The 112575-nt window shown below is 59.2% G+C and carries 107 protein-coding genes, 2 pseudogenes and 1 riboswitch (2 of these 110 only partly in view); of the genes and pseudogenes, 51 read left to right on the top strand and 58 right to left on the bottom strand.

Features of this window, described 5'->3' with window-relative positions:
• Positions 1 to 134, bottom strand: partial view of a M16 family metallopeptidase gene (locus tag AC3ISI_RS27395; RefSeq protein WP_489334614.1) — the 5' portion only. Its footprint begins 1222 nt before the window's first position; the window shows 134 of its 1356 coding nt (coding positions 1–134); the start codon lies at positions 132 to 134; the stop codon falls past the left edge of the window.
• A gap of 344 nt (positions 135 to 478) precedes the next feature.
• Here AC3ISI_RS27395 and ftsY point away from each other — a divergent pair, with 344 nt between their 5' ends.
• From ftsY to rpoH, 4 genes are all read left to right on the top strand, one after another.
• Entirely contained in the window at positions 479 to 2074 is a 1596-nt protein-coding gene (gene ftsY, locus AC3ISI_RS27390; RefSeq protein WP_489334612.1) for a signal recognition particle-docking protein FtsY, read from the top strand.
• A complete protein-coding gene (ftsE, locus tag AC3ISI_RS27385; protein ID WP_007945516.1) occupies positions 2071 to 2742 on the top strand; it encodes a cell division ATP-binding protein FtsE in 672 nt (223 codons plus the stop codon). The genes ftsY and ftsE overlap by 4 nt, the downstream gene beginning before the upstream one ends.
• A complete protein-coding gene (gene ftsX, locus AC3ISI_RS27380) occupies positions 2739 to 3761 on the top strand; it encodes a permease-like cell division protein FtsX (RefSeq protein WP_489334610.1) in 1023 nt (340 codons plus the stop codon). The genes ftsE and ftsX overlap by 4 nt, the downstream gene beginning before the upstream one ends.
• 112 nt (positions 3762 to 3873) lie before the next feature.
• The gene (gene rpoH, locus AC3ISI_RS27375) at positions 3874 to 4728 is read left to right on the top strand and encodes an RNA polymerase sigma factor RpoH (RefSeq protein ID WP_007897890.1); all 855 of its coding nucleotides are present in this window, start codon (positions 3874 to 3876) and stop codon (positions 4726 to 4728) included.
• A 175-nt stretch (positions 4729 to 4903) separates the two neighbouring features.
• Here the strand turns inward: rpoH and mtgA are convergent, their stop codons facing one another.
• Positions 4904 to 5626 carry a monofunctional biosynthetic peptidoglycan transglycosylase gene (mtgA, locus tag AC3ISI_RS27370; protein WP_489334609.1) on the bottom strand — a complete coding sequence of 241 codons (723 nt, stop codon included), beginning with the start codon at positions 5624 to 5626 and terminating at the stop codon, positions 4904 to 4906.
• Positions 5627 to 5700: 74 nt separating this feature from the next.
• On the opposite strand from mtgA, the gene AC3ISI_RS27365 reads away from it, so the two are divergent.
• The 4 genes from AC3ISI_RS27365 (at position 5701) to trmB (ending at position 7948) form a co-directional block, all read left to right on the top strand.
• Positions 5701 to 6081 (top strand): DUF423 domain-containing protein, encoded by a 381-nt coding sequence (locus tag AC3ISI_RS27365; protein ID WP_489334608.1) that lies wholly within the window; start codon positions 5701 to 5703, stop codon positions 6079 to 6081.
• A 72-nt stretch (positions 6082 to 6153) separates the two neighbouring features.
• Complete coding sequence (gene thiS, locus AC3ISI_RS27360) at positions 6154 to 6354, top strand: sulfur carrier protein ThiS (protein WP_489334607.1); 201 nt, start codon at positions 6154 to 6156, stop codon at positions 6352 to 6354.
• A gap of 64 nt (positions 6355 to 6418) precedes the next feature.
• Positions 6419 to 7213 carry a thiazole synthase gene (locus AC3ISI_RS27355; RefSeq protein WP_027926552.1) on the top strand — a complete coding sequence of 265 codons (795 nt, stop codon included), beginning with the start codon at positions 6419 to 6421 and terminating at the stop codon, positions 7211 to 7213.
• A gap of 9 nt (positions 7214 to 7222) precedes the next feature.
• A complete protein-coding gene (gene trmB, locus AC3ISI_RS27350) occupies positions 7223 to 7948 on the top strand; it encodes a tRNA (guanosine(46)-N7)-methyltransferase TrmB (RefSeq protein ID WP_007945510.1) in 726 nt (241 codons plus the stop codon).
• 131 nt (positions 7949 to 8079) lie between these two features.
• Here the strand turns inward: trmB and AC3ISI_RS27345 are convergent, their stop codons facing one another.
• The 10 genes from AC3ISI_RS27345 to AC3ISI_RS27300 all read right to left on the bottom strand — a co-directional run bounded on the left by AC3ISI_RS27345 (position 8080) and on the right by AC3ISI_RS27300 (position 15069).
• On the bottom strand, positions 8080 to 8403 hold the full coding sequence (locus AC3ISI_RS27345; RefSeq protein WP_489334606.1) for a DUF3392 domain-containing protein: 324 nt from the start codon (positions 8401 to 8403) through the stop codon (positions 8080 to 8082).
• A gap of 22 nt (positions 8404 to 8425) precedes the next feature.
• On the bottom strand, positions 8426 to 9631 hold the full coding sequence (hemW, locus tag AC3ISI_RS27340; protein ID WP_489334605.1) for a radical SAM family heme chaperone HemW: 1206 nt from the start codon (positions 9629 to 9631) through the stop codon (positions 8426 to 8428).
• Positions 9628 to 10224 carry an RdgB/HAM1 family non-canonical purine NTP pyrophosphatase gene (gene rdgB, locus AC3ISI_RS27335; RefSeq protein WP_489334604.1) on the bottom strand — a complete coding sequence of 199 codons (597 nt, stop codon included), beginning with the start codon at positions 10222 to 10224 and terminating at the stop codon, positions 9628 to 9630. The genes hemW and rdgB overlap by 4 nt, the downstream gene beginning before the upstream one ends.
• Positions 10221 to 10655: a DUF4426 domain-containing protein gene (locus AC3ISI_RS27330; protein ID WP_489334603.1), complete on the bottom strand. Its 435-nt coding sequence runs from the start codon at positions 10653 to 10655 to the stop codon at positions 10221 to 10223. The genes rdgB and AC3ISI_RS27330 overlap by 4 nt, the downstream gene beginning before the upstream one ends.
• Positions 10656 to 10681: 26 nt before the next feature.
• Entirely contained in the window at positions 10682 to 11302 is a 621-nt protein-coding gene (gene metW, locus AC3ISI_RS27325) for a methionine biosynthesis protein MetW (RefSeq protein WP_489334602.1), read from the bottom strand.
• 7 nt (positions 11303 to 11309) lie between these two features.
• Positions 11310 to 12449 carry a homoserine O-succinyltransferase MetX gene (gene metX, locus AC3ISI_RS27320; protein ID WP_489334601.1) on the bottom strand — a complete coding sequence of 380 codons (1140 nt, stop codon included), beginning with the start codon at positions 12447 to 12449 and terminating at the stop codon, positions 11310 to 11312.
• A 181-nt stretch (positions 12450 to 12630) separates the two neighbouring features.
• Positions 12631 to 12927: a DUF167 domain-containing protein gene (locus AC3ISI_RS27315; RefSeq protein ID WP_149659730.1), complete on the bottom strand. Its 297-nt coding sequence runs from the start codon at positions 12925 to 12927 to the stop codon at positions 12631 to 12633.
• Positions 12927 to 13514, bottom strand: coding sequence for a YggT family protein (locus AC3ISI_RS27310; RefSeq protein WP_489334600.1), 588 nt, complete (start codon positions 13512 to 13514; stop codon positions 12927 to 12929). The genes AC3ISI_RS27315 and AC3ISI_RS27310 overlap by 1 nt, the downstream gene beginning before the upstream one ends.
• A 24-nt stretch (positions 13515 to 13538) precedes the next feature.
• The gene (gene proC / locus AC3ISI_RS27305) at positions 13539 to 14357 is read right to left on the bottom strand and encodes a pyrroline-5-carboxylate reductase (RefSeq protein ID WP_489334599.1); all 819 of its coding nucleotides are present in this window, start codon (positions 14355 to 14357) and stop codon (positions 13539 to 13541) included.
• 25 nt (positions 14358 to 14382) lie between these two features.
• Positions 14383 to 15069: a YggS family pyridoxal phosphate-dependent enzyme gene (locus AC3ISI_RS27300; protein ID WP_489334598.1), complete on the bottom strand. Its 687-nt coding sequence runs from the start codon at positions 15067 to 15069 to the stop codon at positions 14383 to 14385.
• Between the two features lie 57 nt (positions 15070 to 15126).
• On the opposite strand from AC3ISI_RS27300, the gene AC3ISI_RS27295 reads away from it, so the two are divergent.
• Positions 15127 to 16161, top strand: a complete 1035-nt coding sequence (locus tag AC3ISI_RS27295; protein ID WP_489334597.1) for a type IV pilus twitching motility protein PilT — start codon at positions 15127 to 15129, stop codon at positions 16159 to 16161.
• Positions 16162 to 16281: 120 nt separating this feature from the next.
• On the opposite strand, the gene AC3ISI_RS27290 is transcribed toward AC3ISI_RS27295, so the two are convergent.
• The gene (locus tag AC3ISI_RS27290) at positions 16282 to 16899 is read right to left on the bottom strand and encodes a C40 family peptidase (protein ID WP_489334596.1); all 618 of its coding nucleotides are present in this window, start codon (positions 16897 to 16899) and stop codon (positions 16282 to 16284) included.
• Positions 16900 to 17150: 251 nt separating this feature from the next.
• Here AC3ISI_RS27290 and AC3ISI_RS27285 point away from each other — a divergent pair, with 251 nt between their 5' ends.
• On the top strand, positions 17151 to 17582 hold the full coding sequence (locus AC3ISI_RS27285; protein ID WP_489334595.1) for an NINE protein: 432 nt from the start codon (positions 17151 to 17153) through the stop codon (positions 17580 to 17582).
• A gap of 108 nt (positions 17583 to 17690) precedes the next feature.
• On the opposite strand, the gene AC3ISI_RS27280 is transcribed toward AC3ISI_RS27285, so the two are convergent.
• The 8 genes from AC3ISI_RS27280 to AC3ISI_RS27245 all read right to left on the bottom strand — a co-directional run bounded on the left by AC3ISI_RS27280 (position 17691) and on the right by AC3ISI_RS27245 (position 24044).
• Positions 17691 to 18962, bottom strand: coding sequence for a dihydroorotase (locus AC3ISI_RS27280; RefSeq protein WP_489334594.1), 1272 nt, complete (start codon positions 18960 to 18962; stop codon positions 17691 to 17693).
• On the bottom strand, positions 18959 to 19963 hold the full coding sequence (locus AC3ISI_RS27275; RefSeq protein WP_046029744.1) for an aspartate carbamoyltransferase catalytic subunit: 1005 nt from the start codon (positions 19961 to 19963) through the stop codon (positions 18959 to 18961). The genes AC3ISI_RS27280 and AC3ISI_RS27275 overlap by 4 nt, the downstream gene beginning before the upstream one ends.
• Positions 19964 to 19990: 27 nt before the next feature.
• On the bottom strand, positions 19991 to 20494 hold the full coding sequence (pyrR, locus tag AC3ISI_RS27270; protein WP_489334593.1) for a bifunctional pyr operon transcriptional regulator/uracil phosphoribosyltransferase PyrR: 504 nt from the start codon (positions 20492 to 20494) through the stop codon (positions 19991 to 19993).
• Positions 20495 to 20590: 96 nt separating this feature from the next.
• The gene (ruvX, locus tag AC3ISI_RS27265) at positions 20591 to 21028 is read right to left on the bottom strand and encodes a Holliday junction resolvase RuvX (RefSeq protein ID WP_003195067.1); all 438 of its coding nucleotides are present in this window, start codon (positions 21026 to 21028) and stop codon (positions 20591 to 20593) included.
• Positions 21028 to 21600 (bottom strand): YqgE/AlgH family protein, encoded by a 573-nt coding sequence (locus AC3ISI_RS27260; protein WP_489334592.1) that lies wholly within the window; start codon positions 21598 to 21600, stop codon positions 21028 to 21030. Before AC3ISI_RS27260 ends, ruvX begins: the two co-directional genes overlap by 1 nt.
• A 192-nt stretch (positions 21601 to 21792) precedes the next feature.
• Positions 21793 to 22692 (bottom strand): TonB family protein, encoded by a 900-nt coding sequence (locus tag AC3ISI_RS27255; RefSeq protein ID WP_489334591.1) that lies wholly within the window; start codon positions 22690 to 22692, stop codon positions 21793 to 21795.
• Between the two features lie 133 nt (positions 22693 to 22825).
• Entirely contained in the window at positions 22826 to 23797 is a 972-nt protein-coding gene (gene gshB / locus AC3ISI_RS27250) for a glutathione synthase (RefSeq protein WP_489334590.1), read from the bottom strand.
• Between the two features lie 76 nt (positions 23798 to 23873).
• Positions 23874 to 24044 carry a hypothetical protein gene (locus AC3ISI_RS27245; RefSeq protein ID WP_489334589.1) on the bottom strand — a complete coding sequence of 57 codons (171 nt, stop codon included), beginning with the start codon at positions 24042 to 24044 and terminating at the stop codon, positions 23874 to 23876.
• On the opposite strand from AC3ISI_RS27245, the gene pilG reads away from it, so the two are divergent.
• The 6 genes from pilG to AC3ISI_RS27215 all read left to right on the top strand — a co-directional run bounded on the left by pilG (position 24033) and on the right by AC3ISI_RS27215 (position 34000).
• Entirely contained in the window at positions 24033 to 24437 is a 405-nt protein-coding gene (pilG, locus tag AC3ISI_RS27240; RefSeq protein WP_489334588.1) for a twitching motility response regulator PilG, read from the top strand. The genes AC3ISI_RS27245 and pilG overlap by 12 nt on opposite strands.
• A gap of 57 nt (positions 24438 to 24494) precedes the next feature.
• Complete coding sequence (gene pilH, locus AC3ISI_RS27235) at positions 24495 to 24860, top strand: twitching motility response regulator PilH (protein ID WP_007897961.1); 366 nt, start codon at positions 24495 to 24497, stop codon at positions 24858 to 24860.
• Positions 24861 to 24870: 10 nt separating this feature from the next.
• A complete protein-coding gene (locus AC3ISI_RS27230; RefSeq protein WP_489334587.1) occupies positions 24871 to 25404 on the top strand; it encodes a chemotaxis protein CheW in 534 nt (177 codons plus the stop codon).
• 143 nt (positions 25405 to 25547) lie between these two features.
• Positions 25548 to 27605 (top strand): methyl-accepting chemotaxis protein, encoded by a 2058-nt coding sequence (locus tag AC3ISI_RS27225; protein WP_489334586.1) that lies wholly within the window; start codon positions 25548 to 25550, stop codon positions 27603 to 27605.
• Positions 27606 to 27654: 49 nt separating this feature from the next.
• Entirely contained in the window at positions 27655 to 33552 is a 5898-nt protein-coding gene (locus AC3ISI_RS27220) for an Hpt domain-containing protein (protein WP_489334585.1), read from the top strand.
• Positions 33545 to 34000: a chemotaxis protein CheW gene (locus AC3ISI_RS27215; RefSeq protein ID WP_489334584.1), complete on the top strand. Its 456-nt coding sequence runs from the start codon at positions 33545 to 33547 to the stop codon at positions 33998 to 34000. Before AC3ISI_RS27220 ends, AC3ISI_RS27215 begins: the two co-directional genes overlap by 8 nt.
• Before the next feature lie 112 nt (positions 34001 to 34112).
• Here the strand turns inward: AC3ISI_RS27215 and AC3ISI_RS27210 are convergent, their stop codons facing one another.
• On the bottom strand, positions 34113 to 34499 hold the full coding sequence (locus AC3ISI_RS27210) for a DUF6124 family protein (RefSeq protein WP_489334583.1): 387 nt from the start codon (positions 34497 to 34499) through the stop codon (positions 34113 to 34115).
• 435 nt (positions 34500 to 34934) lie between these two features.
• Here AC3ISI_RS27210 and AC3ISI_RS27205 point away from each other — a divergent pair, with 435 nt between their 5' ends.
• From AC3ISI_RS27205 to madM, 10 genes are all read left to right on the top strand, one after another.
• Positions 34935 to 35519: a transcriptional regulator gene (locus tag AC3ISI_RS27205; RefSeq protein ID WP_489334582.1), complete on the top strand. Its 585-nt coding sequence runs from the start codon at positions 34935 to 34937 to the stop codon at positions 35517 to 35519.
• 264 nt (positions 35520 to 35783) lie between these two features.
• Positions 35784 to 37454: a malonate decarboxylase subunit alpha gene (gene mdcA / locus AC3ISI_RS27200; protein ID WP_489334581.1), complete on the top strand. Its 1671-nt coding sequence runs from the start codon at positions 35784 to 35786 to the stop codon at positions 37452 to 37454.
• A complete protein-coding gene (locus tag AC3ISI_RS27195) occupies positions 37454 to 38329 on the top strand; it encodes a triphosphoribosyl-dephospho-CoA synthase (RefSeq protein ID WP_489334580.1) in 876 nt (291 codons plus the stop codon). Before mdcA ends, AC3ISI_RS27195 begins: the two co-directional genes overlap by 1 nt.
• Positions 38329 to 38628 carry a malonate decarboxylase subunit delta gene (locus tag AC3ISI_RS27190; protein WP_140671129.1) on the top strand — a complete coding sequence of 100 codons (300 nt, stop codon included), beginning with the start codon at positions 38329 to 38331 and terminating at the stop codon, positions 38626 to 38628. The genes AC3ISI_RS27195 and AC3ISI_RS27190 overlap by 1 nt, the downstream gene beginning before the upstream one ends.
• The gene (locus AC3ISI_RS27185) at positions 38621 to 39475 is read left to right on the top strand and encodes a biotin-independent malonate decarboxylase subunit beta (protein ID WP_489334579.1); all 855 of its coding nucleotides are present in this window, start codon (positions 38621 to 38623) and stop codon (positions 39473 to 39475) included. Before AC3ISI_RS27190 ends, AC3ISI_RS27185 begins: the two co-directional genes overlap by 8 nt.
• On the top strand, positions 39472 to 40275 hold the full coding sequence (gene mdcE / locus AC3ISI_RS27180) for a biotin-independent malonate decarboxylase subunit gamma (protein WP_489334578.1): 804 nt from the start codon (positions 39472 to 39474) through the stop codon (positions 40273 to 40275). The genes AC3ISI_RS27185 and mdcE overlap by 4 nt, the downstream gene beginning before the upstream one ends.
• Positions 40269 to 40889, top strand: coding sequence for a malonate decarboxylase holo-ACP synthase (locus AC3ISI_RS27175; protein ID WP_489334577.1), 621 nt, complete (start codon positions 40269 to 40271; stop codon positions 40887 to 40889). The genes mdcE and AC3ISI_RS27175 overlap by 7 nt, the downstream gene beginning before the upstream one ends.
• On the top strand, positions 40886 to 41797 hold the full coding sequence (mdcH, locus tag AC3ISI_RS27170; protein ID WP_489334576.1) for a malonate decarboxylase subunit epsilon: 912 nt from the start codon (positions 40886 to 40888) through the stop codon (positions 41795 to 41797). Before AC3ISI_RS27175 ends, mdcH begins: the two co-directional genes overlap by 4 nt.
• Before the next feature lie 64 nt (positions 41798 to 41861).
• On the top strand, positions 41862 to 42278 hold the full coding sequence (gene madL / locus AC3ISI_RS27165) for a malonate transporter subunit MadL (protein ID WP_489334575.1): 417 nt from the start codon (positions 41862 to 41864) through the stop codon (positions 42276 to 42278).
• 1 nt (position 42279) lies between these two features.
• The gene (gene madM / locus AC3ISI_RS27160) at positions 42280 to 43044 is read left to right on the top strand and encodes a malonate transporter subunit MadM (RefSeq protein ID WP_489334574.1); all 765 of its coding nucleotides are present in this window, start codon (positions 42280 to 42282) and stop codon (positions 43042 to 43044) included.
• A gap of 111 nt (positions 43045 to 43155) precedes the next feature.
• Here madM and AC3ISI_RS27155 read toward each other — a convergent pair whose 3' ends face one another.
• Entirely contained in the window at positions 43156 to 44070 is a 915-nt protein-coding gene (locus tag AC3ISI_RS27155) for a LysR family transcriptional regulator (RefSeq protein ID WP_483843402.1), read from the bottom strand.
• Positions 44071 to 44223: 153 nt separating this feature from the next.
• Here AC3ISI_RS27155 and trhA point away from each other — a divergent pair, with 153 nt between their 5' ends.
• Positions 44224 to 44841: a PAQR family membrane homeostasis protein TrhA gene (trhA, locus tag AC3ISI_RS27150; RefSeq protein ID WP_489334573.1), complete on the top strand. Its 618-nt coding sequence runs from the start codon at positions 44224 to 44226 to the stop codon at positions 44839 to 44841.
• A gap of 105 nt (positions 44842 to 44946) precedes the next feature.
• Here the strand turns inward: trhA and AC3ISI_RS27145 are convergent, their stop codons facing one another.
• Positions 44947 to 45864: a LysR family transcriptional regulator gene (locus tag AC3ISI_RS27145; protein WP_489334572.1), complete on the bottom strand. Its 918-nt coding sequence runs from the start codon at positions 45862 to 45864 to the stop codon at positions 44947 to 44949.
• Between the two features lie 109 nt (positions 45865 to 45973).
• On the opposite strand from AC3ISI_RS27145, the gene AC3ISI_RS27140 reads away from it, so the two are divergent.
• Positions 45974 to 47215, top strand: a complete 1242-nt coding sequence (locus AC3ISI_RS27140; protein WP_489334571.1) for a D-amino acid dehydrogenase — start codon at positions 45974 to 45976, stop codon at positions 47213 to 47215.
• 159 nt (positions 47216 to 47374) lie between these two features.
• Here the strand turns inward: AC3ISI_RS27140 and AC3ISI_RS27135 are convergent, their stop codons facing one another.
• Both AC3ISI_RS27135 and AC3ISI_RS27130 read right to left on the bottom strand, forming a co-directional pair.
• Positions 47375 to 48094, bottom strand: coding sequence for a 16S rRNA (uracil(1498)-N(3))-methyltransferase (locus tag AC3ISI_RS27135; RefSeq protein ID WP_489334570.1), 720 nt, complete (start codon positions 48092 to 48094; stop codon positions 47375 to 47377).
• A 143-nt stretch (positions 48095 to 48237) separates the two neighbouring features.
• Positions 48238 to 49644, bottom strand: coding sequence for an adenosylmethionine--8-amino-7-oxononanoate transaminase (locus tag AC3ISI_RS27130; RefSeq protein WP_489334569.1), 1407 nt, complete (start codon positions 49642 to 49644; stop codon positions 48238 to 48240).
• Positions 49645 to 49867: 223 nt separating this feature from the next.
• On the opposite strand from AC3ISI_RS27130, the gene AC3ISI_RS27125 reads away from it, so the two are divergent.
• The 3 genes from AC3ISI_RS27125 to AC3ISI_RS27115 all read left to right on the top strand — a co-directional run bounded on the left by AC3ISI_RS27125 (position 49868) and on the right by AC3ISI_RS27115 (position 53049).
• Positions 49868 to 51610: a flavin monoamine oxidase family protein gene (locus AC3ISI_RS27125; RefSeq protein WP_489334568.1), complete on the top strand. Its 1743-nt coding sequence runs from the start codon at positions 49868 to 49870 to the stop codon at positions 51608 to 51610.
• 262 nt (positions 51611 to 51872) lie between these two features.
• Complete coding sequence (locus AC3ISI_RS27120) at positions 51873 to 52424, top strand: cytochrome b (RefSeq protein ID WP_489334567.1); 552 nt, start codon at positions 51873 to 51875, stop codon at positions 52422 to 52424.
• A gap of 31 nt (positions 52425 to 52455) precedes the next feature.
• Positions 52456 to 53049, top strand: a complete 594-nt coding sequence (locus tag AC3ISI_RS27115; protein WP_489334566.1) for a YceI family protein — start codon at positions 52456 to 52458, stop codon at positions 53047 to 53049.
• Positions 53050 to 53299: 250 nt separating this feature from the next.
• Here AC3ISI_RS27115 and rhlE2 read toward each other — a convergent pair whose 3' ends face one another.
• The 4 genes from rhlE2 to ahcY form a co-directional block, all read right to left on the bottom strand.
• The gene (gene rhlE2, locus AC3ISI_RS27110) at positions 53300 to 55174 is read right to left on the bottom strand and encodes an RNA helicase RhlE2 (RefSeq protein ID WP_477789944.1); all 1875 of its coding nucleotides are present in this window, start codon (positions 55172 to 55174) and stop codon (positions 53300 to 53302) included.
• Positions 55175 to 55397: 223 nt separating this feature from the next.
• Complete coding sequence (locus AC3ISI_RS27105) at positions 55398 to 56213, bottom strand: substrate-binding periplasmic protein (RefSeq protein WP_489334565.1); 816 nt, start codon at positions 56211 to 56213, stop codon at positions 55398 to 55400.
• Positions 56214 to 56336: 123 nt separating this feature from the next.
• On the bottom strand, positions 56337 to 57182 hold the full coding sequence (gene metF / locus AC3ISI_RS27100) for a methylenetetrahydrofolate reductase [NAD(P)H] (RefSeq protein WP_489334564.1): 846 nt from the start codon (positions 57180 to 57182) through the stop codon (positions 56337 to 56339).
• Positions 57183 to 57371: 189 nt separating this feature from the next.
• Positions 57372 to 58781, bottom strand: a complete 1410-nt coding sequence (gene ahcY / locus AC3ISI_RS27095) for an adenosylhomocysteinase (RefSeq protein ID WP_489334563.1) — start codon at positions 58779 to 58781, stop codon at positions 57372 to 57374.
• A gap of 23 nt (positions 58782 to 58804) precedes the next feature.
• Positions 58805 to 58907, bottom strand: a riboswitch (S-adenosyl-L-homocysteine riboswitch).
• Positions 58908 to 59105: 198 nt separating this feature from the next.
• On the opposite strand from ahcY, the gene AC3ISI_RS27090 reads away from it, so the two are divergent.
• Positions 59106 to 59510, top strand: coding sequence for an acyl-CoA thioesterase (locus tag AC3ISI_RS27090; protein ID WP_489334562.1), 405 nt, complete (start codon positions 59106 to 59108; stop codon positions 59508 to 59510).
• A gap of 182 nt (positions 59511 to 59692) precedes the next feature.
• Positions 59693 to 60577, top strand: a complete 885-nt coding sequence (locus tag AC3ISI_RS27085; RefSeq protein WP_489334560.1) for a formate/nitrite transporter family protein — start codon at positions 59693 to 59695, stop codon at positions 60575 to 60577.
• A 101-nt stretch (positions 60578 to 60678) separates the two neighbouring features.
• On the opposite strand, the gene AC3ISI_RS27080 is transcribed toward AC3ISI_RS27085, so the two are convergent.
• Positions 60679 to 61848 carry an MFS transporter gene (locus AC3ISI_RS27080; RefSeq protein ID WP_489334559.1) on the bottom strand — a complete coding sequence of 390 codons (1170 nt, stop codon included), beginning with the start codon at positions 61846 to 61848 and terminating at the stop codon, positions 60679 to 60681.
• Between the two features lie 217 nt (positions 61849 to 62065).
• On the opposite strand from AC3ISI_RS27080, the gene AC3ISI_RS27075 reads away from it, so the two are divergent.
• Complete coding sequence (locus AC3ISI_RS27075; RefSeq protein ID WP_489334558.1) at positions 62066 to 62899, top strand: EamA family transporter; 834 nt, start codon at positions 62066 to 62068, stop codon at positions 62897 to 62899.
• Between the two features lie 39 nt (positions 62900 to 62938).
• Positions 62939 to 63322, top strand: a complete 384-nt coding sequence (locus AC3ISI_RS27070) for an MAPEG family protein (protein ID WP_007945444.1) — start codon at positions 62939 to 62941, stop codon at positions 63320 to 63322.
• A 143-nt stretch (positions 63323 to 63465) separates the two neighbouring features.
• On the opposite strand, the gene mltA is transcribed toward AC3ISI_RS27070, so the two are convergent.
• Positions 63466 to 64650 carry a murein transglycosylase A gene (gene mltA, locus AC3ISI_RS27065; RefSeq protein WP_489334557.1) on the bottom strand — a complete coding sequence of 395 codons (1185 nt, stop codon included), beginning with the start codon at positions 64648 to 64650 and terminating at the stop codon, positions 63466 to 63468.
• Positions 64651 to 64778: 128 nt separating this feature from the next.
• Here mltA and AC3ISI_RS27060 point away from each other — a divergent pair, with 128 nt between their 5' ends.
• A complete protein-coding gene (locus AC3ISI_RS27060; RefSeq protein ID WP_489334556.1) occupies positions 64779 to 65228 on the top strand; it encodes a c-type cytochrome in 450 nt (149 codons plus the stop codon).
• Positions 65229 to 65289: 61 nt separating this feature from the next.
• On the opposite strand, the gene AC3ISI_RS27055 is transcribed toward AC3ISI_RS27060, so the two are convergent.
• The 4 genes from AC3ISI_RS27055 to AC3ISI_RS27040 form a co-directional block, all read right to left on the bottom strand.
• The gene (locus AC3ISI_RS27055; protein WP_489334555.1) at positions 65290 to 65691 is read right to left on the bottom strand and encodes a DUF1090 domain-containing protein; all 402 of its coding nucleotides are present in this window, start codon (positions 65689 to 65691) and stop codon (positions 65290 to 65292) included.
• 99 nt (positions 65692 to 65790) lie between these two features.
• On the bottom strand, positions 65791 to 67464 hold the full coding sequence (gene ligB / locus AC3ISI_RS27050; RefSeq protein WP_489334554.1) for an NAD-dependent DNA ligase LigB: 1674 nt from the start codon (positions 67462 to 67464) through the stop codon (positions 65791 to 65793).
• Positions 67465 to 67714: 250 nt separating this feature from the next.
• The gene (metK, locus tag AC3ISI_RS27045; RefSeq protein ID WP_489334553.1) at positions 67715 to 68905 is read right to left on the bottom strand and encodes a methionine adenosyltransferase; all 1191 of its coding nucleotides are present in this window, start codon (positions 68903 to 68905) and stop codon (positions 67715 to 67717) included.
• Positions 68906 to 68923: 18 nt separating this feature from the next.
• Positions 68924 to 69919: an ArsR/SmtB family transcription factor gene (locus AC3ISI_RS27040; protein ID WP_489334552.1), complete on the bottom strand. Its 996-nt coding sequence runs from the start codon at positions 69917 to 69919 to the stop codon at positions 68924 to 68926.
• Positions 69920 to 70180: 261 nt separating this feature from the next.
• Here AC3ISI_RS27040 and tkt point away from each other — a divergent pair, with 261 nt between their 5' ends.
• The 6 genes from tkt to fba all read left to right on the top strand — a co-directional run bounded on the left by tkt (position 70181) and on the right by fba (position 76560).
• Positions 70181 to 72178, top strand: a complete 1998-nt coding sequence (gene tkt / locus AC3ISI_RS27035; protein ID WP_489334551.1) for a transketolase — start codon at positions 70181 to 70183, stop codon at positions 72176 to 72178.
• 177 nt (positions 72179 to 72355) lie between these two features.
• Positions 72356 to 73417, top strand: coding sequence for an erythrose-4-phosphate dehydrogenase (gene epd, locus AC3ISI_RS27030; RefSeq protein WP_489334550.1), 1062 nt, complete (start codon positions 72356 to 72358; stop codon positions 73415 to 73417).
• Between the two features lie 17 nt (positions 73418 to 73434).
• Entirely contained in the window at positions 73435 to 74598 is a 1164-nt protein-coding gene (locus tag AC3ISI_RS27025) for a phosphoglycerate kinase (RefSeq protein ID WP_489334549.1), read from the top strand.
• Positions 74599 to 74632: 34 nt separating this feature from the next.
• The gene (locus AC3ISI_RS27020; protein WP_489334548.1) at positions 74633 to 74854 is read left to right on the top strand and encodes a hypothetical protein; all 222 of its coding nucleotides are present in this window, start codon (positions 74633 to 74635) and stop codon (positions 74852 to 74854) included.
• Positions 74855 to 74910: 56 nt separating this feature from the next.
• On the top strand, positions 74911 to 75243 hold the full coding sequence (locus tag AC3ISI_RS27015; protein ID WP_489334547.1) for an MliC family protein: 333 nt from the start codon (positions 74911 to 74913) through the stop codon (positions 75241 to 75243).
• Between the two features lie 252 nt (positions 75244 to 75495).
• On the top strand, positions 75496 to 76560 hold the full coding sequence (fba, locus tag AC3ISI_RS27010; protein WP_007945427.1) for a class II fructose-bisphosphate aldolase: 1065 nt from the start codon (positions 75496 to 75498) through the stop codon (positions 76558 to 76560).
• 208 nt (positions 76561 to 76768) lie between these two features.
• Here the strand turns inward: fba and AC3ISI_RS27005 are convergent, their stop codons facing one another.
• Positions 76769 to 77311 carry a hypothetical protein gene (locus AC3ISI_RS27005; protein ID WP_489334546.1) on the bottom strand — a complete coding sequence of 181 codons (543 nt, stop codon included), beginning with the start codon at positions 77309 to 77311 and terminating at the stop codon, positions 76769 to 76771.
• A 199-nt stretch (positions 77312 to 77510) separates the two neighbouring features.
• Here AC3ISI_RS27005 and AC3ISI_RS27000 point away from each other — a divergent pair.
• Positions 77511 to 77621 (top strand): annotated as a pseudogene (locus tag AC3ISI_RS27000) (fructose-1,6-bisphosphate aldolase); the annotation flags it as partial.
• A gap of 261 nt (positions 77622 to 77882) precedes the next feature.
• Here the strand turns inward: AC3ISI_RS27000 and AC3ISI_RS26995 are convergent.
• From AC3ISI_RS26995 to AC3ISI_RS26985, 3 genes and pseudogenes are all read right to left on the bottom strand, one after another.
• Entirely contained in the window at positions 77883 to 78236 is a 354-nt protein-coding gene (locus AC3ISI_RS26995) for a hypothetical protein (protein WP_489334545.1), read from the bottom strand.
• Between the two features lie 635 nt (positions 78237 to 78871).
• Positions 78872 to 79420 carry a hypothetical protein gene (locus AC3ISI_RS26990; protein WP_489334544.1) on the bottom strand — a complete coding sequence of 183 codons (549 nt, stop codon included), beginning with the start codon at positions 79418 to 79420 and terminating at the stop codon, positions 78872 to 78874.
• 264 nt (positions 79421 to 79684) lie between these two features.
• Positions 79685 to 80382, bottom strand: a pseudogene (locus AC3ISI_RS26985) (transposase).
• 261 nt (positions 80383 to 80643) lie between these two features.
• Between AC3ISI_RS26985 and AC3ISI_RS26980 the strand changes: the two are divergent.
• Entirely contained in the window at positions 80644 to 80985 is a 342-nt protein-coding gene (locus AC3ISI_RS26980) for a hypothetical protein (protein WP_489334543.1), read from the top strand.
• A gap of 221 nt (positions 80986 to 81206) precedes the next feature.
• Here the strand turns inward: AC3ISI_RS26980 and AC3ISI_RS26975 are convergent, their stop codons facing one another.
• Both AC3ISI_RS26975 and AC3ISI_RS26970 read right to left on the bottom strand, forming a co-directional pair.
• The gene (locus AC3ISI_RS26975) at positions 81207 to 81500 is read right to left on the bottom strand and encodes a fructose-bisphosphate aldolase (protein WP_489334542.1); all 294 of its coding nucleotides are present in this window, start codon (positions 81498 to 81500) and stop codon (positions 81207 to 81209) included.
• Positions 81501 to 82056: 556 nt separating this feature from the next.
• Positions 82057 to 82725 carry a polysaccharide lyase family 7 protein gene (locus AC3ISI_RS26970; RefSeq protein ID WP_489334541.1) on the bottom strand — a complete coding sequence of 223 codons (669 nt, stop codon included), beginning with the start codon at positions 82723 to 82725 and terminating at the stop codon, positions 82057 to 82059.
• Positions 82726 to 83045: 320 nt separating this feature from the next.
• On the opposite strand from AC3ISI_RS26970, the gene AC3ISI_RS26965 reads away from it, so the two are divergent.
• Genes AC3ISI_RS26965 through AC3ISI_RS26955 form a run of 3 tightly spaced genes read left to right on the top strand, consistent with a single transcriptional unit; the run spans position 83046 to position 86028 of the window.
• The gene (locus tag AC3ISI_RS26965; protein ID WP_489334540.1) at positions 83046 to 85169 is read left to right on the top strand and encodes a putative bifunctional diguanylate cyclase/phosphodiesterase; all 2124 of its coding nucleotides are present in this window, start codon (positions 83046 to 83048) and stop codon (positions 85167 to 85169) included.
• A 45-nt stretch (positions 85170 to 85214) separates the two neighbouring features.
• The gene (locus AC3ISI_RS26960; protein ID WP_489337795.1) at positions 85215 to 85706 is read left to right on the top strand and encodes a M48 metallopeptidase family protein; all 492 of its coding nucleotides are present in this window, start codon (positions 85215 to 85217) and stop codon (positions 85704 to 85706) included.
• Between the two features lie 25 nt (positions 85707 to 85731).
• Entirely contained in the window at positions 85732 to 86028 is a 297-nt protein-coding gene (locus AC3ISI_RS26955) for a winged helix-turn-helix domain-containing protein (protein ID WP_452628454.1), read from the top strand.
• A gap of 96 nt (positions 86029 to 86124) precedes the next feature.
• On the opposite strand, the gene AC3ISI_RS26950 is transcribed toward AC3ISI_RS26955, so the two are convergent.
• Positions 86125 to 86577 carry a GNAT family N-acetyltransferase gene (locus AC3ISI_RS26950; RefSeq protein WP_489334539.1) on the bottom strand — a complete coding sequence of 151 codons (453 nt, stop codon included), beginning with the start codon at positions 86575 to 86577 and terminating at the stop codon, positions 86125 to 86127.
• A gap of 256 nt (positions 86578 to 86833) precedes the next feature.
• Between AC3ISI_RS26950 and AC3ISI_RS26945 the strand changes: the two genes are divergently transcribed.
• Entirely contained in the window at positions 86834 to 87571 is a 738-nt protein-coding gene (locus tag AC3ISI_RS26945) for a substrate-binding periplasmic protein (protein WP_489334538.1), read from the top strand.
• 154 nt (positions 87572 to 87725) lie between these two features.
• On the opposite strand, the gene yccS is transcribed toward AC3ISI_RS26945, so the two are convergent.
• The 9 genes from yccS to betI form a co-directional block, all read right to left on the bottom strand.
• Positions 87726 to 89909: a YccS family putative transporter gene (gene yccS / locus AC3ISI_RS26940; protein WP_489334537.1), complete on the bottom strand. Its 2184-nt coding sequence runs from the start codon at positions 89907 to 89909 to the stop codon at positions 87726 to 87728.
• A gap of 222 nt (positions 89910 to 90131) precedes the next feature.
• The gene (locus AC3ISI_RS26935) at positions 90132 to 91310 is read right to left on the bottom strand and encodes a BaiN/RdsA family NAD(P)/FAD-dependent oxidoreductase (protein WP_489334536.1); all 1179 of its coding nucleotides are present in this window, start codon (positions 91308 to 91310) and stop codon (positions 90132 to 90134) included.
• 153 nt (positions 91311 to 91463) lie between these two features.
• Entirely contained in the window at positions 91464 to 92801 is a 1338-nt protein-coding gene (gene dbpA, locus AC3ISI_RS26930) for an ATP-dependent RNA helicase DbpA (protein WP_489337793.1), read from the bottom strand.
• 105 nt (positions 92802 to 92906) lie between these two features.
• The gene (gene mdtD, locus AC3ISI_RS26925) at positions 92907 to 94334 is read right to left on the bottom strand and encodes a multidrug transporter subunit MdtD (RefSeq protein ID WP_489334535.1); all 1428 of its coding nucleotides are present in this window, start codon (positions 94332 to 94334) and stop codon (positions 92907 to 92909) included.
• Positions 94335 to 94490: 156 nt separating this feature from the next.
• Positions 94491 to 95828, bottom strand: coding sequence for a TldD/PmbA family protein (locus AC3ISI_RS26920; RefSeq protein ID WP_489334534.1), 1338 nt, complete (start codon positions 95826 to 95828; stop codon positions 94491 to 94493).
• Positions 95828 to 97270, bottom strand: coding sequence for a TldD/PmbA family protein (locus AC3ISI_RS26915; protein ID WP_489334533.1), 1443 nt, complete (start codon positions 97268 to 97270; stop codon positions 95828 to 95830). Before AC3ISI_RS26915 ends, AC3ISI_RS26920 begins: the two co-directional genes overlap by 1 nt.
• A 279-nt stretch (positions 97271 to 97549) precedes the next feature.
• Positions 97550 to 99253 (bottom strand): choline dehydrogenase, encoded by a 1704-nt coding sequence (gene betA, locus AC3ISI_RS26910; protein WP_489334532.1) that lies wholly within the window; start codon positions 99251 to 99253, stop codon positions 97550 to 97552.
• Positions 99254 to 99433: 180 nt separating this feature from the next.
• Positions 99434 to 100906, bottom strand: coding sequence for a betaine-aldehyde dehydrogenase (gene betB, locus AC3ISI_RS26905; protein ID WP_489334531.1), 1473 nt, complete (start codon positions 100904 to 100906; stop codon positions 99434 to 99436).
• A gap of 108 nt (positions 100907 to 101014) precedes the next feature.
• Positions 101015 to 101608, bottom strand: coding sequence for a transcriptional regulator BetI (betI, locus tag AC3ISI_RS26900; RefSeq protein WP_489334530.1), 594 nt, complete (start codon positions 101606 to 101608; stop codon positions 101015 to 101017).
• Positions 101609 to 101988: 380 nt separating this feature from the next.
• Here betI and AC3ISI_RS26895 point away from each other — a divergent pair, with 380 nt between their 5' ends.
• Entirely contained in the window at positions 101989 to 103938 is a 1950-nt protein-coding gene (locus tag AC3ISI_RS26895; protein WP_489337792.1) for a BCCT family transporter, read from the top strand.
• Positions 103939 to 104135: 197 nt separating this feature from the next.
• Here the strand turns inward: AC3ISI_RS26895 and choV are convergent, their stop codons facing one another.
• The 3 genes from choV to AC3ISI_RS26880 form a co-directional block, all read right to left on the bottom strand.
• Positions 104136 to 105314 carry a choline ABC transporter ATP-binding protein gene (choV, locus tag AC3ISI_RS26890; protein ID WP_489334529.1) on the bottom strand — a complete coding sequence of 393 codons (1179 nt, stop codon included), beginning with the start codon at positions 105312 to 105314 and terminating at the stop codon, positions 104136 to 104138.
• Complete coding sequence (gene choW / locus AC3ISI_RS26885) at positions 105311 to 106156, bottom strand: choline ABC transporter permease subunit (RefSeq protein WP_407010243.1); 846 nt, start codon at positions 106154 to 106156, stop codon at positions 105311 to 105313. Before choW ends, choV begins: the two co-directional genes overlap by 4 nt.
• A gap of 77 nt (positions 106157 to 106233) precedes the next feature.
• Complete coding sequence (locus tag AC3ISI_RS26880) at positions 106234 to 107184, bottom strand: choline ABC transporter substrate-binding protein (protein ID WP_489334528.1); 951 nt, start codon at positions 107182 to 107184, stop codon at positions 106234 to 106236.
• Between the two features lie 436 nt (positions 107185 to 107620).
• Between AC3ISI_RS26880 and AC3ISI_RS26875 the strand changes: the two genes are divergently transcribed.
• Positions 107621 to 108997: an L-serine ammonia-lyase gene (locus AC3ISI_RS26875; RefSeq protein WP_489334527.1), complete on the top strand. Its 1377-nt coding sequence runs from the start codon at positions 107621 to 107623 to the stop codon at positions 108995 to 108997.
• Between the two features lie 536 nt (positions 108998 to 109533).
• A complete protein-coding gene (gbdR, locus tag AC3ISI_RS26870; protein WP_150780568.1) occupies positions 109534 to 110637 on the top strand; it encodes a choline metabolism transcriptional regulator GbdR in 1104 nt (367 codons plus the stop codon).
• A gap of 97 nt (positions 110638 to 110734) precedes the next feature.
• On the opposite strand, the gene AC3ISI_RS26865 is transcribed toward gbdR, so the two are convergent.
• The 3 genes from AC3ISI_RS26865 to AC3ISI_RS26855 form a co-directional block, all read right to left on the bottom strand.
• A complete protein-coding gene (locus AC3ISI_RS26865; protein WP_489334526.1) occupies positions 110735 to 110998 on the bottom strand; it encodes a hypothetical protein in 264 nt (87 codons plus the stop codon).
• A gap of 382 nt (positions 110999 to 111380) precedes the next feature.
• Positions 111381 to 112544: a gamma-butyrobetaine dioxygenase gene (locus tag AC3ISI_RS26860; RefSeq protein ID WP_489334525.1), complete on the bottom strand. Its 1164-nt coding sequence runs from the start codon at positions 112542 to 112544 to the stop codon at positions 111381 to 111383.
• 14 nt (positions 112545 to 112558) lie between these two features.
• Positions 112559 to 112575, bottom strand: the 3' portion of a protein-coding gene (locus AC3ISI_RS26855) for a thioesterase family protein (protein WP_489334524.1). The gene runs 460 nt beyond the window's last position; 17 of the gene's 477 nt are visible here — the last part of the coding sequence; its start codon lies beyond the right edge, outside the window; the stop codon is at positions 112559 to 112561.

The raw sequence follows: 112575 nt of genomic DNA, 5'->3' as shown, positions 1-112575 counted from the left end.
TCGCGCACGATAACTTTCAGGCCGTTATCGAGCGTGAATTCGTGTGTGGGTTGTGGATCGGCAGCGAAGGCTGACAGTGGCAGGCAAACTGTGCTGAACAGCAGGCCTGCAGCGCGGCGGGCTAGAGCATTCATTCTTTTTTAAACCTGTTGGGCTGCCCGCTTGGTCTTAGCGTCAGCGGGCGAGAGGGTGCTAGGATACTGATCCGTTTTACTGGCGGCCACGCCTATCAGGCCTTTGATCGGTCAGCAGGTTGTTTGGGTTCGCGGCGCAAGCTTTGAGTTTGATAGCTAAACTCTGTGTTTTCGCCGACGATGCCGTACCAGTCCTTCGAATTAGTCGACCTTTGAGGTGCGTTTTTCACCTCGACAAAATGTTGCGCGTGAACAAGCTGGATCAATCGCAGTCTGTTCTGCATCGAATATTTATTTGCCGGGGCGCCCTTGGGCGCGCCGCTACCGTGAGATAGCCGTCCTCCATGTTTGGTTCCAACGACGACAAGAAAGCCCCAGCTGCGGCTGGCGAGAAGAAAAGCCTGTTCGGATGGCTGCGCAAAAAGCCGCAGGAACCCGTCGTCGAACAGCCACAGCCACTTCCTGAGCCCACGCCGGCACCGGTTATAGAAGAAGCGCTCGCGCCGACTGTCTTGCCTATCGCCGAACCGGTGCTGCAACCGGTGGTCGAGCCTGATTTTGTTGCCGAAGTCGTTACCCAAGCCTCCCTGACACCGATTGCCGAACCTTGGCTGACGTTGCCGGTGGCTGAAGAGCCAGTGGCGCTCGTTGTAGATGAATTGGCACCGCATGTTACGCCGCCGATTCCTGCCCCGACCGCATTTGCGCCTGAACCCGTTCAGGTTCCAGTTGTTGAACCGGTTGTGGCGCCAGCCGTTGTGGCTGCACCTGAGTCGGTTGTTGCGCCAGTCGTCGTGGCTGCGCCTGAACCGGTTGTTGCGCCAGTCATCGTGGCTGCGCCTGAACCAGTGGTTGCGCCAGTCATCGTGGCCAAACCTGAACCGGTGGTTGCAGAACCTGTGGTTCCTGCTTTCATTGCTCCAGTAGCTCCAGTAGCTCCAGTAGCTCCAGTAGCTCCGGTTGTGCAAGCACCAGCGCCCGTCGAAACACCGCGTACAGAAGAATCCAAAGCCGGTTTTTTCGCCCGCCTGAAGCAAGGCTTGTCCAAGACCAGCGCCAGCATCGGCGAAGGCATGGCCAGCTTGTTTCTGGGCAGAAAGGCCATCGATGATGAATTGCTCGAAGACCTTGAAACCCGCCTGCTGACCGCCGACGTTGGCGTCGAAGCTACGTCGGTGATCATTCAGCGCCTGACCCAAAAGGTCGCACGCAAGGAGCTGGCTGATTCCGATGCGCTGTACAAATCTCTGCAAGCCGAGCTGGCAGCCATGCTCAAGCCGGTCGAGCAGCCGCTGAAAATCACCTCGCAGAACAAGCCGTTCGTGATTCTGGTGGTGGGCGTCAACGGCGCCGGCAAGACCACCACCATCGGCAAATTGGCGAAAAAACTGCAACTCGAAGGCAAAAAAGTCATGCTCGCGGCCGGTGACACCTTCCGCGCTGCAGCGGTCGAGCAATTGCAGGTCTGGGGCGAACGCAACAAAATTCCGGTCATCGCCCAGCACACCGGCGCCGACTCGGCATCGGTTATCTTTGACGCCGTTCAGGCGGCCAAGGCCCGTGGCATTGATGTACTGATCGCCGACACCGCCGGTCGTCTGCACACCAAAGACAACTTGATGGAAGAACTGAAAAAAGTTCGCCGGGTGATCAGCAAGCTCGACGCCGACGCGCCGCACGAAGTGCTGTTGGTGCTCGATGCCGGCACCGGCCAGAACGCCATCAACCAGGCCAAGCAATTCAACCAGACCGTCGAATTGACCGGCCTGGCGCTGACCAAGCTCGACGGCACCGCCAAGGGTGGGGTGATTTTTGCCCTGGCCAAGCAATTTGGCCTGCCGATCCGCTACATCGGCGTCGGTGAAGGCATCGACGATTTGCGTACTTTTGAAGCAGAACCCTTTGTCCAGGCACTGTTTGCCGAGCGGGAGCGTTCATGATTCGTTTCGAACAGGTCGGTAAACGCTACCCGAACGGTCACGTCGGCTTGCATGAGCTGAGCTTTCGAGTCCGTCGGGGCGAATTTTTGTTTGTAACCGGTCATTCCGGCGCTGGTAAAAGCACTTTGTTGCGTCTGCTACTGGCGATGGAGCGTCCGACCACTGGCAAATTGCTCTTGGCCGGCCAGGACCTCGCGACCATCAGCAGTGCGCAGATTCCTTATCTTCGCCGGCAGATCGGCGTGGTGTTCCAGAATCACCAGTTGCTGTTCGATCGCACGGTGTTCAACAACGTCGCGCTGCCCTTGCAGATCCTTGGCCTGTCGAAGGCCGAAATCGTCAAGCGCGTGGATTCTGCCCTTGAGCGCGTGGCGCTCTCGGACAAAACCGATTTGTACCCTGGCGACCTGTCCACCGGTCAGCAACAGCGCGTCGGCATCGCCCGCGCCATCGTTCATCGGCCGGCCTTGCTGTTGGCGGATGAACCGACCGGTAACCTCGACCCGCGTCTGGCCGCCGAAATCATGGGCGTGTTCGAAGACATCAATCGCTTGGGTACCAGTGTGCTGATCGCCAGTCACGATCTGGCGCTGATCGCCCGTATGCGTCATCGCATGCTGACGCTGCAACGGGGTCGATTGATTGGTGACGGGGAGGCAGCAGAATGAGCGCGACACGCAGCCCCAAAGTTTCCGAACGTGTAGCCCCGAAGGCTGCCGATCCGCAACCGCAGAAGAAAAAACACGACGATGACGACGGTCCGGACTTCGCCACGTTGTTCCGCGCCTGGGTCGAAAGCCATCGCGCCAGTCTGCTGGACAGCTTGCGTCGCTTGGGCAAGCAGCCCATCGGCAGCTTTTTCACCTGCATGGTGATGGCCGTTGCGCTGAGTTTGCCGATGGGGCTGTCACTTTTGCTGAGTAACGTCGAGCGACTGGGCGGTTCCTGGCAGCGTGCGGCGCAAATTTCCCTGTACCTGCAATTGGAGGCCAGCCCTGCCGAGGGCGAGTCGCTGCGTGAGCAGATCAAAGGCATGCCGGGCGTAGCGGATGCGCAATATGTCGGTCGCGATCAGGCGCTGGAAGAGTTTCAGCAGCAGTCCGGTTTGGGCGACGCGCTCAAGGAATTGCCGGAAAACCCGCTCCCTGGCGTGGTTCTGGTGACGCCGAAGGAAGTCGACAAGCCCGCGCTTGAAGCATTAAGACAAAAACTTTCCGAGCTGCCAAAGGTACAACAGGCGCAACTTGATCTAGTCTGGGTCGAGCGTTTGGCCGCCATCCTCAAGCTGGGCGACCGTTTTGTCTTCGGTCTGACCGTGCTGCTGGTTTCTGCATTACTTTTGGTGATAGGCAATACCATTCGTCTTCATATTGAAAACCGCCGCACAGAGATAGAAGTGATTAAACTCGTCGGCGGCACGGACAGCTATGTGCGCAGACCCTTTCTGTATATGGGCGCGCTGTATGGCTTCGGTGCGGGGATGCTGTCTTGGGGCGTACTGGCGTTTGGCTTGAACTGGCTGAACGATGCGGTGGTTGGACTGGCCGGTTTGTACGGGAGTGATTTCGCGCTGGCCGGTGTGCCAGCTGCCGACGGTCTGTCTCTCTTGCTTGGCGCGGTGCTGTTGGGGTATATCGGTGCATGGATTGCAGTCGCACGCCACCTGAGGGAGCTTGCGCCTAAGTAGTATCATTTTGCTCGTATTGACCTTTCAGCGTTTATGGGAACTTGTTTTGCGGTTTCCGGTCAATTTTCGCAGTGCTGAACTGCACGAGTTTGTAAGTGGGAGGTTTTTTCGTATGACCAATTCTTTGCAACCTGCATATGCTCTGGTCCCGGGTGCGAACCTGGAGGCCTATGTGCACACCGTGAACAGCATTCCATTGCTGACGCCGGAGCAGGAGCGTGAACTGGCCGAGAGTCTCTATTATGAGCAGGATTTGGGGGCGGCTCGGCAGATGGTGCTCGCCCACCTGCGTTTTGTCGTACATATCGCCCGTAGCTATTCCGGCTACGGCCTGGCTCAGGCTGACCTGATCCAGGAAGGCAACGTCGGCCTGATGAAGGCGGTCAAGCGCTTCAACCCGGAAATGGGTGTACGTCTGGTTTCGTTCGCGGTGCACTGGATCAAGGCGGAAATCCACGAATTCATCCTGCGCAACTGGCGCATTGTGAAAGTCGCGACCACCAAGGCCCAGCGTAAGTTGTTCTTCAACCTGCGCAGCCAGAAAAAGCGTCTGGCCTGGTTGAACAACGAGGAAGTCCACCGTGTGGCGGAAAGCCTCGGTGTAGAGCCTCGTGAAGTGCGCGAGATGGAAAGTCGCCTGACCGGCCATGACATGGCCTTCGACCCGGCTGCAGAAGCGGACGACGACAGTGCTTTCCAGTCGCCAGCCAACTATCTGGAAGACCACCGGTACGACCCGGCCCGTCAACTGGAAGACGCTGACTGGAGCGACAACTCCAACCACAACCTGCACGAAGCGCTGGAAGTGCTGGACGACCGCAGCCGTGACATCCTCTATCAGCGCTGGTTGGCTGAAGAGAAAGCTACGCTGCACGACCTGGCGCAGAAGTACAACGTGTCGGCCGAGCGTATTCGTCAGCTCGAGAAGAGTGCGATGAACAAGCTCAAGTTGTCGATCGCGGCATAACCCGCGAACCGGCAATAAAAAACGCCCCGATCATTGATCGGGGCGTTTTTTATTGTGCTCATTTTCCAGCTTCACTTTGGGAACCTGTGGGAGCGAGCCTGCTCGCGAAAGCGGTGGATCATTCAACATCTATAGTGTCTGACTGGGCGCTATCGCGAGCAGGGGATTTTCGGTGTTATTGGGACCACGGCGCTCGGCGCGAATCGTTGAGGCCAACCAGATAGCTGTCGCCCCCCAACTGACTCATCTGTCGCCGAATCCACCCGGCCCGTCGTGCGACGTAGTTGGTCGGATGGCTCGCGCTCCACACTCGCGGGTTGGGCAATACAGCGGCGAGCAAGCTCGATTGCTGACGGCTAAGACTTTTAGCGCTCACACCAAAGTGATGCCGTGCCGCAGCCTCTGCCCCAAACACGCCGTCATCCCACTCGACGCTGTTGAGGTACACCTCAAGAATCCGCTGTTTGGGCCAGAGCACTTCGATCAACCCGGTAAACCAGGCTTCCAGGCCTTTGCGCAACCAACTGCGGCCAGACCATAGAAACAGATTCTTCGACACTTGCTGGCTCAGCGTGCTGGCACCGCGAATCGAACCGCCCAGTTCGTTATGAGCCAGTGCCGCCTGTATCGCGCCGAAGTCAAAGCCCCAATGCTCAGGGAATTTCTGATCCTCACCCGCAATCACTGCGACTTTCAGGTCGTCGGAGATTTCATCCCATGGCTTCCAGGTCCGTTGCAGGTCGATAGGCTCGCCGTCGAACCAGGATTCAATCTTGCGTTCGACCATCAACGCCGTTCCCGGCGGCGGCACCACGCGAAAGATCAGCACCAGCAATACGCTGCCACCCGCGAACCAGAGCACGGCCTTTGTGAATCGTCGCAAAAATAAACGCAGCATAGAGATGGCTTGGCCGAACCCGTTGAGCGGGCCATTATACAGACCCTGTTGATCGAGTCTGACTGGAGTTCTTCATGCTGCGTGGCTTTTTGATGCTGGCCGCTTTCTTCGGTTTCACCGGCGTTGCCCTGGGGGCGTTCGCCGCCCACGGTTTGAAAGACCGTCTGACTCCCGAGTACCTGGCGATTTTCCACACTGGCGTTACCTACCAACTGGTGCATACCCTGGCATTGCTGGGCGTAGCGTTGCTGGTCACGCAGTTTCCGGGCCGTTTGATCACCTGGGCCGGCGCCTCGTTTGCCATCGGCATCTTGCTGTTTTCCGGCAGTCTGTACCTGCTGACCCTGACCGGCGTGAGCAAGCTTGGCATCGTTACGCCATTCGGCGGTCTGGCGTTCCTGGTGGGTTGGTTCTGCCTGGGGCTGGCCGCCTGGCGCCTGCCGCTTACCGCTTGACGCTTGTTGCTGACCTTTAGGTCATGATCGGGCTAGAATGCCAGCCCCTAAAAAATGATGGCGGCATTCGGCATGCGCATTCAGTTGAACGGCGAATCCCTTGACCTGCCCGACGGTGAAACCGTTGCGGCCCTGCTGACCCGTCTGGAACTGACCGGACGCCGGGTGGCGGTTGAACTCAATCTGGATATCGTCCCGCGCAGTCAGCATGCCGACACCACGCTAAACGACGGTGATTCAGTCGAAGTGGTGCACGCGATCGGCGGCGGCTAGTCGCCATCCGGCCCTGAAGGGCCACAGAATTCTGCAAGAACCTCACCCCTACAGAGGATTTCCCATGAGCATCGTTCGTAGCGACAAGCCCTTCGTCCTGGCCGGTCGTACTTACCAGTCGCGTTTGCTGGTAGGTACCGGCAAGTACCGCGACATGGAAGAAACCCGCCTGGCCATCGAAGCCTCGGGTGCCGAAATCGTCACCTTCGCCGTGCGCCGCACCAACCTCGGCCAGAATCCGGGCGAACCGAACCTTCTCGAAGTCCTGTCGCCGGATCGCTACACCTTCCTGCCGAACACTGCCGGTTGCTTCGACGCTACCGAGGCTGTGCGCACCTGCCGCCTGGCCCGTGAGCTGCTCGGGGGCCACAACCTGGTGAAGCTGGAAGTGCTGGCCGACCAGAAAACCCTGTTTCCCAACGTGATCGAAACCCTCAAGGCCGCCGAAGTGCTGGTCAAGGAAGGTTTCGACGTGATGGTCTACACCAGCGATGACCCGATCATTGCCCGTCAACTGGCGGAAATCGGCGTTATCGCGGTGATGCCGCTGGCCGGTCTGATCGGCACGGGCCTGGGGATCTGCAACCCGTACAACCTGCAGATCATCCTCGAAGAAGCCAAGATTCCAGTGCTGGTGGATGCCGGTGTCGGTACCGCTTCCGACGCCACCATCGCCATGGAGCTGGGTTGCGAAGCGGTGCTGATGAACTCGGCCATCGCCCATGCCCAGCAGCCGGTCATGATGGCTGAAGCCATGAAACACGCCATCGTTGCAGGTCGCCTGGCCTACCTCGCCGGCCGCATGCCAAAAAAACTCTATGCCAGCGCCTCCTCGCCGCTGGATGGTCTGATCAAGTAAGAGCCATTGATGACTGAATCAAACGACACGCCAATCCAGACGGAAGAAGGCGAAGAGCGCCAACACCGCCGCATCAAGAGTTTTGTGATGCGCGCCGGGCGCATGACTGAAGGCCAGCAAAAAGGTCTGGAGCAGGGCACGCCGCTGTTCGTCCTGCCGTTGGCCGATGCGCCGGTGGACTTCGATCAGGTGTTCGGCCGTTCGGCGCCGCGCTCGCTGGAAATCGGTTTCGGCATGGGCCACTCGCTGCTGGAAATGGCCGCGGCCTCGCCGGAACAGGACTTCATTGGCGTGGAAGTTCACCGTCCGGGAGTTGGCGCGCTGCTCAATGGCGTGCTGACCCAGGGCCTGACCAACCTGCGGGTCTACGATTGCGACGCGATTGAAGTGCTCAATCGTTGCATCGCCGACAACAGCCTCGATCGCCTGATGCTGTTTTTTCCGGACCCGTGGCACAAGAGCCGTCACCACAAGCGTCGTATCGTTCAGGCGTCATTTGCCGAACTGGTGCGCAGCAAGTTGAAGGTCGGCGGTGTGCTGCACATGGCCACCGACTGGGAACCCTACGCCGAGTACATGCTGGAAGTGATGAACGTCGCCCCGGGCTATCGCAACCTCGCCGAAGACGGCAAGTGTGTCCCGCGTCCGACCGAACGCCCGATCACCAAGTTCGAACGCCGCGGCGAACGTCTTGGGCATGGCGTGTGGGACCTGAAGTTCGAAAAACAGTCCTAAGCATCACCCAATACAAACTGTGGGAGCGAGCCTGCTCGCGAAAGCGGTCTGACAGTCAACGAAGATGTTGAATGTTATGACGCCTTCGCGAGCAGGCTCGCTCCCACAGTTGTTTTGGGTGTGCCGCAGGATCAGCGGCGGTCGGCGACTACGCCAATCAACACCAGCACCACCAGCAACACCGGCGCCAGGCTGTAGTTGTTGAACTGGCTCAAGCCGCGAACGATCCACGGCGTGGCGTAAATCAGCGCGGCGCCGCTGCCGATCAGGCACAGCAGGGCCATCAATGGCACGCGCAACGCGCCGGCAATGCTGCCCAGGCGTTGCTCGACCCAGCCTTTGAAATCCGAACCGAACAACACCAGCAGACAGCCCACCAAAGCCAAGGCGATTTCCGATAAGTTGCTGCGGCTCCAGCGGGACACCGTGGCGAGCAGGTCGAGTATCAAATCCATTCGTTTTCCCTTGGGGCTGAAATCAGCTCAGAAATTTTTGCAGCAAGTCATTGAGAAACAGCTGTCCGCGCATCGTGGCCGCCAGACGTGACGGTTCGACCTGCAACAAGCCACTTTGTTCGGCTTCACGGCGGTGTTCGGCGAGGCTTTCCAGCGTCATCCCGGTGCGTTCCGGATACAGCCGCGATTCGACGCCCTCGGTCAGGCGTAGCGCGTTCATCAGGAACTCGAACGGCATCTCATCATTGGTCAGCGCTTTCTCGCCGGCCTTGAAGCTTTTCGCCGGGTTGAGGTAGTCCTTCGGCAGGCGCGTCTTCCAGGTGCGCACGATGCGCCCGTCCGGATGGCTGAGTTTGCCGTGGGCGCCGGCGCCAATGCCGATGAAGTCGCCGAAGCTCCAGTAATTAAGGTTATGCCGCGCCGGGCGACCAGGCTGAGCGTAAGCCGAGACTTCGTATTGCGCGTAACCGTGTTCGGCGAGCAGCGCCTGACCCGCTTCCTGAATGTCCCACAACGTGTCGTCTTCAGGCAGCGTCGGCGGCTGGTTCCAGAACACCGTGTTCGGTTCCAGCGTCAGCTGGTACCAGGACAAATGGGTCGGTTTTAGAGCGATAGCCTGGCGCAGGTCACTCAACGCATCGTCCAGCGACTGGTCGGGCAAACCGTGCATCAAGTCCAGGTTGAAGTTATCGAAGCCGGCCTGACGCGCCATTCCGGCGGCACGCACTGCTTCGTCACCGTTGTGAATCCGCCCCAAGGCCTTGAGTTTCTCTTCCTGAAAGCTCTGGATACCAATCGACAGGCGATTGATGCCCAGCGCTCGGTAGGCGACGAACTTCTCTTGCTCGAACGTTCCCGGATTGGCTTCCAGCGTGATTTCGATGTCGCTGGCAAACGGTATGCGCTGTTCAACACCTTTGAGCAAACGACCCAAGGCTTGCGCACTGAACAAGCTCGGCGTGCCGCCTCCGAAGAAGATCGAACTCAGTTCACGGCCATACACCGCGTGCAGATCCTGGTCGAGGTCAGCCAGCAGCGCGTCGACGTACTCTTCTTCCGGCAGCACGGGGCTGGCGGTATGGGAGTTGAAGTCGCAATAAGGGCATTTGCGTACACACCACGGGATGTGGATGTACAACGCCAGGGGCGGCAACACGGGCAGCGCCGCTCGTGGCGATTGGGTGTCGCCGCCGAAGATCAGCGGTGACGCGGATGAGTCGTGGGTCATTTCAGGCCCAGACGCTGGCGCAGCAGATCCATTGCACGGGCGCGGTGGCTGATGAGGTTCTTGTCGCTCGGGCTCAGTTCGGCGCTGGAGCAGTCGCGCTCTGGCACCCAGAACAGCGGATCGTAACCAAACCCGTGCTCGCCACTGGCAGCCGTCAGGATACGCCCGTGCCACAGGCCTTCGCAGAGGATCGGCAATGGATCATCGGCGTGACGCACCAGTGCCAGGACGCAGACGAACTGCGCGCCGCGTTCGGCTTCTGGCACGTCTTTCAACGCGTCGAGCAACTTGGCGTTGTTCGCTGCATCGCCCTTGCCATCAGCATAACGAGCCGAATAGATACCCGGCGCACCGCCGAGGAAATCCACCGCCAGCCCGGAATCGTCAGCCAGCGAAGGCAGGCCGGAAATGCGCGCGGCATTGCGGGCCTTGAGGATGGCGTTTTCGACGAACGACAGGCCGGTTTCTTCAGGCTCGACAGTGCTGAACTCGCCGATCGAGCGCAGTTGCACCGAGTTGCCGAGCATGGCCTGGAGTTCCTTGAGTTTGCCGGCGTTATGGCTGGCCAGTACGAGTTGCGTGAAGTTGATCATTCGCCGGGGAAGAGCTCTTGGTTGAAATTGATGGTGTTGATTTTGTCACCGTTCTGCACCTTGATTTCAAAGGTGCGGATTTCCTGCTGGTCCACCGGGTACTGGGCGATGTAGTAAATCGCGCCCTGGTCGGTGATCTGTCTGAAGTTCAGCGGCACGCTCTGGCTGGTCAGGTCTTTGATCGTGCCTGTAACCGAGGCCATCAGCGGCTTGCCTTCTTTGATCACTGACACATTGATTACGCCCTGATTCTTGCTGCGAATCAGCTCGTTAGCTTTGGCGATGTCCGGTGTCAGGTAAGTGGAGTTGAAGGTGTTGTAGTGCACCGTCACGTCGCCGAAGGTTTCCTCGCGGTCGGCCTTGATGGCGTCAGCGGCCATGGCAGTAACGCTCAGGCAGGCAGTGAGTAATAACAGCGCTAGACGACCCATGTTCGTTCTCCTTGGAATGTCGTGGTTCAGACAGCGATCTTGTGGTCTTGCAGCCCGGGGCTGCTGACGCGGTAAATACCGATTTCACCTAACAGATTAGGCCATAGCTTGCTGGCCCACCCGTGCCGATGCTGTTGATCCACGGCCAGCCGATCAATGACCCTGGCCTCACGTTCGCGGCACAAGGCTTCAAAGTCCGCAAAAGTGCAGAAGTGGATGTTCGGCGTGTTGTACCAGGTGTACGGCAGGAACTCGGAAACCGGCATCCGGCCCTTGCTCGCCAGGTACCAGCGGCAGCGCCAGTGACCGAAGTTGGGGAAGGTGATGATGCACTGGCGACCGACCCGCAGCATTTCATCGAGGATCTTGTCCGGGTAGTGCACCGCTTGCAGTGCCTGGGTCATGACCACGACGTCGAAGCTATTGCTGGCAAAGTTGCCCAGGCCCTTGTCCAGGTCCTGCTCGATGACGTTGATACCTTTGGCGACGCACTCGGCAATGTTGTCCGGGTCGTTTTCCAGGCCATAACCGGTCACTTGCTTGTTATCGCGCAGCCAGGTCAGCAGCTCGCCATCACCGCAGCCGAGGTCGAGCACACGGCTGCCGGCGGGGATCCATTCCTGGATGATTTCCAGATCAGCTCTCATGGCTTTCTCACAACGTAATGCGGTTCATGTAATTGCTGAATGCCTGCAAGTAACGCGGGATCGGAATCAGGAAGGCGTCGTGGCCTTGCGGAGCATCGATCTCGAGGTAGCAGACGTCTTTCTTGGCGGCCATCAACGCGTCCACCAATTCCCGCGAACGGGCAGGGGAGAAGCGCCAGTCGGTGGTGAAAGACATCACGCAGAACTTGGCTTGTGCATTGGCGAAGGTTTTCGCCAGGTCATCGTCGAAGTTCGCTGCCGGGTCGAAGTAGTCCAGCGCTTTGGTCATCAGCAAATAAGTGTTGGCGTCGAACCGCCCGGAGAACTCTTCGCCCTGATAACGCAGGTAGCTTTCGACCTGGAACTCGACGCTGTGGAAGTCGTAGTTGAGCTTTTCGCTCTTCAGGCCCCGGCCGAACTTCTCGCCCATGGAGTCGTCGGACAGGTAGGTGATGTGCCCGACCATCCGCGCCAGCATCAGCCCGCGCTTGGGGATCACGCCCGCTTCCTGGAACGAGCCGCCGTGGAACTCGGGGTCGGTGAGGATGGCCTGGCGTGCCACTTCGTTGAAGGCGATGTTCTGCGCCGACAGTTTGGGGGCCGAGGCAATGGCCAGGCAGTGCCGAATGCGCTCCGGGTAAGTGATGCTCCATTGCATCGCCTGCATGCCGCCGAGGCTGCCGCCAATCACGGCGGCCCATTGGTTGATGCCGATGCGGTCGGCCAGGCGCGCCTGGCTGTGCACCCAGTCTTCCACGGTCAGCACCGGGAAATCGGCGCCAAACGGCTTGCCAGTGTCCGGGTTGATGCTGCTCGGGCCAGTAGAACCGTTGCAACCGCCGAGGTTGTTCAGGCTGACCACGAAGAATTTGTTTGTGTCGATCGGCTTGCCGGGACCGATGCAGCTGTCCCACCAACCGGGCTTACGGTCGTCAGGGCTGTGAAAACCGGCAGCGTGATGGTGACCGGACAGTGCGTGGCAAATCAGCACGGCGTTGCTCGCCGTGGCGTTCAGCGTGCCGTAGGTTTCGTAGATCAAGTCATACGCTGGAAGCGAGCGCCCGCAGGCCAGGGCCAGGGGTTCGCTGAAGTGTGCCACTTGCGGCGTCACCAGACCAACAGAATCGGGGGGAAAGGCAGTTGGCATCGACCCTGCTCTCGTTGAAATGAGGCGTAAGTCTAAAGACCGGTGGGGTTAGCGGCAAGCAAAGGGCAGGCCTGATTTCATTCAGTCAGCCCGAGGTGCGCCATTCGCGAGCAGGCTCGCTCCCACAGGGGAACGCATTCCATTGTGGGAGCGAGCCTGCTCGCGAAGAACGATGACGCGGTCAACCTGCTGGACGCACCAGATCAGGCAACTCCGGCAGCTTCTTGGGCGAACAAATCCGCACCCGTTTCTGCCGGTTCAACTCGCCGCTGATCAAGCTGACCTGACTCTTGGACACCCCAAAGGCCTTGGCCAGAAACGCCATCAGATACGCATTGGCCTTGCCTTCAACCGGCGGCGCGGTCAGGCGGATCTTCAGCCGATCCCCGTGCAGCCCGCAGAAATCATCACTGCGGGCCGCCGGTTGCAGGTGACACTCCAGAATCAGGTCGTCACCGTCCCACCGAAAGTAGCTCATCAGATCAAGCCGAGCAGCCCTTGCGGCATGCCGGCGAAGTACGCAAGGCGCGGGATCAGCCAGCTTTGCAGCAGCTGGATCACGATGAAAGCAAAGATCGGCGAAATGTCGAGACCGCCCAGGTTCGGGATGATCCGGCGAAACGGCGCGAGTACCGGTTCAGTAATCTGCGCGACCAGCTCGGCACCCGGATTGTGGCTTCCCGGAGCGACCCAGGACAGAATCACGCTGATGATCATCGCGTAGAACAGAATGTTCAAAAACAGCGAGAACAGCGCGATCAGTGCCCAAGGCACCAGTAACACGAAGTCGACCATGAAGCCTTTGAGCGCCAGGATGACCGCGATCAGCACCATCTGCACGATCAGCGCCAGCACCAGCGACGACATGTCCAGCCCGAACATGCTCGGGATGACCCGGCGTAGCGGCTTGAGCAGCGGCTGCGTGGCTTTGACGATGAACTGGCAGAGCGGGTTGTAGAAATTCGCCCGAACCAGTTGCAGGATGAAGCGCATCAGTACGATCAGCAGGTACAGGCTGCCAAGGGTTTTAATGATGAAAACGGCAGCGTCATTGAGTCCGAGCATCTTTGATTCCTTTGTAAGAGCTGATTAGCGACCGAGTTGCTCAGCCATCTCGGCCGAGCGATGCGCGGCGGCGCCGAGTGCTGTTTCGACCAGGGCTTCGAAGCCGCCGGCCTGGAACGACTTGATCGCAGCTTCCGTGGTGCCAGCAGGCGACGTTACACGACGACGCAGTTCGGCGGCATCGACATCGCTGGCGACCGCCATGTGCGCGGCGCCCAAGGCAGTTTGAAGGGTCAGTTGCGCGGCGATGTCCGCCGGCAGACCGAGTTTCACGCCGGCGGCGGTCATGGCTTCGATCAGCAGGAAGAAGTACGCCGGGCCCGAGCCGGACACCGCGGTGACCGCATCCAGTTGCTGCTCTTCGTTCAGCCACAGCGCAATGCCGACGGCGGACAGCAGCTCTTGCGCCTGTTGGCGCTGCTCGGCGTTCACTTCGGCGGTGGCATACAAACCGCTTACGCCCTGACGCAGCAGCGCCGGGGTGTTGGGCATGCAGCGCACGATCGGCTGTGCACCGAGCCAGTTGTTCATGCTGGCGCAGGTGATGCCAGCGGCAATCGAGACCACCAGTTGATGCGGCCTCAGGCTCGGGCGAATCGCTTCGCACACGGCTTTCATCGCCTGGGGTTTAACCGCCAATACGACGACGTCGGCACCTTGAATGGCGTCGGCGTTTTCGGCGAAGACTTCGATGCCATGTTCGGCAGCCACTTTGGTGCGGGTTTCAACACCCGGATCGCTGGCGCGGATTTGCGAGGCGTCCAGACCTTTGGCGCGCAGGCCGCCGATCAGGCTGGCGGCCATGTTGCCGGCACCGATAAAGGCAATACGAGTTTTGCTCATGTCAGGTCCTTAAAAAAGAAAGTGGTCAAGGCTGGCTGTAGTCGCGGGCGCCGAACAGGGCCGTACCGATACGGACCCACGTAGCGCCTTGGGCGATGGCCGACTCAAGGTCGTGGCTCATGCCCATGGAAAGTGTGTCGAGCGGCAGGTTCAGGCTTGCTTGCAGGCTTTGCACGGCAGCAAAAGCAGCATCCTGTTCGGCGCGATCATCCGTCGGCTCGGGAATTGCCATCAGCCCGCGCAATGTGAGGCGCGGCAATTCGCTGATGGCCTTTGCCAGGGCCGGCAGGTCGGCCGGGGTGCAGCCGGATTTGCTGGCTTCACCGCTGACGTTGACCTGGATGCAGATGTTCAGTGGCGGCAAATCGGCAGGCCGTTGTTCGGACAGGCGTTGTGCGATTTTCAAACGATCCACGGAATGCACCCAGGCGAAGTGCTCGGCGATAGCGCGAGTCTTGTTCGATTGAATGGGGCCGATGAAGTGCCAGATCAAGGGCAGGTCGGCCAGTTCGAGCTGTTTGCCCAAGGCTTCCTGCAAGTAGTTCTCGCCAAAGTCCCGAACGCCGGCGGCGTACGCTTCACGCACGGCTTCGGCGGGTTTGGTCTTGCTCACGGCCAGCAGTTGAACGCTGTGCTCATCGCGCTGGGCGGCCAGGGCGGCGGCGCGGATGCGTGAACTAACCTGAGCAATGTTGTCTGCTATCGTGGACATTCAATGTGCGCCAGCGGTCTGAAGGTTCGCGGCATTCTACTGGAATTGAGGGGCGCTATGGATATCACTGAGCTGCTGGCTTTCAGCGCTAAACAGGGCGCGTCCGACTTACACTTGTCCGCTGGCGTGCCGCCGATGATCCGCGTCGACGGCGATGTGCGACGCATCAACGTACCGGCCTTGGACCACAAACAGGTGCAAGCGCTGATCTACGACATCATGAACGACACCCAGCGGGCGGACTTCGAGAAACACCTGGAAACCGATTTCTCCTTTGAAGTGCCCGGTGTGGCGCGTTTCCGGGTTAACGCCTTTAACCAGAATCGTGGCGCTGGCGCCGTGTTCCGGACCATTCCATCGAAGGTCCTGAGCATGGACGACCTCGGCATGGGCGAAGTGTTTCGCAAGATGACCGACGCGCCCCGCGGGCTGGTGCTGGTGACAGGGCCGACCGGCTCCGGCAAGTCCACCACCCTGGCGGCGATGATCGATTACCTGAACAACCATCGCCATCACCACATCCTTACCATCGAAGACCCGATCGAGTTCGTCCACGAGTCGCGCAAATGCCTGATCAACCAGCGCGAAGTCCATCGCGATACGCGCAGCTTTGCGACCGCCTTGCGCTCAGCACTGCGCGAAGACCCGGACGTGATTCTGGTGGGGGAGATGCGTGACCTGGAGACCATTCGCCTGGCGTTGACCGCCGCCGAGACCGGGCATCTGGTGTTCGGCACGCTGCACACCACGTCAGCGGCGAAAACCATCGACCGAGTGGTGGATGTGTTTCCGGGGGATGAGAAGTCGATGGTGCGTTCAATGCTGGCCGAGTCGTTACTGGCGGTGGTGTCGCAGACGCTGGTGAAGAAGATCGGCGGTGGGCGGATTGCGGCGCACGAGATCATGCTCGGGACATCGGCGATTCGTAACCTGATCCGCGAAGACAAGGTCGCGCAGATGTACTCGTCGATTCAGACCGGTGGGAACCTGGGGATGCAGACGCTGGATATGTGCTTGAAGGAGTTGGTGACCAAGGGCTTGATCAGTCGCGAGCATGCGCGGGAGAAAGCGCGGTCGCCGGATAATTTTTGACGGATCCAGAAACGCCTTCGCGGGCAAGCCTAGCGCCTACAGGGATCGCACAAATCCTGTAGGAGCGAGGCTTGCCCGCGAAAGGGTCAGCAAAATCAAAACAAATCTCAGGTACTTAAATCAGCGCTGAACGACGCGCATCTGATTCGGCTCTTTTGGCAGAACCCGCTTGGCAACCACGTAGTGTTTTTCCCAATACGGTTTTTTCAGCGTATCGATGCTCACCGACTTGCCGCGGCGTGGCGCGTGGATGAAGCGGTCGTTGCCCAGGTAGATGGCAACGTGATTGACCCGACGGCTCTTGATGTTGAAGAAAATCAGGTCGCCCGGCTTCAGGTTGTCGCGATCGATTTTCTCACCATGCCCGCTGGCCATGGCATTGGAGGTGCGCGGCAGGTCAAACGTGGCGTCGTTGAACGCATATTTCACCAGACCACTGCAGTCGAACCCTTTACTTGGGCTGCTGCCGCCCCAACGATACGGAGTACCGAGGACGTTTACGGCGCGGCTCAACACGTTGCTGCTTGCCTTGCTCGCCATTGGCGGCACAAGTTCACCGTCATCGCTCAGCTCGGTCGAACGTTTTGCAGTGTGTTTGTTTTTGCTGGGAGGAGCAGAAACATGAGATTTTGGGGTGTAACCATTAACGTTTGGAAGACGTTGCTCACGATTGGTGGCGTGGGCGGCCAGTGGCATCAAAAGGCAAATGGTTAGCCATGTCTTGAAAAATGGACGCATTAAGCAGGGCTCTAAATAGGTGAACGCGCAACTTTATAACAGCTTTTTTTGCCCTTCCGAGGCCGTTGGTCGATTCAACATGGTGGCCAATTGAACCAAACAAGCGGCAGATTGCCGCAATTGTCGGACAGAAGTCAGGTGCTATAAGGGTTTGACAGGCGCTACCCTAGCATTCGCCATACGTCGGCAGCCTGTAAAAAAGTCACAAAGATTTAAAGAATATTTATCTATCGTGTGAGTCGAGGTCCTTTATGAACAGCTATCAACAGTCCGCCACGCATCACGATACGCACAGCAAAGTGATTGGTTATCTGCTGTGGATTTTCGGTTTTACCGGCGCTCACCGCTTCTATTACGGCAAACCGGTGACCGGGACGATCTGGTTCTTCACCTTTGGTTTGCTGGGCATTGGCTGGCTGATCGACCTGTTTCTGATCCCGGCTATGGACCGTGAAGCTGACCTTCGGTTCAACGCTGGGCCGATCGAATACAACGTGGCGTGGATTCTGCTGACATTTCTCGGGGTGTTCGGCGTACATCGGATGTATCAGGGGAAGTGGATCAGCGGGTTACTGTACCTGGTGACGGGCGGGTTGTTCTTTGTCGGGGTGTTGTATGACTTCTGGACGCTCAATGACCAAGTTTCGCTGCGTAACGCTCAGAATCGAGGTGCTTTCCAGTAAGCCTTCGTCGGAACGCCGCCCGGAGCCGGCTCGCTCCCACAGGGGATTTGTGTACGACACAGATCCAGTGTGGGAGCGAGCCGGCTCGCGAATGCAGGCAACTCGTTATTACGCCTGGTGGCTTATCCGCCCATCCACCAGGGTGTAACGCACCACACCCGGCAGGGTATGGCCAATAAACGGGCAGTTCTCACCCTTGGACAGCCAGTTCTCACCCGCCACCGTCGACGCGGTCGTGTCGAACAACACGATATCCGCCGGCCCACCCACCGCCAGCTTACCGGCCGGCAAACGCAGCGCCTCGGCAGGCCCTGCACTCAAACGTGCCAGCAATGTCGGTAGATCCAGCAAGCCATCTTCCACCAGCGTCATCGCTAGCGGCAGCAGCAATTCAACGCTGCTGATGCCGGGCTCAGTGGCGCCGAACGGTGCCAGTTTGGCATCGCGCTCGTGCGGTTGGTGATGGCTGGAGATGGCTGAGATCACGCCCGATTTCACCGCTTCACGCAGGCCGTCGCGGTCGGCGCGGGTGCGCAGTGGCGGCTGGACGTGATAGAGGCTGCTGAAGTCGGTCAAGGCTTCATCGGTCAGTATCAGCTGATACAGCGCGACATCGGCGGTCACCGGCAGCCCACGGGCCTGGGCCTGTGCAATCAGGGCCACGCCGCGAGCGCTGGTGAGTTGGCTGAAGTGCGCACGCACGCCGCTCTGCTCGACCAGCAACAGATCCCGGGCCAAGGCCACGGTTTCAGCGGTTTCCGGAATGCCCGGCAAACCAAGGAAACTGGCGGTCGGGCCTTCATGGGCCAAGCCACCTTCGGCCAGGTCGTGATCTTGCGAATTGAAAATCACCGTCAGATCGAACGTCGCCGCGTATTCCAGCGCCCGGCACAGGGTACGGGTGTTGCGAAAGCTCTCCAGACCGTTGCCGAAGGCCACGCAGCCGGCATCGCGTAAGGCAACGAGCTCTGCAAGCTGTTCGCCGTCCAAGCCTTTGCTCAGAGCGCCAATCGGGAAGACTTTGGTGTTGCCGGCTTCGCGAGCGCGGTCGAGGATCAGTTCGGCCACGGCCGAGGTGTCTAGCACCGGTTTGGTTTTCGGTGGGCAGCACAGGCTGGTCACGCCACCAGCTGCCGCCGCGCGGGTTTCGCTGATGATCGAGCCTTTGCGGCTGTAGCCCGGCTCGCGCAGGGCGACGTTCAGGTCAACCAGGCCAGGGGCGGCCACCAGGCCTTGGGCGTCGAGGGTGTCGACGGCGACAAAACCGGCCGGCGCGGCGCCCAGGGCAACGATCTTGCAGGCTTCAATGTGGATGTCAGTCACTTTGTCCAGACCGGTGGCTGGATCTATCACGCGTGCGCCGAGAATGCTGAGCTTCACTGGGCGTTCTCCTGCTCGAATTGACGTTGCGCAGTCTGCCCGCTCATGGCCATGGACAGCACGGCCATACGAATCGCAATACCGTAGGTGACCTGGTTGAGGATCACCGAATGCGGACCGTCGGCCACTGCCGATTCAATCTCCACCCCGCGGTTGATCGGCCCCGGGTGCATGACGATGCAATCCGGCTTGGCCCCGGCCAGGCGTGCAGTGGTCAGGCCGAACAGGCGGTAAAACTCGCCCTCGCTCGGCAACAGGCCGCCGGCCATGCGTTCACGTTGCAGGCGCAGCATGATTACCACATCGACGTCTTTGAGGCCTTCGGTCATGTCGGTGTAAACCTTCACGCCGTATTGCTCGATGCCGATAGGCAGCAGGGTTTTCGGCGCGATAACGCGAATGTCCGGGCAGCCGAGGGTCTTCAGCGCCAGCATGTTCGAGCGCGCTACCCGCGAATGCAGAATGTCGCCGACGATCGCCACCGAGAGGTTTTCGAAACCGCCCTTGTGGCGACGGATGGTGAGCATGTCGAGCATGCCCTGCGTCGGGTGTGCGTGACGGCCGTCGCCGCCATTAATGATTGCCACCTGCGGGCACACATGCTCGGCGATGAAGTGCGCGGCGCCGGAATCACCGTGGCGCACGACAAACATGTCGGCGGCCATGGCCTCCAGGTTGCGCAGGGTGTCGAGCAGGGTTTCGCCCTTGCTGGCGGACGAGGTCGACACGTTCAGGGTGATCACGTCCGCCGACAGCCGCTGGGCCGCCAGTTCGAAGGTGGTGCGGGTGCGGGTGGAGTTTTCGAAGAACACATTGCACACAGTCTTGCCGCGCAGCAACGGGACTTTTTTCACCGCCCGGGCGCCGACTTCGAGGAACGAGTCGGCAGTGTCGAGGATTTCCGTCAGCAGTTCGCGGCGCAAGCCGTCGAGAGAGAGGAAGTGGCGCAGCTGGCCCTGATCATTGAGCTGCAGCGGGCGCTTGGTATCTAGAGGCGTCATCGCGAGGGGGACTCTCAATAGGGCGGATTAAAGGGCGAGGTCTTGCAGTTCAAGCTTGAGCTCGGGACCGGACAGCTTCACCCGCTCGTGGGCAGCCAGCGACAGCGTCGCGCCCACCACGTTCGGGCGGATCGGCAACTCGCCGGCGTCCAGATCCAGCAGGCAGACCAGCGTTATGCTGGCCGGGCGGCCGTAGTCGAAGAGTTCATTCATGGCCGCGCGGATGGTCCGACCGCTCATGAGCACATCGTCGATCAGCACCAGGTGCTGGCCTTCGATTTCGAACGGTAGCGCAGACGGGCGAACCTGCGGGTGCAAGCCGCTCTGGCTGAAGTCGTCGCGGTAGAAGGAAACGTCCAGGGTGCCGAGCGGCGAGTTGCTGCCCAGTTCATCGAGCAAGGCCTGGGCGACCCAGATACCGCCGGTACGAATACCGATGTAGCGCGGTTCGCTGATGCCTCGTTTGGCCAGGTGGGCGTCAAGCCGGATCGCCATCTGGCTGATCAGTTCGGCGGGATTGGGCAGGCTCATGGTTGCTCCTTCTTGGGCCCGAGCCGATGCTGCTTGAGGGGGCTCGGGTTGTCGCTATAAAGAGTCGCTGGCAGCGGCTCTTGAGGATTCGTTACTTCAGGACTCAAACAGTGCGGTGTTTTCGTCGAGCCAACCTTGCAGCAGCAGGGCGGCGGCAATGGCGTCCACCGGGTTGTCGCGGTAACTGCCTTTTTGCCCGCCCCGATCACGTCGCTCGCCTTTGGCTTCAAACGTGGTCAGGCGTTCATCGTGGGTATAGAAGGGCAGGTTGTAGCGGCCATTCAGGCGTCGGGCGAACTTTTCCGCGCGCAAGCACATGTCGCTGGGCGTGCCGTCCATGTTCAAGGGCAGGCCGACCACTACTGCGTCAGGCTTCCACTCTTTGATCAAGGCTTCGACCTGATTCCAGTCGGGAACACCGTTCTGGGCTTTCAAGGTGCACAGTTCGCGGGCCTGGCCGGTAATCACCTGGCCGACCGCGACGCCGATCTGTTTGGTGCCGTAGTCAAAACCCAAAATCAGGCGCAGAGCCATCAGGCGTGCCCCGCCTGACTGGTGAGCAGGCTGAGATTGATACCGAGGTGCTTGGCCGCTGCTTCCAGGCGCAGTTCGCTGCTGGTGTTGAACAGGATCTCGGCGTCGTACGGGCAGGTCAGCCAGGCGTTCTGGGCCAGTTCGGCATCCAGCTGCCCGGCTTCCCAGCCCGCGTAACCCAGGGCGATCAGGCTTTTCGCCGGACCCACGCCGTCGGCGATGGCGAACAGCACGTCTTGAGACGTGGACAGGGACAGCTCGCCTTCCAGATCAACGGTCGCCTGATAGCTCTGCCCTTTAGGGTGCAGGACAAAACCGCGATCCGTCTGTACCGGCCCACCGATGAAAATCGGCACATGCCGGCACAGCGCTGGCGGTTCGATGTCCGGGCGCAACTGCTCAAGGATTTCAGCCAGATTCAGGTCTTGCGGGCGGTTGATCACCAGTCCCATGGCACCATTGGCGGTGTGCTCGACGATGTAGGTCAAGGTGTGCGCAAAGTTCGGGTCGGCCATGTGAGGCATGGCGATCAGGAAGTGATGCTTTAGGTAGCTGGGGCTGACGTTCTTCATGAGCGATAGTGTGGCGTTGGAGGGGCGAACTGACAAGCCGGGGATGCACGGGAAATGCCCCGATTTTCCCAGGCGACAGCGATCATTGTGGGAGCGGGCTTGCCCGCGAAGGCGTCAGGTCCGTCGATATTTATGCTGAATGTGCCGGCCTCTTCGCGGGCAAGCCCGCTCCCACAGGGGATTTGTGGGGTGTCAGTTGCTGGAGAGTCTGTCCCCGCGCGCAAACTTCCACGTGCGGATGATTTCCAGGCGGTCGATGTCCGAAAGATCGCCGGTAAACGGCGCAAACGGTGCCGCGAGCCTGACGATGCGCTGCGCCGCCTGATCAAGCAGCGGTTGCCCGGACGACTCCAGCACCAGCACTTCATACAGCGAGCCATCGCTGTTGATCGACACCATTAACCGCAAATTGCCGTAAATCTGTTGGCGTCGGGCTTCGTCGGGGTAATTGAGGTTGCCAATGCGTTCGACCTTCTTGCGCCATTCGTCCTTATACCAAGCGCCTTTGTCGCGCATGGTCGAGGCCGCGCTCAACCGGTGGATGCGCGGGCGCTTGGCGTACAGCTGTTGTTCGTTGGCCAGTTCTGCTTCGAGGCTGGCGATGTCGCTGGACAGCTGGGAACTGTCGAAAGTCGGTGCAGCCACCGCGGGTTTGGCTTGAGGTTTGACCTCTTCGTTCTTGGCTGCTGCTTTTTTCGGTTTGGGTGCGACAGTGGTCACGGCAGCCTTGGGCGCGGCTTCCTGCACTTCAGGCTTGGCGGCAGGCGGCGGCGTGACTTTTTGCACCTTGTTGTCCTGGAACGGTGCGACTTCGGTGGTCTTGGGAATGGCCTTTTTATCCAGGGTGCCGCTGCCCTGCTGATTTTCCTGGGCAAGGAAATCGGCTTTTTCGGGCTTCTTTTCGCTTTTGAAGGTGGCGAGGGTGATTTCCAGGGTTTTGCTGATCTGCTTGGGTTCGACCATTGTAAAGCCGACGCCCAACAGCAAGGCCAGGTGAATCAACGCCGCAAGGAACAGGGTAAAACCGAGACGATCAGCCGGGCGCACGCCTCGATGGGCGAGTTCAGCGGGCAGATCGGACGGAAGAGTCATGGCAAAAAACCAACATCACGTTTTTACGGGCCCGGCATGATAACGCAATGTTGGTTTTTAGCTTCAAGCTACAAGTTTCAAACGACAAGCTGTAGAGAGTCAGCTTCAAGCGACAAGCCAATGTGCACGCGCGTCAAGCTTGCGGCTTGCGGCTAGCAGCTTGCAGCTTTTTCTCAATGGCATCCATCAGCAGACCGCCAATGTCGGTGCCAAAGGCATTGTCGATTTCACGAATGCAAGTCGGGCTGGTGACGTTAATTTCGGTCAGGTGTTCTCCGATCACGTCCAGGCCTACAAACAACAGGCCTTTTTCACGCAGGGTCGGTCCGACTTGAGCGGCAATCCAGCGATCCTTGTCGGTCAATGGACGGGCTTCGCCGCGTCCGCCGGCAGCCAGGTTGCCACGGGTTTCACCGGCGGCGGGGATGCGCGCCAGGCAGTAATCCACCGGCTCGCCGTCGATCATCAGGATGCGCTTGTCGCCGTCCTTGATCGCCGGCAGGTACGCCTGGCCCATGATCTGCTGGGTGCCCAGCGCGGTCAGGGTTTCCAGAATCACCGACAGGTTCGGGTCGCCAGCACGGTGACGGAAGATCGAGGTGCCGCCCATGCCGTCCAGTGGCTTGAGGATGACGTCGCCGTGCTTGGCGGCGAATTCACGCAGTACATCGGCGCGACGGCTGACCACGGTTGGCGGCGTGCACTGAGGGAACAGCGTTGCGAACAGTTTTTCGTTGCAGTCACGCAGACTTTGCGGCTTGTTGACCACCAGCACGCCGGCGCGTTCGGCTTGCTCCAGCAGGTAGGTGGAGTAAACGAATTCCATGTCGAACGGCGGATCCTTGCGCATCAGGATCACGTCCAGATCGCTCAGCATCGCGTCGCTCTCGTCGCCCAGTTCAAACCATTTTTCCGGGTTGGCAAACACCTTCAGCGGGCGCATCCGTGCCCGTGCTTCACCTTCGCCCTGGTACAAATCGCGCTGTTCCATATAGAACAGTTCCCAGCCGCGCTTCTGCGCCGCCAGCAGCATGGCCAGCGAGCTATCCTTTTTATAGGAAATATTGGCAATAGGATCCATGACAATCCCGACGCGAACGCTCATGGGTTTTTCCTCGAAAATGGAAGGTCCGAAAGGACATGAAAAAGTGGCGTCAGAGTGGCGCTGAGTGTGTTCCCGGTCAAGGAAAAACCACCGCAAAGACCGGCCGATAGATTGCATTTGGAGACTGTGCTAAAAAGGCTGCCATGTCGGGCCGGCCCTTGAACATCAAGGGTTTCGAGCCGCCGGTAACCGAAAAACGGACAATTTGATTCGCAAAGGCGACGGTAGAGCATTTATGGATCAGCATTCCAGCGCCTTGAAGGTCATGGTGATCGACGATTCGAAGACGATTCGTCGCACCGCCGAAACGCTGTTGAAGAATGTGGGTTGTGAAGTCATTACGGCCATCGACGGTTTCGATGCGCTGGCCAAGATCGCCGATAACCACCCCGGCATCATCTTTGTCGACATCATGATGCCGCGTCTGGATGGCTATCAGACCTGCGCTTTGATCAAGAACAACAATGCGTTCAAGTCCACGCCAGTGATTATGCTGTCGTCCAAGGACGGGCTGTTCGACAAGGCCAAGGGGCGCATCGTCGGCTCCGACCAGTTTTTGACCAAGCCTTTCAGCAAGGAAGAGCTGCTGAACGCGATCCAGGCCCATGTTCCGGGCTTCGCCGTCGTTTTGCCGCAGTAGGACACGCACAGTGACGCTCGGCCAGCGGGCCCGGCGTCAACAAGAATGGGGAAGACCATGGCACGTATTCTGATCGTCGATGATTCGCCGACCGAAATGTACAAACTGACCGGCATGCTGGAAAAGCACGGTCACGAAGTGTTGAAAGCCGAAAACGGTGCCGACGGCGTGGCTCTGGCCCGTCAGGAAAAACCCGACGCGGTGCTGATGGACATCGTCATGCCCGGTCTCAACGGTTTCCAGGCGACCCGCCAGCTGACCAAAGACCCGGAAACCGGGCACATCCCGGTGATCATCATCACCACCAAGGATCAGGAAACCGACAAGGTCTGGGGCACGCGCCAGGGCGCCAAGGATTACCTGACCAAGCCGGTTGATGAAGACACCCTGATCAAAACCCTGAACAACGTGTTGGCCGGTTGATCGTCTGGCCATGACGGAGTCGCTGACGGCTTTTGAACTGCTGCTGCAGATCGACCAGCGTTGTCGTCTGCTGGCGGCGGATCTGCCGTCGCAGCCAACCCGGCAGGACAGCTGGAGCGGCATTGGTTTTCGCCTGGGCGAAAATTGGTACGTGGCACCGATGGGCGAAGTCAGCGAAGTCCTGCATGAACCGCGTTTTACCCAGTTGCCGGGTGTCAAACCCTGGGTCAAAGGGGTGGCCAACCTGCGTGGACGATTGCTGCCGATCATGGACTTGGGCGGTTTTTTTGGCCACGAAGTCTCGGCGGCGCGCAAGCAGCGGCGGGTGTTGGTGGTGGAACATGATGAGGTGTTTGCCGGTTTGCTGGTCGATGAAGTCTTCGGCTTGCAGCACTTTGCCCAGGACAGCCTGGAACCGGCAGATCATTGGAGTGGGCCAATGTCGGCGTTCGTCAAAGGCCGGTTTCAGCGTGAGCAGACCTGGCAAGTGTTCAGCCCGTTTGCGTTGGCGCAGTCGCAAAGCTTTATGCATGTAGCGTTGTAAACCCAGACCCTGTGGGAGCCGGGCTTGCCCGCGATGCAGACGGCGCGGTTTCACTTTGGACAGAGGTGATGCCATCGCAGGCAAGCCAGCTCCCACAGGGTTCTCGGCTAGGTTCACAGGTGTTGGTTAACGGGCGAGGACCGATGATAAAAGCAAAAACAGGCAAGCCAGAAGGATCGCGCAGCCGCTCGCAGATCATCGTGCTGTTTATCGCGCTGATCGTGTTCATCATGCTGCTGTTCGCCAACTTCGCTTACCTCAACACCCAGGCTACGTACGACAAACAGTACATCGGCCACGCGGGCGAGCTGCGCGTGCTGTCCCAGCGCATCGCCAAAAATGCCACCGAAGCCGCCGCCGGCAAAGCGGCTGCGTTCAAGTTGCTCAGCGATGCGCGCAATGACTTTGCGCTGCGTTGGGGTTATCTGAAGAAGGGCGACCCGGCCACTGGCCTGCCGCCAGCGCCGTCCACCGTGCGCCCGGAAATGCGCGCCGTGCAGCTCGATTGGGAGCGCTTGCTGAAAAACACCGACGCGATCCTCTCCAGCGAGCAGACCGTGCTGTCGCTGCATCAGGTCGCCGCGACCCTGGCCGAAACCGTGCCGCAGTTGCAGGTAGAGTACGAGAAAGTCGTCGAAATCCTCCTGCAACGGGGTGCGCCGGCTGCGCAGGTTGCGGTGGCCCAGCGTCAATCGCTGCTGGCAGAGCGTATTTTGGGGGCGGTGAACACCGTGCTGTCCGGCGACGAAAACTCGCAGCAGGCTGCCGATGCCTTCGGTCGCGACGCCGCGCGTTTCGGCCAGGTACTCAACGGCATGCTTCAGGGCAACGTGGCGCTGAGGATCAGCCAGGTCGAGGACCACGATGCTCGCGCCCGGTTGAGCGAGATTTCCGAACTGTTCGAATTCGTTTCCGGCTCGGTGGATGAAATCCTCGAAACCTCGCCCGAACTGTTCAAGGTCCGCGAGTCAGCCACCAACATTTTCACGCTGTCGCAAACCCTGCTCGATGAAGCCTCGCACCTCGCCATCGGTTTCGAAAACCTTGCCGGCGGACGCAAAATCGACACCATTGGCGGTTACGTGCTGGGTCTGTTGGCGCTCATGTCGATCATCCTGATCGGCCTGGTGATGGTTCGCGAAACCAACCGCCAGCTTCAGGAAACCGCCGAGAAGAACGAACGCAACCAGAACGCGATCATGCGGCTACTGGACGAAATCGAAGACCTGGCCGACGGCGACTTGACCGTCACGGCTTCGGTAACCGAAGACTTCACCGGGACAATCGCCGACTCGATCAACTATTCCGTGGACCAATTGCGCGACTTGGTGGCGACTATCAACCTCACTGCCGGCCAGGTGGCTGCCGCCGTGCAGGAAACCCAGGCCACCGCCATGCACCTGGCGCAGGCCTCGGAGCATCAGGCGCAACAGATTTCCGAGGCCTCCACGGCCATTAACGACATGGCCCAGTCTATCGATCAGGTGTCGGCCAACGCCGCCGAATCGTCGGCGGTGGCCGAGCGTTCGGTGGAAATTGCCAACAAGGGCAACGAGGTGGTGCACAACACCATCCACGGCATGGATAACATTCGCGAGCAGATTCAGGACACCGCCAAGCGCATCAAGCGTCTGGGTGAGTCCTCGCAGGAAATCGGCGATATCGTCAGCCTGATCGATGACATTGCCGACCAGACCAACATCCTCGCGCTCAACGCGGCCATCCAGGCATCGATGGCCGGTGATGCCGGGCGCGGTTTTGCGGTGGTGGCCGATGAAGTCCAGCGCCTGGCCGAGCGCTCGTCCGCCGCAACCCGGCAAATCGAAACGCTGGTTCGGGCGATCCAGACGGACACCAACGAAGCGGTGATTTCGATGGAGCAGACCACCACCGAAGTGGTGCGCGGTGCGCGTCTGGCGCAGGATGCTGGTGTGGCCCTGGAAGAAATCGAAGGGGTATCGAAGACCCTCGCCGCGTTGATCCAGAGTATTTCCAATGCGGCGCAGCAACAGACCTCTTCGGCCGGGCAGATTTCCCTGACGATGAACGTGATTCAACAGATCACCTCGCAGACCTCGTCCGGCTCTACCGCGACCGCCGAGAGCATCGGCAACCTGGCGAAAATGGCCAGTCAGCTGCGGCGTTCGGTGTCCGGCTTCACCTTGCCGGCCGCCAAGGCGCAGGCGGCAGACAAAGCGTGAACCGTCCACAGGCGTATGATTTTTGATTGGCGTAGGGACTGGAGTGGTTATGGGTGATCGGCACGACTATGTGGCCCTCGAGTGGGTCAAAGGCGAGATTGCCGAAACGCTGAAGCAGGCCCATCAAGCCATCGAAACCCTGCTTGATGACCCGCAGGCATTGTATGCCTTGAGCGATTGCCTGGCGTACATCCATCAGGTTCACGGCAGTTTGCAGATGGTCGAGTTCTACGGCGCAGCCCTGCTCGCCGAAGAGATGGAGCAGTTGACCCGCGCCTTGCAGCACAACCGCGTCAGCCACCGTGACGAGGCGCTGCACCTGTTGATGCAAGCCCTCGGGCAGCTGCCGATTTACCTCGACCGGGTGCAAGGTGCGCGCCGTGACCTACCCTTGGTGGTGTTGCCGCTGCTCAACGATTTGCGCAGTGCCCGGGGGGAAACCCTGCTCTCGGAAACCAGCCTGTTCAGCCCGCAACTGGTGGAGTTGCCACCGCTGGACGACGCAGCGCTGGCACGGCTCGAGCCTGCGGATTTCGTCAGTGTGCTGCGCAAACTGCGGCAGATGCTGCAGATGGCGCTGGTCGGGTTGCTGCGGGAGCAGGATGACCACACCCACCTCGATTACCTGGCGAAGGTTTTTTCACGCCTCGAAGGGTTGTGTGCTGACGCGCCGCTGAGCCCGTTGTGGCAAGTCGCCTCAGCGCTGGTCGAAGGCATGCGTGCAGGCTCGATCGCCAACAGCCCGGCCTTGCGCAGCCTGTTCAAGGAGGCAGACCATGAACTCAAGCGTTTGCTGGAACAAGGCATCCACGGAATCAATCAACCAGCACCGCCGGAGCTGCTCAAAAGTCTACTGTTCTACATTGCCAAGGCCGACCATCCCACCGGGCAGATGCTGACCATGAAAGATCGCTACTCACTGGACGAAGCGTTGCCCGACAGCGCGATGGTCGATGAAGAACGGGCACGGCTGGCCGGCCCCGACCGCGATGCCATGCGCTCGGTGTTGGTTGCGCTCTGTGAAGAGCTGGTGCGGGTCAAGGAGCGCCTTGACCTGTTCGTACGCAGCGACCGTCAGCACACCTCGGACCTTGAGAGCCTGTTGGCACCACTGCGGCAAATCGCCGATACCCTGGCGGTGCTGGGGTTTGGTCAGCCGCGAAAAGTCATCATCGATCAACTGGCGGTGGTGCTGAGCCTGGTTCAGGGCCAGCGCGAACCCAACGACGCGATCCTCATGGACGTCGCGGGCGCCTTGCTCTACGTCGAAGCCAATTTGGCCGGCATGATGGGCACGGTAGAGCCCGAGAGTCAGGAAGAAAGTCGCCTGCCGACCACCGACCTGACGCAGATCCACCAGATCGTCATCCGCGAAGCGCGCATCTGCCTGCAACAGGCCAAGGACATGATCGTCGACTACATCGACGCCGACTGGGATCGCCAGCATTTGCAGGCGTTGCCGGACTTGCTGACCCAAGTGCGCGGCGCCTTGTCGATGATCCCGTTGAGCCGTGCGGCGAGCCTGATTGAAACGTGCAATCACTTCATCCGCGAGCATTTGCTGCTGGAGCCGGACCAGCCCGACTGGCAGGAGCTGGACAGCCTGGCCGACGTGGTCACCAGCATCGAGTATTACCTGGAGCGCCTTGGCGACGACCCCGAAGCACCGGGCGAACAATTGCTCGACGTCGCGGAAAAAAGCCTGGCATCACTCGGGTTTTTCCCCAGCGAACAGCAGGTGCCGATGCTCGACGAGGTGCTCAGCCCGAGTGAAGCCTTGGTCATGCAGGAGAGGCAGGAACTCGATGACCCCGAGATCGTACAGTCGCTGGCCGATGTGCTGGCCAGCCCCGTGTCTTCCGTCAATCCGCCCGCCCTGACCACACCGGGCAGCCTGTTGCCGCCGCCCGCGGGTGAAGAGCCGGTCGACGAGGAACTGCGCGAAGTCTTTCTCGAAGAGACCGATGAAGTCCTGGATATCCTCCAGGAATATTTACCGCGCTGGGCGGCCAACCCCGCCGACAAGCCTGCCTTGAGCGAATTGCGCCGAGCCTTTCATACCTTGAAAGGCAGTGGCCGGATGGTCCGGGCGCTGGTGCTGGGCGAGCTGGCCTGGGCGGTGGAAAACCTGCTCAACCGCGTGCTGGAGGACAGCGTCGCGCCTGGGGCGGCCGTGCAACAACTGCTCAACGATGCACTGGATCTGCTGCCGGAACTGGTGGTCGAATACGCCGGCAATGCCCAGCGTCAGCGCCATGATGTCGATCAGTTGGCCGCGCGTGCGCATGCCCTTGCCAAGGGCGATGCGTCGGCCAGCGATGAAGATACCCAGGACGTGGCGGCCCTTGACCCGCTGTTGCTGGAGATCTTCCGCAAAGAAGCCGAAACCCATCTGGCCAGCCTCAACCGCTTTCTCGATCAAGCCGCCGAGCATGTGCCACTTCAGGCCAGCGACGAGTTGCAGCGAGCGTTGCACACGCTCAAGGGCAGCGCCTCGATGGCCGGCGTCTTGCCGATTGCCGAGCTGGCGACGGCACTGGATCAACTGGCCCGCGAGTACAAGGCACACCTGATCGCGCTGGACCTGGACGAAGTCGAGCTGTTGCTGGAAGCCGAAGGGTTGTTCCGGCTCGGGTTGCGACAGCTCAAGACGGATCCGTTGGCGCAGATACGCGGCGCCGACCCATTGATCAAACGCACCCAGGCGTTGCTCGCCGAACGTCTGCAAACCCTGTCGAGCACACCCAATACCGCGCTGCGAACCAAGCGCGATCCGCAGCTGATCAACAACTTCCTGGCCCAGGGCATGGACATCCTGCTGGACGCCGAAAGCCTGTTGCAGCGCTGGCAGCAGCACCCCGGCGAACGTCAGGAACTGACCGCGCTGCTCGACGAGCTGACCACCCTCGGCGAAGGCGCGCACCTCGCCGACCTGCATCCGGTGGACGCGCTCTGCGAAGCGTTGCTCGACCTGTATGGCGCGGTGGAAGAGAGCAGCCTGGCGGTCAGCGAGCGGTTTTTCCATGAGGCGCAAAGTGCTCACGAAGCGCTGATCAACATGCTCGACGAACTGGCCGCCGGCCAGGAAGTCAGCCCGCAACCGGAACGAATCCGGGCCTTGCGCGATTTGCTCGATGAAAGTCTGGATCCCTCGTCCATGGGCCTGATTCGCAGTGATGGCAGCCGGACGCTGAGCATTCGGGAGCTGGGCAGCGCCACCGCCGAACTGGAGCAAGCAGCGACCCAGATTGATCTGGACGACGAAATCGTTTCGATCTTCCTCGAAGAAGCGGTGGATATTCTCGAAAGCGCCGGCCACGCGCTGCAACGCTGGTTGAGTGACCCGGACAACGCTGCACCGCTGTCGTCCTTGCAGCGGGATTTGCACACCCTCAAGGGCGGGGCGCGGATGGCCGAAGTCCAGCCGGTCGGCGACCTCGCCCATGAATTGGAAAGCCTTTACGAAGGCCTGGTGGACCGCCGTTACACCCACAGCGAAGCCTTGGCGCAGTTGCTGCAACAAAGCCATGACCGGCTCGCGGTGTTGCTTGAGCAGTTGCAGAATCAGCAATCGCTGGGGAACCCAGTGGAGCTGATCGAGGCGATTCGCAAATTTCGTCAGGTCAATGCGAACGTCGCCGAAGTGGCGGAGCCCGCGCCGATCAAGGATTCGCCGGGGCATGATCCCGAGTTGCTGGAAATCTTCCTTGAGGAAGGTTTCGACATCATCGAAAACTCCGGTGCCGCGCTCGTGCGCTGGCAAGCCGAACCTTCGAGCCGACAAGAAATAGAAACCCTGCTGCGTGACCTGCACACGCTCAAGGGCGGTGCGCGAATGGTCGAAATCGTGCCGATTGGCGACCTTGCCCATGAGCTGGAGTTTCTCTACGAGAGCCTGTCGGCGGGCACCCTGCAACCGAGTGCGGCGTTGTTCACGCTGTTGCAGAGCAGTCACGACCGCTTGGCGCAGATGCTCGATGCAACCCGCGTCGGGCAACCGTTGCCACCCGCTGACCGACTGATCGACGCGATCAAGAACTTCAGCCACCCGGCCGTGCTCCAACCGGTCGTTGTGACGCCCGCCGCCAAGCCCGAGACGCCCGCGTTACAAGCGGAAGCGGGCGCCGACATGGTCAAGGTCTCGGCTGAACTGCTCGATGACCTGGTCAACCTGGCCGGTGAAACTTCAATTTTCCGTGGCCGTATCGAACAGCAGGTCAATGATGCGCAGGTCACTCTGAGCGAGATGGAAACCACCATCGAACGGATGCGCGACCAACTGCGCCGGCTCGATACCGAAACCCAGGGACGCATTCTCAGCCGTCAGCAAGTCGACGCTGAACGCTTGGGCTATGAAGAATTCGACCCACTGGAAATGGACCGCCACTCGCAATTGCAGCAACTGTCTCGTGCACTGTTCGAGTCGGCCTCTGACTTGCTGGACCTCAAGGAAACCCTCGACCGGCGCAACCAGGACGCGGAAAACCTGCTGCAACAGCAGGGCCGCATCAATACCGAGTTGCAAGAAGGCCTGATGCGCACGCGCATGGTGCCGTTCGAGCGGATGCTGCCGCGTTTGAAGCGCATCGTTCGCCAGGTCTCCAGCGAACTGGGCAAGGACGTGGAATTCATTGTCGGCAACGCGGAAGGCGAGATGGACCGCAATGTCCTTGAGCGCATGGCGCCGCCGCTCGAACACATGCTGCGTAACGCCGTGGACCACGGCCTGGAATCGGCCGAGGTGCGAATCACGGCCGGCAAACCGGCCAAGGGGCGGATCACCCTCGACTTGTCCCGCGAGGGTGGTGACATGATTTTCGATATCCGCGACGACGGCGCCGGCGTGCCGCTGGACGCGGTGCGACGCAAGGCGATCAAGCGTGGCTTGCTGGCTGCGGACTCCGACATCAGTGATCGCGACGTGTTGCAGTTCATCCTGCAACCGGGGTTTTCCACGGCAGAGAAAATTACCCAGATTTCCGGGCGCGGCGTCGGCATGGACGTGGTCCATGAAGAAGTTCGCCAGCTCGGTGGCTCGATGGTCATCGACTCGGTGCCGGGGCAGGGCGTGCATTTCCGCATTCGCCTGCCGTTCACCGTGTCGGTCAACCGTGCGCTGATGGTGCAGTGCCTTGAAGATCAATATGCGATCCCGCTGAACACCATCGACGGCATCGTCCGTGTGCTGCCCAACGAACTTGAAGGGCATTACCGACTCGATCCCCCAAGGTACAACTACGGCGGGCAGGACTATGAATTGTGCTACCTCGGCGAGCTGCTGAAAACCAGCACCCGCCCGAAACTGCTCGGCCAAAGTCTGCCGTTGCCGGTGCTGCTGGTGCAATGCAACGATCGGCACGTTGCGGTGCAGGTCGACTCCATGGCCGGCACCCGCGAGATCGTGGTTAAAAGCCTCGGCCCGCAGTTTGCGGCGGTGCAAGGCCTGTCTGGCGCGACGATCCTGGGCGATGGTCGGGTGGTGCTGATTGTTGATTTGCTGGCGCCGATCCGCGCGATGCAGGCGCATGTGCCGCAAGTGGCGCAGCCCCAGGACACCGAGATCGAGCCGAAGAAACCGCTGCTGGTGTTGGTGGTCGATGACTCGGTGACCGTGCGCAAAGTCACCAGTCGTTTGCTCGAACGCCACGGCATGAACGTGCTGACCGCCAAGGACGGGGTCGACGCCATGCTGCTGCTCGAAGAACACATGCCGGACGTGATGCTGCTGGACATCGAAATGCCGCGCATGGACGGCTTTGAAGTCGCGACCCAGGTGCGCGCCGACGAGCGCTTGCAGCATCTGCCGATCATCATGATCACCTCACGCACCGGCCAGAAACACCGCGACCGCGCGATGGCCATCGGCGTCAACGATTACCTCGGCAAGCCGTACCAGGAATCGGTGCTGCTCGAAAGCATCGCCCTGTGGAGCAAGTCCCATGCTTGAGCATCGCACCAGCAACCTCACGGGCCTGTTGCTGCCCTTGGCCGACCGCAATCTGATCGTGCCCAACGTCGCGGTGGCGGAACTGATCGACTATCAGCCAGGGGCATTCGATCTGGATACGCCGCCGTGGTACCTGGGGCTGGTGAAGTGGCGGGACCGGCAGATTCCGCTGTTCAGTTTTGAATCGGCGTGTGGCCAGAAAATCGTCATCGGTGAACGGGCGCGGATCGTGATTCTCAATGCGCTGGGCGGGCGGCCGGAGTTGAAGTTCATGGCGTTACTGGTGCAGGGGATTCCTCGGTCCTACAAGCTGGATAGTCAGTTGAGTTATGTCGACGTGCCGTTGTGTTCGCTGGAACAGGCGGCGGTGCAGGTGGGGGAGCAAGTGGCCAAAGTGCCGGACTTGCTGGCGCTGGAGGAGTTGCTGGTGAGTGCCGGGTTGGTCTGACGGGCCCCTTCGCGAGCAGGCTCGCTCCCACAGGTTTTGTGTACGCCACAAATCCAATGTGGGAGCGAGCCTGCTCGCGATGGCGGCCTTCAATTTACCTCAAACCTGACAGCTAAACCTTGGCCTGAGCACGCATCTGCATCTGCAACGCTTCGTAATGGTCCAACGCCCGCTCCACCAACAACTGCACCCCATCCGCCATTCGGCTGATCGCCAAGGCGACCGAGCGGCGTGAGCCTTCCACATCGTCCGCCAGATCGGCCGCAATTGCGCTGATCGATAGCATGTCTTCGGAGGCGTTAGCCAGCAGGGCTTCGGCGTCGATGTCGGGGCATACCGTGAAGAGCTGGGACTTTTTACGGCGTCTCGATGGTTTGTCGCTGACAGGGGGGAAGTAATGGGCGAAGGCGCGGTCGGCGGCTTCCTTGAGTTTTTCGGCTTCGAGGGAGGCGTCGGAACCGGCGTCGGTTTCCGGGGGATTGGGAGTGGCTTTGAACATAGTGAATCTCCAGTAATGGTTTTCAGCTGCTCCTTCGGTTCCAGCCGAAGGGGTGGCAGCTGTACGCGGGCTGGAACCCGAGGTGGAGAAAACCCGGTAGACCCGAAGGTCTCCCGCGCACAGCCGCCATAACGGAGTACACACATTAAAGGTGCGCAAGCATACGTCATGAGGGGGCGCTATTGCGCCTTCTACACCTCGGGATTCCAGACCCGGTCGCTGAATTGGCAGCGACCCACAAACGATAAAGCTCAACGCAAAACCCCACCAGTCAGCGGCTTCCGTCATTGCTGTAGGCAGCGCCGCCAGACTGCGTAGCCTCACACCCTTCCTGCTTACAAACTTTTAAACACAAAACCTCAATCAACCGGCAAAAGTTGATAAGTCCCAAAAAGGGACCTATCGTTCCCTTTTTGGGACTTATCGGTTGCCACTGTGAAAAACCTATCCCTCAGCGAAGCCCTGTTCACGACCACTCAGCAAAAAGTGCTGGGCTTGTTGTTTGGCAAACCCGACCGCAGCTTTTACGCCAACGAGATCGCCCGCTGGGCTCAAGTGGGGAAAGGCAGCCTCATGCGCGAACTGGATCGGCTGCAGCAGGCCGGCGTGCTGACCCTGAGCCGTCAGGGCAACCAGACCCACTATCAAGCCAATCCGCAATGCCCGATCTATGCCGAACTGTTGGGCATCGCCCGCAAGACGTTCGGTATTGCCGAGCCTTTGCGCCAAGCGCTGCAACCCTTTGCCGAACAGATCACCTGGGCATTTGTGTACGGCTCCATCGCCAAGGATTCGGCAAACGCATCCAGTGACATTGATCTCATGCTGATCGGCGAAAGCCTCCACTACAGTGAAGTGATGGAGCGGCTCATGCCTCTGGAAGAGCAACTGGGCCGCGTCCTCAACCCGACGCTCTACACCCCCGACGACTGGGCCGCAAAACTGGCGGCTGAAAACAGCTTTGTCGTGCGGGTGGTGCAGCAGGACAAGATCAACCTGATGGGGGGAAACCCGTCGTAATACTCAGATCTGCGATGAATGTTCTGGCCCCATCGCGAGCAGGCTTGCTCCCACATTGGATCTGAGGTGCGCACAAATCCCCTGTGGGAGGGAGCCTGCTCGCGATGACGGCCTCCAATTCACCGCAGACCTGACTGGAAACTCCTGTGGCGAGGGGGTGGTGCACCATTACGGTGAGCGTAACGATCCGACGCTGCGCTTGATTGATGCCCCCACCCAACACTCTTAAGGTGACTCCCACGACAGCGAACCCGTGGAGTGGTCATGACAACAACAATATCCCCCGACTCGCGATGGACGCGCCGGCGCAGCGAAAAGCAGCGGCGTCTGGCGTTGGTCAAGGATCTCGCCGACGGTGTGGTGTTACCCACCGACAACATCGTCGCGGCGCTGGAAGCCTTGATCCTGCCCGGCGACCGTGTGGTGCTGGAAGGCAATAACCAGAAGCAGGCGGATTTCCTCTCCCGCTCCCTGGTCAAGGCCGATCCTGCCAAGCTGCACAACTTGCACATGATCATGCCCAGCGTCGGCCGCGCCGAGCATTTGGACCTGTTCGAACGCGGCATCGCCCGCAAGCTCGACTTCTCTTTTGCCGGCACGCAAAGCCTGCGCATCAGCCAGTTGCTGGAAGACGGCCTGCTGGAAATCGGCGCGATCCACACCTACATCGAGCTCTATGCGCGGCTGGTGGTCGACCTGATTCCCAACGTCGTGCTCTCGGCCGGTTTCATGGCCGACCGCGCCGGCAACATCTACACCGGCCCGAGCACCGAAGATACTCCTGCGCTCATTGAACCGGCCGCGTTCAGCGATGGCATCGTCATTGTTCAGGTCAACCAGTTGGTCGACGATGTCAGCGACCTGCCGCGTGTCGACATCCCCGCCTCGTGGGTCGATTTCGTGGTGGTGGCCGACAAGCCGTTCTACATCGAACCGCTGTTCACCCGCGACCCACGGCACATCAAGCCTGTCCACATCTTGATGGCGATGATGGCGATCCGCGGCATCTACGAAAAACACAACGTTCAGTCGCTGAATCACGGCATCGGTTTCAACACCGCCGCCATCGAATTGATCCTGCCGACCTACGGCGAATCCCTCGGCCTCAAAGGCAAGATCTGCCGCAACTGGACGCTCAATCCGCACCCGACCTTGATCCCGGCGATTGAAAGCGGTTGGGTCGAAAGCGTGCATTGCTTTGGCACCGAACTGGGCATGGAAAACTACATCGCCGCGCGGCCCGACGTGTTCTTCACCGGGCGCGATGGCTCGCTGCGTTCCAACCGGATGTTCAGCCAACTGGCCGGGCAATACGCGGTGGACCTGTTCATCGGCGCCACGCTGCAAGTCGATGGTGACGGTCATTCCTCCACCGTCACCCGTGGAAGGCTCGCGGGTTTCGGCGGAGCGCCGAACATGGGTCACGACCCGCGCGGTCGCCGACACGGCACGCCGGCCTGGCTCGACATGCGCCACACCGACGGGCCAGAGCCGCTGCTCGAACGCGGCAAAAAACTCGTGGTGCAAATGGTTGAGACCTTTCAGGAGGGCGGCAAACCGACCTTCGTCGAAACCCTCGACGCGATTGACGTGGCGAAGAAAAGCGGCATGCCGCTGGCACCGATCATGGTCTACGGCGATGACGTCACCCACCTGCTGACCGAAGAAGGCATCGCGTATCTGTACAAGGCGCGTTCGCTGGAAGAACGCCAGGCGATGATCGCCGCCGTCGCCGGAGTGACCGCCATCGGCCTGCGCCACAACCCCAAAGACACCGCACGCATGCGCCGCGAAGGTCTGATTGCCTTGCCCGAAGATCTCGGCATCCGCCGCACCGACGCCACCCGCGAACTGCTCGCCGCGAAAAGCGTGGCGGATCTGGTGGAGTGGTCCGGTGGCCTCTACAACCCGCCCGCCAAGTTCAGGAGCTGGTAATGCACGCACTTAACCTGCAACCGAAAACCCTGACCCTGGCGGAACGGCTCGCCGATTTGGCGGTGGACGCGCTGATCGACGAAGCAGACCTGTCGCCGAAACCGGCGCTGGTCGACCGTCGTGGCAACGGCGCGCACACCGATTTGCACCTGGGGCTGATGCACGCCTCGGCGTTGTCACTTTGGTCCGCGTTCAAGGAAATGGCCGAAGCCGCTATCGAATGTGGCGAAATCGGTTTGCCGCTACGCCAAGCGGTGGGGCGAATTGGCCGGGAAGGAGAGCAAGCGATGCTCGCTACCACGGGTGGGGTGAATACCCATCGCGGGGCGATTTGGGCTTTGGGCTTGTTGGTCACTGCTGCGGCGCTTGAGCCTGAATCCAGCGCCGCCGGTTCCATCACTCTGCGCGCCGCACGCCTGGCGTTACTCGACGACCGCTTCGCGCCACGTCCGTTAAGCCACGGCGCCCAAGTCGCCCAGCGTTACGGCGCCCGTGGTGCCCGGGAAGAAGCCCAACTGGGTTTTCCTTCGGTGGTTCAACGGGCCTTGCCGCAACTCAAACACAGCCGCGCCGCCGGTCACGGTGAACAGAACGCCAGGCTCGATGCCTTGCTGGCGATCATGACCCGACTGGCTGACACCTGCGTGCTATTTCGCGCTGGCGAGCAAGGCCTGCACACCATGCAGCTGGGTGCTCAAGCGGTACTCGACGCCGGCGGCAGTGCCAGCCTCGTCGGTCGTCGCCGTTTGCATGAGCTGGATGAACAATTAATCGCGCTGAATGCCTCGCCCGGTGGTGCTGCCGACTTACTCGCAGCCTGCCTGTTTATTGACCGTATCGAGTCGGGCGACGGCCTCATCCAGGGAGTGTATTGATGGAAACCTTATCCTTTGAATTTCCCGCCGGGCAGCCGCCACGCGGTCGCACGCTAGTGGGCTGTGTCGGCTCGGGCGATCTGGAAGTGCTGATCGAACCAGGTCAGGCCGGCAAGCTGACCATCAACGTACAGACCTCGGTCAATGGTGCGCAGCAACGCTGGCAACACCTGTTCGCAAGGATGTTCGACGGTCAGACGCCGCCAGCGATGGACATCGCCATCCACGACTTCGGCGCGACACCGGGCGTGGTGCGCTTGCGCTTGGAACAAGGCTTTGAGGAGATCGGTCATGACTGATCTCCTGCGGCCATCCCTACAAAGACGCAGCTTCATCGAACTCGGCGCCCGACAACGGGCAAAGGCCTTGCTCGACCCCGGCACCTTCCGCGAATTGCTCGACCCGTTTCAACGCGTCATGTCGCCGTGGCTGGAGCGCCAGGGCGTGGTGCCGCAAGCCGATGACGGCGTGGTGATCGCCAAGGGCAGCCTCGGTGGTTTGCCGGTGGTCATCGCTGCCATCGAAGGCGCGTTTCAGGGCGGCAGCCTTGGTGAAGTCGGCGGGGCGAAGATGGCGGGCGCGCTGGAACTCGCCGCCGAAGACAACCGCAACGGCATTCCAACCCGCGCCGTGCTGCTGCTGGAAACCGGTGGCGTGCGCTTGCAGGAAGCCAACCTCGGGTTGGCGGCGATTGCCGATATTCATGCGGCGATTGTCGACCTGCGCCAATACCAACCGGTGATTGGTGTGGTGGCCGGCAGCGTCGGCTGCTTTGGCGGGATGTCGATTGCCGCCGGGTTGTGCAGCTATTTGCTGGTGACCCAGGAAGCGCGTCTGGGCTTGAACGGTCCGCAAGTGATCGAACAGGAAGCCGGGCTTGAGGAGTACGACTCCCGCGACCGTCCTTTCATCTGGAGCCTGACCGGTGGCGAGCAGCGTTTCGCCAGCGGTCTGGTGGATCGTTATGCCGCCGATGATGTGGCGCAGATTCAGCAATACGTCAGTGAATTGCTGCAGCAAGGTTTGCCGGCGCAACAACGCAGTCGTCAGGCCGATCTGTACCTGCAACGGCTGGCCAGTCTGGACGCCGCGCCGCAAATCGAACCGGCGACGGTTCGCGATCTGTATCAAGGAGCGCGCTCATGAGCACCTATTCGCTGAGAGGTTTGCACTGGTTCAACGCCTTGAGTGCCGGGACGAAACCGGTCGAAGGTTTGCCAGCTTCATTGATGGTGGCCGATGGCGTGCTGGGTGATCAGCCTGTCCGGTTTATCGCAGTGGTGGCGGATCCGGACAACCGTTTTGTCCGTGCGCGCAACGGTGAAGTCGGCTTGCTGGAAGGTTGGGGCTTGGCCAAGGCTGTGGATGAAGTGATCGCCGCGGATGTGGATAAACCGCACAAGCGCGCCGTGATCGCCATCGTCGATGTGCCGAGTCAGGCGTATGGCCGACGCGAAGAAGCCCTCGGCATTCATCAGGCGTTGGCCGGTGCGGCGGACAGTTATGCCCGCGCCCGTTTGGCCGGTCATGCGGTGATTGGTTTGCTGGTGGGCAAGGCGATGTCCGGCGCATTTCTGGCTCATGGGTATCAGGCTAATCGGTTGATCGCCCTGCGTGATCCGGGAGTGATGGTGCATGCGATGGGCAAGGCGTCGGCGGCGCGGGTGACCTTGCGCAGCGTTGAAGAACTTGAAGCGTTGGCCGCCAGCGTGCCGCCGATGGCCTATGACATCGACAGCTACGCCAGCCTCGGATTGCTGTGGGAAACCCTGTCGGTGGAACAGATTGAACAGCCGACGGCGGCCGATCTGGCGCGGGTGACGGAATGCCTGAACCAGGCGATTGGTGATGTGGCTGCCAGCGGTCGCGATTTGAGCAGTCGCTTGGGTGCAAGCAACCGTGCCGCCTCGAGCAAGGTTCGGCAACTGTTGCGAGCGCAGTGGTGAACACGCTTCTGGCCCACGATCTGCTCTGGGGCATGACCCCTGAGCAGTTGCCTGCGGATGCGCCTGCGTGGGTGATCGAATCCCTGCGCGCGGGCCAGCCCGTGGTGGTTCGGCGTGCGGTGAGTGCGTCGGGTCGAGTCGCGGTCGGCGTGCGTGGGCGTTTGCGTGAACAGCGTTTTGCGACGGTGATGCCGGTCGATGCCATTCAACGTCGGGTCAAACCGGAAGACCTTTGCCAGGTCTTGATTGATCGAGATTTGCCGGCGGTGCGTGCCCTCAATCATCTGCGGCCGATACTCGATGACTGTGGTTGGGTGTGGGGTGTCAGCGGCAGTGCGGGGTTTGAATTGGCCAGCGGGTTTGCGGCGTTGCACGAGGGCAGCGATCTCGACTTGATCCTGCGTACCCCGCAAGCGCTGGGCCGTGATCAGGCGCAGGCACTGGTGAACATTCTGGAGGCTGCCGGGTGCCGGGTGGACATGCAATTGCAGACACCGTTCGGCGCTGTGGCCCTGCGTGAATGGGCCGGTTCGGCTCGGCGTGTGTTGCTGAAAAATGCCAGTGAAGCTTGCTTGGTACTTGATCCGTGGAACCCGCAGGAGCAAGCCGCTTGAGCAGCTTGTTGGTGTTCCCCGGTCAGGGCGCGCAGCAGCCGGGCATGCTCCAGCGCTTGCCTCGCGAGACGCTGAATGAGGCGAGTGGCGTGCTGGGGGAAGACGTTTTACTGCTCGATTCTGCGCAGGCGTTGCAGTCGACACGGGCGGTTCAGCTGTGCCTGTTGATCGCCGGTGTGGCGGCATCACGCCTATTAGCCATGGCGCCGGATTACGTGGCGGGACTGTCCATCGGTGCCTATCCGGCGGCGGTGGTGGCCGGTGCCTTGAGCTTCGGCGATGCGCTGCATCTGGTCAGCCTGCGCGGTGAGTTGATGCAGCAGGCTTATCCACAGGGCTATGGCATGACCGCGATCATCGGTCTGGAATTATCCACAGTGGAAAGTTTGCTGGCGCAGGTTCACAGCGCCGACACGCCGGTTTACCTGGCCAACATCAACGCCGATAACCAGGTGGTGATAGCCGGCAGTGACGAGGCAATGAAAGCAGTGGCGGCGTTGGCGAAAGGTCACGGTGCAGGTCTGGCCAAACGGCTGGCGGTCAGCCTGCCCTCGCATTGTCCGCTGCTGGATGCACCCGCCAAAATCCTGGCCGAAGCATTTGCCAAAGTGCCGCTGAAAACGCCGTCGCTGGGTTACCTCAGCGGCAGTCGCGCCCGTCCCATCATCAACGCCGACGCCTTGCGCGATGACCTCGCATTCAACATGTGCCGTGTCGTTGACTGGCGCGGCACCGTGCAAAGCGCTTATGAGCGCGGCGTAAGACTACAGATTGAACTGCCGCCCGGGGCGGTGTTGACCGGGCTGGCGCGCCGGGTATTCGAGCAGGGCACCGTGATTGCCTTCGACGGTGCGCGGCTCGATACCTTGCAGGCGCTGTTGCGTGAGGAGGGAAGCCGCCAACTCTAGACCCGGACTCAGGCCTTCGAACAACAAAAACAACATTCGACGATGCACTTTGAGGACTACAGCAATGATTATTTACGGTGTGGCGCTGTTGGCGATCTGTACGCTGGCAGGGGTGATCATGGGGGATGCGCTTGGCGTGTTGCTGGGCGTCAAGTCCAACGTCGGCGGAGTCGGGATCGCGATGATCCTGCTGATTTGCGCGCGGCTGTGGATGCAGAAACGCGGCGGCATGACCAAGGATTGCGAGATGGGCGTCGGCTTCTGGGGCGCCATGTACATTCCGGTGGTGGTCGCGATGGCCGCGCAACAGAACGTCGTCACCGCGCTGCACGGCGGCCCGGTGGCGGTGCTCGCGGCGATTGGTTCAGTGGTGATCTGCGGCTGCACCATTGCCTTGATCAGCCGGAGCCACAAAGGCGAACCCTTGCCCGATGAACCGGTGGAAGTGACCCCGGTCGGCACACCCGTAGGAGGTCGCTGATATGTGGGAACTCATTGATAAAGGCTTGACCGCCAATGGTCTGGTCACCGCGTTCGCCTTTGTTGGCGTGATCATGTGGGTGTCGGTGGTGTTGTCGAAGCGCCTGACATTCGGACGGATTCACGGCTCGGCGATTGCCATCGTCATCGGCCTGGTATTGGCTTGGGTCGGCGGCACCATGACCGGCGGGCAAAAAGGCCTGGCGGATCTGTCGTTGTTCTCTGGCATCGGTTTGATGGGCGGCGCGATGCTGCGCGACTTTGCCATTGTTGCGACTGCATTCGAAGTGCAAGCCACGGAAGCGAAAAAGGCCGGGCTGATTGGCGTGATCGCGCTATTGCTGGGCACGATTCTGCCGTTCATTGTCGGCGCGAGCATTGCCTGGGCGTTTGGTTATCGCGATGCGATCAGCATGACCACCATTGGTGCGGGCGCGGTGACGTACATCGTCGGGCCGGTGACTGGGGCGGCGATTGGTGCCAGTTCCGATGTGGTGGCGCTGTCGATTGCCACCGGGTTGATCAAGGCGATTCTGGTGATGGTCGGCACGCCGATGGCAGCGCGCTGGATGGGCCTGGATAACCCGCGTTCGGCGATGGTGTTTGGCGGGTTGGCCGGGACGGTCAGCGGCGTCACAGCGGGGTTGGCGGCGACGGATCGGCGGTTGGTGCCTTATGGCGCGTTGACGGCGACGTTTCACACCGGGCTTGGGTGCTTGCTGGGGCCTTCGTTGTTGTACTTCATTGTTCGCGGGATTGTCGGCTAAATTGAAGCATCGCTTCTGAATGTACCGACGCCTTCGCGAGCAGGCTCGCTCCCACAGGGAAATGCATTCCAATGTGGGAGCGAGCCTGCTCGCGAAGGGCGCGACACGGTTTCAGACTTGGCGATTGGCATACATCCGGCACTCCGCCAACAGCGCCAGCAAGTTTGGATCGCGCTCCTTGGCCTTCAAGAACACCACGCCAATGTGCTGCTGCAACCGATACTTTTCCTGCAACGGAATCAGCTTCACCCGGTTCTCATACACCGCCGCAATCCGCCCCGGCAGCAACGCATAACCCACCCCCGAACTGACCATGCTCAGCAGGGTGAAGATGTCGTTGACCTGCATCGCCACCTTCGGCTCGAACCCCGCCTGCTTGAACACCCGATTACCGTCCTGGTGCGTGGCAAAGCCCTGGGTCAGGGTAATGAACGTCTCGTCGCGCACTTCGGCCAGGTCGACCTCGGCACGTTGGGCAAACTTCGAATCCGCTGGCGTCGCGAGAAAAATGTCATCCGAAAACAGCGGAATCTGCTCGCAGTCCGGGTCGTTGACGCTCTCGTCCAGCGACACCAGGATCGCGTCGACTTCCATGTTCTTGAGCTTGTACAACAGGTCGAAGTTCGAACCGAGGATCAAGTCGATGTTGAGTTCGCTGCGGCGGATTTTCAGGCCCATGATCAGCTGCGGCACGGTCTTCACCGTCAGTGAATACAGCGAGCCAAGCTTGAAGCGTTCAGCGGAAAACCCGGCGGCTTCGCGGGTCAGGCGCACGGTTTCGACCACGTCCTGAATCAGCTTCTGTGCTCGCTCTTCGAGCACATACGCACTTTCCAGCGGCGTCAGGTTACGGCCCTCGTGTTTGAACAGCGGGCAGCGCAGGGCGCTTTCCAGGGAGTGGATCGCCCGGTGCACGCTGACGTTGCTGGTCTGCAACTCGGCAGCGGCGCGGGCGAGATTGCCGGTGCGCATGAAGGCCAGGAACACCTCGAGTTTTTTCAGGGTCAATTCTTCATCGATCAGCATGAGGCAGACTCTTTTTGGAATGACCTGATTGTGCCCAATTGAGCCGCCCTTGGCTCAAAGGATTTAGGGGCGCGACAATCAGAAACATTGCGCTTTTACCCTCAAGGCCTGAGCCTTGCGCGATGTTGCAGTGAATTTTGAGGTGAGCAACGCATGTATCACGGGGAACGATTGAACGCCTGGACGCATCTGGTCGGGGCGGTGGCGGCAACGGTCGGGGTGGTGTGGATGCTGGTGATCGCCAGCATGGACGGCAGTCCGTGGAAGATCGTCAGCGTGGCGATTTACGGTTTCACCTTGCTGGTTTTGTACAGCGCCTCGACCGTTTACCACAGCGTGCGCGGACGCAAGAAAGCGATCATGCAGAAGGTTGATCACTTTTCGATCTATTTGCTGATTGCCGGCAGCTACACGCCGTTCTGTCTGGTGACCCTGCGCGGGCCTTGGGGCTGGACGTTGTTCGGGATTGTCTGGGGGCTGGCGCTGATCGGCATCCTGCAAGAGATCAAGCCGCGCTCGGAAGCACGAATTCTGTCGATCGTGATTTACGCGGTAATGGGCTGGATCGTGCTGGTGGCGGTCAAGCCCTTGATGGCGGCGCTGGGCACTGCGGGGTTTGCGTGGCTGGCGGCGGGCGGGATTTTGTACACCGTGGGGATTATCTTTTTTGCCCTCGATCATCGGCTGAGACATGCCCACGGGATCTGGCATTTGTTTGTGATTGCCGGGAGCTTGCTGCATTTCGTGGCGATTTTCTTCTACGTCCTCTAGAGCGCTGCAATCCCTGTGGGAGCGAGCTTGCTCGCGAAGGCGTCAGGTCAAACGACATCATCGTTGACTGATCCACCGCCATCGCGAGCAAGCTCGCTCCTACATTTAAAGTTGCGCAGGGATCAAGCGATCCAGTTGTTCCTGGGCCCGGCGGCTGAATACCTGCAACAAGTCATTCAAGGTGTGGGGCGGCGGTTCGGTGGCGCGGGTTACCGCGTACAGAGTGATGGGCAGCGGCGGGGTCAACGGGCGAATCGCCGTCGCGGCAGGGGAGGCGCCTAGGGCCGTGAACGGGTCGATCACCGCCAATCCTGCACCGGATTCCACCATCGCCCGGGCCAGTGAGTAGGTCTGCACCGCGATGCGTACCCGAGGCGGCGGCTCCACCGCTTCGAGATAACTATCGAGCCGGGCCGCCAACGGGTCGGCGCTGGACAAACCAATCAGCGGAGCATCAGCCAGCGCCATCAATGGCAACGGTGTGCCTGCCTCTGCCGCCGACCAGTAACCGGCAGGCGCCAGTGCCACCAGCACGCCCGCCGCTAGCGCCTGGGCCTTGAGCCCCGGATGATCCGGTCGTTGCAGGGTCAGGGCGACATCCACTTCACGCATCAGCAGGTTCTGCACCAGTTCGCGGCTATGGGCGCTGGACAATTCGCAGGCGATGTCCGGGTAACGCTCGGTCCACTCGTGAATGGCCGGCGGTAGCAATGACAGAGCCAGCGCCGGAGTGGCGCCAATGCGCAGGCTATGGCCCGGCTCGCGGCGCAAGCTCTGGGCGAGCCGCCGCACGCCTTGCAGGCTTTCGGTGACCTTATCGACTTCCCGCGCAAGCTCCAGCGCTTCCGGCGTTGCCTGCAATTTGCCGCGAACCCGCAGGAACAACGGGAAACCCAGTTGCTGCTCGGCGTGCTGCAACACCTTGGTCACCGCAGGCTGGGAGACGTGCAGCAATTGCGCGGCAGCACTGATCGACCCGGTCTGGCGAATGGCCTGGAATATCTCGATATGACGAAGGCGCATGGTAAGTCCATAACCTTTGTTTATGGGTTCGGCATCTTTATTCATTGTTCGCCGCCTGTCACCTGGCTCTAACCTCGGCCTCGCCTTCACAACGGTTTTAGGGACGGACATGGTTCAGCGTGTGTGCATCATCGGCGGTGGCGTGATTGGCCTGGCAACGGCGTATGCGCTGGTGCGCGACGGCTTCGAGGTGACGGTGGTCGAGGCCCGGGATTCGCTGGGCAGCGAAACCAGTTTCGCCAACGGCGGCCAGTTGTCCTATCGCTACGTGGCACCACTGGCGGACGTCGGCGTGCCGTTGCAGGCGATCGGCTGGATGTTGCGCGGCGACTCGCCGTTGAAACTGCGCCCACGGCTCGATCCGGTCCAATGGCGCTGGATGGCATCGTTCCTCGCCGCGTGCCGTCGTTCGGTCAACCGTGAGAACGCCGCGCACTTGCTGCGCTTGGCACTGTTCAGTCAGAGCACGCTGAAAACCTGGCGCGAAGACGATGGGCTGAGCGGTTTCCAATGGCGGCGCAACGGCAAACTGGTGACATTTCGCAACCCCGCCAGCTTCGGGAAAGCGCGCCAAGGCCTGGCCGATCCGCAGCAACAGCAGGTGTTGTCTGCTGCCGAGTGCATGCAGCTGGAACCGGCGCTGGCCGATGCGCCTTTTGTCGGCGCGATCTATACGCCGGACGAGGAGGTCGGTGATTGCCATGGTTTTTGCCAGCAACTGGTGGCGCGACTGAAGGCGTCCGGCCGTTGCGAATTTCACCTCGGGCAAGCGGTGACCGGGATTCAGCACAGCAATGGTGCGGTCAGCGCCATTGAGTTGGGCGCCGAGGTCTTGCCGGTCGAGCAACTGGTGATCGCCGCCGGCCATCGCAGCCCGCTGCTTGCGTTGCCCGGCCTGCGGCTGCCGCTTTATCCCCTGAAGGGCTACAGCCTGACGCTGCCGATCGGTGCCGAACACCGGGCGCCCGAGCTGAGCATCACCGACTACGACCGCAAGATTGTGTATGCGCGCATTGGTGAGCAATTGCGCGTGGCGGCGATGGTCGACATCGTCGGCTTCGACCCGGCCGTCGATCCCGAACGCTTGAGCCTGATCAAACGCCAGGCCCGCGACACGTTCCCAAATGCCGGCGATTACGATGCCGCTGTGGAGTGGGCCGGCATGCGTCCGGCGACCCCCAGCGGAGTACCACTTTTAGGCGCAACGGCCTACCGCAATCTGTGGCTGAATCTCGGTCATGGTGCGCTGGGTTTTACCCTGGCCTGTGGCAGCGGCCAGTTACTGAGCGAGTTGATCAGCCGACGCCAGGCTTCCATTGACCTGCAGGGTTTCAGCCACCCGGCCGCTTGAATTTCCCTGTTTAGAAAAGGACCCGGTCAAGCCGACGAGCGATCCGGTGCAGTAGCAGCCAGATCGGCCGCTAGACCGTTTCGCGGCCATTCGCAAGCAGGCTCGCTCCCACAAGGGAATGCATTTCAATGTGGGAGCGAGCCTGCTCGCGAAAGGGCCCTAGAAGTCACCCCAAAGCTGCTGCGCTACCGCCAACGCCACCACCGGCGCGGTCTCGGTGCGCAACACCCGAGGACCGAGGCGGGCAGCATGGAACCCGGCCGACTTGGCCTGCTCGACTTCAGCATCGGACAACCCGCCTTCCGGGCCAATCAGGAACGCCAGCGTCGCAGGCTTGGCATGGCTCACCAACGGCTCCGCCACCGGATGCAGGACCAGTTTCAACTCGGCTTCGGTCTGCTTTAACCAATCCGCCAGCAGCAGCGGCGGATGAATCACCGGCACCCGCGAGCGTCCACATTGTTCGCACGCGCTGATCGCCACTTGGCGCCAGTGCATCAGGCGCTTGTCGGCGCGTTCGTCCTTGAGGCGGACTTCGCAGCGGTCGCTGAAGATCGGGGTGATTTCGGTGACGCCCAACTCCGTGGCTTTCTGGATCGCCCAGTCCATGCGTTCGCCACGGGACAAGCCCTGGCCCAGATGGATCGCCAGCGGCGACTCGACTTGCCCGGCAAAGCTTTCATCGATCTGCACCACGACGCGCTTCTTGCCGACCTCCACCAGCGTGGCGCGAAATTCATGGCCCGAGCCGTCGAACAGCTGCAATGCATCACCCTCGGCCATGCGCAGCACGCGGCTGATGTAATGGGCCTGGGCTTCGGGCAACTCGTGTTCGCCGGTGCTCAGGGGGGCGTCGATAAAGAAGCGGGACAGTCTCATTTTGATTCTCTGTAATTCATGTGCAGGTCGTGGCGACGCCTTCGCGAGCAGGCTCGCTCCCACAGGGAACGCGGTCAACTGTGGGAGCGAGCCTGCTCGCGAAGACGTCAGCCCTGACACCACGAAAGCTCAAGTGAAATAAATCAGCCCGGATCGCGGAATCCCGGATGGAAGTCCTTCGGCACTGCCACGCTGACGCTGTTACGCGTCGCGATGTCGATCCCTTCGCTGGCCACTTCGGCCAGAAAGTCGATCTGATCTGGCGTAATCACGTACGGCGGCAGGAAATACACCACGCTGCCCAACGGTCGCAGTAAAGCACCACGTTCCAGTGCGTGCTGGAACACCTTCAAACCACGACGTTCCTGCCACGGGTAGGCTTCTTTCGTGGCCTTGTCCTTGACCATCTCGATGGCCAGCACCATGCCGGTCTGGCGTACTTCCGAGACGTTTGGATGATCCACCAGATGCGCGGTGGAGGAGGCCATGCGCTGCGCCAGGGCCTTGTTGTTCTCGATGACGTTGTCTTCTTCGAAAATATCCAAAGTCGCCAGGGCTGCCGCGCACGCCAGCGGGTTGCCGGTGTAGCTGTGCGAATGCAGGAAGGCGCGCAGGGTCGGGTAGTCGTCGTAGAAGGCACTGTAGACGTCTTCGGTCGTCACGCAAGCCGCCAACGGCAGGTAACCGCCGGTCAGGGCCTTGGACAGGCAGAGGAAATCAGGGCGGATGCCGGCCTGTTCGCAGGCGAACATGGTGCCGGTGCGACCAAAGCCGACGGCGATTTCGTCGTGGATCAGGTGCACGCCATAGCGGTCGCAGGCTTCGCGCAGCAGTTTGAGGTAAACCGGATGGTACATGCGCATGCCGCCGGCGCCCTGGATCAGCGGCTCGACGATGACTGCCGCGACAGTGTCATGGTTCTCTGCCAGGGTCTGTTCCATGGCCGCAAACATGTTGCGCGAATGTTCTTCCCAGCTCATGCCGTCCGGGCGCAGGTAGCAATCGGGGCTCGGCACCTTGATGGTGTCCAGCAGTAGCGCCTTGTAGGTTTCGGTGAACAGCGGCACGTCACCCACCGACATCGCCGCCATGGTCTCGCCGTGGTAGCTGTTGGTCAGGGTGACAAAGCGCTTCTTGTTCGGCTGGCCGCGGTTGAGCCAGTAGTGAAAGCTCATTTTCAACGCGACTTCGATGCAGGAGGAGCCGTTATCGGCGTAGAAGCATCGGGTCAGGCCTTCCGGGGTCATCTTCACCAGGCGCTCGGACAGCTCGATTACCGGCTGATGGCTGAAGCCGGCAAGGATCACATGCTCCAGTTGATCGACCTGATCCTTGATGCGCTGATTGATGCGCGGGTTGGCGTGGCCAAACACATTGACCCACCAGGAGCTGACGGCGTCGAGGTAGCGCTTGCCTTCGAAGTCTTCCAGCCACACACCTTCCCCGCGCTTGATCGGGATCAGCGGCAACTGTTCGTGATCTTTCATCTGGGTGCAGGGATGCCACAACACCGCGAGATCGCGTTCCATCCACTGTTTATTCAGGCCCATTTTCTGTCTCCTCGAGGCTACCCGCGACGTAGGCGGGCAAACAATCGCGCAAGCCTATGCAATGCGTGGCGTGGGGACAACCCATTGTGTTGTTTGAGCTACTTTGTACAGGTCGATAGACGTTGCTGGCGGGCGTCTGAAGCCTGACGTATCCTTCGCGGTTCCTGGAGTCGACTGACTCGTAAAACTGCTTTTTTCCACATGTATTTCCGGAGTTCGCTGAATGTCTGTCGGTTGGCTGCGCGCCTGTGCGCTGGTGATGTTGGGGCTGTTCAGCGTGTCTGCGCTGGCCAAGGATAAAACGGCGATCGTGATCGGTGGCGGGCTGTCTGGCCTGACCGCAGCTTACGAGCTGCAGAACAAAGGCTGGCAGGTCACGCTACTTGAAGCCAAGCCGAACCTGGGCGGTCGCTCGGGCATGGCCACCGGCGAGTGGATCGGCAACGACAAGACTCAGCCGGTGCTGAACAAGTACGTGTCGACCTTCAAGCTGGCCACCACGCCAGCCCCGGAGTTCGTGCGTACCCCAGGCTATCTGATCGACGGTGAGTACTTCTCCGCTGCCGACCTGGCGACCAAGCAACCGGCCACCGCCGACGCGCTCAAGCGCTACGAAAAAACCCTGGATGATCTGGCGCGCTCGATTGACGACCCGCAGAACCCGCTCGCCACTAGCACCTTGCAAACGCTGGATCAGATCACCGTATCCAACTGGCTCGACAAGCAGAACCTGCCAGCCACTGCGCGTCAGCTGATCAATCAGCAAATTCGGACCCGCTACGACGAACCTTCGCGTCTGTCGCTGCTGTACTACGCGCAGCAAAGCCGGGTTTACCGTGGCACGTCCGATCGTGACCTGCGTGCTTCGCGACTGGTGGGCGGCAGCACGGTGCTGGCCCAGGCGTTCGTTAAGCAGCTGAAAACCATCAAGACCAGCTCCCCGGTCTCGTCGATTACCCAGGACAAGGACGGCGTGACCGTCAAAGTGGGTAGCGTCGGCTATCAGGCTGATTACGTGGTATTGGCGGTGCCGTTGCGCGCACTGAGCAAGATCCAGATGACCCCGTCGCTAGATGCCCAGCACATGGGCGCCATCAAAGGCACCAACTACGGCTGGCGCGACCAGATCATGCTGAAGTTCAAGACGCCTGTGTGGGAAACCAAAGCGCGCATGTCCGGCGAGATCTTCAGCAACACCGGCCTTGGCATGTTGTGGATCGAGCCGGCGCTGAAGGGCGGCGCCAACGTGGTGATCAACCTGGCCGGCGACAACGCACGCGTGATGCAAGCGTTTGGCGACAAGCAAGTCGTCGATCAGGTGCTGATTCGCCTGCACGCCTTTTATCCACAGGCGCGTGGTTCGTTCACCGGTTATGAACTGCGCCGCTACAGCACCGACCCTTCGATGGGCGGCGCTTACCTGGCCTTCGGTCCGGGTCAGATCAGCAAATACTGGCGCCTGTGGGAGCGCCCGATTGAGCGCGTAGCGTTCGCCGGCGAACACACTGACACCTTGTACCCAGGCACTCTGGAAGGCGCTTTGCGCACCGGTCAGCGTGCGGCCAGTCAGGTTGAAGACCTGGCGGCGGGCAAGTCGTTTGAACCGGCGAAAGTGGCGACGGCAGCGACCGCAGCGACCGCAGCGGCGGCCGGCGCGGTGGCAGCGAAGAAAGGTAACTTTTTCAGCAACCTGTTCGGTGGTTCGGATGACGCCAAGAAGCCAGAGCCGGTCAAGGCACCTGAGCCTGTCACTCCACCCGCACCGGCTCCAGCCCCGGTTGCTGCACCGGCACCCGTCGAAGCACCGAAGCCTGCAACGCCAGTGAAAGCCGAGCCTGCCAAAAAGGCACCGGCTAAAGCCCCAGCGAAGAAACCTGCTGCCAAAACCGAAGCCAAAAAGGCTCCGGTAAAAAAACCAGCGGCTAAGCCCGCTGAGACACCGACAACGGTTACCAAGGCGCAGTAAGCGTCGGGATTAAAGAAGCGCGGCAGAGATGCCGCGTTTTTTTATGACTGGAGAAAACCAGTCCCAAGAATCGAATAAACCCTGGATCGCAGGTGTTATCGAGGTGGACTTCATTTTTTCTCACTAAGTAGTCTTTAATCTTTCCTTAACACGCTCATTTCAAGCTCTTGATCGTATTTCTCGATATTTCAAAGCAAAATTTTCCGCTTTAATTCGATAGATAACTCGATAGTCTTGGGCCAGCACTTACAGGGACTCGGCAATGCAACTACGAAACTCTACTGCTCGTTACGGCTGGGTCAGCATCTTCATGCACTGGGGCGTAGCGCTGGCAGTGTTCGGTTTGTTCGGTCTGGGTCTGTGGATGGTCGGTCTCGGCTACTACGACCCTTGGCGCAAGTCAGGACCAGATCTGCACAAGAGCATCGGTCTGATTCTGCTGGGTGTCATGGTTTTGCGCGTGTTGTGGCGCTTCATTAGCCCACCGCCGCCAACGCTGACCAGTTACAGCCGCATGACGCGCCTGGGCGCCAAGTTCGGGCATGCTTTTCTGTATCTCTGTTTGTTTGCTGTGATGATTGCCGGTTACCTGATTTCCACCGCAGAGGGTGTCGGGATTCCGGTGTTTGACTGGTTTGAAGTGCCTGCACTGGTTTCCGGGCTACCGGACCAGGCAGATAACGCGGGTGCGATTCATCTCTACCTGGCGTGGTTGCTGGTCATTTTTTCCGGCCTCCATGCGTTGGCAGCATTGAAGCACCACTTTATCGACCGTGATGTAACCCTGAAACGAATGCTGGGTCGCAAAGCCTGACGTTCAACTTAGCCCCCAAGGAATACAAGACATGTTGAAAAAGACTCTCGCCGCTCTGGCAATCGGTTCCGCCCTGTTGTCCGCTAACGTAATGGCTGCTGACTACACCATCGACAAAACTGGCCAGCACGCCTTCGTCAACTTCAAGATCAGCCACCTGGGCTACAGCTACATCACCGGTACCTTCAAGGACATCGACGGCAAGTTCAGCTTCGACGCTGCCAAGCCAGAAGACAGCAAGATCGAATTCAACGTCAACCCAGCCAGCGTGTTCACCAACAACGCTGAGCGCGACAAACACATCTCCAGCAAAGACTTCCTGAAAGTGGCTGATTTCCCTAAAGCCACGTTTGTGTCCACCAGCGTTAAATCCACCGGCAAAAACGCCGCTGGCAAAGACACTGCTGATGTGGCCGGCGACCTGACTATTGCTGGCGTCACCAAGCCAATCGTGGTCAAGGCCACTTTCCTGGGTGAAGGCAAGGATCCATGGGGCGGCTACCGTGCCGGTTTTGAAGGCAGTTTCAGCATCAAGCGTTCTGATTTCGGCAAGATGATGGACCTGGGTCCACAGTCCGACGCTGTTGATCTGTACGTCACCTTTGAAGGTGTGAAAGCGAAGTAATTTTCGTCGCAGACAAAAGAACGCCCCCGACCTCACGGTCGGGGGCGTTTTTTGTTGCCCATCACAATCTGTTCAGGCGATGAGGTCCATTGTGGGAGCGAGCCTGCTCGCGAATGCGGTCAATCATTCAGCAGTGATGTTGCCTGACACACCGCTTTCGCGAGCAGGCTCGCTCCCACAGGGGTTTTGTGGTGACCAAAAAAATGCCCCGGATCGTGAGATCAGGGGCATTTTTCATGGCGGGAAAAACTTAGCGATTGCGGGTCAGCAACGCTGGTTTTTCGCCACGCGGACGGCCTGGCAGTTGATCAAGTTGCTCGGGAGTCGGGAAACGATCGGTTTTCGACTCCTTGTGAATGATCTTCGGCGCTGGACTGCGCGGGTTCTGCACGGCTGGTTCCGAACGCGGCTGATCGTCACGAGCAGGGCGACGGTTGCGGCCTTCTTCGCGACGGGCCTGACCGTCACGTGGCGCGCCGCTGCGTGGGCCACTGCGCTTGGCCGGCGGCGTGCCGGTGGTGGCGCCATCGCTGCTGCGCGGACCGCTTTGGCGACCCTGAGGCTTGCCGCCGGTGCGCGGAGCACCTGCGCCAGCAGCCGTGCCTTGTGCCGGAGCACCCGGACGGCGACCGCGGCCCTGAGCCGGTTTGGCTTGCGGGACGTAATCAACGCGGTTACCGAAGTTGTCGATATCGTCGTCCAGGAACTCATCCGGAGCACGGTCAGCAGCGGCGCGAGGGGCCGGGCGCTGTTGCTCGCGAGCCGGAGTGCCTTCGCGTGGCTTGTGTTCACGGGCCGGGCGATCGCCACGGCCAGTCGCGGCAGGTTTTTCCTTGCCGCCCTTGTCCTTGCCTTTGTCTTTACGACCGCCGCCACCACCGGTGCCGTTCGGGCCGTCGCCGCGCGGGCCACGTGGGTTGCGCGGGTTACGCACATCCGGACGCTCACGCACTTCTGGTTTCTCGGCTTCTACAGCACTGGAGTCGAAGCCCATCAGGTTGCCGTCGGCAATCTTCTGCTTGGTCATGCGCTCGATGCTTTTCAGCAACTTCTCTTCGTCCGGCGCGACCAGCGAGATCGCTTCGCCCGAACGACCGGCACGGCCCGTACGGCCGATACGGTGAACGTAGTCTTCGTCGACGTTTGGCAGTTCGAAGTTGACCACGTGTGGCAACTGGTCGATGTCCAGACCGCGAGCGGCGATGTCGGTGGCCACCAGAATGCGCACTTCACCGGCCTTGAAGTCGGCCAGGGCTTTGGTGCGGGCGTTCTGGCTCTTGTTGCCGTGGATCGCGACGGCGCTGAGGCCGTGTTTGTCCAGGTACTCGGCCAGGCGGTTGGCGCCGTGCTTGGTGCGGGTGAACACCAGCACCTGTTCCCAGGCACCCGCGGTGATCAGGTGGGCCAGCAGCGAGCGCTTGTGGTTGGCTGGCAGGCGGAATACGCGCTGTTCGATACGCTCTACCGTGGTGTTCGGCGGCGTGACTTCGATGCGTTCCGGGTTGTGCAGCAGCTTGCCGGCGAGGTCGGTGATGTCCTTGGAGAACGTCGCCGAGAACAGCAGGTTTTGCCGTTTGGCTGGCAGGCGGGCCAAAACCTTTTTCACGTCATGGACAAAGCCCATGTCGAGCATGCGGTCGGCTTCGTCCAGCACGAGGATTTCCACGTGGGACAAATCGACGCTGCCTTGGCCGGCGAGGTCGAGCAGGCGGCCAGGGCAGGCCACCAGCACGTCAACACCACGGGACATGGCCTGAACCTGCGGGTTCATGCCAACGCCGCCGAAGATGCAGGCGCTGACGAACTTCAGGTCACGGGCATAGACCTTGAAGCTCTCGTGGACTTGAGCCGCGAGTTCGCGAGTAGGGGTCAGGACCAGTACGCGTGGTTGGCGCGGGCCGTGACGCTGGGATTTGTCCGGGTGACCGTTAGGGAACAACCGTTCCAGGATCGGAAGGGCGAAGCCACCGGTTTTACCAGTACCTGTCTGAGCCGCAACCATCAGGTCGCGACCTTGCAACACGGCGGGAATGGCCCGCTGTTGCACCGGAGTAGGCTCGGTATAGCCCGCTGCCTCGATGGCGCGGACTAAAGCCTCGGAGAGACCGAGGGAAGCAAAGGACATGAGTAATCCTGTTTTAGTTAGGGCTTGGCCCAATGGGAGTCTTGCCTGGCGCGAATAGCGTTTAAGAAGAACGCAATCCCGTCCGGTCCTGCTGGGCCTTGAAAGCTCGTCTGGAGCGCTCGCGCGGGCTGAAGAGCTGCGCTGTAGCGGGGTCGAGATGCCTTGAACAAGTCCGAGCGTCCGGGCGTGAGCCTGGCGGGAAGGCCGGAGTATAACAGAGCAATCACTGCGCGCCGCTTTCCTGCTGCTCAACGGTTTTTACGGTGGCGGTGGTGACGGTCGCGGCTTTCACATTGACGCCCGGATCGGCGCCGTAACGGGCGCTCAACTCCGCGTAGGCGGGTTCGCGCTTGAAGCGTTTGAGCTCGGCACCGAAACGTTGCACCAACAAATCCATGCCGGCATTTTTACGTACCGCCAGAAACTGACTCTGGTGGCTGATGATGGTCGGGTTTTCAGTGATCCTGTCGCGGATGCCCAATTCATCGAGCAAGTGCTGGCCGACCCGGCGATCAGTGATCAACAGGTCGATCCGCCCACGCATCAACTTGCCGAAGTTGGCTTCATGGGTTGGCGCCGGTTCACGGGTGAGCAGCGCAGATTCGCTGAAGTCCTTGCTGTAGAGATAGCCCGGCGAGGTGCCGATGGTCAGACCTTTCAGGTCGTTCAGGGCGTGAAACGGATAGGGCCGGTCATTGGCGTAGAACATCACGAATTCGACTTCCGAGAGCGGCTCAACGGGATAGAGCAGGGTCGCGTCTCGCTCATCACTGTGGAATATGTCCAGCGCGCCATCTGCCTGGCCGGTTTCGAGCATCGACAGGCAGCGTTTCCATGGCAGGAACTGCCAGTCCACTTCGATACCCAGGCGTTTGAAGACGATGGCCGTGGTTTCGTAATCCAGCCCCAAGGAATTGCCATTTACCTCGTAGACGTAAGGCGCCCATGGCTCAGTGACAATGCGCAGCTTCTCGCCATGAGCGGCGAAGCTCAGGCAAGTAAAAAGCAGCACTGTCATAAATTGCGTAATCAAGGGCATGGCCTGAGATTACGACGAGAAATCATAAAGAGCCAGAACCCGATCCAGAAGCGCTGGCACGAGACTCATTTCATAAAAAAGGCCCTGGGTTTCGCCAGAGCCTTTTCATGGTTTTGCACTGTTTCAGCGCGGCAGCTTCAGGTTGTTCCACACTGCCAGGCTCGCTTCGGCCTGATTCAGTGTGTAGAAGTGCAGGCCGGGTGCGCCACCTTGCAACAGACGTTCGCACATTTCGGTGATGACCTGCTCACCAAAGCGTTGAATGCTTTGGGTGTCGTCGCCGTAGGCTTCCAGCTGTTTGCGGATCCAGCGTGGAATTTCCGCGCCGCAGGCGTCAGAGAAACGCGCCAGTTTGCTGTAGTTGGTGATCGGCATGATCCCCGGAACGATCGGGATGTTCACGCCCGCCGCCCGTACACGCTCGACGAAGTAGAAGTAGCTGTCGGCGTTGAAGAAGTACTGGGTAATCGCGCTGTCGGCTCCGGCTTTAGCCTTGCGCACGAAATTGGCGATATCGTCTTCGAAATTGCGCGCTTGCGGATGCATTTCCGGGTAAGCGGCGACTTCGATGTGGAAATGATCACCGGTCTCTTCACGAATGAATTCGACCAGGTCATTGGCGTGGCGCATTTCACCGCTGGCCATGCCCATGCCCGAAGGCAGGTCACCGCGCAGGGCAACGATACGCTTGATGCCGGCAGCCTTGTACTGGGCTAGCAGGCCGCGCAAGTCTTCCTTGCTGTCACCCACGCACGACAGATGTGGTGCGGCAGGGACTTTGACTTCGCTTTCGAGCTGCAACACGGTGTTGAGGGTGCGATCACGTGTCGAACCGCCAGCGCCATAGGTGCAGGAGAAGAAATCGGGGTTGTAGGTTGCCAACTGGCGAGCAGTGGCGAGCAGCTTTTCATGCCCAGCGTCGGTCTTCGTAGGGAAGAACTCGAAGCTGTAGCGACGGTCTTGGGACATGGGAATACCCTTGAAAACGCGTAAGCCGGAGGCTTGCAAACCCAATGTGGGAGGGGGCTTTTGTGGGAGCCGGGCTTGCCCGCGATGGCATCACCTCGCTGCAACTGAAGCATCGAGGCGCCTGCATCGCAGGCAAGCCAGCTCCCACAAAAAGCCCGCTCCCACAAGGGAGAGCAGGCAGCAGGTCAATCAGTAGCGGTAAGCGTGCGGCTTGAACGGACCTTCGACAGTCACGCCGATGTAGTCGGCCTGGGTCTTGGTCAGTTGAGTCACAACGCCGCCGAAACCGCGGACCATTTCCAGGGCCACTTCTTCGTCGAGTTTCTTCGGCAGTACTTCAACGGTCAGGCGCTCGGCTTTCTGGGCTGGCGACAGGTCGGCGTACTTCTGGCCGAACAGGAAGATCTGAGCCAGCACCTGGTTGGCGAACGAACCGTCCATGATGCGGCTTGGGTGACCGGTGGCGTTACCCAGGTTAACCAGACGGCCTTCGGCCAGCAGGATCAGGTAGTCGTCGTTCTGCGGGTCGAAATCGCCAGCGCCGGTACGGTGGATCTTGTGAACCTGTGGCTTCACTTCTTCCCATGCCCAGTTTTTGCGCATGAAAGCGGTGTCGATTTCGTTGTCGAAGTGGCCGATGTTGCAGACAACAGCGCGCTTCTTCAGGGCTTTGAGCATGTTCGAGTCGCAAACATTGACGTTGCCGGTGGTGGTCACGATCAGGTCGATCTTGCCCAGCAGTGCTTTGTCGATGCTGGCTTCGGTGCCGGTGTTGATACCGTCGATGAACGGCGAAACCAGTTCGAAACCGTCCATGCAGGCTTGCATGGCGCAGATCGGATCAACTTCGGAGACTTTAACGATCATGCCTTCCTGACGCAGGGACTGAGCGGAGCCCTTGCCCACGTCACCGTAGCCGATGACCAGCGCTTGCTTGCCGGACAGCAGGTGGTCGGTGCCGCGCTTGATCGCATCGTTCAGGCTGTGACGGCAGCCGTACTTGTTGTCGTTCTTGCTCTTGGTCACCGAGTCGTTGACGTTGATGGCCGGGATTTTCAGCTCGCCCTTGGCCAGCATGTCCAGCAGGCGGTGAACGCCGGTGGTGGTTTCTTCGGTGACGCCGTGGACGCGGTCCAGGATCGCCGGGTATTTCTTGTGCAGCAGCTCGGTCAGGTCGCCGCCGTCGTCGAGGATCATGTTGGCATCCCAAGGCGCGCCATCCTTCAGGATGGTTTGCTCCAGGCACCACTCGTACTCTTCTTCAGTTTCGCCTTTCCAGGCGAAAACCGGGATGCCGGCAGCAGCGATAGCGGCAGCGGCCTGGTCTTGAGTCGAGAAAATGTTGCAGGACGACCAGCGTACTTCGGCACCCAGGGCAACCAGGGTTTCGATCAGCACGGCAGTCTGAATGGTCATGTGAATGCAGCCGAGGATTTTCGCGCCTTTGAGCGGTTGCTCACCGGCGTATTTGCGGCGCAGACCCATCAGGGCAGGCATTTCGGATTCGGCGATGATGGTTTCGCGACGGCCCCAGGCAGCCAGGGACATGTCGGCCACTTTGTAATCGTTAAAATCTGCAGGCGTGATAACAGCGCTCATGAAGAGCCTCCATTCGTAATGTATGCGAATGGGCGCCGTTGTGCGTTTAGTGTCTGACTGATCACAGCCAAGCAACGCCCCATCCGAGCCTGACAGGTCGAACCTGCTGCAGCGCCCCTCGGACAGGTGGCGGGAAAACGGTATCAATGGATCGATACGGTTTTGAAACGGTGGCGATTATAGCGGGCTATGCTGATCTTCCAAAGCGTTTCTGTAGGTCAATGTCTGAACGGTAATCGAGACCATAGTCTATGCGTAATAGAGCTCCGGGACGGGCTCTGCCATGATGCCCTCCATCATTTCGCAAGACCCTCAGGAGTGAATATGAATTTCCACACCCGCAAATGGGTAAAACCTGAAGACCTCAACCCCAACGGCACGCTGTTCGGCGGCAGCCTGTTGCGCTGGATCGACGAAGAAGCGGCGATCTATGCCATCGTTCAACTGGGCAACCAGCGCGTCGTCACCAAGTACATTTCCGAAATCAACTTCGTCAGCGCCTCGCGTCAGGGCGACATCATCGAACTGGGCATCACCGCCACCGAGTTCGGTCGCACCTCGATTACCCTGACCTGCGAAGTGCGTAACAAAATCACCCGCAAAAGCATCCTCACGGTGGAAAAGATGGTGTTCGTCAACCTCGGTGAGGATGGCTTGCCGGCGCCGCATGGCCGTACCGAGATCAAATACGTCAAAGATCAGTTCCAGGATGATGTGGCCGGCTCGTAATGCGAGCCCTGTAGGAGCCGAGCTTGCTCGCGATGGGTTCACTTCGGTCTCGGCGGTGATGCGAATGACGCCATCGCGAGCAAGCTCGGCTCCTACAGGAGTGGTTTCGTTTGTTCGAGTACTGAACAGCTCCGAACCGCACGTGTCGTACCTACATGACACGCCACCGGTTCAGGAACGCTATGGACACCCCAAAAGACGGCAAAACCCCGAACCTCTCGGCTGAAGAACAGCAGGACGTCGAAAAGAGCCAGCCGCCCCGTGCGGCGGTGCTGCACGAAATCATCCGAACCCAGGGCGATCAGGAACTCGAGCGCAGTGTCGCTGCCCTGTGGTGGTCAGCGCTGGCCGCTGGCTTGACCATGGGGCTGTCGCTGATGGCCATGGGTTTGCTCAACTCGCGATTGCCGGACGGTGAGCACTTCAAGGTGATCGCCAGTTTCGGCTACTGCGCCGGTTTTCTCGCGGTGATCCTCGCTCGTCAGCAGTTGTTCACCGAAAACACCCTGACCGCCGTGTTGCCGGTCATGACCAAGCCCACATTGAACAACTTCGGTCGGTTGCTGCGCCTGTGGACGGTGGTGCTGGTGGGCAACTTGTGCGGTACTTTGCTGGTGGCCTATGTGATGCTGAACCTGCCGATTTTCGACAGCAAAACCGACCTGGCTTTTCTCGAAATCGGCCGCAAAGTCATGGAAAACCACGCTGGCCAAATGTTCGCCAAGGGCATCGTCTCGGGCTGGATGATCGCCACGATGGTGTGGATGATTCCGTCCATGGAGAGCGCAAAGATGTGGATCATCATCCTCATCACCTACCTCATGGCGCTGGGTGATTTCACCCACATCGTGGTCGGTTCGGCCGAGGTGTCATACCTGGTGTTTGCCGGCGAGTTACCGTGGAAGGATTTCTGGTTGGTGTTCGCCGGGCCGACGCTGGCGGGGAACATCATCGGGGGCAGCTTTATCTTTGCGCTCATCAGCCATGCACAAATTCGCAGCGAGAGTGGGCCGCCGAAGAAAAGCGTGAATCAGGCACCTGATCAGCGCGATCGCGAAGAGGTGTGAACCGCGTCGACTTCATCGCGAGCAGGCTCCCACAGGAATAGATTCAGACCCTGTAGGAGCAAGCTTGCTCGCGATAGCGGTTTCAGCAACAAAGCAAATAATCAGCCGGACACATTGATCGCCGCCGCACCACGACGTTGCAGGTAAATAAAGAACAGCGCAGTCAGCACGGTCAAACCACTGACCAGTGCACCGGTCCATGGCAAATCCGCCAGATCCGCACCACTGGCAACCACCAGTCCACCAATCCATGCGCCCGCTGCGTTGCCGAGGTTGAACGCGCTCTGATTCAGCGTCGATCCGAGGTTAGGCGCTTCGTGCGCCTGATCGATGATCAGCAATTGCAGGATGGGGCACAGGGCGAACGCAAAAATCCCCCACAGCACCAGCGTGATCGCCGCCGGAATCACCGAGTGACTGGTCTGCGTGAACGCCGCCAGTACCACGAGCACGGCCAGCGCCATGCCCACTAGCGAAGGCAGTAAACGACTGTCCGCCAGTCTACCGCCGAGCATGCTGCCTGCGGTCAAACCCACGCCAAACAGTAGCAGCATGAGAGTCACGCCATGCGGACTGATGCCGGTGATGTCTTGCAGGATCGGCGCGATGTAAGTGAACACGCTGAACAGGCTGGTCGACGCCAGTACGCTCATGCCCAAAGCAAGCAACACATTGATCTTGCCCAGCACCTTGAACTCGCTGGCGAGGTTGGCCTTTTCCATGGCGATGTGTGCCGGCAGCCAGCGCCACTGCGCGATCGCGGCAATCACGCCAATCACCGAGACCGCCCAGAAGGTCGAGCGCCAGCCGGCGTACTGCCCAAGCGCGGTACCCAATGGCACGCCCAGCACATTGGCCAGCGTCAGGCCGGTGAACATCATTGCAATGGCTTGTGCCCGTTTGTTCGGTGCGACCAGGCCGGCCGCGACCACCGAACCGATACCGAAGAACGCGCCGTGGCACAACGCGGTGACCACACGGGCAGCCATCAATGTGGTGTAGTTCGGCGCCAGGGCACACAAGACGTTGCCGAGGATGAACATCAGCGTCATCCCCAGCAATGTCGCCTTGCGCGGCATGTTGGCGGTGCCGACCGCAAGGATCGGCGCGCCGAACACTACACCCAAGGCATAGCCGGTGATCAACAAGCCGGCGTTCGGGATGCTGACGGCGAGGTCACGAGCGACATCGGGCAACAGGCCCATGATCACGAATTCGGTGGTGCCGATGCCGAACGCGGCAACAGCGAGGGCAAGCAAGGCGAGTGGCATGCGCAAGGTCTCTGTCGGTAGTCTTGACGCTGTGATCAGGCATACGCATGCCGATGCCCGTTGTCGGTGAGAGCGGGCATGGACAGAAATTATTGGAATTAGTCTGTGCGCAACTGAGTGCGGCGTGGTCGCGTGCAGTATAAACACTGCCGACATATGGCGAATCAATTATCTGGGCGCTTCCCACAGGGAACAAAAACATAGAAAGGAGTGTGCCGTGCTTGCAACAGCACTGGTGTTAATAGCAGCGCTGTTGCACGCAGCGTGGAATACCCTGATCAAATTCAGTGCGGAACGCTTGCTGGTGGTGGCCTGCATGGACAGCGTGGCGATGGTGTTTGTCGCCGTGATGTTGCCATTTGTGAGCGTGCCGCCGATTGAAATCTGGCCATGGATCCTGGCGTCGGCGGCGTTTGAGTTGCTCTATCGCTATCTGCTGATCCAGGCCTATCGGGTCGGCGATCTGGGGCTGGTTTATCCATTGATGCGCGGCCTGTCGCCGTTGGTGGTATTGGCCCTGACGCTGATCTTCGCCGGGGAAGTGCTGACGAATCAGCAGATTTTCGGGATTTTGCTGATTCCGTTCGGCATGCTTTGCCTGCTGTGGCAGGGTGGAGGTGGTGCGCGTTTGCCGTGGTCGATGTTGCCGGTGGTGGCGCTGATCGGACTGTGCATCGGTTGCTATACCTTCATCGACGGCCAGGCACTAAGGCGCTGGTCTCACCCGCTGGATTATCTGGTTTGGGTCACACTGCTCAGTGCCTGGCCGTTTCCATTGTTGGCGCTGGTGCGCAAACGGCCGGCGTTCATGCTGTTCTGGCGGGAGCAATGGCGTCTGGGGTTGGCGGTCGGATTTTGCGTGTTGTTCAGTTACGCTTTGGTGCTGTGGGCGATGCAGCTGGGCTCGATTGCCGAAGCCGCAGCGCTGCGTGAAATCAGCGTGATTCTGGTGGTGCTGTTCGGCATGCGCTACCTGAAGGAACCGTTCGGCCGGCCACGACTTCTGGCCTGTGGGCTGGTGTTGATCGGCATGTTGGTGATGAAGTTTTAACCGAACCCGAAATTCTAATACTGAAGAAAGGACTGCTTTATGACGGTTGCCCTGTGGTGCATTTTGATCGCGATTTTCCTGCCCTATATCTGCACGGGAGTTGCCAAGGCCAGTGGTGGGTACAGGCTGAAAGACAACCATGATCCTCGGGATTTTCTCGATTCGCTGGAGGGCTTGGGTAGACGCGCGCATGCAGCGCAACTGAATAGTTTTGAAGTGACCCCGGCGTTCGCGGCGGCGGTGATCGTCGCGCACCTGGCCGGCAATGCCGAACTGGTGACGATCAATGTGCTGTCGGTGTTATTCATCACCAGCCGGTTGCTGTACATCATTTGCTATCTGGCGGACTGGGCGATTTTGCGGTCGTTGGTGTGGTTTGTCGGGATGGGGTTGATTGTGAGTTTCTTTGTGGTGTCGGTCTGACAGAGCTTTGGTGATTTTGCCGGCCTCATCGCGAGCAGGCTCACTCCTACAGGGGCTGTGGTGAACACAAGATTTGTGTTCACTGAAGATCAATTGTAGGAGTGAGCCTGCTCGCGATAGCTATCTAACTGCCCATGCAAACCTCAGGGTTTAGTGTTCGCCGCATCAGCCACCTGAGGCACTTGCGGCAACGCCGCACCTTTAGGCCACAGCATCCAGATCTGCCCTTGCTGCTTCATGTCCCCGGCCAATTGCCCGGCCACTTCACCTGTGCCCCAGAACAGGTCCGCACGGACCTCGCCGGCAATCGCTCCGCCGGTATCTTGAGCCGCCACCGGACGAACCAGTGCAGTGCCGTCCGGTTTGGTGGTGGACAGCCACAACAGGCTGCCCAGCGGAATCACCTTGCGGTCTACTGCCGCGCTATACCCCGCCGTCAACGGTACATTCAATGAGCCGCGAGGCCCTTCGTTGCTGTCCGGGTTGCGGGTGAAAAATACATAGCTGGGGTTGCTGGCAAGGAGCTCGGGAATGCGCGTCGGGTTGGCCTTGGCCCAAGTGCTGATCGCGCCCATGGTCACGTCTTCTTTCTTCAGCTCACCTTGCTCCACCAGCCAGCGACCGATGGGCCGATATGGATGGCCGTTCTGGTCGGCGTAAGCGATGCGCAGCTGTCGACCGTCATCGAGCTGGATACGTCCCGAACCCTGGATTTGCAGGAATTGCAGGTTCATCGGATCGGTCAGCCAGGCAACCACTGGCGCCTTGACCCCTTTGGTCCCGATCGTTGCAGCATCGTCGTAAGGCTTGAGCACTCGCCCTTCAAGTCGACCGCGCAGACGCTTGCCCTTGAGTTCCGGGTAGAGGCTGTCCAGTGAGACGATGATCATGTCTTCAGGCACGCCGTAGACCGGGATGTTCGCTGTCGTGGTTTGGGTCAGGCTGCCCGGATAGACTGGTTCGTAGTAGCCGGTGATCAAGCCGTTGGGGTTGTCATTGGCTGCACGCAGGCCATAGACATCCAGATTTTGTTTCAGAAAATTGCGGATATCAGGGGCGGTTTGCGGCACGTTGGCAGAAGCCGTGCAGGTCGGGCCCCAGACCGGGTCGGCCTTGAGCCGGTTGCACGCACTGCGCCACGAACTGAAACCGGCGACCAGGTCGTTATCGGACACCGCCGGCAGCGCTTCCCAGGTGGCACTGGAATAGGTAGCCAGTGCGTGGGTTTTTGGCTTGTTGTTATCGCCGCCGGTGCAGCCGGCGAGTACGGCGACCATTGGAAGAGTCCACGCGAGGTGGTGACGCCATGCCTTGAAACGGCTGTTCATGGAGTATTTCCTTTGCTGGTCGCCTGAGTGCTCCATGCGCTCAAACAACCCGTATTGATAATAGGGCTATTGGTCTTTGTCGATGAGACGAGGATACTGGCCGCCGTTTCCCGTGACCTGAAGCCACCATGACTCTCAAAAGACTTTCTGTTGTATTGCTGGCATGTCTGACGTTGTCCGCATGCGGCGGCGTCGACCCGAATTCGCCACTGGGTCAGCGCAAGGCGATCTTCAAGCAGATGCTCAAGACCGGCGAAGACCTGGGCGGCATGTTGCGTGGTCGCGTTGCATTTGATGGCCAGAAATTCGCCGACGGCGCGGTGAAGCTCGATGCGCTGTCCCGTGAACCGTGGAAACATTTTCCACAGGTGCGCGAAGAAGATCACACCAGTGCCAAGGACAATGTCTGGCAACAGCAGGCACGTTTTCAGGAAATGTCCCGCAACCTTGAAGCCGCCACCGGTGAATTGGTGATCGCCAGTCAGGTTCAGCCTTACAAGGCCAGCAACCTTGGGCCGGCGGTGCAGAAAGTTGAAGATGCTTGCAGTGCTTGCCATAAACAGTTTCGGGATCATTGATTCTCGCTGGCTGGTCGATCGTTCCCCACGCTCAGCGTGGGAATGATCGCTGCAAAACGCCTTATTTATCCAGCTCATCCAGCGCATCCTGCAATTCCTTGCGGGACTCGGCGAGTTTGTCTTTGCGTTTGTTGATCTTATCGGGGTCGCCTTTTTTCATGGCGCTGTCGAGGTCAGCCTGACGCTTGCTGACTTCGTGTTTGGCGTCGAGGACCCTGTTTTCCCGTTCTTTCTTCAGTGAGGCGTCGGTGCAATGAGCGGTGAGTTCGCTCAGAGCGGTTTCCAGGCCTGCTTGCTGGTCGGCGTTGCCGTGTGACTTGGCCAGTTCGATCTGGTTGATGATGCCTTGTTTCTTGGCTGCGCAGCCGGTCAGCTCCGGTGCTTCTTCAGCTTCAGCCGCCATCAGTGGAGCGGCCAACACACTGCAAAGGGTCAGCAGGGCGAGTGGTGCAAGAAATTTCATAAAAGCTCCATGTGCAAAGGCAAGCGGGTCGGTGTGGCGATGGGCGTTTGAGCGCATCGGCACCTAGGGGTTCCCCGGGCTTGCGGGCATTGTCGGTCTCTAAAATCCGTCAATCCCCGCAAGACGTAATGTTTCACTCAAGGCCAGGACCTGCGGGTCGCGAAAAAAAGCGCTCAATTGCGCCGCACGTCCCGGGCCGATACCGGCTTCAGCCTGCCATTGTTCGGTATTTCGATTGGCCAGCTCCTGCCATGAATTGGCAAGCTGCGCCTGCCCCGTCGCAGGTAAACCCAAGGCTTTTAACCAGCGACTGAAAGGACGCTGTCGAGCACTGTTGAAACTGTTTAAAAGACGAGCACTGCTGCGTTCGCCGAAGCCGTTAATGGTAGCAAGCTCTTGAGCATCGAAGGTCAACCAATCCAGAAGGCCATGCAGACGGCCTGTTTCTAAAAGTTTTTCCCATGTTCCAGGGCCGACATGGGGTAAGGCGAGCCCTTGCTTGCCACTGAGCCAGGCCAGTCGTGCGAGGAATTGGCTTTCGCACCCCGGTGTCGGCTTAAAGCAACTCAAATGATGGAAATCAGCTGCCCGCGGGATATTCAGCTCAGGGCGTTCGGTACTGCGAAGCACAACGCTGTCGAGCCTGGGAATGGTCAGCCCCGCCATGCTGATGGACACCTGATCGCCGGGGCGGATGTCCAGTGCCTCCCAGCGCCGCAGCGAGCTGACACTCACGCGTTTGATCTGCCGGTCATCGAGCGCCACCGGCTTCAGGTTCAGCACCGGTGTGATCCGGCCGGTGCGGCCTATCTTGAACTCGACTGTTTGTACTTGCGCCAGTGCCTGTGCGAAAGGGTATTTCCAGGCGACGGCCCAGTAAGGTGATTTTGCCCGCCAGCGTTCGGCCGAGGGGCGCAGACTTTGGCGCAGGACGACACCGTCACTGGCAAACGGCAAGGGCGAACGATACCAGTGATCGCGCCAGCGTTGCGCATCAGCCAATGTCTGGATCGGTTGGCTGTAGGGCGCAGCGCTCGGGAAGCCCAGCTCATCCAGAGTCGCGATACGCTCGTGCAGATTGGCCGGGCCTTGTGGCCAGTCCCAGACAAATAGCCCGATGCCGGTGGCGTGTTCAGGGGTGAGCGTTTTTCGGGCCATCAGGCCGGCTACGGTGGAGCGAGCGTTGCGGCTACCGGCCTTGGCTTGTACGTGGTCGGTCAGCTGCCAATAGAGTTCGCCTTGCACCAGCAAATCCACTGATTGGGCCAGTTGCCGAGGAATGCCGGGGATCAATCGTGCCGAAGTAGTCCAATCCTGTCCGTTAATGCCGTCGCCACGGCTGATGGCTTGGTGTAGCTGGCCATCGCGATAAATCAAAGTTACGGCCACACCATCGACCTTGGGTTGTATCCAGAGGCCCTTGCGATCGCGCAACCAGTTTTCCACGGCCTGTTCATCACGGAGTTTGTCCAGGCCAGTGTGGGCGATGGGGTGGGTTGTCTGGCCGTTGGCAGTACGCAGGGGGGCGGGCGCCAGGTCCAAGTGAAAACACTCACGCCATTCGCTCAATTGCGCGCGGGACTGATCGTAGATTTCGTCGGCGACCAGTGAGCGTCCGCCCCGGTGATAGTGGTCGTCCCAAAGGTCGATTTGTTTTTGCAGGGTGGTAATTTCGTCCAGGGCTCGGGCGGGTGGCCAGTCGGGGCAGTCGGCTGCGTTGGAACTCAGGCAAAATAAGGTCAGGAAGACAGAGGACAACAGGCGTGGAAACATCGTGAGCGTCCTTGCTCAGGTGGAGTGCTTGAAGATTAGTCAGGATTCTCGGGTGGGAACGGTGGGTGTTTTGCCTGGTGTTTCAGGGTGACTGGGCTGGCCTCTTCGCGAGCAAGCTCGCTCCTATATTTAATCTGTGGCGTACATAAAATCCCTGCTCGCGATGGCGGCGACACGGTGCAAAAGTGAACCCCAATAAAAAGCCCCGCACGGCGAACCGTGCAGGGCTTTGGGTACCGCCGGGGAAGTCTTACAAGCCGGCAGCCAGACGCAGGTCGTCGGCGCGGTCGGTTTTTTCCCAGGTGAACGTGGTGAAGGTGTCTTCGCCCACGGTCTTGGTAGCCGGGGTGCGACCGAAGTGGCCGTACGCAGCGGTTTCTTGATACATCGGGTGCAGCAGGTTGAGCATGGTGGTGATTGCGTATGGACGCAGGTCGAACACTTCGCGAACCAGTTTGACGATTTTGTCGTCGCTGATTTTGCCGGTACCGAAGGTGTTCAACGAGATCGACGTAGGCTGGGCAACACCGATCGCGTAGGAAACCTGAATCTCGCAGCGCTCGGCCAGACCGGCAGCAACGATGTTCTTGGCCACGTAACGACCGGCGTAGGCGGCCGAACGGTCAACCTTCGATGGATCTTTACCGGAGAACGCGCCACCGCCGTGACGGGCCATGCCGCCGTAGCTATCGACGATGATCTTGCGACCGGTCAGGCCGCAGTCGCCAACCGGGCCGCCGATGATGAACTGGCCAGTCGGGTTGATGTGGAACTGGGTGTCCTTGCTCAGCAGTTCGGCAGGCAGTACGTGCTTGACGATCAGCTCCATCACGCCTTCGCGCAGGTCTTTGTACGACACGTCAGGGTTGTGCTGGGTCGACAGTACAACGGCGTCGATGCCGACAACCTTGCCGCCTTCGTAACGGCAAGTCACTTGCGACTTGGCGTCTGGGCGCAGCCAAGGCAGCAGGCCGGATTTACGGGCTTCGGCCTGCCGTTGAACCAGTTGGTGCGAGAAGGTGATCGGTGCTGGCATCAACACGTCGGTTTCGTTGCTGGCGTAGCCGAACATCAGGCCCTGGTCGCCGGCACCCTGATCTTCAGGCTTGGCACGGTCAACGCCTTGGTTGATGTCAGGGGACTGCTTGCCGATGATGTTCATCACACCGCAAGTGGCGCCGTCGAAGCCGACATCGGAGCTGTTGTAGCCGATGTCCAGAATGACGTTACGCACGATCTCTTCCAGGTCGACCCAGGCCGAGGTGGTCACTTCACCGGCAATGATTGCAACGCCGGTTTTTACCAGTGTCTCGACCGCTACACGGGCGAACTTGTCTTCAGCAATGATGGCGTCCAGCACCGCATCGGAAATCTGGTCGGCGATTTTGTCCGGATGTCCTTCAGACACGGACTCGGAGGTGAAGAGGGAGTATTCGCTCATCTCGATGTTTTCCTGAATTTACCGATGGTGAGTGTCGCCAGTCGGTCGCTGAAAGTGGCGGACCTGGATCTGGAAACCATTGCGTAAGCCTACATAGAGGCTTTCCCCGGGAACGAGTCCCGCAGCGGTGGCCCAACGGGCCAAATCGTCCTGTTCAAACCCCAGCCAGAGATCACCGCAGGCCTCCCTGGCCCAACTCTGGTTGTGGCTACATAACTCTGTCACGAGCAGGCTGCCGCCCGGTTTCAGCAAGTCGGCCATGTGCTTGAGTGCATCGGCCGGCGCGGCGAAATGGTGCAATACCATGTTCAGTACAACGCAATCGGCCCGAAGGCTTACACCGTTCAATGCATCGGCCAATTGCAGGCTGACGTTAGCCAGCTTTTCACGTTCACAGACCTGGCGGGCCAGTTCGAGCATTGCCGGGCTGTTGTCTAGTGCGGTGACTTCAGTGAAGCGGCGCGCCAGTTCCGGCAGAAACCCGCCATCACCGGGGCCGACTTCAATGGCCGTGGCGCCTGTGCTGAAACTTAACTTGTCGAGCAAGGCCACCACGCTTTCGCGGTATTGGGGCAAGCCGGCGATCAAGTCTTGCTGGGCGCGAAATTTCTCCGCGACCCGTGAGAAAAAGTCCTGGCTGGCTGCCGCTCGTTGCCCATGGACCTGACCGATCCGCGATTGCACATCGACCGGCAGGGGCAGGCTGTCCACTTCTTCCAGCAGGGCGGCGTGCAACTTGCCACCCAACAGGTCGGTATGGGGCAGGGCACGACGGTAGAAAATCGCGTTGCCTTCACGGCGCGTCGCTACCAGGCCGGCCTGGGCCAATACCTTGAGGTGATGACTCATGCCGGATTGGCCGATGCTGAAGATCTGCGCCAGTTCCAGTACGCCGAACGAATCGTTGGCCAGGGCGCGCAATACATTCAGACGCAGAGCATCGCCGCCGGCCTTGCAGAGGGCCACCAGCTCGTCGCAATTGTCATGTTCAATGGAAGGCGCGGGTAAATTCATAGGGCCAGCAGTCTAGTGACGGGTACAAATCCCTGCAAGAGCAATATCAAAAAGTTTTGATATTGCTCGATAAATGGCACTTCCCAGCGTTTTGTTCACTCTACAAACGGATAGCAGAAAGGTTTCACCCGTCGAATCCACCGTAATCCATTGGAAAAACGCCCCCAGATGACTATCTGTCATTGCCCCGAGGCGGCCCGGTGAGGGAAAATGCTCGCCTTTTTTCCGTTTCGTTTTATTCAAGCCCCCAGGAGATCAGCGATGCCAAGCCGTCGTGAGCGTGCCAACGCCATTCGTGCCCTCAGCATGGATGCCGTGCAAAAAGCCAACAGCGGCCATCCCGGTGCCCCTATGGGTATGGCGGATATCGCCGAAGTACTTTGGCGTGACTACCTCAAGCACAACCCGAGCAATCCATCGTTCGCCGACCGTGACCGCTTTGTGCTGTCCAACGGTCACGGCTCGATGTTGATCTACTCGCTGCTGCACCTGACCGGTTACGACCTGTCTATCGATGACCTGAAAAATTTCCGTCAGTTGCACAGCCGCACTCCGGGCCACCCGGAACTCGGCTATACCCCCGGTGTTGAAACCACCACCGGTCCACTGGGCCAAGGCCTGGCCAACGCCATCGGTTTTGCCCTGGCCGAGAAAGTCATGGCCGCGCAGTTCAACCGCCCGGGTCACAACATCGTTGACCACCACACCTACGTGTTCCTGGGTGATGGCTGCATGATGGAAGGCATTTCCCACGAAGTCGCTTCCCTGGCCGGTACCTTGGGCTTGGGTAAACTGATCGCCTTCTACGATGACAACGGCATCTCCATCGACGGCGAAGTCGAAGGCTGGTTCACCGACGACACCCCGAAGCGTTTCGAAGCCTACAACTGGCAGGTGATCCGCAACGTCGACGGTCATGACCCGGAAGAGATCAAGACCGCCATCGAAACCGCGCGCAAAAGCGATCAGCCAACCCTGATTTGCTGCAAGACCACCATCGGTTTCGGTTCGCCGAACAAGCAAGGCAAAGAAGACTGCCACGGCGCCCCATTGGGTGACGCGGAAATCGCTCTGACCCGTGCTGCACTGAAGTGGAACCACGGCCCGTTCGAAATCCCGGCTGACATCTACGCCGAGTGGGACGCCAAGGAAGCCGGCAAAGCGGCCGAAGCCGAGTGGGATCAGCGCTTTGCGGCCTACTCCGCCGAGTTTCCGGCGCAGGCCATCGAGTTCATGAGCCGTTTGAATGGCGACCTGCCACTCGATTTCGCTGCCAAGGCTGATGAATACATCGCCGAAGTCGCCGCCAAGGGCGAGTCCATCGCCAGCCGTAAAGCCAGCCAGAACGCCCTGAACGCGTTCGGCCCACTGCTGCCGGAACTGTTTGGCGGTTCGGCTGACCTGGCCGGTTCCAACCTGACCCTGTGGAAAGGCTGCAAAGGTGTCACCGCAGAAGATGCCAGTGGCAACTACATGTACTACGGCGTTCGCGAATTCGGCATGACCGCCATCATGAACGGCGTTGCCCTGCACGGCGGCCTGGTGCCTTACGGCGCAACCTTCCTGATGTTCATGGAATACGCCCGCAACGCAGTGCGCATGTCGGCCCTGATGAAGCAGCGTGTGATCCACGTCTACACCCATGACTCCATCGGTCTGGGCGAAGACGGCCCGACTCACCAGCCAATCGAGCAACTGACCAGCCTGCGCAGCACGCCGAACCTGGACACCTGGCGCCCAGCCGATGCCGTTGAAGCGGCGGTGTGCTGGAAGCTGGCCCTGGAACGCAAGGACGGCCCTTCGGCGCTGATCTTCTCGCGTCAGAACCTGCAGCACCAAACCCGTGACGCCGGCCAGATCGCCGACATCAGCCGTGGTGGTTATGTGCTGAAAGATTGCGCGGGCGAGCCTGAGCTGATCCTGATCGCTACCGGTTCCGAAGTGGGCCTGGCGGTTCAGGCTTACGACAAGCTGACTGAGCAAGGCCGCAAGGTGCGCGTGGTTTCCATGCCGTGCACCAGCGTGTTCGATGCTCAGGATGCCGGCTACAAGCAAGCGGTTCTGCCGTTGCAGGTCAGCGCCCGTATCGCCATCGAAGCTGCTCACGCAGACTACTGGTACAAGTACGTGGGCCTGGAAGGCCGCGTGATTGGCATGACCACCTACGGCGAGTCGGCGCCTGCGCCAGCCTTGTTCGAAGAGTTCGGCTTCACCCTGGAAAACATCCTGGGTCAGGCTGAAGAGCTGTTGGAAGACTAAGCCCAACGCGGTGGTTTCATGACCACCGCAATCCCTTATAGGAGCGGGCTTGCCAGCGAAAGCGTCTTTTCAGTCGACAGCAATGTTGCATCTGATGGCTCAATCGCTGGCAAGCCAGCTCCTACAGGGGGTGTGTTGTTAACGAGATTTCGTCTGACTGCGTCTATCGAGACCCCCATGCCTCAACCGCGTCCTTACAAAGTTGCACTCAACGGCTACGGCCGGATTGGTCGTTGCGTCTTGCGTGCGTTGTTTGAGCGAGGCGAGAAGGCCGGGTTTGAAATTGTCGCGATCAACGACCTGGCTGACATGGCCAGCATCGAATACCTGACACGCTTCGACTCCACTCACGGGCGTTTTCCCGGTGACGTGAAGGTCGACGGCGATTGTCTGCATATTAATGGCGACTGCGTGAAGGTCCTGCGCAGTGCCACCCCCGAAGGCATCGATTGGGCGTCGCTGGGCGTCGATCTGGTGCTGGAATGCTCCGGCGCTTATCACACCCGTGAAGACGGCCAGCGGTTCCTCGACGCCGGCGCGCCGCGTGTGCTGTTTTCTCAGCCGATGGCCAGCGAGGCAGATGTCGACGCCACCATCGTCTACGGCGTGAACCAGGATTGCCTGACCGGCGACGAGCTGCTGGTGTCCAACGCGTCCTGCACCACCAACTGCGGCGTGCCGTTGTTGCGCCTGCTGGATCAGGCGATTGGTCTGGAATACGTGTCGATCACCACCATTCACTCGGCGATGAACGATCAGCCCGTCATTGACGCCTATCATCATGAAGACCTGCGCCGCACCCGTTCGGCGTTCCAGTCGGTGATTCCGGTGTCCACCGGTCTGGCACGAGGCATCGAACGCCTGCTGCCGGAACTTGCCGGGCGAATTCAGGCCAAAGCCGTACGCGTGCCGACGGTTAACGTGTCTTGCCTCGATATTACGATGCAGACCGTCAGCGACACCGACGCCACCGAGGTCAACCGGATCCTGCGCGAGGCCGCCACCAGTGGCCCGCTCAAAGGCTTGCTGGCCTATACCGAGTTGCCTCACGCCAGTTGTGATTTTAACCATGACCCACATTCGGCGATCGTCGATGCCAGTCAGACCCGAGTTTCCGGCCCACGGCTGGTGAACATCCTGGCCTGGTTCGACAACGAATGGGGGTTTGCCAACCGAATGCTGGACGTTGCAGAACACTATCTGCAAACAGCTACTCCAACAGCTTCTCCAAAACAGTAACTCAGGAATTGCGACCCATGACCGTGTTGAAGATGTCCGACCTCGATCTGCAAGGTAAGCGCGTACTGATCCGCGAAGACCTCAACGTCCCAGTCAAGGACGGTGTTGTCACCAGCGATGCGCGAATCCTGGCCTCGCTGCCGACCATCAAGCTGGCCCTGGAGAAAGGCGCGGCCGTGATGGTCTGCTCGCACCTTGGCCGTCCGACCGAAGGCGAATTTTCCGCCGAGAACAGCCTCAAGCCTGTCGCTGACTACCTGAGCAAGGCGCTGGGTCGTGAAGTGCCTCTGGTGGCCGATTACCTGGGCGGCGTTGACGTCAAGGCCGGCGACATCGTGCTGTTCGAAAACGTGCGCTTCAACAAAGGCGAGAAAAAGAACGCTGACGAACTGGCCCAGCAATACGCCGCCCTGTGCGACGTGTTCGTGATGGACGCCTTCGGCACTGCTCACCGCGCCGAAGGTTCGACCCACGGCGTGGCCAAGTTCGCCAAAGTTGCCGCCGCTGGCCCGTTGCTGGCTGCTGAACTGGACGCACTGGGCAAAGCCCTCGGCGCCCCGGCTCAGCCAATGGCCGCCATCGTTGCCGGCTCCAAGGTCTCGACCAAGCTCGACGTACTGAACAGCCTGAGCCAGATCTGCAATCAGCTGATCGTCGGCGGCGGCATCGCCAACACTTTCCTGGCGGCTGCCGGTCACCCGGTCGGCAAGTCCCTGTACGAACCGGACTTGCTGGATACCGCCCGCGCCATCGCCGCCAAGGTCAGCGTGCCGCTGCCAGTCGACGTAGTGGTTGCCAAGGAGTTCGCCGAGAGCGCCACTGCTACCGTCAAGTTGATCGCTGACGTGGCCGACGACGACATGATCCTGGACATCGGCCCACAGACCGCAGCGAATTTCGCTGAGCTGCTGAAATCGTCCAAGACCATCCTGTGGAACGGCCCGGTGGGCGTGTTCGAATTCGACCAGTTCGGTAACGGCACCAAAGTGCTGGCCCAGGCCATCGCGGAAAGCTCGGCGTTCTCCATCGCTGGCGGCGGCGACACCCTGGCGGCCATCGATAAATATGGCGTGGCTGAGCAGATCTCCTACATTTCTACCGGCGGCGGTGCATTCCTCGAATTCGTCGAAGGCAAAGTGCTGCCAGCCGTTGAAGTCCTGGAAAGCCGGGCCAAGGCCTGAGTCCGCGCATTTGACCAGGCAAAGGAGTGTTTACATGGTCAAGACGTTAACGCTGCTGACGGCAGCGGGCATGCTGGCGGCTTGCGGGAGTAACCCGAAAGCCACGCCGGAGCCTGCGCCGCAGACCCAGGAAAAAGGCTGCTACCAGGCCGACTGGCAAGCGGAAACCAATCCTGTGCTCAACAAGCGTTCCGGGCCGGATGGCCTGGATAAATACGAGGCACAGACACCCGCCAAGGAACAGGGCTGTCCTTGACGGGTCTGACTTATTACTCAGGGCTGGCGGCGTGCGCCGTCAGTCGAGGAACATGGATGAAAGGTTTTATCGCCGTGATGGCGCTGGCATTGCTGGCCGGTTGCGCTCAGTTGAACCTGTTCCAGTCGTCCGCTCCTGTGGATAACTGGACCACCTGGACCTGCGACAGCCATGCCAAAGTGCTGTGGCGCTACGCCGACGACAGCCGCAAGGAAGTCGACGTGCGCCTCGGCGGGGCCGATCAGGTGTACCGCTTGAAACAGGAGCCGGGCGCCGAAGGTTCGCTGTACAGCAATGACATGCTGGCGTTTCACATTAAAGGTGAGGAAGGCCTGGTTTACTGGGTCGCCACCAATGATTTGATTGGCCGTGGCTGCAAGGCCGAGTGATACGGGACGACGCGCAACCTTGTAGGAGCTGAGCTTGCTCGCGATAGCGTCAGCACATTCAATACATGTGCCGGCAGTTAAACCGCCATCGCGAGCAAGCTCGGCTCCTACAGGAGATTGGCGTTTTCCAGGATTTTGGCAATACCCGAATTCGCAGCCCGGACCAACCCCCGATCTGCAATAACTTGAATAGCCGCCGCCGCTACGGCAGGCTGGCACGATTAACGACCCAAACCGGGAGAGACACACACAATGGCACTTATCAGCATGCGCCAGATGCTGGACCACGCAGCCGAGTTCGGCTACGGCGTTCCAGCCTTCAACGTCAACAACCTTGAGCAGATGCGCGCCATCATGGAAGCCGCTGACAAGACTGACTCCCCGGTGATCGTCCAGGCTTCGGCCGGTGCTCGCAAATACGCCGGCGCCCCGTTCCTGCGTCACCTGATCCTGGCGGCCATCGAAGAATTCCCGCACATCCCGGTGTGCATGCACCAGGACCACGGCACCAGCCCTGACGTCTGCCAGCGCTCCATCCAACTGGGCTTCAGCTCGGTGATGATGGACGGTTCCCTGGGCGAAGATGGCAAGACCCCGACCGACTACGACTACAACGTCCGTGTTACCCAACAAACCGTGGCCATGGCTCACGCCTGTGGCGTTTCGGTAGAAGGCGAGCTGGGCTGCCTGGGTTCGCTGGAAACCGGCATGGCCGGTGAAGAAGACGGTATCGGCGCCGAAGGCGTTCTGGACCACAGCCAAATGCTGACCGACCCGGAAGAAGCCGCTGACTTCGTCAAACGCACCCAGGTCGACGCCCTGGCCATCGCCATCGGCACCAGCCACGGCGCCTACAAGTTCACCAAGCCACCTACCGGCGACGTGTTGGCCATCGACCGCATCAAAGAAATCCACAAACGCATCCCGAACACCCACCTGGTAATGCACGGTTCGTCTTCGGTTCCGCAAGAGTGGCTGGCGATCATCAACCAGTACGGCGGCGACATCAAAGAAACCTACGGCGTGCCGGTTGAAGAAATCGTTGAAGGCATCAAGCACGGCGTGCGTAAGGTCAACATTGATACTGACCTGCGTTTGGCGTCCACTGGTGCGATGCGTCGTTTGATGGCGACCAACCCGAGCGAGTTTGATCCGCGTAAGTTCTTCGGTGCGACCGTGACTGCGATGCGTGATGTGTGCATTGACCGTTACAATCAGTTTGGTACTGCAGGTAATGCTTCGAAGATCAAACCGATCTCGTTGGAAGGGATGTATCAGCGGTATTTGAAAGGTGAGTTGAACGCTAAGGTGAACTGAGCCTTTAGTGTTTGAATGGCAATAAAAAACCCGCAGCGATGCGGGTTTTTTATGGGCGAGATTTATATAATGTCCACTAAGTTAAAGATAACTATAGTGAAATGGCTCTCTGTTTGTCAGGTGCTGAAAGACACGTTGTCAGCATGTTTTGACAGTTGTTCATCCCTTTTTATGGGCTTCCAGTGGCCTCTAAAAATTTAAGGCATTTTCACGCACCATTTTTTTCCACGAATGTGAACAAAAAAGGTATTTCGGTGGTGCCACCATGTGTGACGATGTACGAGTATGAAAGCGAGTTGTCAACCTTTTCAAATTTATAATATTGCAAGGAGCCTCTAGGTCCAATGATAGCTAGTTTTGTACTTGACTCGTTTCGGAAGTCGTCAAGTGTGAGTTTATCGCCATGGTCACTTTTTAGTGTTAGCAGTACTGGTTTATTTGAGGCGCAAAGCCAACCGTCTGAAACACCCAAAGACAATCCTTTGTTCGGTCCCTCCATAATATGAACATGGTACCCGTCATCTAGGTAATTAAAGTACAATAGGTCACCTTCATTCGGATATAACTTATCATTAAGGCATAAGTATTTACTATCAGTTAACTCTGCAAAGCCGCTGTTTCCTGGTACGGTTATAGTACGTCCTTTAAAACCCCCGGTGACATTGGCAGCGTTCAGCGTGAGCTCGTAAAAGCAAACAGCATAATTGTCATAACTTAAACGTGCGCTGAACGATTTTTCAACATTGCTCATGAGGCTTCCTCGGTTTAATGACTAAGGTTGATATTATTTACTACATGTCCAAGTTACTCGAAATAAAAAGCCGAGACACCTGTAATAGTTGACAGTTTATAAGGCTTTATAGGAATAACTAAAGGGGGCGTTAGTCTTGACTTGAGGCCGGCTAATGGATGTCCATTTCTTGGTGCATTTTTTGATGTTTGTATTAAATCGTTATGAGGTATTTGGTATGGCCGGTAATGCTTCGAAAATCAATCCTATCTCGCTGGAAGGGATGTATCAGAGGTATTTGAAGGCTGAGTTGAACGTTAAGGTTAACTAAGGCATTCAGCGTTTGAGTTACATACCCCCCCTCTCTCGGCGTAATGCTGTTCACTTAAGCGGAACAGCCTTAAGTTGAAAAGGTCGCCGAGCTCGAGCAGGTCTTGTTGAGCAGACATAAAAAATCCGATACCAGAGGTCTGATATCGGATTTTCCAGGAAGCCCCGCGTGAGCTCAAATGCATAAGTGAACAGCATTACGCCGAGAGGCGGGTTTAATTCGTGAAACAAGCTAAATAGGTCACATGTCGTCGCTGGAATCTTACCAGCTGCGAGTCAATTCCGCTTTTGCTGCTTCTGCTACACCTTCGTCGCTAATCGAATAAAGGGATTTTTCAATTGAAGCAATCTGCTCGGCAATTGGGGTTTTGTTGTTCGCATATGTACTGCGGGCGTCGGCCAAAGCTTTATTTGCATTATCTAATTGGTCTTGTAGCCGTTGCTGTTCTGCGGGAGTGTTGCCATAATATTTAAATTGATACTCGACTCTCGCGCCTTCTGCGAATTTAGCTAGCCTATTGACCTCTACGGTATGTGCCTGTTCTAAATAGGTTAGTTGACTCTTAAGGCTATCGAGTTGCTGGGCGTTGTTGGCTAAAAGTTCTTCGTATTTCATGGTGATCTCCAATCAAGACAACAAGAAGAAAAGGAAGTGGGTTTATAGATGCATCCTCTTCTGTTTTTTTGTGTTTCGTAGACGAGATTAGTTTGGTTTGCGAGTGCGGTCACCTGTAAATGTTGACAGTTTATTATGTTTTTTAGCTATAGCTTTAAACGCGGGGCAGTGGGCTGGAATGGGGGCGTGATTGGACTAAAAAGAAAGAAAATAAAAATAGGTCTTCCTGTTAAGCATAAAATCACCCTCGCAGAAGCGGGATATAGCGAGAGGCCAATTTAATACTGACTTTGACCAGCATACCGCCGAAATAGTGACATTCATGGAGATTGTGGCCATTTTCAAGCCGCGCATGCAGATAGAGGAAGATTTAAGGGATGTAAAAAACGAAAATTTTGGATTGGGCGTGATTCGCCAACGAAGCCAATGTCCGCAGAATCGAAGTGTTTTACCAGTATCGACATCGGCTGATTAGATTCTCTGTTTAACGGGGCTGCGGGGGCGCGAATTGGATTATCAACAAAATTTTCAAAGCCGCTGTGGCCATTGTATTTTGGATGTTGTATGCGGCCCAGAAGCACATTTGCCGGCAGAGAAAAGGGGGGTATTTAATTCCCCCCCCTGGTAGGATCAGATTATGGATACCGCGCCCTTGCTAAATTTCGGATTTCAACTTCAGGGTCAGGATACGTGCTGATTGCATCTTTTAAACGATTTAGTTCTGGCAGATACGGACGCTGTTTTTCTTCAAAGCATTTTTTAAGCATAACATATTGACTTACTTGTTCATCTGTCGGGTTGTCACCTGAATTTTTCTTGCGGTACTCGTTCAATGCGCTCAGTTCAGGTGCGAAGATTGATTCAATAATGTTTTTTTGAGCATTAAGTGACTCCAGTTCTGCGGAGTGACGTTGCCGAATAGCTATCTCATTAGGACTCATTGATATGCGGTCTGCATTGTCAATGTTGAAGTTGTAACGGCATGAAAATGTGTCCCCCACCAGTTTAAAGGTGAATTCATCGCCGAATGATGACTTATATGACGTGTCGGCAGTGCTAATGCTGAACAGACCTGCAAAAGGCATTTGGACTCGGGTTTGCTCTCCTTTTCTGTTCACATCGATGTAGGAGAAGAGATCGCCAGGTGTGTATAGCGCCATTCTTTCCCATTTAGCTATCGCCATTTTTCAAATCCTTTTTAATAGTTGAGGCAGGAAGCAGAAAGGCGGACTTTTTTGTTTGCCCATTTTCTGCATATATGTTGCATGGGAGATATTAGTGGTAAGTTTCTTTACGTGCAGCTGTAATAAATGACAGTTTTTAATAATTTTTTGTTATAGGTGCGGTGTTTGCTGCTTCTAAATTTAACCGGGAAAAAAAACAAAAAAAGACAAAAGGGGACTAAACAAAAAACAAAAGGGGACAGATTTATTTAATCCCTAGTGCTTCTATTCGATTTGTTTCGCAGGCCTGCCCCGTGCTCGATGCGATATTCGCAATCCAGTGATTTGTTCTATTTCGTCTATAAATCGAGGATTACCGGTCAACTGGCCGCGCTGGAGGGCGGCTCGGATCAACTGCAATTCAGAGGAAGGAATTGCCTGTTCCATAAAAGAGGTATAGCGAGCAAGGCGCTCGATATGGGTTCTACCGAGTTCGTTGAAGCAAGGATCTTCATCCAGCCAATGGTTGTCTGCAGTTTCGTTGAGGCGCAGGTGCAAGCTCAACCAAGGGTAATCTTGTGCCTGCTGAACCATTTGCGCTCGCACCGGGTTTAGCTCGATGTATCGACTACATGCCAGCAGATAGGTGTCGGTTTGAACAACACTGGATTTGTATCGACTCTCCCACAAGGTACCGGAGCGGCCCTCCAGCTTGTTGCGATACCTTGTCATGCGTCCCGCCAGGCCTTTCATCAATTGTCCGAGACCTGCAACGGAGTCTCCGGCGCTAGCAATAGGTGGACATGATTGGTCATCAAGCAGAAGGCATACACTTTCACGTTGAATAGCGTTTTGAGTTCTCGCAGATCTTCGAGATAACGCTGGAAGTCGCCCGGCTCGGCAAACACAACCTGCCTGTTGTGGCCTCGTTGCACGACATGATGTGGATAATTGGGTAACACAACACGTCCCATTCTGGGCATATAGCCTCCTACGTCCTTGTAGTGATGGAGGAAGCGTAGCAGTAAATAACGTGCACAGGCGGTAGAAGTTGTTTTTAATATTTCCTGTTTTAACGTTAGCTCTGTTATCGCAAAAACGTATTAGAAACTGTCATTTATTACAGGTGATTTAATGCTGGCTGCTCCCTAATAATTGATTCGTAGTCCGAGAAAAAGGAAAAGAGGTCGGTTAAATAGATCTGTCCCCTTTCTTTCTAATTTTTGTCATCAGGAGAATAGGCTATGACCAAAAAAAACACAGTTTTGGAAAGTACGTATCACAGTAAAGAGCGGATAAATGGTCAGTATCACACCCTTCATATTACATCGGCGGAATATGACTCGGGAAAAATGGAAGGTGATTTAGCTCCTTCTGGAACTATCGCGCTGCGTGTAACGGTATTGACACACGCTTGGTTCGGCTATAAAACCCCGGCATCAAATGGTATTACTCTCAGCTTTAATGCTGGCGAGACAGTCTTTTCGCTGCAATCGGATGATGCAACCTATAACAAACTCTATGGATCGATGTCGGTTGATGGAAAGGAAGTAGGCAAATGTACTTTTGCGAAGCCTCATGCATAGTCGGAATGGCTGTCTAGTACTGAAATAGGGTTATACCCGTTTCACCACAACGCCCGGTGCGCAGCATCGGGCGTTGTGTGTTTTAAAGACAGACGCGGGCGCTCGCGGTTTAAATCATCAAGTTCAATGGCCGCAGTCAGAAGAAGTTTTGATATCAATACTCTTGATGGAAAGGTGAATGTTTCGTTTAGTTATCCCCTTCTGTTTTATAAGCCGAATAGTCAGCTATTTATTGGCTGGTTAAACCCCCGCTGCTCAATCACTCCAAACACATCCGCAATATCCTGGACCAGGATCCGCGCAATGTTGGTGACAGTGTTGATGTCGTTCTCGGCGTAATCGGGCAGGCTGGTGCAGGCCATCAGGTTCAGGTACTTGAGAACAGCATTGAGGCGTTCGCTGACGCAGTTGTGGAGTTCGCGTAGCGGGGCGTCGCTGTCGATGAGAAGGACGGGATAGTCGGTGGACAGCTGGGACATTGGAGTGAAGCGGCGTGGCGGTTTGTTCATTGTCATAAGTAAATCTTCCTCGTATCTAAAAGAAGAGCTACTACCGTTCGCTGCGAAACGATTGGGGTGGTAGCTATGTGCGGGTTCGCAGACCAGGGATACGAGGAACCCGGCAGACCCGAAGGTCTCCCACACACAGCCACCATAAAAAGGAGGACGAGTGCTGACGTGCCTCTTTTTTCGAGGCGCTAGGTTACTACACGTATCGCTAGGGCTGCGAAACCCTATCGCCAACAATGTCAGCGACAGACCAACTTTAGGCAGCAATTTCGGCAGTCGCAACCGGGCTGTAGGACGTGCATGCGGTCCTTGTGGCGAGGGAGCTTGCTCCCGTTCGGCGGCGCAGGTGCCGTAAATCGGGGGTGTGGTTGGTCTGTGGGAATCAGGTGGCAGGGTTTGGGGCTGCTTCGCAGCCCAGCGGGAGCAAGCTCCCTCGCCACAGTCGGAGGCGTCCTACGCGTTTTTCGGACGCTGTAGCAGCAGTCGTCAAGGGAATGCGAGGACTTTGTCCTCGGACGCAGCCTCGTGTTGCTCGGCAGCTGCTACAGGGGCTGAGGTGTTTTTACTTATCGTGATCAATATCCAGCTTGCTAAACGTCACCTTCCCCCCCTCGCTGGTGTACCCGGTGTTGTCCTGCACATAAACCCCGGCCTTGAAATACAGCGGCTTCACACGCCAGGTCGCACTGATGTTGGTGTCCCACTGATACCCCGCCGCACTGATGCCCAACGCACCACCCGGGCTCAGGTGAATCAAATAGGAAAACTCCTGATCCAGCTTCACGCCCGTCGCAATGGTAATCACCCGACCTTCACCATCATCCGGGTGCATGCGCACTTTGGCGACGATGTTGCCGGTCGAGGTTTTGGTTTTGTATTGGTACTCGACCTTCACCAGGGGCTTCTGGCTTTCATAGGCATGGATCTGGCCAATGACGACTTTCCCCGAGCTCGGCACTTGATTCACCGCCAGGGTCGCGCGAAGTAGGTTGTCGGCGTCCGGGTAGTACCAGTTTTTCAGCGTGCCATTGCTGTAGGTTTCGCGAAGTTCGGTGCGTGGGTAGATGGCATTTGCGGTGCGCGAGCCCGTTACCGGAGCCCAGAAGAACAAGGTGCCGGTGTCGGAGTGGAAGTATTGGTCCTTGAAGCCGTTTACCAGTTTGGCTGTATCAACGGTGTAGGGCGGACTGCCGACGGGAACGCTGAGGTTCCAGGTTGCGAGATCGATCATAGACAAGCTTCCACAAATTTTTGCTGCACGCACGTGCCAGAAGCTCTGGGACGCGCCTTGGAGGGCGGTCTTTATAAGCGTAGAAGGCCACTTTGTTAATGCTCGAATGGCAAATGATTGGCGTCAACATCCTGTCTAAATGCCATCTCGCCCGGTTTTCGGGGCTTACAGGGCCGACCGTTAGTCGGCAAATGAACGCATGGGTTAAATGATGGCGCTGTGATGGCTTCTGCTTTTACGGATCCGGTCTAGAGTGAAGTCACAATAATTGTCCGGTTTTCACGAGATCCGGCCTGACGCCCTCGAACAAGAGAAGCAGCATGGAATGCGCGCGACCCACGCCAACCGAAGGCAGCTCAATCGTTTTAATCGTCGATGATTACCCTGAAAGCCTGATCAGCATGCGCGCATTGCTCCAGCGCCAGGATTGGCAGGTCATCACCGCCGCCTCCGGCTTTGAAGCGCTCGGCCTATTGCTTAAACACGATGTCGACCTGGTATTGCTCGATGTGCAAATGCCGGGCATGGACGGTTTTGAAGTGGCTCGCCTGATGCGTGGCAGTCAGCGAACGCGCCTCACGCCGATCATTTTCCTGACGGCCAACGAACAGTCTCAAGACGCCGTGATCAAGGGTTACGCCAGCGGTGCGGTGGATTACCTGTTCAAGCCGTTCGACCCGCAAATTCTCAAACCCAAAGTTCAGGCCCTGCTGGAGCATCAGCGTAATCGCCGTGCGTTGCAGCGCCTGAGCCACGACCTGGAAGCCGCTCGTGCTTTTAATGCCTCGGTGTTGGAGAACGCGGCTGAAGGCATTCTGGTGGTGAGTGAGGACGGGGTGATCCGTTTTGCCAACCCGGCCATGTCGCGGCTGCTCAATGCCACTGTGCAGGAGCTGCAAGGCAAAGAGTTTCTGGATTTCCTGCAAAAACCGCACATCCCGGTCTGGACGGATTCCGAGATTTACACCGGATACAAGCGCGGCGAAACCTTTCGACTGCATGACGCGCTGTTGCGCACCGCCCCCGGCCAGCAGGTGCCGGTGGCGCTGTCGTGCGCGCCATTGCCCGCTGAACAGCGCGCCATGGTGGTGACGGTACTGGACATGTCGGTGGTGCGTCACCTGCATCAGCAACTGGAATATCAGGCAGTAACCGACCCCTTGACCGGCCTGCTCAATCGCAGGGGGTTCTACCAGACCGTTGAAAACCTGCTGCTGCGCGGCGAACGCTCCGACGGTGCCTGGGTGCTGCTGTACCTGGACCTCGACGGCTTCAAACGGGTCAATGATTCCCTGGGGCACGATGCCGGGGACCGCGTGCTGCGATGGGTGTCCGAACAGTTGAAGGCCTGTTTGCGGCCCTTCGACATTCTGGCGCGCATCGGCGGTGATGAGTTTACGGCGTTGCTGGACCTGGAGTTTCCCGAGCAGGCGGCGAAGATTGCGGAAAAACTCATCGAGCGGGTATCGGTCTATCAGCAGATTGAAGGCCTGGAAATCACCTTGGGTGCCAGCATCGGCATTGCGACGTTTCCGGATTGCGGGGCCAACCTCGACGGTTTGTTGCGGGCCTCGGACATTGCCATGTACGAAGCCAAGCGTGCGGGCCGTCAGCAGTATCGTTTCTACGATCACGAGATGAACGGCCGGGCGCGTTCGCGGCTGATGCTCGAAGAGAGCGTGCGCACGGCCATCGAAAACCGTGATTTCAATTTGGTGTATCAACCTCAAGTGTCCATCGCCAATGGGCAGATCCGCGGGTTCGAGGCATTGCTGCGTTGGCAGCACCCGAGCGTCGGCGATGTTCCGCCGGGACTGTTTTTGCCGTTGCTGGAAGAGGCCCGGCTGATCAGTCGGCTGGGCAGCTGGATTTACCATCGAGCGATTGAGCAGCGCAAGGCCTGGGAAGCCCTGTTTGCCGAGGATCTGGTGCTTTGTGTGAGTTTGAGTAGCACTCAGTTCGGCATGCCCAACCTGATCACCGAATTGCGCCGTGTGCTGGAACGCCATGGCGTGCAGCCGCGACATCTGGAAGTTGAGGTGACGGAAGAAGCGCTGATGCAAAACCCCGAAGAAACCCGAAAGACTCTGCGTTTGCTGCGCAATCTTGGGGTGCGGGTGGCATTGGATGACTTCGGTTCCGGGCCTTGCTCACTGTCCCATTTACGCGACCTGGAACTGGACACGCTCAAGTTCGACCGGCATCTGATTGCTCGCCTGCCCGATTCCTCGCGGGATGCAGCACTGGTGCGCAATGTGATCGACCTGTGCCAGGAATACGGAATGCTGGTGATTGCAGAAGGGGTGGAAACGCTCGCTCAATATCAATGGCTGCAAGCCAATGGTTGTGAATACGTGCAGGGTTTTCTGGTGGCGCGGCCGATGATGGCCGAGGATGTCGGCGACTTTGCGCAGCCGTTCGACTGGAGCGCACTGAACAGTTGAATTCGCTACACTGGCGACCTTTTCGTGATTCGTGTTGCCGCCCCAATGACCGCGTTGAAATACCTCCAGGCCTATCCTGCTGCATTGCAGGATCAAGTGCGCCAGCTGATCGCCGAAGATCGGCTGGGCGACTACTTGACCAAGCGCTACCCGGAAAAGCACGGCGTACAGAGCGACAAGGCGCTGTACACCTACGCACTGGACCTCAAGCAGGAATACCTGCGCAATGCTCCGGCCATCGACAAAGTGCTGTTCGACAACCGTCTGGACCTCACTCATCGCGCGCTTGGCTTGCACACAACCATCTCACGGGTGCAGGGCGGCAAGCTCAAGGCCAAGAAAGAAATTCGCGTGGCCTCGCTGTTCAAGGAAGCGCCCTCGGAGTTTCTGAAAATGATCGTCGTGCACGAACTGGCGCACTTCAAAGAGTCCGATCACAACAAGGCGTTCTACAAACTCTGCGAACACATGCTGCCGGGTTATCACCAGGTGGAGTTTGACCTGCGGGTGTACCTGACTTGGCGGGACATGCAATAACGGATCAACGGCCGGGAGTGTTTGAATGGAAGTCAGCAAGACCAAGAGCAGTTTCTATCGTCGGTTGTACGTGGCGTACCTGATCGACAGTGGGCAGGCGAGTAGCGTCCCGGCCTTGACCGACGTGACCGGCATGCCCCGGCGCACGGCACAGGACACCATTGCGGCGTTGGCGGATCTGGACATTGTTTGCGAGTTCGAGCAGGAAGAGGGTGCGCGCAATCATGCGGGGCGCTATCGGATTCGTGAGTGGGGGGCAATTGATCGGGGGTGGATTGAGCGGAATTTGCGGCAGATCAAAGAGGTGCTGGAGTACCCCTGATTTCTGCGCTGCCGCAACTGACGCTATCGCGAGCAGGCTCACTCCTGCAGGATTTAGGTAATCCCTGTGGGAGCGGGCTTGCCCGCGATGGGGTCCTTAAGGCCGACGCATTCCGATGTGCGGAATACCATCCTCGACGTATTCCTCACCCGCCACCACAAACCCATACTTCCCGTAATACCCCTGCAAGTGCACCTGGGCCGACAGATAAACCGGCATGTCCGGCCAGTGCTTCTCAGCCTGTTTCAACGCCTGCGCCATCAGCTCATGCCCAATTCCGGTGCCACGTGCAGCCGGGGCAACAATCACCCGGCCAATCACCACATCGCCACCCTGCAACTGCGGGTCGAGCAATCGCAGGTAACCCGCCAGCCGATTCTCGTCCCACGCCATCAAATGGCAGGTGTCACCTTCCAGATCCTGGCCATCGATGTCTTGATACAAGCATTTCTGTTCGACAACGAACACCTCTGCGCGCAATTGCAGAATGGCGTACAGCTGTTCCTTACCCAGGTCGCTATGGTGTTTGCAGATCCAGTCAATTGTCATTTTCACGTTCCTTGAACATCGTCGCTCCGATACTAAGCGTCCTGAGAGCCGTTGTCTTTATGGCAGGGAAATCTGTGACAAAGGCCAAAATGCCATCATTCATTTCGCGCGGCGTTGTCATCTTTGTGTAATCTGCGGTGAAGCGCTGCGCATTGGCTTCGATGAGCTAATGTTGAGTACCTGGCGCCGGTACATGGGTCTTGGAGTTTGGGCTGAAAAACACGCCGGGTAACCCGCCCGCTAAGGATTTTCTAGCATGCCGCGATTGCATCGAGCTTCTGCTTTGATTGTATTGCTGTTGCTGACACAGGGCGCGGCAGCGGAAAAGCTGCGTCTGGTCGCCGATGCCTGGCCGCCCTTTACCGACGCCACGCTGGTCAACGGCGGATTGGCGACGGACATCGTCAGTACCGCGCTGGCCCGGGCCGGGTATGCCAGTGATTTCGAACAGGTGCCTTGGGCGCGAGCGTTGATGGGGGTGGGCGAGGGGCGTTATGACGTGCTGGTCAACGCCTGGTACACCGCTGATCGCACCCAGCTTGGCCAGTTTTCCGGTGAGTATCTGCTTAACCGCGTGCGCTTTCTGAAACGCAAAGACGCGCCCATCGTATACAACAACTTGCAGCAACTGCACATGTATCCGATTGCGATCGTGCGGGGTTACGCTTATTCGCCGGAGTTCGATGACGACCTGTCACTGCAGAAAGTCCCGGTGCATAACTTTGCCATGGCGGTACGCATGGTGGCGGCAGATCGGGTCAAGTTGACGCTGGAGGATGAATACGTCGCCCGTTATTACTTGGCGCGCGAATCATCCAAAGTGCGCAATGCCGTGGAGTTTTTGCCCAAACCGTTGAGCGAGAACAGCCTGCACATATTGGTCAGCTTGAAGAACCCGCAACATGAAGAGATCGTCGCCGGTTTTGATCGTGAGATTGCCGAGATGAAGGCGGATGGCAGTTACGAGCGGTTGATGAGGCAACATGGGATGTGAGGCTGATTCCAAGTCTTGGGTGTGGCTGATGGCCCCATCGCGAGCAGGCTCGCTCCCACATTAGATCTCCAGCGATCACATATTTTATGAGCGACAGAGATTAACTGTGGGAACGAGTCTGCTCGCGAATTGGCCGGCCAGGACAACCCACATTTCAGGTTTCGCTAGTGTCTTTAATCAAATGCGCCGCCAACGTCCGCAACGGCCCCAGTTGCCGGCAAATCAACGCCAACTGCGTCTGTACCAGCCGCTGCCCTTCATCGATTTCATCCGGCATCTGCTCCAGCGAATTGGCCAGGGCCTCTTCCTCATCACTCTGAATCGCAATCGGTTGTTTGCTCGCCAGACCCTGGGCGATTTCGTCGATGCTCGCCGCCAGGCTCGCGCCGGCGCCCTGAATCAAATGCTCCCGCACATCCGGTGGTAGCGGGGTTTCGCGATGTGCTCCGAGGCCTGACAAATAGCTGAGCAACGTATGCGACAGCACCAGAAAACGAAAGCCGACATCCGCTTCCTTGCGGAAATGCCCTGGCTCCATAAGCATGTTGGCCAGTGTCGTCGACAGTGCCGCGTCGGCGTTGTGTGCGTTGCGTCGAGCCAGGCGATAAGCCAGGTCGTCGCTTTTGCCGGCGGCGTATTGCTGCATGATCTGACGCAGGTAAATGCTGTTGCAGGTCAGGGTGTTGGCCAGCACTTTGTTCAGGCGTCGGCCCTGCCAGTCCGGCAGGAACAGGAACACCGCGAGCCCGGCGATCAGGCTGCCGAGCAAGGTATCGAGCAGCCGCGGCAGGAACAGCCCATAACCGTCGCCGACCTGGTTGAAGCAGAACAGCACCATCAAGGTAATCGCGGCCGTGGCCAAGGTGTAGCGGGTGGTGCGGTTGATAAAGAACACCACGCCGGCGGCAATCGCGAAACACGACTGAATCAACGGATTCGGGAACAGATCGAACAGCGCCCAGGCCATCGTCAGGCCGATCGCGGTGCCAATGATCCGTTGGCCGAGTTTGCGTCGGGTGGCGCCGTAGTTCGGCTGGCAAACGAACAGCGTGGTGAGGATGATCCAGTAGCCTTGCGACGGGTGAATCAAATGCACCATGCCGTACCCGATGCTCAACGCCAGGGGCAAGCGCAGTGCATGGCGGAACAGTAGCGACGTCGGTGTCAGTTGCGTGCGCAACCTCGCCCACACATCTTTGAGGCTGCGTGGCGAACGGTCGAGCAGGCTGCTGTCGGTGGCATCGGCCAGGGCTTCCGGGTTGCTCGCATCGCTGAGCAAACGGTCGAGTGTCGAGAGGTTTGCCGTGAGTGCCCGCAGCGAGCGCAACAGGCCGCGCCAGGCCGGGTTGCTCTGGATGCGCAGGTGTTCGATGGAGGCGTTCAGATCGCCCAGGGCTTCGGCGAAACTTGCGTCGTAGACGAAGGGCTGACGCATCTGGATCGATTCGGCCAAGGCGCGGCACGCCTTGCCTTGCTGGCGCAGCAGGCGCTGACAGCGGAACAGCACGTCGCTGTGGAAAAAGGCCTCGGCGAGTGCGTTGTAGGGGTAGTGCGAAGAACTGGCGCGCTCGTGGATGTCCTGAGCGAGGAAGTACAGTTTCAGGTAGCGACTGACTTTCGATCCCGGCCGACCGTTGCCGACCCGGTGCAGAATGATTTCCTTGGCGGCGTTCAGGGCCGCCACCACGCGTCCGTTCTGTTGGGCCAGTTCCAGGCGCCGTGCTTCCACGTCCATTTGCCGGATCGGTTCGAACAGCGAGGATTTCAACTTCAGGTAGTAACCCAACTCGCGGAACAATCGCGCCAGGCTTTGTTGCACCGGCTGGTTGGAAAACATCGCCTGCCACAGCACCGACAACAAGCCGTACCAGGCTGCACCGGCCACCAGCAGCACCGGTTCATGCCAGAAATCGGTGACGGCGCCGCCGCGTTGGTCCACGCCAATCATGGTGTAGACCGACAAAATCAGCGTCGCCGAGGCAATGGCGCCATAGCGCTCGCCGAGGGCGCCGAGCATGGTCAGGCAAAAACTGGCCAGGGCCAGGGCGATGATGAATATGTAGGGGTAGGGGAAGAGCAGTTCGACGGAGAAGGCGGCGACGCTGAAACACACCAGCGTCACGGCGAGCGCGTTGAGACGGCCCTGCCAACTGTCGTCGGTTTCGGCCAGGGCGCTGGCGATAATCCCCAGGAACAAGGGGATCAGCAGTCCCATTTCATCCTGATACCAACAGACCGCCATGCTGCCGGTCAGGGCAATGAATACCCGCACGCTGTAGCTGAATTTATCCAGCGCCCAGAGGCGACGCAGAGACTGACTGAGAGGAGTCGATGACATGAAGTGCGAAGGCCTTCCGAGGCAATGACGCTAAATTGAGCCAGTAATGACGCCGACGCAATGGCGCCGATCACATCTGACAGCAAAATCTGTTCCTTCCATGACAAACACGCACCCTGTAGGAGCCGAGCTTGCTCGCGATGACGGATTCACATTCAACAACGATGCTAACTGTTAGACCGCTATCGCGAGCAAGCTCGGCTCCTACAGGGGCGTGGTGGATCAGACGAATTGCGCGGCGGCGTAGCCTGAGGCCCAGGCCCACTGGAAGTTAAAGCCGCCCAGATGACCGGTGACATCGAGCACTTCACCGATGAAATACAGGCCAGGACTTTTCAGTGATTCCATAGTCTTGGACGACACTTCGTGGGTGTCCACGCCACCCAGCGTCACCTCGGCCGTGCGGTAGCCTTCGGTGCCGGCCGGCACGACTTTCCAGCTTGCCAGTTTTTCGGCGATGTCGGCGATTTCGGCGTGGGTGTACTGCTTCATCGGTTTGGACACGAACCAGTTGTCCGCCAGCAGGTTGGCCATCTTCTTGGTGAAGATTTCCCCCAGCAGGGTTTTCAGTTCGCTGTTCGGGCGTTCGGCCTGCTGCTGTTGCAGCCATTCATGCACGTTGTGATCCGGCATCAGGTTGATCTCGACCGTGTCGCCAGATTCCCAGAACGAAGAAATCTGCAAAATCGCCGGGCCGCTGAGGCCGCGGTGAGTGAACAGAATGTTCTCGCGGAAACTCTGCTCGTTGCAGCTCACCAGGCAATCCACCGACGTGCCGGACAGCTCGGTGCAAAGCTCTTTTAGCTGATCGGTGATGGTGAACGGCACCAGGCCGGCGCGGGTTGGCAGCAGTTGGTGGCCGAACTGTTTGGCAACCTGATAACCGAAACCGGTCGCGCCCAGCGTCGGGATCGACAGTCCGCCCGTGGCGATTACCAGCGATTCGCAGGTGATCTGGCCCATCGTGGTGTCCAGCAGGTAACCGCTTTCGAGTTTTTCGATGGTCTGGATCGATGTGTCCAGGTGCAGGCTCGCGCCGACCTGATCGCACTCGTTGAGCAGCATCTCGAGGATGTCGCTGGATTTGTTATCGCAGAACAGCTGGCCGAGCTTCTTCTCGTGGTACGCCACGCCATGTTTGGCGACCATGCCGATGAAGTCCCACTGGGTGTAGCGCGCCAGTGCGGATTTGCAGAAATGTTCATTCTGCGAGAGGAAATTGCCAGGTTCGGTGTACATGTTGGTGAAATTGCAGCGACCGCCACCCGACATCAGGATTTTCTTGCCGGCCTTGTTCGCATGGTCGAGCAACATCACCTTGCGCCCACGCCCGGCGGCGGTCAGCGCACACATCAACCCTGCGGCGCCAGCGCCAATGATCACGACTTCGGTAGAGCGCAAAACGGTGTCCTCTTGATGACTTACCACAAAACAAACTGTGGGAGCGAGCCTGCTCGCGATGAGGTCTGTACATTCAACATAGATGTTGTTTGACAGTCCGCCATCGCGAGCAGGCTCGCTCCCACAGGGGATCTTCGTTGGGTCGAAGAATCCTTACAAAATACGCACGCGCAGCGAACGGCCCTTGATCTTGCCGTCATTCAGGCGCTGCAAGGCTTGCTTGGCGATCCCGCGTTCAACAGCCACAAAGGCCTGGAAATCGAAAATCGCGATCTTGCCCACCTGGGCGCCCGGAATGCCGGCATCGCCGGTCAGTGCGCCCAGGATGTCGCCCGGACGAACCTTGTCTTTACGGCCAGCGCCGATGCACAGGGTGCTCATCTGCGGCAGCAGCGGACCGCCGCCCTGGCTGGTGAGGTTGTCCACCAGGTCCCAGGTCAACGGCGTCTGCTGCAGGTGTTCGATGGCTTGGGCGCGCTGCGCTTCGGGCGGTGCGACCAGGTTGATCGCCAGGCCTTTCTCACCGGCACGGCCGGTACGGCCGACACGGTGAATGTGGATTTCCGAATCACGGGCCAGTTCAACGTTGATCACCATGTCCAGCGAATCGATGTCCAGACCGCGAGCGGCGACGTCGGTGGCCACCAGTACCGAAGTACTGCGGTTGGCGAACATCGCCAGCACCTGGTCGCGATCACGCTGTTCCAGATCGCCATGCAGACCGACGGCGGAGATGCCTTTGGCGGTCAGGTGGTCGACGGTTTCCTGAACCTGCTGCTTGGTGTAGCAGAAGGCCACGCAGGAGGCCGGGCGGAAGTGGCCGAGAACCTTGGTCACGGCGCTCATGCGCTCTTCCGGGGAGATCTCGTAGAAGCGCTGTTCGATCTGCGTGTCGTCGTGGAATGCCTCGGCCTTCACTTGTTGCGGGTTGCGCATGAACTTTGACGCAAGCTGCTTGATGCCCACCGGGTACGTGGCGGAGAACAGCAGTGTCTGGCGGCGTTCCGGGGCCTGCATGATGATTTCTTCGATGGAATCGTAGAAACCCATGTCGAGCATGCGGTCAGCTTCGTCGAGAATCAGCGTGTTCAGACCGTGCAGTACCAGCGAACCTTTGCGCAGGTGCTGCTGAATGCGCCCCGGCGTGCCGACGATGATGTGTGCGCCATGCTCCAGCGAAGCGATCTGCGGGCCGAGGGATACGCCGCCGCACAGGGTCAGGACCTTGATGTTGTCTTCGGCACGGGCCAGACGACGGATTTCCTTGGCAACCTGGTCAGCGAGCTCGCGGGTTGGGCAAAGGATCAGCGCCTGGCAACCGAAATAGCGCGGATTGATCGGGTTCAGCAGGCCGATACCGAAGGCGGCGGTCTTGCCGCTGCCGGTCTTGGCCTGGGCGATCAGGTCCATCCCCTTGAGGATCACCGGCAAGCTTTGCGCCTGGATCGGCGTCATTTGGGCATAACCGAGGGAGTCGAGGTTAGCCAGCATGGCGGCGGACAGCGGCAAAGTATTAAAAGCGGTGGCGATGGTGGTCACGGGACTGGCCTGCAAAACAAAATGTCGCGCAGTGTACCAGTCCCGGGGCCATTCACCCTAAGGCTCGATGTGTTCTTCCGGACGCTTGACGCGCCGTCCGTCTTCCTTTGAGAGCTGCGAGAAGATCGTTGCGGCCAGCATCGCCATGATTCCGACCGTCACAAACGTCAGCTGGAACGCGCCCAAAACAGTCTGCACGCCATCGTTTCCGATCTCGGCGGTAAAGCCGCCGAGCAACGCACCGGCACACGCAACCCCCAGGCTCAGGGACAATTGCGCCACCACCGACAGCAGGCTGTTGCCGCTGCTGGCGCTGGTGTCGTCGAGGTCGATCAGGGTGACGGTGTTCATTGCGGTAAATTGCAGCGAGTTGATCGCCCCGAGAATCGCCAGCAGACACAGCAGCAGCCAGTACGGCGTCTGTTCGCTGACCAGGCCCATGCACGCGAGCATGATGCCCAGCGCCAGGGTGTTGCCGGTCAGCACGATGCGATAGCCCAATCGCTCGATCAGCGGTCGCGCCACCCACTTGGCGAGCATTGCCGCGGCGGCCAGTGGCAGCATGCTCATACCGGCCTGTGATGGCGAATAACCCAGCGCCACTTGCAGCAGCAACGGCACGAGGAAGGGCAGGGCGCCGCTACCGAGGCGGGCGAACAGGTTGCCGAGAATGCCGACGGCAAAGGTCCGGGTCTTGAACAGCGACGGTGCGAACAGCGGATTTTCAATATGCCCGGCGCGCAACCAATACGCCGCCAGACAGGCCATGCCACCAAACAGCAACAGCATCACGCGCAGGTGGGGCAGGTGCAGTTCGCCCAAGCCTTCCATGGCGATGGTGATCAGAATCATCGCGGCGCCGAACAGCACGAACCCCAGGCTATCGAAGCGGGTGCGTTCGGAGCCGCGAAGGTCCGGGATGAATTTCCACACGGCGTAGCAGCCGACCAACCCGACGGGCAGGTTGATCAGGAAGATCCAGTGCCAGGTCAGGTATTGCACCATCCAGCCGCCCATGGTCGGGCCGATCAGCGGGCCGAGCAGTCCGGGAATGGTGATGAACCCCATGATCCGCACCAGTTCCGAACGCGGGTAGGCGCGCAGCACCACGAGGCGCCCGACCGGCAACATCAGCGCGCCGCCCAGGCCCTGAATCACCCGGGCGCCGTTCAGCATGCTCAGGCTGCTGGACAAGGCGCAGAGTAACGAGCCGAGGCTGAACAGCAGGATCGCGCCGAAGAAGATTTTTTTGGTGCCGAATCGGTCGGCAATCCAGCCTGAGGCGGGGATCAGTAAGGCAACGGTGAGCATGTAGGCAATGATCACACCCTGCATGCGCAACGGATCTTCCGCCAAGTCCCTGGCCATGGCCGGCAGGGCGGTGTTGAGGATGGTACCGTCCAGAGACTGCATGAAAAACGCGATGGCGACGACCCATGGTACCCAGCGGGCGGTGACAGCGTCGAGAGGCGGGCGGTTGGGCATGGGACCTCTTGCGGGTTGGAGTTGTTAATGCAAGGTCATTGCAAGCCACAATCCCTGTGGGAGCGGGCTTGCCCGCGAAGGCGGTGTGTCAGTCAACATAGATGCTAAAGCTGATGGCCTCTTCGCGGGCAAGCCCGCTCCCACAGGGTTTTTTGTTTACAGGGTCAGCGTGAGTTGGCTGATCAGTGCGCCCGGCAACAACGCCGAAGCCGTGGCCCGCTGACTGTAGGTACTCGCCGACAGCAACAATTCCCGCTCCTCGGTCAACGCTTCCAGCTGCGCACCGAGCAAACTGTAGGCGCTGTCATCAAAGCGCATGGTACTGACCGGCGCCTGAATCTCACCGTTCTCGACCCAGAACGTCGCAAACCGGGTCATGCCGGTCATGCGTGCCCCCGGTTGGTCGGAGTAGTTCAAGTACCACAGATTGCTGATGTACAAACCTGTACCCAGTTGCTTGAGGATCTCCGCTTCAGGCAATGTCCCGGCCGCCATGTTCAATGCACTAGGCATTTCCCCGCCGCCCGCCCCGTTGGCGGTCAAGCCGTATTCCGCCGCGCTGCGTGAACAGACCATTTGCGCGCCGGCCTGGCCTTCGACGATCAACCCCAGATCACTGCGTGGATAACCTTCGCCGGAGAACGCCGGGCTCAAGGAACCACTGACCTTTTCATCAATGGACACCTGCGGGCTGAAGGCACTGTCCCCCGCATAGAGCTTTTGCAGCGGACTGGTTTTGCTGGCGATCGACTGCGCCGAAAACCCGCCCCAGCAGAGCATGCCCATGATTTCTTCAAGTGCCGCCGGTGCGAGGTAGGCGCGGTACTGACCCGGTGCCAAGGTGCGCAACGGCCGACCAAGAAACGCTAATTGCTCACGGGCCTGCCGGAAGCGCTTGGCAAACCCTTCGCTGTTCCAGTCATGCCCGGCGTAACTGGCTTTCACCGCCTGACCATTGTCGTGGAACAAGCTGAAATCGAAGTTGAAGCTGTTGGCCTGATGCCAGCCAAACGCCCCTGAGGAACTGGCGAAGCCACGACTGATCGGGCCTGCCGCGTAGAAGCCCACAAGGTCCAACCCTTCGGCGGCGTGAGTGATTTCAGCGACCACCTGCTCGGTGTCCGGCAGCGGGTGTTCCTGCACATTCTTGCTCTGCCAGCCATTGTGGTTGAGCAGCAGGTACGGATCCTGCGGCAGCAACGGCAGGGTCTCGCGCAGCTGTTGCAGACCTTCGGCCAGACGTTGCACGTCCACTTCCGGGTCGCCGGCCAGCGTGATGTCGAGGTCAGCGTGCCGGCCATCGTTGATCAGTTTGAAACCGACACTGGCCTGCTGCACCTGACCGGCCTGACGCACCTTGGCGTGGTTGAAACGCACGAAGGCCGACGACTCGGCGGCGTAGCTGAGGGTGAACTGTTCCGGCTCACGAATCGCATCGCGCAGCCAGTTGACCAAGGCCTTGAACGACTCAGCCTGACTTTTTGAAGTACTCATCAGGCGTCTCCCCCAAACACATCCACATTGCTGAACACACAGGCTGGCGACGCATGGCCGACGCGGATCACCTGGTTCGGTTCGCCCTTGCCGCAGTTTGGCGTGCCCAGGACCTTGACGGTGTTGGCGTCGCCCACCGCGCTGAGGTTTTTCCAGAACTGTGCGGAAATTGCCCGGTAGTTGGGGTTTTTCACCACGCCCTTGAGTTCGCCGTTTTCGATCAACTGCGCCCATTCACAGCCGAACTGGAACTTGTTGCGAGCATCGTCAATGGACCACGAACGATTGGTCGACATCATGATGCCGTGTTCGATGTTGCCGATCAGTTGCGCCAGCGTTTGATCGCCGGGCTCGATGTTGAGGTTGGCCATGCGGTCGATCGGCGGGCGGTTCCAGCCGCAGGCGCGGCTGTTGGCGACACCGTTCATGCCTGCGCGGAATTGCGAGAGCGCGCCGCCCAATGGGCGCAGCAACACACCTTCCTTGATCAGGAATTGCTTGCTCGCGGCCGTGCCGTCGTCGTCATGGCCGTAGCTGGCGAGCTGCTCGGGGATGTCCGGGTCGAACGTCACGTTGAGCAGTTTCGAGCCGTATTGCAGGTGGCCGAAGTCTTCTGCCTTGACGAAACTGGTGCCGGCGTAATTGCGTTCGTCGCCCAGGATACGGTCCAGTTCCAGCGGGTGACCGATGGATTCGTGGATCTGCAACATCATCTGGTCGGGCATCAGCAGCAGGTCGCGCGGGCCTTGCGGAGTGTTCGGCGCGAGCAGCAATTGCAGCGCCTGATCGGCGACTTGCGGGCCGGCACCGATCAGGCCACAACGGCTGATCACATCGGCGCCGCCCTGCTGGCCGAAGTTCTCGCGACCCAGGCTGCGAGTCTGGCTGTCGCTGCCGTCGTAGGCGGTGACATCGAGGCCCGGGTAGACGAAACGTTGGGCCTGGCGCAGTTCAGCGCCGGCGCTGTTGAGGTAGATCTGCTCGACGTTGGTGATGCCGATGCTGACCTGCCAGTTCACCAGCCGCTCATCCTTGGGCACGGACGCGGATTCGGCACCGAGCAGCTGGTAGCAATCGCTCAGGGACGGGAAAGGCTGTTCGAGGTTCGGCGAAAAATAGTCGGCGCGGTCGCTGGAGACGAGTTGGTCGCGCAGGTCGAGCAGCGCGTGGGGCTTGAGTCGGCGGGCTTGTTGCTCAGCGCGGTCCAGCGCCGATTGCAGGCCTTGTTGCGAGAGGTCGTTGGTCGCGGCGTAGGCTTCGACGCCGTTGACCCGCACAGTCAGCATCGCGCCTTCATCACGGCTCAGGCTTGGAGGTTCGGCGACATTCTTGCGCACCGACAGGTATTGGCCGGACTCGCGCACATAACGCAGCGAAAAGAATTCAGCGCCCGTGCGCAAGGCAGCGAAGCGCTGCTTGAGCTGGGGGTGGAAATCGAACATTCGGGAACCTCCCTGGAATGGAGTGGTGGTGTTGCGGTGTTGCGAGGGGGGTGGAACGTTTGCGTGGCGCTAGATTAGGCCTGCGCGGGGGGTAGGATCAAGCTTGGATCGGTGTAGGAGAGATTACCAGGGTGTGCCTGGTAGAGATGTGTTGTCTGGTCGGGCCTCATCGCGAGCAAGCTCGGCTCCTACGGGATTGGGGAGATCACAAAATGTGATTCAACCTCGAACTGTAGGAGCTGAGCTTGCTCGCGATGGGCGCACCTCGGTGTAACGGTTTTACTGAGCAGTAGCGCTCACTTCCCGCAACGGCTTGCCCCGCACCGGTGCATCACCGGCCACGAAGTAGGCAGCCTTGCTGCGCGGCAGCGGCTGACGGCCACGAATCTTGTCGGCGATTTTCTCGGCGATCATGATCGTTGGCGCGTTCAGGTTGCCGGTAGTGATGATCGGCATGATCGAGGCATCGACCACACGCAGACCTTGCATGCCATGCACACGACCTTCGCCATCAACCACCGCCATTTCGTCGGTGCCCATCTTGCACGAGCAGGACGGGTGGAACGCGGTTTCGGCGTGTTCGCGGATGAACTTGTCGAGCTGCTCATCGGTTTGCACGTCGATGCCCGGGCTGATTTCACGGCCACGGAAAGCGTCCAGCGCAGGCTGCTGCATGATTTCGCGGGTCAGGCGGATGCCGTCACGGAATTCCTGCCAGTCCTGCTCGGTGGCCATGTAGTTGAAGAGGATGCTCGGGTACTCGCGCGGGTCTTTCGACTTCGCTTGAATACGGCCACGGCTTGGCGAACGCATGGAGCCCATGTGCGCCTGGAAACCGTGCTCTTTCACACCGTTGCTGCCGTTGTAGTTAATCGCGACCGGCAGGAAATGGTATTGGATGTTCGGCCAATCGAATTCCGGGCGGGTACGAATGAAACCGCCGGCTTCGAACTGGTTGCTGGCGCCGATGCCGGTGCCGTTGAACAGCCATTCGGCACCGATGGCCGGCTGGTTGTACCAGAGCAGCGACGGGTACAGCGAAACCGGTTGGGTGCAGGCGTATTGCAGGTACAGCTCAAGGTGATCCTGCAGGTTTTCGCCGACGCCTGGCAGGTCATGGACCACCGGGATGTCGAGCGTGTTCAGCAGGTCGGCCGGGCCGACACCGGAGCGTTGCAGAATCTGCGGCGAAGCGATGGCGCCGGAGCACAGCAGCACTTCTTTGCGGGCGCGGACTTCAACGCGCTCTTCAGCGGCGCCGATCAGGTAACGCACGCCGACCGCACGCTTGCCTTCAAACAGGATCTTGTCGGTCAGGGCCTGGGTGACGATGGTCAGGGTCGAGCGCTTCTTGGCGACGTCCAGGTAACCGCGAGCGGTGCTGGCGCGACGGCCGTTCGGCGTCACGGTACGGTCCATCGGACCGAAGCCTTCCTGCTGGTAACCGTTCAGGTCTTCGGTGCGCGGGTAACCGGCTTGCACACCGGCTTCAACCATGGCGTGGAACAGCGGGTTGTTGCCGGCTTTTGGCGTGGTCACGCTGACCGGACCGTCGCCACCGTGGTAGTCGTTCGGGCCGATGTCACGGGTTTCGGCTTTGCGGAAGTACGGCAGGCAGTTCAGGTAGTCCCAGTCTTCCAGACCTGGCAGCTTGGCCCAGTTGTCGTAGTCCATCGCGTTGCCGCGGATGTAGCACATGCCGTTGATCAGCGAAGAACCACCGAGGCCCTTGCCGCGACCGCATTCCATCCGGCGACCGTCCATGTGTGGCTCTGGATCGGTTTCGTAGGCCCAGTTGTAGCGACGGCCTTGCAGCGGGAACGCCAGGGCTGCGGGCATTTGTGTGCGGAAGTCGAAACGGTAGTCCGGGCCGCCGGCTTCGAGCAGCAGAACGGTGACGCCTTCGTCTTCAGTCAGACGGGTCGCCAGGGTGTTACCGGCCGATCCGGCACCGATGATGATGTAATCGAATTCTTGGGACATTGAATGCACCCTCTTTGAAGTTGGTCAGGTCGCGGCCATGGCGAGTGCTGCGCACTCGATTCGCGGGCAAGCCTCGCTCCTACAGGGCCGAGGTTTGCCGCAGGTTTTGTGCACGACACAAAACCTGTAGGAGCGAGGCTTGCCCGCGAAGGCGTCCTCGCAGGCGAAGCAGATGCCGTTTTAGAAAACCGAGGCGTAATCGCCCAGTTCGACCTGTACCGATTTGATGCGGGTAAAGTTGTTCAGCGAGCTGATGCCGTTTTCACGGCCAACACCCGACTGCTTGTAACCACCGACCGGCATCTTGGCGTCGGATTCGCCCCAGGCGTTGATCCAGCAGATACCGGCTTCCAGTTGATGAATCACGCGGTGAGCGCGGTTCAGGTCTTTGGTGACGACACCAGCGGCCAGGCCGAAGTCGGTGTCGTTGGCGCGACGGATCACTTCTTCTTCGATTTCGTAAGTCAGGATGCTCATCACCGGGCCGAAGATCTCTTCGCGAACGATGGTCATCTCGTCGGTGCAGTCGGTGAACACGGTCGGGGCCACGAACGCGCCCTTGGCGAATTCGCCGTCAGTCATACGACCGCCGCCACACAGCACGCGAGCGCCTTCTTCCTTACCTTTGGCGATGTAGCCCAGCACGCTTTCCATGTGGGCGAAGCTGACCAGCGGACCGAAGTTGGTGTTTTCGTCTTCCGGGTTGCCAACGCGGATGCGTGCAACGCGTTCAACGATCTTGGCTTCGAAAGCTGCCTTCAGGTGGCTCGGTACGAACACGCGAGTGCCGTTGGTGCAGACCTGGCCGGAGCTGTAGAAGTTGGCCATCATTGCGGTGTCGGCGGCGCGATCGAGGTCGGCGTCGTCGAAAATGATCAGCGGGGACTTGCCGCCCAGCTCCATGGTCACGTCTTTCAGCGACGAGGCAGAAGCGCTGGCCATCACCTTCTTGCCGGTGTCGGTGCCGCCGGTGAAGGAGATTTTTTCGATGCGTGGGTGTTCGGTCAACCAGGTGCCGACTTCACGCCCGCTGCCGGTCAGTACGTTGAACACGCCCGCTGGCAGGCCGGCTTCGGTGTAGATCTCGGCCAGTTTCAGGGTGGTCAGGGAGGTGACTTCGCTTGGCTTGAAGATCATCGCGTTACCGGCCGCCAGGGCCGGTGCAGATTTCCACAGGGCGATCTGGATCGGGTAGTTCCACGCGCCGATACCGGCCACGACGCCCAGTGGCTCGCGACGGGTGTAGACGAACGACGTGGTGCGCAGTGGGATCTGCTCGCCTTCGATGGCCGGCACCAAACCTGCGTAGTACTCCAGCACGTCAGCGCCGGTGACGATGTCGACGTAACGGGTTTCCGAGTACGACTTGCCAGTGTCCAGGGTTTCCAGGGCGGCCAGTTCATCGTTGCGCTCGCGCAGGATGTCGACGGCACGACGCAGGATGCGCGAACGCTCCATGGCGGTCATCGCGGCCCAGATTTTCTGGCCCTTTTCGGCACTGACGACAGCGCGCTCAACGTCTTCCTTTGTCGCGCGTTGTACTTTTGCGAGGACTTCACCGTTAGCCGGGTTGATGGCTTCGAAAGTGGCGTCGCTGCTGGCGTCACTGTAGCCGCCATCGATGTAGAGTTTTTGCAGTTCGAAACGGGCCATAAAGTCCTCGCAAGAGCATAAGTGGGTTGGCGGTAACCACTGGACGTGCCGTGGAGCATTGGCGACGCTGGCCAGTGGCGGTTCGGGGGTTGAGCGTTTATGTGTGCTCTAACTCACCCGCTTGGCCAGTTGGATATCCATGTATTCGTAAGCGATCTGTTGCGCCTGCTCGGTGTCGAAAGCGTCTCCCGACAACGCGCCTCGCAACCACAAACCGTCAATGAGGGCTGCCAGGCCACGGGCTGCACTGCGCGCATCATCGAGCGGCAATACACGGCGGAACTGGCAGCACAGGTTGGAATACAGACGGTGATCGTTGATCCGCTGCAACCTGTGCAAAGACGGCTGGTGCATGCTGGTGGCCCAGAAGGCCAGCCAGGTTTTCATTGCCGGGCCATTGACCTGGCTGGCGTCGAAGTTGCCTTCGATGATCACCTGCAGATGCGCCCGCGGGCTGTCATCTGTCAGCGCCAGTCGGCGCGCGGTGACGTTCTCGCTCAGGACAGTCATCAGGTACCCCATGGTGGCGGCAATCAGGCCATTCTTGTCCTGAAAATAGTGACTGATGATGCCATTCGAGACACCGGCCAAACGGGCGATCAGCGCAATGCTGGCGTCCCCCATGCCGACCTGATCGACGGCCAGCAATGTGGCTTCGATCAATTGCTGGCGGCGGATGGGTTGCATACCGACCTTGGGCATTTTGCACATCTCCTTAGGCCTTCCGGTGGACGTCAAACGGCTACCGGATTGAGGGCCAGTCTATTTTGTTTTGATTGAACGTTCAATCAACAAAGAATAAGATCTGCGACAAATCGTCGCTGCCAACAGGTTTTTCCTGCGTGTAGCGGGCGGAAAAACGACATTCCAAACTGCTCGAAACCTACGCGCACTGGCGCTCTCGGGGTTTCGGGCTTTTTTCGGGGTGTCTTTATATCACCCACCGGTCGGCTGCCCACTAACCGATTGGTCGGGTATCGCGTTGCCTTGTGTTCTTCTCTCGCACTGCCTGGAGCATCTGTGCCATGAGTTCTGCCTCTCTTATAAAGACCCCACCCGATAAGGTGACGGTCAACGGTTGGGTGTTCTACACCTCTACCGCGTTGATCCTGTTGTTGACCGCCATTCTGATCATCGCCCCGCAAGAGGCCGGCAGATTGCTCGGTATTGCTCAGGCCTGGTTGTCCCGCAGCTTCGGCTGGTACTACATGGTGGTGATCGCCGCCTACCTGGTGTTCGTGGTGGGCCTGGCGTTTTCCTCCTACGGCAAGCTCAAACTCGGCAGCAAGGACGACACCCCGGACTTCAGCTACGGCGCCTGGGCGGGGATGCTGTTCTCGTCGGGTATCGGCATCTCGCTGTTGTACTTCGGTGCTTCCGAGCCGCTGGACCACTACTTCAACCCGCCGGAAGGCGTGGCCGCCAGCAACATGGCCGCCCGTCAGGCCGTTCAGCTGACGTTCCTGCACTGGGGCCTGCATGGCTGGGCGATTTACGCACTGGTCGGTCTGGCCGTTGCCTACTTTGCTTACCGTCATAACCAGCCGCTGGCGCTGCGTTCGGCGCTGTATCCGCTGGTGGGCGAACGTTGGGTCAAAGGTGCGGCCGGTCATGCGGTGGACGGCTTTGGCATGTTTGTGACCCTGTTGGGTCTGGTGACGAACCTGGGGATTGGTTCGTTGCAGGTGTCGTCGGGCCTCGAAAACCTGTTCGGCATGGAACACAGCAACACCAACCTGCTGATCGTGATCATCGTGATGAGCACCGTGGCGACCATCGCCGCCGTGTCCGGCGTGGAAAACGGCATCCGCCGTCTGTCCAACCTGAACATCGTGTTGTTCAGCGGTTTGCTGATTTTTGTGCTGCTGTTCGGCCCGACCCTGCACTTGCTCAACGGCTTCGTGCAGAACATCGGTGACTACCTGAACGGCGTGGTCCTGAAAACTTTCGACCTCTATGTGTACGAAGGCGACAGTGAAAAGTCCGACCGCTGGTTGGGTCTGTGGACCCTGTTCTACTGGGCGTGGTGGATTTCCTGGGCGCCATTCGTGGGCATGTTCATCGCGCGTATTTCCCGTGGTCGCACGGTGCGTGAACTGGTGGCCGGCGTGCTGCTGATTCCGCTGGGCTTCACCCTGGCGTGGCTGTCGATCTTCGGTAACTCGGCCCTGGACCTGGTGATGAACCATGGGGCGGTGGAGCTCGGAAAGACGGCGCTCGAACAGCCGTCCATGGCGATCTACCAGTTGCTGGAGCATTACCCGGCGTCGAAGGTTGTGATTGGCGTATCGATCTTTGTCGGTTTCGTGCTGTTCCTGACCCCTGCGGATTCCGGCGCGGTGATGATGGCCAACCTTTCGTGCAAGGGCGGCACCGTCGACGAAGATGCGCCGCATTGGCTGCGGATCTTCTGGTCTGCGGTGATCACCCTGGTGACCATCGGCCTGCTGTTCGCCGGTAACTTCGAAGCCATGCAAACCATGGTGGTGCTGGCCGGTCTGCCGTTCTCGGTGGTGCTGGTGTTCTTTATGTTTGGCTTGCACAAGGCCATGCGCCAGGACGTGCAGATCGAACAAGAGCAAGCGGAGTTGGCTGCGCGCGGTCGTCGGGGTTTCAGCGAGCGTTTGACTCAGCTGGACCTGCAACCGAACCAGTCGATCGTTCAACGGTTCATGGACAAGCAAGTCAGCCCGGCGCTGGAAGTCGCGACGGTGCAATTGCGTGCTCAAGGTCTGGATGTGCAGACGTTGCTGGGCAAGTCGAAACGCTGCATGGGCGTGCGGATCGAGATGGAAGAGGGCAACCCTTTTGTCTACGAAGTGAGCCTGGATGGCTATCTGGCGGGGGCAAGCGACACGGCGTCGGCTGAAAGTGCTGATGAGCCGCGTGCGCGCTACTACCGCGCCGAGGTGTACCTGCACAACGGCAGCCAGGACTACGACTTGATGGGCTTCACCCAGGATCAGATCACCCGTGACGTGCTCGATCAGTTTGAAAGCCATCGGCAGCTCCTTGGCCGGGTGTACAGCTAAGTAACAGGCGACGCGGTATTTCTGTCTGAAGCACCGCGTCAGCTTCATCGCCAGCAGGCTGGCTCCCACATTGGAATGCATTCTCCTGTGGGAGCTAGCCTGCTAGCGATGGGGCCATCAGCATCAAAGCTGAATTACCCGCTATCCCGATAAACAAAAACGCCGCGATCCTCTCGCGGCGTTTTGTGTCTGCTGTCTTAGCCCAGATTCTTGCCGAGCAACGCGTGATATAGCTCGCTGTCCCCGAGAATCCCGACCACTTTGTGGTTGTCGTGCAGCACCAGTTTATTGCCGGTCTGATAACGAATCTGCAGCGCATCGCGCATGCCGATGTTCGAGTCCACCAGTGTCGGCCGACGCCCCAGGCCTTCAACCGCTTGCCCAGGGATCCAGTTCTGCAGGTCCAGGCTCGCGCCGTTCTGGCGGGCGCCTTTGATGGTGTTGCCTTCGGCCAGGTCCAGCCACGAATCGCCGCCCGGATCGAGGCAAACCGAGCCGTTGATGCGCTTGCAGTTGTCCAGCGTGCGCATCAGGCTGCGGCCGCACAACACGTTCAGCGGATTGGTGTGCGCGACGAAGGTCCGCACGTAGTCGTCCGCCGGGTTCAGCACGATCTCTTCCGGCTTGCTGTATTGAATGATCCGGCCGTCTTTCATGATCGCAATGCGGCTGCCGAGCTTCAGGGCTTCATCGAGGTCGTGACTCACGAAGACGATGGTCTTGTGCAGCTTGCGTTGCAGTTCCAGCAGTTCGTCTTGCAGGCCCTGGCGGATCAGCGGGTCGAGTGCCGAGAACGGTTCGTCCATCAGCAAAATGTCGGCGTCCATCGCCAGCGCGCGGGCCAGACCCACACGTTGCTGCATGCCACCGGAAAGCTCGTCGGGTTTCTTGTTGCGCCACTGGGTCAGGCCTACCAGTTCCAGCTTGTCGTCCACCAGTTTGCGCCGCTCTTTCTCCGGGCGACCCTGCATTTCCAGGCCGAAACTGATGTTCTCGCGCACCGTCAGCCAAGGCATCAGGGCGAACTTCTGGAACACCATCGCAATGCGCTTGGTGCGCATCATTTTCAGCTCTGCCGGGGTGCAAGAGGCAATGTCTATTTGCTTGCCTTCGTGCTCGACGAATAACTTGCCACGGCTGACGGTGTTGAGGCCGTTGATGCAGCGCAGCAGGCTGGACTTGCCCGAGCCTGACAGGCCCATCAGCACGCAGATTTCACCTTTTTCGATGTCCAGGCTGGCCTTTTCAACGCCGACAATCTGCCCGGTCTTTTTCAGGATCTGGTCGCGGGTCATGCCCTGGTCGAGAAGCTTGAGCGCCTCGCGTGGGTCTTTGGAGAAGATTACGTCGACGTCTTCGAAGCGAATAATGCTCATGCGTCACCCCCTACTTTAGCGTCGGGTTGTTTGCAGATACGGTCGAGCATGATCGCCAGCAATACGATCGCCAGGCCCGCTTCAAAGCCCAGGGCGATATCAGCAGTGTTCAGTGCGTTGACCACGGGTTTGCCCAGGCCATCGGCGCCCACCAGTGCCGCGATCACCACCATCGACAGCGACAGCATGATGCACTGGGTGATGCCGGCCGCGATGCTTGGCATGGCGTGGGGCAGTTCAATCCGTGAGAGCAGTTGACGGCGCGAGCAGCCGAAGGCTTTGCCGGCGTCCATCAGTTCCTGTGGAACATCGCGAATGCCCAGGTAGGTCAGGCGGATAGGCGCGGCAATCGCGAACACCACCGTCGAGATCAAGCCCGGGACCACACCCAGCCCGAAGAGGGTCAGGGTAGGAATGAGGTACACGAAGGTCGGCACGGTCTGCATCAGATCGAGCACCGGACGCATCAGTGTGTAGAACATCGGTTTGTGCGCGGCGACGATGCCCAACGGCACGCCGATGACCACGCAGACCAGGGTGGCGAACAGCACCTGGGCGAGGGTTTCCATGGTTTCCTGCCAGTACCCGAGGTTTAGGATCAGCAGGAAAGAGGCGATGACGAAAACCGTCAGTCCCCATTTGCGTTGAATGAAGTGTGCCAGCAGCGCGATGAGGCCGATCAATGCCAGCGGGTTGAACCAGGTCAGCGCAAAAGTCACGCCGTGGATCATCGTTTCCAGTGTTACCGCGATTGCGTCGAAGGTGCTGGCGCCGTGTTGCGTCAACCATTCAACGAAGCCCGCGATGTACTGGCCTAAAGGGATTTTCTGATCAATCAGCATGGTAGTGAACGTCCGCATGCAAGGAAATAAACAGCCCGGACGGCTCAAGCCGCCCGGCGTAAGCGTTGCTCCTTAATTCAAGGCTGCGCGAGCTTGGCTTTCACGGCCTCCAGGCCAGGTTTACCGTCAATGGTGGTCACGCCAGCGAGCCAGGTATCGAGGACCTGTGGATTCTTTTTAAGCCAGGCCTTGGCGGCCGCGTCAGGCTTCATCTTGTCGTCCAGGATGTTGCCCATCAGAGAGCTTTCCATGTCGACGTTGAACTCCAGGTTCTTCAGCAGTTGGCCGACGTTGCTGCATTCCTGGGAGTAACCCTTGCGGGTGTTGGTTGCCACGGTGGCGGCACCGAAGTCCGGGCCGAAGTAGTCGTCACCGCCGGTCAGGTATTGGATCTTGAAGCGCTTGTTCATCGGGTGCGGCGCCCAGCCGAGGAAGACCACGGCGGTGTCGCGCTTCTGCGCGCGATCGACCTGCGACAACATGCCGGCTTCGCTGGACTCGACTACTTTGAAACCAGCGTCTTTAAGGCCGAAGGCGTTCTTGTCGATCATACTCTGGATCAGGCGATTGCCGTCGTTACCTGGCTCAATGCCGTAAATTTTACCGTCGAGTTCTTTCTTGAATTTGGCGATGTCGGCGAAGTCATGCAGCCCTTTGTCGTACAGCGCTTGTGGCACGGCGAGGGTGTACTTGGCGCCGGTCAGGTTGGTGCGCACGACGTCGACGGTGCCGGCATCGCGGTAAGCCTTGATGTCGTTTTCCATGGTCGGCATCCAGTTCCCCAGGAAGACGTCCATGTTCTTGCCGTCGGCCAGGGACTTGTAGGTCACCGGCACGGAAATCATCGTGGTTTTGGTCTTGTAGCCGAGGGCGTCGAGCACGACGCTGGTGGTGGCTGTTGTCGCGGTAATGTCGGTCCAGCCGACATCGGAGAAGTTTACGGTGCTGCACTGAGCGGGTTCAGCGGCTTGAGCCAGTAACGGCAGACTCAGCATGGCGGCCAACAACAACGACGGGGAACCTTTCATGGATGGACTCCTTGGTGTTTTTTTTGGCAGTGTTCCGACTGGACCACCGCACTTATAGGTTGCGGTTGGATGGCGTTTTGGAGACATCTCTGCCACGGCGCCTTGCAATCGAGTCGATACGATCATGTACCAGTGAAAATCTGACGCCTACAGGGTGCGTCGTAACCAGTACAGGGAGGGTCGCATCCAGTGTCGGTGACGTCGTTTACAGCTTTTTTCAGCCCTCTTTCTCCCTCTGATCCGCTAAAAAACGGCGAAAACATTGCGTCGGCGCCCTGCGGCGTTAGCGGGCATGAGTGCGTCGGTGTGAGACGTCGAACGACATGACAAAAGCCTGATGATGCGGCCATCTCGGCGGATTGCAGCTTGAGCGTAGCAGCTTCGCCACTGGGCGCTTTTTGCGTCTGGAGTCGGCACATCCAGGAGTTCGGCAGTAATGGCTATCAGTGTTTTCGACCTGTTCAAAATCGGCATCGGCCCTTCCAGTTCACACACCGTGGGGCCTATGCGGGCTGCCGCATTGTTTGTTGAGTCACTGCGGGAGAAGCATTTGCTGGAGCAAGTGCGTCGCGTCGAAGTTCAACTGTACGGTTCGTTGTCGGCCACCGGCATCGGTCACGGCAGCGACAATGCGGTGATCATGGGCCTGATGGGCGAGTGGCCGGACGCGATCGACCCGTCGCAAATCGGCATCCGCATCGCAACACTGCGCGAAACCCACACGCTGCTTCTCGACGGTCGCTTGTCGGTGCCCTTCGTCTGGGCTCGCGACATGCGCTTGATCGACGAAAACCTGCCGTTCCACCCCAATGCCATGACCTTGATTGTCGAAGGCGATCACGGCGAGCTGCATCGCGACACCTACTATTCCGTCGGCGGTGGTTTTGTCGTGGATGAGGCCCAGGCGTCCAGTGGTGTGGTCGATCTGGACCGCACCGTGTTGCCGTACGATTTCTCCAGCGCCGTCGAACTGTTGAGCCTTTGCCAGACGCACAACCTGCGCGTGGCTGAATTGATGATGGCCAACGAGAAAGTCTGGCGCAGTGAAGAAGAAATCCGCGCCGGCCTGATGACGCTTTGGCGCGCCATGCAGGATTGCGTCGACCAAGGCCTCAAGCACGAAGGCATCTTGCCCGGCGGTTTGAATGTGCGTCGTCGCGCGGCGAAGCTGCACCGCAGCTTGCAGGAGCTGGGCAAACCGAATGTGATTGGCTCGACCTTGAGTGCCATGGAGTGGGTCAATCTGTACGCGCTGGCGGTTAACGAAGAGAACGCGGCCGGTGGGCGCATGGTGACAGCGCCGACCAACGGCGCGGCAGGGATCATTCCGGCGGTGTTGCACTACTTTATGAAGTTCAGCGAATCGGTGACGGATGCCAATGTCGTCGACTATTTCCTCAGCGCCGCAGCCGTGGGGATTCTGTGCAAAAAGAACGCCTCGATTTCCGGTGCCGAAGTCGGTTGCCAGGGCGAAGTCGGTTCGGCCTGCGCGATGGCGGCGGCGGGGTTGGCGGAGATTCTCGGCGCTACGCCGGAACAGTTGTGCAACGCAGCCGAAATCGGCCTGGAACACAACCTCGGTCTGACCTGCGACCCGGTGGGCGGGCTGGTACAAGTGCCATGTATCGAGCGCAACGCGATTGCGGCGGTGAAAGCGATCAACGCGGCGCAGATGGCGCTGCGTGGGGATGGTCAGCACTTTATCTCGCTGGACCGGGTGATCCGCACCATGCGCGATACCGGCGCCGACATGCATGACAAATATAAAGAGACCTCGCGGGGTGGGTTGGCGGTTAGTGCGGTGGAGTGCTGATACCGAGTCGACCCCATCGCGAGCAGGCTCACTCAGGATTTGTTGTGTATTCAAAAACTGATGCTCACCACAAATCCCTATAGGAGTGAGCCTGCTCGCGATAGCTGTAGACCAGTCAAAATTGCGCGCTAAGTGAACACCTGATCCCAAACACGCCACCTTTTGGCGCGTCGCTTACAGATAAGCGATTTTCCAAAACTCAGGGATCCAAAGCAGCCCTGACCACCCGTCCCCCGTGCCTGCGGTGACACTCTTTCCCGTCAGCTCACAGCCCTGTTCCCACAAGTGCTACCGATTTGCTCACCACTAGCGGGGCAGGGCACTTGCTCTGCCTGATGGCACTTTTATCCCCTGTTTCACGCGCGTCATATCCAGACACATTCCGACGTCGTTTTCAGGAGTTATTGAACGCGCATTCAATTTTAGGCATGGCAATTGCTCTGTCATTACAAAGCCCGTCTCCCACGCGAGAACGATGGCAATAAAAAGAGCCTCCGCCTGAGGCCATCACCCGCTTTGTGTGAGGAGATACCGCGATGACGACGTTCAACTCCGGGGCCCAACCCCAGAACCGTGCGCCTCAATCCATCGGCTTTTTGCTGCTGGACAATTTCACGCTGATTTCTCTGGCCTCCGCAGTAGAACCCCTGCGCATGGCCAACCAATTGTCTGGCCGTGAGCTGTATCGCTGGACCACGATCACAGTCGACGGTGGTCAGGTCTGGGCCAGTGACGGTCTGCAGATCACCCCCGACTGCTCGATGCACAAAGCGCCCGCCCTGGACACCATCATCGTCTGCGGCGGTATCGGTATCCAACGCACTGTTACCCGTGAGCATGTCTCATGGCTGCAAAGCCAGGCGCGTCAGTCCCGTCGTCTCGGCGCGGTCTGCACCGGCAGCTGGGCCCTGGCCTGCGCCGGCCTGCTGGACGGTTTTGATTGCAGCGTGCACTGGGAATGCCTGGCCTCGATGCAGGAAGCCTTCCCGCGCGTGGTCATGAGCACGCGTTTGTTCACCCTGGACCGTAACCGTTTCACCAGTTCCGGCGGCACCGCGCCACTGGACATGATGCTGCACCTGATCAGCCGCGATCACGGCCGTGAACTGTCCGCCGCGATCTCGGAAATGTTTGTCTACGAACGTATCCGTAACGAGCAGGACCACCAGCGTGTGCCGCTCAAGCACATGCTCGGGACCAATCAGCCGAAGTTGCAGGAAATCGTGGCGCTGATGGAAGCCAACCTCGAAGAGCCGATCGACCTTGACGAACTGGCGGTGTACGTCGCTGTTTCGCGTCGACAGCTGGAGCGACTGTTCCAGAAGTACCTGCACTGCTCGCCGTCGCGTTACTACCTGAAACTGCGCCTGATCCGCGCCCGGCAGTTGCTCAAGCAAACGCCGATGTCGATCATCGAAGTGGCGTCGGTCTGCGGCTTCGTTTCCACACCGCACTTCTCCAAGTGCTACCGCGAATACTTCGGCATTCCACCGCGTGACGAGCGTGTAGGTTCCAACACCACGCAACAGGTGGCGATGATGCCGCTGCCGCAGGCACTGGTGCTGTCGCCGTTGTCCGGGCCGTTGTCGGCGTTGAGTCAGGCGCGGAATGAGTCGACTTTTGCCAGTGTAAGGCTCTAAACCGGGTTGGCTTCATCGCGAGCAGGCTCGCTCCCACGGGGATTTTCAGTGTGATGGAGATCCAGTGTGGGAGCGAGCCTGCTCGCGATGGGGTCTATCAGGTTCGGGAGCTCTGCTGATACTCCGCCAATGCCGGCAGCAATTGCTTGTCGATAGCCTGGCGCACCGCTGGCAGGATGGTCGCGCTGCTGGTGTACATCTGCTTGACCATGGTCCGCAGTTCCATTGCCCGTTCGTTGTTCAAGCCCCTTACCGCACATTCGCAAGCCTGCTCGGCAGTGGCGCCCTGAGGCACTGCAAATCCCAGCGCTTTGAGCTGGCCCAACAGGTCTTCCTGGTCGATCAAATCGGCGTACATCATGACGCAATCCTTCTTCAGGGAACGGTGTCTTGGCTCGATTCTCGTAGGGGGATGCGGCGGCGGCAAGGGCGATTTGTCGCAATGGCTGCAATAACTATGAGCAGGTCGTTTTCGGCTAACTTGCGAATCAAGTGAGTAGGCACACTGGACTCAGCTGGCATCACGAAGGTTTGGTCACCCTCGCGCAACGGCTCCTCGACAGTACCCTCCTCAGCTCCGATCTTGTCACGGCTTGATCGGGGTTTTTTTTGTCTGTAAATCAAGGAAAGTTGTGTTGTCTGGGCTGACGCCTTCGCGAGCAGGCTCGCTCCCACATTTGTTCTGCGGCGTTCACAGATCCAGTGTGGGAGCGGGCTTGCCCGCGATGAACGATGACGCGGATTTAGCGTTGCAACACAAGGATGCGCGACAACAACTCATCACGGTCAACATAGCACCCCTGAAAATGCCGGGCACCGCTGGCAGGGTCGAACGCATTTCGGGCATGAAGGGTGCGGCGATTGTCGAAGCACCACAGCTCGCCGGGATTGAGCCGCGTCATCACCCGAAACCGCACTTCGCGGGTCATCGCAATGAACCGTCGATAAGCGTGATACAGCCTGGGCATCTGCTCCACCGACGCATCAAACGGCCCCCGCAGAAAATTCGCCATGCGGATTTCCGACACTTGCCCCCGTGCATCCAGCGCAATGATCGGCGCCAGGCAGCGGTAGTCGCTGTGACGGTCCTTGTTGCGGAATTCCACTGGGATTTCGCAGAGACTTTTAAACGCCTCGGGATCCTCATTGCGCAAGGCTTCGGCAATGGCAAAGCCGTCGACGAAAATACTCTCGCCACCGTCGGCGTCATTGACCAGACAATGCAGAAATTGCAGCCCCGGTTGCAGCTCCCGGGTTGGCAGATCGCTGTGCAACGGCAGGTTGAAAGCGGTGTAGGCATTGCTGTCGGCATCGGCCTTGGATTGCACGTTGAACAGCACGCCGAAATTGCTCTCGCGGATGAAGGAAATCCGTTGGGCGATCAGCTTCAGCGAACCTGGCTCAGTAGGCACACCGCGAACCTGGGTCAGGCCGACATCGCGCACCGCCAGCAGCCATTGCAGCAGGGCGTCGTTGTCATTCATCAACGCCTGGTAATCGAACACCGGCAACTGCAAATCATGGTGCCAAAGCCTGGCTTTTGGTTTGCCGGCCTGGCGTTCGGCGCGGGATTCATCGTCGTAGGCGTGGGCGCGCAACCAGCCTGGGTCGAAGCGGCTGAGATGGCCATCTTCCCACTCGACGCTGAGACAACCTTCAACATCGACGCTTGCCCCGCTCGGTATCAGGGCTTGCGCGACATCGACGATTTCCAGCACTTGCTCGCGGGTCACGGTATAGACGCATTGCGGGCAGGGGCAATTGTCCCGTAACCATTGGTGATGAAAGGGGCTGACGCGATGATCGGCCCACTTCACCAGAATTCGGTCCGCCAAGGATTGCACGCCAACGAGCGCGCTGATCAACGGGTAGGTACGGAAGTCGGCAAAAGCGGCGGCGGTGTTCAATGGCGATCTCCTTATTATTTTTTTGGGGGTA

The organism is Pseudomonas sp. GL_139_B, from assembly GCF_057834475.1.
This window is presented reverse-complemented; position numbering and strand designations above follow the sequence as displayed.

Excerpts from the sequence above, each read along its gene's own strand:
- AC3ISI_RS27195 (WP_489334580.1), top strand. The coding sequence starts at position 37,454 with ATGCACGCACTTAACCTGCAACCGAAAACCCTGACCCTGGCGGAACGG.
- AC3ISI_RS27155 (WP_483843402.1), bottom strand. The coding sequence starts at position 44,070 with ATGCTGATCGATGAAGAATTGACCCTGAAAAAACTCGAGGTGTTCCTG.
- AC3ISI_RS26875 (WP_489334527.1), top strand. The coding sequence starts at position 107,621 with ATGGCTATCAGTGTTTTCGACCTGTTCAAAATCGGCATCGGCCCTTCC.
- AC3ISI_RS27190 (WP_140671129.1), top strand. The coding sequence starts at position 38,329 with ATGGAAACCTTATCCTTTGAATTTCCCGCCGGGCAGCCGCCACGCGGT.
- AC3ISI_RS27345 (WP_489334606.1), bottom strand. The coding sequence starts at position 8,403 with ATGGATTTGATACTCGACCTGCTCGCCACGGTGTCCCGCTGGAGCCGC.
- AC3ISI_RS26865 (WP_489334526.1), bottom strand. The coding sequence starts at position 110,998 with ATGATGTACGCCGATTTGATCGACCAGGAAGACCTGTTGGGCCAGCTC.
- AC3ISI_RS27135 (WP_489334570.1), bottom strand. The coding sequence starts at position 48,094 with ATGAGACTGTCCCGCTTCTTTATCGACGCCCCCCTGAGCACCGGCGAA.
- mdcA (WP_489334581.1), top strand. The coding sequence starts at position 35,784 with ATGACAACAACAATATCCCCCGACTCGCGATGGACGCGCCGGCGCAGC.
- gshB (WP_489334590.1), bottom strand. The coding sequence starts at position 23,797 with ATGAGCGTTCGCGTCGGGATTGTCATGGATCCTATTGCCAATATTTCC.
- AC3ISI_RS27275 (WP_046029744.1), bottom strand. The coding sequence starts at position 19,963 with ATGACGCCTCTAGATACCAAGCGCCCGCTGCAGCTCAATGATCAGGGC.
- AC3ISI_RS26920 (WP_489334534.1), bottom strand. The coding sequence starts at position 95,828 with ATGAGTACTTCAAAAAGTCAGGCTGAGTCGTTCAAGGCCTTGGTCAAC.
- pyrR (WP_489334593.1), bottom strand. The coding sequence starts at position 20,494 with ATGAGCCTGCCCAATCCCGCCGAACTGATCAGCCAGATGGCGATCCGG.
- AC3ISI_RS27005 (WP_489334546.1), bottom strand. The coding sequence starts at position 77,311 with ATGAGCAATGTTGAAAAATCGTTCAGCGCACGTTTAAGTTATGACAAT.
- AC3ISI_RS27285 (WP_489334595.1), top strand. The coding sequence starts at position 17,151 with ATGAACAGCTATCAACAGTCCGCCACGCATCACGATACGCACAGCAAA.
- AC3ISI_RS27220 (WP_489334585.1), top strand. The coding sequence starts at position 27,655 with ATGGGTGATCGGCACGACTATGTGGCCCTCGAGTGGGTCAAAGGCGAG.
- AC3ISI_RS27210 (WP_489334583.1), bottom strand. The coding sequence starts at position 34,499 with ATGTTCAAAGCCACTCCCAATCCCCCGGAAACCGACGCCGGTTCCGAC.
- AC3ISI_RS27015 (WP_489334547.1), top strand. The coding sequence starts at position 74,911 with ATGAAAGGTTTTATCGCCGTGATGGCGCTGGCATTGCTGGCCGGTTGC.
- AC3ISI_RS27300 (WP_489334598.1), bottom strand. The coding sequence starts at position 15,069 with ATGTCCACGATAGCAGACAACATTGCTCAGGTTAGTTCACGCATCCGC.
- rdgB (WP_489334604.1), bottom strand. The coding sequence starts at position 10,224 with ATGATCAACTTCACGCAACTCGTACTGGCCAGCCATAACGCCGGCAAA.
- pilG (WP_489334588.1), top strand. The coding sequence starts at position 24,033 with ATGGATCAGCATTCCAGCGCCTTGAAGGTCATGGTGATCGACGATTCG.
- AC3ISI_RS27245 (WP_489334589.1), bottom strand. The coding sequence starts at position 24,044 with ATGCTGATCCATAAATGCTCTACCGTCGCCTTTGCGAATCAAATTGTC.
- madM (WP_489334574.1), top strand. The coding sequence starts at position 42,280 with ATGTGGGAACTCATTGATAAAGGCTTGACCGCCAATGGTCTGGTCACC.
- betB (WP_489334531.1), bottom strand. The coding sequence starts at position 100,906 with ATGGCCCGTTTCGAACTGCAAAAACTCTACATCGATGGCGGCTACAGT.
- metW (WP_489334602.1), bottom strand. The coding sequence starts at position 11,302 with ATGAGAGCTGATCTGGAAATCATCCAGGAATGGATCCCCGCCGGCAGC.
- AC3ISI_RS26915 (WP_489334533.1), bottom strand. The coding sequence starts at position 97,270 with ATGTTCGATTTCCACCCCCAGCTCAAGCAGCGCTTCGCTGCCTTGCGC.
- AC3ISI_RS26945 (WP_489334538.1), top strand. The coding sequence starts at position 86,834 with ATGCCGCGATTGCATCGAGCTTCTGCTTTGATTGTATTGCTGTTGCTG.
- AC3ISI_RS27215 (WP_489334584.1), top strand. The coding sequence starts at position 33,545 with ATGCTTGAGCATCGCACCAGCAACCTCACGGGCCTGTTGCTGCCCTTG.
- rhlE2 (WP_477789944.1), bottom strand. The coding sequence starts at position 55,174 with ATGTCCTTTGCTTCCCTCGGTCTCTCCGAGGCTTTAGTCCGCGCCATC.
- AC3ISI_RS26955 (WP_452628454.1), top strand. The coding sequence starts at position 85,732 with ATGGAAGTCAGCAAGACCAAGAGCAGTTTCTATCGTCGGTTGTACGTG.
- epd (WP_489334550.1), top strand. The coding sequence starts at position 72,356 with ATGCCTCAACCGCGTCCTTACAAAGTTGCACTCAACGGCTACGGCCGG.
- metK (WP_489334553.1), bottom strand. The coding sequence starts at position 68,905 with ATGAGCGAATACTCCCTCTTCACCTCCGAGTCCGTGTCTGAAGGACAT.
- AC3ISI_RS27085 (WP_489334560.1), top strand. The coding sequence starts at position 59,693 with ATGGACACCCCAAAAGACGGCAAAACCCCGAACCTCTCGGCTGAAGAA.
- AC3ISI_RS27115 (WP_489334566.1), top strand. The coding sequence starts at position 52,456 with ATGTTGAAAAAGACTCTCGCCGCTCTGGCAATCGGTTCCGCCCTGTTG.
- fba (WP_007945427.1), top strand. The coding sequence starts at position 75,496 with ATGGCACTTATCAGCATGCGCCAGATGCTGGACCACGCAGCCGAGTTC.
- AC3ISI_RS27185 (WP_489334579.1), top strand. The coding sequence starts at position 38,621 with ATGACTGATCTCCTGCGGCCATCCCTACAAAGACGCAGCTTCATCGAA.
- AC3ISI_RS27020 (WP_489334548.1), top strand. The coding sequence starts at position 74,633 with ATGGTCAAGACGTTAACGCTGCTGACGGCAGCGGGCATGCTGGCGGCT.
- mltA (WP_489334557.1), bottom strand. The coding sequence starts at position 64,650 with ATGAACAGCCGTTTCAAGGCATGGCGTCACCACCTCGCGTGGACTCTT.
- AC3ISI_RS26950 (WP_489334539.1), bottom strand. The coding sequence starts at position 86,577 with ATGACAATTGACTGGATCTGCAAACACCATAGCGACCTGGGTAAGGAA.
- AC3ISI_RS27125 (WP_489334568.1), top strand. The coding sequence starts at position 49,868 with ATGTCTGTCGGTTGGCTGCGCGCCTGTGCGCTGGTGATGTTGGGGCTG.
- choW (WP_407010243.1), bottom strand. The coding sequence starts at position 106,156 with ATGCTGATTGATCAGAAAATCCCTTTAGGCCAGTACATCGCGGGCTTC.
- AC3ISI_RS27330 (WP_489334603.1), bottom strand. The coding sequence starts at position 10,655 with ATGGGTCGTCTAGCGCTGTTATTACTCACTGCCTGCCTGAGCGTTACT.
- AC3ISI_RS26975 (WP_489334542.1), bottom strand. The coding sequence starts at position 81,500 with ATGACAATGAACAAACCGCCACGCCGCTTCACTCCAATGTCCCAGCTG.
- AC3ISI_RS26960 (WP_489337795.1), top strand. The coding sequence starts at position 85,215 with ATGACCGCGTTGAAATACCTCCAGGCCTATCCTGCTGCATTGCAGGAT.
- ftsX (WP_489334610.1), top strand. The coding sequence starts at position 2,739 with ATGAGCGCGACACGCAGCCCCAAAGTTTCCGAACGTGTAGCCCCGAAG.
- yccS (WP_489334537.1), bottom strand. The coding sequence starts at position 89,909 with ATGTCATCGACTCCTCTCAGTCAGTCTCTGCGTCGCCTCTGGGCGCTG.
- AC3ISI_RS26980 (WP_489334543.1), top strand. The coding sequence starts at position 80,644 with ATGACCAAAAAAAACACAGTTTTGGAAAGTACGTATCACAGTAAAGAG.
- AC3ISI_RS27295 (WP_489334597.1), top strand. The coding sequence starts at position 15,127 with ATGGATATCACTGAGCTGCTGGCTTTCAGCGCTAAACAGGGCGCGTCC.
- AC3ISI_RS27105 (WP_489334565.1), bottom strand. The coding sequence starts at position 56,213 with ATGCCCTTGATTACGCAATTTATGACAGTGCTGCTTTTTACTTGCCTG.
- AC3ISI_RS26880 (WP_489334528.1), bottom strand. The coding sequence starts at position 107,184 with ATGAAAGGTTCCCCGTCGTTGTTGTTGGCCGCCATGCTGAGTCTGCCG.
- proC (WP_489334599.1), bottom strand. The coding sequence starts at position 14,357 with ATGAGCAAAACTCGTATTGCCTTTATCGGTGCCGGCAACATGGCCGCC.
- AC3ISI_RS27260 (WP_489334592.1), bottom strand. The coding sequence starts at position 21,600 with ATGAAGAACGTCAGCCCCAGCTACCTAAAGCATCACTTCCTGATCGCC.
- AC3ISI_RS26970 (WP_489334541.1), bottom strand. The coding sequence starts at position 82,725 with ATGATCGATCTCGCAACCTGGAACCTCAGCGTTCCCGTCGGCAGTCCG.
- AC3ISI_RS26965 (WP_489334540.1), top strand. The coding sequence starts at position 83,046 with ATGGAATGCGCGCGACCCACGCCAACCGAAGGCAGCTCAATCGTTTTA.
- AC3ISI_RS27025 (WP_489334549.1), top strand. The coding sequence starts at position 73,435 with ATGACCGTGTTGAAGATGTCCGACCTCGATCTGCAAGGTAAGCGCGTA.
- ligB (WP_489334554.1), bottom strand. The coding sequence starts at position 67,464 with ATGTTTCCACGCCTGTTGTCCTCTGTCTTCCTGACCTTATTTTGCCTG.
- AC3ISI_RS26990 (WP_489334544.1), bottom strand. The coding sequence starts at position 79,420 with ATGGCGATAGCTAAATGGGAAAGAATGGCGCTATACACACCTGGCGAT.
- AC3ISI_RS27230 (WP_489334587.1), top strand. The coding sequence starts at position 24,871 with ATGACGGAGTCGCTGACGGCTTTTGAACTGCTGCTGCAGATCGACCAG.
- dbpA (WP_489337793.1), bottom strand. The coding sequence starts at position 92,801 with ATGCTGGCTAACCTCGACTCCCTCGGTTATGCCCAAATGACGCCGATC.
- AC3ISI_RS27130 (WP_489334569.1), bottom strand. The coding sequence starts at position 49,644 with ATGGGCCTGAATAAACAGTGGATGGAACGCGATCTCGCGGTGTTGTGG.
- AC3ISI_RS27090 (WP_489334562.1), top strand. The coding sequence starts at position 59,106 with ATGAATTTCCACACCCGCAAATGGGTAAAACCTGAAGACCTCAACCCC.
- AC3ISI_RS27120 (WP_489334567.1), top strand. The coding sequence starts at position 51,873 with ATGCAACTACGAAACTCTACTGCTCGTTACGGCTGGGTCAGCATCTTC.
- AC3ISI_RS27290 (WP_489334596.1), bottom strand. The coding sequence starts at position 16,899 with ATGCGTCCATTTTTCAAGACATGGCTAACCATTTGCCTTTTGATGCCA.
- thiS (WP_489334607.1), top strand. The coding sequence starts at position 6,154 with ATGCGCATTCAGTTGAACGGCGAATCCCTTGACCTGCCCGACGGTGAA.
- AC3ISI_RS27355 (WP_027926552.1), top strand. The coding sequence starts at position 6,419 with ATGAGCATCGTTCGTAGCGACAAGCCCTTCGTCCTGGCCGGTCGTACT.
- pilH (WP_007897961.1), top strand. The coding sequence starts at position 24,495 with ATGGCACGTATTCTGATCGTCGATGATTCGCCGACCGAAATGTACAAA.
- AC3ISI_RS27365 (WP_489334608.1), top strand. The coding sequence starts at position 5,701 with ATGCTGCGTGGCTTTTTGATGCTGGCCGCTTTCTTCGGTTTCACCGGC.
- AC3ISI_RS27255 (WP_489334591.1), bottom strand. The coding sequence starts at position 22,692 with ATGACTCTTCCGTCCGATCTGCCCGCTGAACTCGCCCATCGAGGCGTG.
- ruvX (WP_003195067.1), bottom strand. The coding sequence starts at position 21,028 with ATGGCTCTGCGCCTGATTTTGGGTTTTGACTACGGCACCAAACAGATC.
- ftsY (WP_489334612.1), top strand. The coding sequence starts at position 479 with ATGTTTGGTTCCAACGACGACAAGAAAGCCCCAGCTGCGGCTGGCGAG.
- tkt (WP_489334551.1), top strand. The coding sequence starts at position 70,181 with ATGCCAAGCCGTCGTGAGCGTGCCAACGCCATTCGTGCCCTCAGCATG.
- betA (WP_489334532.1), bottom strand. The coding sequence starts at position 99,253 with ATGTCCCAAGAATTCGATTACATCATCATCGGTGCCGGATCGGCCGGT.
- mdcE (WP_489334578.1), top strand. The coding sequence starts at position 39,472 with ATGAGCACCTATTCGCTGAGAGGTTTGCACTGGTTCAACGCCTTGAGT.
- trhA (WP_489334573.1), top strand. The coding sequence starts at position 44,224 with ATGTATCACGGGGAACGATTGAACGCCTGGACGCATCTGGTCGGGGCG.
- trmB (WP_007945510.1), top strand. The coding sequence starts at position 7,223 with ATGACTGAATCAAACGACACGCCAATCCAGACGGAAGAAGGCGAAGAG.
- AC3ISI_RS27040 (WP_489334552.1), bottom strand. The coding sequence starts at position 69,919 with ATGAATTTACCCGCGCCTTCCATTGAACATGACAATTGCGACGAGCTG.
- gbdR (WP_150780568.1), top strand. The coding sequence starts at position 109,534 with ATGACGACGTTCAACTCCGGGGCCCAACCCCAGAACCGTGCGCCTCAA.
- AC3ISI_RS27055 (WP_489334555.1), bottom strand. The coding sequence starts at position 65,691 with ATGAAATTTCTTGCACCACTCGCCCTGCTGACCCTTTGCAGTGTGTTG.
- AC3ISI_RS27145 (WP_489334572.1), bottom strand. The coding sequence starts at position 45,864 with ATGCGCCTTCGTCATATCGAGATATTCCAGGCCATTCGCCAGACCGGG.
- madL (WP_489334575.1), top strand. The coding sequence starts at position 41,862 with ATGATTATTTACGGTGTGGCGCTGTTGGCGATCTGTACGCTGGCAGGG.
- AC3ISI_RS27060 (WP_489334556.1), top strand. The coding sequence starts at position 64,779 with ATGACTCTCAAAAGACTTTCTGTTGTATTGCTGGCATGTCTGACGTTG.
- betI (WP_489334530.1), bottom strand. The coding sequence starts at position 101,608 with ATGCCCAAGGTCGGTATGCAACCCATCCGCCGCCAGCAATTGATCGAA.
- AC3ISI_RS26995 (WP_489334545.1), bottom strand. The coding sequence starts at position 78,236 with ATGAAATACGAAGAACTTTTAGCCAACAACGCCCAGCAACTCGATAGC.
- ahcY (WP_489334563.1), bottom strand. The coding sequence starts at position 58,781 with ATGAGCGCTGTTATCACGCCTGCAGATTTTAACGATTACAAAGTGGCC.
- ftsE (WP_007945516.1), top strand. The coding sequence starts at position 2,071 with ATGATTCGTTTCGAACAGGTCGGTAAACGCTACCCGAACGGTCACGTC.
- AC3ISI_RS27070 (WP_007945444.1), top strand. The coding sequence starts at position 62,939 with ATGACGGTTGCCCTGTGGTGCATTTTGATCGCGATTTTCCTGCCCTAT.
- rpoH (WP_007897890.1), top strand. The coding sequence starts at position 3,874 with ATGACCAATTCTTTGCAACCTGCATATGCTCTGGTCCCGGGTGCGAAC.
- mdtD (WP_489334535.1), bottom strand. The coding sequence starts at position 94,334 with ATGCCCAACCGCCCGCCTCTCGACGCTGTCACCGCCCGCTGGGTACCA.
- AC3ISI_RS27310 (WP_489334600.1), bottom strand. The coding sequence starts at position 13,514 with ATGCTCGGACTCAATGACGCTGCCGTTTTCATCATTAAAACCCTTGGC.
- AC3ISI_RS27315 (WP_149659730.1), bottom strand. The coding sequence starts at position 12,927 with ATGAGCTACTTTCGGTGGGACGGTGACGACCTGATTCTGGAGTGTCAC.
- AC3ISI_RS27140 (WP_489334571.1), top strand. The coding sequence starts at position 45,974 with ATGGTTCAGCGTGTGTGCATCATCGGCGGTGGCGTGATTGGCCTGGCA.
- metF (WP_489334564.1), bottom strand. The coding sequence starts at position 57,182 with ATGTCCCAAGACCGTCGCTACAGCTTCGAGTTCTTCCCTACGAAGACC.
- AC3ISI_RS27080 (WP_489334559.1), bottom strand. The coding sequence starts at position 61,848 with ATGCCACTCGCCTTGCTTGCCCTCGCTGTTGCCGCGTTCGGCATCGGC.
- hemW (WP_489334605.1), bottom strand. The coding sequence starts at position 9,631 with ATGACCCACGACTCATCCGCGTCACCGCTGATCTTCGGCGGCGACACC.
- metX (WP_489334601.1), bottom strand. The coding sequence starts at position 12,449 with ATGCCAACTGCCTTTCCCCCCGATTCTGTTGGTCTGGTGACGCCGCAA.
- AC3ISI_RS27225 (WP_489334586.1), top strand. The coding sequence starts at position 25,548 with ATGATAAAAGCAAAAACAGGCAAGCCAGAAGGATCGCGCAGCCGCTCG.
- mtgA (WP_489334609.1), bottom strand. The coding sequence starts at position 5,626 with ATGCTGCGTTTATTTTTGCGACGATTCACAAAGGCCGTGCTCTGGTTC.
- choV (WP_489334529.1), bottom strand. The coding sequence starts at position 105,314 with ATGAGCATTATTCGCTTCGAAGACGTCGACGTAATCTTCTCCAAAGAC.